This window comes from Clostridium weizhouense (assembly GCF_019431045.1).
GTDB lineage: Bacteria > Bacillota > Clostridia > Clostridiales > Clostridiaceae > Clostridium > Clostridium weizhouense.
This window is the reverse complement of sequence record NZ_JAHXPT010000007.1, coordinates 57,504-172,846: the sequence shown is the minus strand read 5'-3', so window position 1 is coordinate 172,846 and position 115,343 is coordinate 57,504. Positions and strand designations below refer to the sequence as shown.

At 27.1% G+C, this 115,343-nt stretch carries 96 protein-coding genes, 1 riboswitch and 1 other annotated feature (1 of these 98 only partly in view); of the genes, 11 read left to right on the top strand and 85 right to left on the bottom strand.

Annotation, left to right across the window (positions count from 1 at the left end; translation table 11 throughout):
• Positions 1–3 precede the first annotated feature (3 nt).
• From KYD98_RS10375 to KYD98_RS10260, 24 genes are all read right to left on the bottom strand, one after another.
• Positions 4–699: a response regulator transcription factor gene (locus tag KYD98_RS10375; protein WP_219779869.1), complete on the bottom strand. Its 696-nt coding sequence runs from the start codon at positions 697–699 to the stop codon at positions 4–6.
• Positions 700–858: 159 nt separating this feature from the next.
• A complete protein-coding gene (locus KYD98_RS10370) occupies positions 859–2,343 on the bottom strand; it encodes a 4Fe-4S dicluster domain-containing protein (protein WP_219779867.1) in 1,485 nt (494 codons plus the stop codon).
• Positions 2,344–2,582: 239 nt separating this feature from the next.
• The gene (locus tag KYD98_RS10365; RefSeq protein ID WP_219779865.1) at positions 2,583–3,485 is read right to left on the bottom strand and encodes a DNA-3-methyladenine glycosylase family protein; all 903 of its coding nucleotides are present in this window, start codon (positions 3,483–3,485) and stop codon (positions 2,583–2,585) included.
• 1 nt (position 3,486) lies between these two features.
• A complete protein-coding gene (locus KYD98_RS10360) occupies positions 3,487–3,894 on the bottom strand; it encodes a C-GCAxxG-C-C family (seleno)protein (RefSeq protein WP_219779863.1) in 408 nt (135 codons plus the stop codon).
• Between the two features lie 266 nt (positions 3,895–4,160).
• The gene (locus KYD98_RS10355; protein ID WP_219779861.1) at positions 4,161–5,327 is read right to left on the bottom strand and encodes an NADPH-dependent butanol dehydrogenase; all 1,167 of its coding nucleotides are present in this window, start codon (positions 5,325–5,327) and stop codon (positions 4,161–4,163) included.
• Between the two features lie 257 nt (positions 5,328–5,584).
• On the bottom strand, positions 5,585–6,433 hold the full coding sequence (locus KYD98_RS10350) for a 3-hydroxybutyryl-CoA dehydrogenase (RefSeq protein ID WP_219779859.1): 849 nt from the start codon (positions 6,431–6,433) through the stop codon (positions 5,585–5,587).
• 98 nt (positions 6,434–6,531) lie between these two features.
• On the bottom strand, positions 6,532–7,539 hold the full coding sequence (locus KYD98_RS10345; protein ID WP_219779857.1) for an electron transfer flavoprotein subunit alpha/FixB family protein: 1,008 nt from the start codon (positions 7,537–7,539) through the stop codon (positions 6,532–6,534).
• A 22-nt stretch (positions 7,540–7,561) separates the two neighbouring features.
• On the bottom strand, positions 7,562–8,344 hold the full coding sequence (locus tag KYD98_RS10340; protein WP_219779855.1) for an electron transfer flavoprotein subunit beta/FixA family protein: 783 nt from the start codon (positions 8,342–8,344) through the stop codon (positions 7,562–7,564).
• A 14-nt stretch (positions 8,345–8,358) separates the two neighbouring features.
• Positions 8,359–9,498, bottom strand: a complete 1,140-nt coding sequence (locus KYD98_RS10335; RefSeq protein ID WP_219779853.1) for an acyl-CoA dehydrogenase — start codon at positions 9,496–9,498, stop codon at positions 8,359–8,361.
• 81 nt (positions 9,499–9,579) lie between these two features.
• Positions 9,580–10,362 (bottom strand): short-chain-enoyl-CoA hydratase, encoded by a 783-nt coding sequence (locus KYD98_RS10330; protein ID WP_219779852.1) that lies wholly within the window; start codon positions 10,360–10,362, stop codon positions 9,580–9,582.
• A gap of 383 nt (positions 10,363–10,745) precedes the next feature.
• The gene (locus KYD98_RS10325; RefSeq protein WP_219779851.1) at positions 10,746–11,375 is read right to left on the bottom strand and encodes a redox-sensing transcriptional repressor Rex; all 630 of its coding nucleotides are present in this window, start codon (positions 11,373–11,375) and stop codon (positions 10,746–10,748) included.
• Between the two features lie 136 nt (positions 11,376–11,511).
• A complete protein-coding gene (locus tag KYD98_RS10320; protein WP_219779850.1) occupies positions 11,512–12,078 on the bottom strand; it encodes a manganese efflux pump MntP in 567 nt (188 codons plus the stop codon).
• Between the two features lie 206 nt (positions 12,079–12,284).
• Positions 12,285–14,477 carry a heavy metal translocating P-type ATPase gene (locus KYD98_RS10315; RefSeq protein WP_219779849.1) on the bottom strand — a complete coding sequence of 731 codons (2,193 nt, stop codon included), beginning with the start codon at positions 14,475–14,477 and terminating at the stop codon, positions 12,285–12,287.
• Between the two features lie 13 nt (positions 14,478–14,490).
• A complete protein-coding gene (locus tag KYD98_RS10310; protein ID WP_219779848.1) occupies positions 14,491–14,856 on the bottom strand; it encodes an ArsR/SmtB family transcription factor in 366 nt (121 codons plus the stop codon).
• Positions 14,857–15,034: 178 nt separating this feature from the next.
• The gene (locus tag KYD98_RS10305; protein WP_219779946.1) at positions 15,035–15,616 is read right to left on the bottom strand and encodes a zinc dependent phospholipase C family protein; all 582 of its coding nucleotides are present in this window, start codon (positions 15,614–15,616) and stop codon (positions 15,035–15,037) included.
• A 291-nt stretch (positions 15,617–15,907) separates the two neighbouring features.
• A complete protein-coding gene (locus KYD98_RS10300) occupies positions 15,908–16,975 on the bottom strand; it encodes a mannose-1-phosphate guanylyltransferase (protein ID WP_219779847.1) in 1,068 nt (355 codons plus the stop codon).
• Between the two features lie 144 nt (positions 16,976–17,119).
• The gene (locus KYD98_RS10295; protein WP_258049755.1) at positions 17,120–18,316 is read right to left on the bottom strand and encodes an SEC-C metal-binding domain-containing protein; all 1,197 of its coding nucleotides are present in this window, start codon (positions 18,314–18,316) and stop codon (positions 17,120–17,122) included.
• A gap of 183 nt (positions 18,317–18,499) precedes the next feature.
• Entirely contained in the window at positions 18,500–19,339 is an 840-nt protein-coding gene (locus tag KYD98_RS10290) for a patatin-like phospholipase family protein (RefSeq protein WP_219779845.1), read from the bottom strand.
• Between the two features lie 330 nt (positions 19,340–19,669).
• Complete coding sequence (locus tag KYD98_RS10285; protein ID WP_219779843.1) at positions 19,670–21,208, bottom strand: L-lactate permease; 1,539 nt, start codon at positions 21,206–21,208, stop codon at positions 19,670–19,672.
• A gap of 473 nt (positions 21,209–21,681) precedes the next feature.
• The gene (locus KYD98_RS10280) at positions 21,682–23,085 is read right to left on the bottom strand and encodes an FAD-binding oxidoreductase (RefSeq protein ID WP_219779841.1); all 1,404 of its coding nucleotides are present in this window, start codon (positions 23,083–23,085) and stop codon (positions 21,682–21,684) included.
• A 4-nt stretch (positions 23,086–23,089) separates the two neighbouring features.
• Positions 23,090–24,280: an electron transfer flavoprotein subunit alpha gene (locus KYD98_RS10275; RefSeq protein ID WP_219779839.1), complete on the bottom strand. Its 1,191-nt coding sequence runs from the start codon at positions 24,278–24,280 to the stop codon at positions 23,090–23,092.
• Positions 24,281–24,398: 118 nt separating this feature from the next.
• Positions 24,399–25,187 carry an electron transfer flavoprotein subunit beta/FixA family protein gene (locus tag KYD98_RS10270; RefSeq protein ID WP_219779837.1) on the bottom strand — a complete coding sequence of 263 codons (789 nt, stop codon included), beginning with the start codon at positions 25,185–25,187 and terminating at the stop codon, positions 24,399–24,401.
• Between the two features lie 25 nt (positions 25,188–25,212).
• Positions 25,213–26,742, bottom strand: coding sequence for an L-lactate permease (locus KYD98_RS10265; protein WP_219779942.1), 1,530 nt, complete (start codon positions 26,740–26,742; stop codon positions 25,213–25,215).
• Between the two features lie 323 nt (positions 26,743–27,065).
• Positions 27,066–27,758, bottom strand: coding sequence for a FadR/GntR family transcriptional regulator (locus KYD98_RS10260; protein ID WP_219779835.1), 693 nt, complete (start codon positions 27,756–27,758; stop codon positions 27,066–27,068).
• A gap of 588 nt (positions 27,759–28,346) precedes the next feature.
• Between KYD98_RS10260 and KYD98_RS10255 the strand changes: the two genes are divergently transcribed.
• Both KYD98_RS10255 and hydE read left to right on the top strand, forming a co-directional pair.
• Positions 28,347–31,016 (top strand): cation-translocating P-type ATPase, encoded by a 2,670-nt coding sequence (locus KYD98_RS10255; RefSeq protein WP_219779833.1) that lies wholly within the window; start codon positions 28,347–28,349, stop codon positions 31,014–31,016.
• Between the two features lie 374 nt (positions 31,017–31,390).
• Positions 31,391–32,443, top strand: a complete 1,053-nt coding sequence (hydE, locus tag KYD98_RS10250) for a [FeFe] hydrogenase H-cluster radical SAM maturase HydE (protein ID WP_219779831.1) — start codon at positions 31,391–31,393, stop codon at positions 32,441–32,443.
• 50 nt (positions 32,444–32,493) lie between these two features.
• Here hydE and KYD98_RS10245 read toward each other — a convergent pair whose 3' ends face one another.
• Positions 32,494–33,339, bottom strand: coding sequence for a YitT family protein (locus KYD98_RS10245; protein WP_219779829.1), 846 nt, complete (start codon positions 33,337–33,339; stop codon positions 32,494–32,496).
• A gap of 55 nt (positions 33,340–33,394) precedes the next feature.
• Positions 33,395–34,138: a DUF3298 and DUF4163 domain-containing protein gene (locus tag KYD98_RS10240; RefSeq protein WP_219779827.1), complete on the bottom strand. Its 744-nt coding sequence runs from the start codon at positions 34,136–34,138 to the stop codon at positions 33,395–33,397.
• 404 nt (positions 34,139–34,542) lie between these two features.
• Between KYD98_RS10240 and KYD98_RS10235 the strand changes: the two genes are divergently transcribed.
• Positions 34,543–35,472 (top strand): polysaccharide deacetylase family protein, encoded by a 930-nt coding sequence (locus KYD98_RS10235; protein ID WP_219779825.1) that lies wholly within the window; start codon positions 34,543–34,545, stop codon positions 35,470–35,472.
• 116 nt (positions 35,473–35,588) lie between these two features.
• Here KYD98_RS10235 and KYD98_RS10230 read toward each other — a convergent pair whose 3' ends face one another.
• A complete protein-coding gene (locus KYD98_RS10230; RefSeq protein WP_219779823.1) occupies positions 35,589–36,593 on the bottom strand; it encodes an anti-sigma factor domain-containing protein in 1,005 nt (334 codons plus the stop codon).
• A 715-nt stretch (positions 36,594–37,308) separates the two neighbouring features.
• Between KYD98_RS10230 and ispF the strand changes: the two genes are divergently transcribed.
• A complete protein-coding gene (gene ispF / locus KYD98_RS10225; RefSeq protein ID WP_219779820.1) occupies positions 37,309–37,791 on the top strand; it encodes a 2-C-methyl-D-erythritol 2,4-cyclodiphosphate synthase in 483 nt (160 codons plus the stop codon).
• 88 nt (positions 37,792–37,879) lie between these two features.
• On the opposite strand, the gene KYD98_RS10220 is transcribed toward ispF, so the two are convergent.
• The 3 genes from KYD98_RS10220 to KYD98_RS10210 all read right to left on the bottom strand — a co-directional run bounded on the left by KYD98_RS10220 (position 37,880) and on the right by KYD98_RS10210 (position 40,746).
• Complete coding sequence (locus KYD98_RS10220) at positions 37,880–38,476, bottom strand: hypothetical protein (RefSeq protein ID WP_219779940.1); 597 nt, start codon at positions 38,474–38,476, stop codon at positions 37,880–37,882.
• 344 nt (positions 38,477–38,820) lie between these two features.
• Entirely contained in the window at positions 38,821–40,149 is a 1,329-nt protein-coding gene (pgtP, locus tag KYD98_RS10215; protein WP_219779818.1) for a phosphoglycerate transporter protein PgtP, read from the bottom strand.
• A 36-nt stretch (positions 40,150–40,185) separates the two neighbouring features.
• A complete protein-coding gene (locus tag KYD98_RS10210) occupies positions 40,186–40,746 on the bottom strand; it encodes a glycerol-3-phosphate responsive antiterminator (RefSeq protein ID WP_219779816.1) in 561 nt (186 codons plus the stop codon).
• A gap of 325 nt (positions 40,747–41,071) precedes the next feature.
• Between KYD98_RS10210 and KYD98_RS10205 the strand changes: the two genes are divergently transcribed.
• Both KYD98_RS10205 and thrS read left to right on the top strand, forming a co-directional pair.
• Entirely contained in the window at positions 41,072–41,482 is a 411-nt protein-coding gene (locus KYD98_RS10205; protein WP_219779814.1) for an HNH endonuclease signature motif containing protein, read from the top strand.
• A gap of 123 nt (positions 41,483–41,605) precedes the next feature.
• Positions 41,606–41,818, top strand: a binding site (T-box leader).
• A 62-nt stretch (positions 41,819–41,880) separates the two neighbouring features.
• Positions 41,881–43,812, top strand: coding sequence for a threonine--tRNA ligase (gene thrS / locus KYD98_RS10200; protein WP_219779812.1), 1,932 nt, complete (start codon positions 41,881–41,883; stop codon positions 43,810–43,812).
• Positions 43,813–44,133: 321 nt separating this feature from the next.
• Here the strand turns inward: thrS and KYD98_RS10195 are convergent, their stop codons facing one another.
• Together KYD98_RS10195 and KYD98_RS10190 are read right to left on the bottom strand one after the other, a co-directional pair.
• Entirely contained in the window at positions 44,134–45,399 is a 1,266-nt protein-coding gene (locus tag KYD98_RS10195) for an O-acetylhomoserine aminocarboxypropyltransferase/cysteine synthase family protein (protein WP_219779810.1), read from the bottom strand.
• Between the two features lie 96 nt (positions 45,400–45,495).
• Positions 45,496–45,603: riboswitch (SAM riboswitch) on the bottom strand.
• Positions 45,604–45,741: 138 nt separating this feature from the next.
• A complete protein-coding gene (locus KYD98_RS10190; RefSeq protein ID WP_219779808.1) occupies positions 45,742–46,323 on the bottom strand; it encodes a 5-formyltetrahydrofolate cyclo-ligase in 582 nt (193 codons plus the stop codon).
• Between the two features lie 390 nt (positions 46,324–46,713).
• Here KYD98_RS10190 and KYD98_RS10185 point away from each other — a divergent pair, with 390 nt between their 5' ends.
• The gene (locus tag KYD98_RS10185; protein ID WP_219779806.1) at positions 46,714–47,274 is read left to right on the top strand and encodes a beta-class carbonic anhydrase; all 561 of its coding nucleotides are present in this window, start codon (positions 46,714–46,716) and stop codon (positions 47,272–47,274) included.
• Positions 47,275–47,501: 227 nt separating this feature from the next.
• Here KYD98_RS10185 and KYD98_RS10180 read toward each other — a convergent pair whose 3' ends face one another.
• The 9 genes from KYD98_RS10180 to KYD98_RS10140 all read right to left on the bottom strand — a co-directional run bounded on the left by KYD98_RS10180 (position 47,502) and on the right by KYD98_RS10140 (position 62,585).
• On the bottom strand, positions 47,502–47,918 hold the full coding sequence (locus tag KYD98_RS10180; RefSeq protein ID WP_219779804.1) for a hypothetical protein: 417 nt from the start codon (positions 47,916–47,918) through the stop codon (positions 47,502–47,504).
• 115 nt (positions 47,919–48,033) lie between these two features.
• Positions 48,034–48,795, bottom strand: a complete 762-nt coding sequence (locus KYD98_RS10175; protein WP_219779802.1) for a formate/nitrite transporter family protein — start codon at positions 48,793–48,795, stop codon at positions 48,034–48,036.
• 669 nt (positions 48,796–49,464) lie between these two features.
• The gene (locus KYD98_RS10170) at positions 49,465–50,403 is read right to left on the bottom strand and encodes an AEC family transporter (protein ID WP_219779800.1); all 939 of its coding nucleotides are present in this window, start codon (positions 50,401–50,403) and stop codon (positions 49,465–49,467) included.
• 347 nt (positions 50,404–50,750) lie between these two features.
• The gene (locus KYD98_RS10165; protein WP_219779798.1) at positions 50,751–52,274 is read right to left on the bottom strand and encodes a phosphohexomutase domain-containing protein; all 1,524 of its coding nucleotides are present in this window, start codon (positions 52,272–52,274) and stop codon (positions 50,751–50,753) included.
• A 321-nt stretch (positions 52,275–52,595) separates the two neighbouring features.
• The gene (gene glmS / locus KYD98_RS10160; protein ID WP_219779795.1) at positions 52,596–54,422 is read right to left on the bottom strand and encodes a glutamine--fructose-6-phosphate transaminase (isomerizing); all 1,827 of its coding nucleotides are present in this window, start codon (positions 54,420–54,422) and stop codon (positions 52,596–52,598) included.
• Between the two features lie 955 nt (positions 54,423–55,377).
• The gene (locus KYD98_RS10155; protein WP_219779793.1) at positions 55,378–56,613 is read right to left on the bottom strand and encodes a transglutaminase domain-containing protein; all 1,236 of its coding nucleotides are present in this window, start codon (positions 56,611–56,613) and stop codon (positions 55,378–55,380) included.
• Between the two features lie 347 nt (positions 56,614–56,960).
• The gene (locus KYD98_RS10150; protein ID WP_219779791.1) at positions 56,961–58,130 is read right to left on the bottom strand and encodes a multidrug transporter; all 1,170 of its coding nucleotides are present in this window, start codon (positions 58,128–58,130) and stop codon (positions 56,961–56,963) included.
• Between the two features lie 26 nt (positions 58,131–58,156).
• Entirely contained in the window at positions 58,157–61,348 is a 3,192-nt protein-coding gene (locus KYD98_RS10145; protein ID WP_219779789.1) for an efflux RND transporter permease subunit, read from the bottom strand.
• A gap of 4 nt (positions 61,349–61,352) precedes the next feature.
• Positions 61,353–62,585: an efflux RND transporter periplasmic adaptor subunit gene (locus tag KYD98_RS10140; protein WP_219779787.1), complete on the bottom strand. Its 1,233-nt coding sequence runs from the start codon at positions 62,583–62,585 to the stop codon at positions 61,353–61,355.
• A gap of 269 nt (positions 62,586–62,854) precedes the next feature.
• Here KYD98_RS10140 and KYD98_RS10135 point away from each other — a divergent pair, with 269 nt between their 5' ends.
• The gene (locus KYD98_RS10135) at positions 62,855–63,355 is read left to right on the top strand and encodes a MarR family winged helix-turn-helix transcriptional regulator (protein WP_219779785.1); all 501 of its coding nucleotides are present in this window, start codon (positions 62,855–62,857) and stop codon (positions 63,353–63,355) included.
• 28 nt (positions 63,356–63,383) lie between these two features.
• Here KYD98_RS10135 and KYD98_RS10130 read toward each other — a convergent pair whose 3' ends face one another.
• The 20 genes from KYD98_RS10130 to cdaA form a co-directional block, all read right to left on the bottom strand.
• Positions 63,384–64,175: an endonuclease/exonuclease/phosphatase family protein gene (locus tag KYD98_RS10130; protein ID WP_219779783.1), complete on the bottom strand. Its 792-nt coding sequence runs from the start codon at positions 64,173–64,175 to the stop codon at positions 63,384–63,386.
• Positions 64,176–64,179: 4 nt separating this feature from the next.
• On the bottom strand, positions 64,180–65,838 hold the full coding sequence (locus KYD98_RS10125) for a PTS transporter subunit IIBC (protein ID WP_219779781.1): 1,659 nt from the start codon (positions 65,836–65,838) through the stop codon (positions 64,180–64,182).
• Between the two features lie 92 nt (positions 65,839–65,930).
• A complete protein-coding gene (locus KYD98_RS10120) occupies positions 65,931–67,589 on the bottom strand; it encodes an alpha-glucosidase (RefSeq protein WP_219779779.1) in 1,659 nt (552 codons plus the stop codon).
• Positions 67,590–67,903: 314 nt separating this feature from the next.
• Positions 67,904–68,905, bottom strand: a complete 1,002-nt coding sequence (locus tag KYD98_RS10115; RefSeq protein ID WP_219779777.1) for a LacI family DNA-binding transcriptional regulator — start codon at positions 68,903–68,905, stop codon at positions 67,904–67,906.
• A 21-nt stretch (positions 68,906–68,926) separates the two neighbouring features.
• The gene (locus KYD98_RS10110; RefSeq protein ID WP_219779774.1) at positions 68,927–69,175 is read right to left on the bottom strand and encodes a GIY-YIG nuclease family protein; all 249 of its coding nucleotides are present in this window, start codon (positions 69,173–69,175) and stop codon (positions 68,927–68,929) included.
• A gap of 382 nt (positions 69,176–69,557) precedes the next feature.
• Entirely contained in the window at positions 69,558–70,562 is a 1,005-nt protein-coding gene (gene ilvC, locus KYD98_RS10105; RefSeq protein ID WP_219779772.1) for a ketol-acid reductoisomerase, read from the bottom strand.
• A gap of 12 nt (positions 70,563–70,574) precedes the next feature.
• Positions 70,575–72,254 carry a biosynthetic-type acetolactate synthase large subunit gene (gene ilvB, locus KYD98_RS10100; RefSeq protein ID WP_219779770.1) on the bottom strand — a complete coding sequence of 560 codons (1,680 nt, stop codon included), beginning with the start codon at positions 72,252–72,254 and terminating at the stop codon, positions 70,575–70,577.
• Between the two features lie 52 nt (positions 72,255–72,306).
• On the bottom strand, positions 72,307–73,965 hold the full coding sequence (ilvD, locus tag KYD98_RS10095) for a dihydroxy-acid dehydratase (protein WP_219779768.1): 1,659 nt from the start codon (positions 73,963–73,965) through the stop codon (positions 72,307–72,309).
• Between the two features lie 6 nt (positions 73,966–73,971).
• Positions 73,972–75,054: a 3-isopropylmalate dehydrogenase gene (gene leuB / locus KYD98_RS10090; protein ID WP_219779766.1), complete on the bottom strand. Its 1,083-nt coding sequence runs from the start codon at positions 75,052–75,054 to the stop codon at positions 73,972–73,974.
• Between the two features lie 61 nt (positions 75,055–75,115).
• Complete coding sequence (gene leuD, locus KYD98_RS10085) at positions 75,116–75,625, bottom strand: 3-isopropylmalate dehydratase small subunit (protein ID WP_219779764.1); 510 nt, start codon at positions 75,623–75,625, stop codon at positions 75,116–75,118.
• Positions 75,626–75,637: 12 nt separating this feature from the next.
• Positions 75,638–76,897, bottom strand: a complete 1,260-nt coding sequence (gene leuC, locus KYD98_RS10080; RefSeq protein WP_219779762.1) for a 3-isopropylmalate dehydratase large subunit — start codon at positions 76,895–76,897, stop codon at positions 75,638–75,640.
• Positions 76,898–76,943: 46 nt separating this feature from the next.
• The gene (gene ilvN / locus KYD98_RS10075; protein WP_219779760.1) at positions 76,944–77,456 is read right to left on the bottom strand and encodes an acetolactate synthase small subunit; all 513 of its coding nucleotides are present in this window, start codon (positions 77,454–77,456) and stop codon (positions 76,944–76,946) included.
• A gap of 712 nt (positions 77,457–78,168) precedes the next feature.
• Positions 78,169–79,512 carry a phosphoglucosamine mutase gene (glmM, locus tag KYD98_RS10070; protein ID WP_219779758.1) on the bottom strand — a complete coding sequence of 448 codons (1,344 nt, stop codon included), beginning with the start codon at positions 79,510–79,512 and terminating at the stop codon, positions 78,169–78,171.
• Between the two features lie 257 nt (positions 79,513–79,769).
• On the bottom strand, positions 79,770–80,066 hold the full coding sequence (locus KYD98_RS10065; RefSeq protein WP_219779756.1) for a YerC/YecD family TrpR-related protein: 297 nt from the start codon (positions 80,064–80,066) through the stop codon (positions 79,770–79,772).
• A gap of 80 nt (positions 80,067–80,146) precedes the next feature.
• The gene (locus KYD98_RS10060; protein WP_219779754.1) at positions 80,147–80,980 is read right to left on the bottom strand and encodes an AIM24 family protein; all 834 of its coding nucleotides are present in this window, start codon (positions 80,978–80,980) and stop codon (positions 80,147–80,149) included.
• A gap of 645 nt (positions 80,981–81,625) precedes the next feature.
• Complete coding sequence (gene buk / locus KYD98_RS10055; protein WP_219779752.1) at positions 81,626–82,693, bottom strand: butyrate kinase; 1,068 nt, start codon at positions 82,691–82,693, stop codon at positions 81,626–81,628.
• Positions 82,694–82,721: 28 nt separating this feature from the next.
• The gene (gene ptb, locus KYD98_RS10050) at positions 82,722–83,630 is read right to left on the bottom strand and encodes a phosphate butyryltransferase (RefSeq protein WP_219779750.1); all 909 of its coding nucleotides are present in this window, start codon (positions 83,628–83,630) and stop codon (positions 82,722–82,724) included.
• 155 nt (positions 83,631–83,785) lie between these two features.
• Positions 83,786–85,378 carry an NAD(P)/FAD-dependent oxidoreductase gene (locus KYD98_RS10045; protein ID WP_219779748.1) on the bottom strand — a complete coding sequence of 531 codons (1,593 nt, stop codon included), beginning with the start codon at positions 85,376–85,378 and terminating at the stop codon, positions 83,786–83,788.
• 111 nt (positions 85,379–85,489) lie between these two features.
• Positions 85,490–86,725: a CdaR family protein gene (locus KYD98_RS10040; protein ID WP_219779746.1), complete on the bottom strand. Its 1,236-nt coding sequence runs from the start codon at positions 86,723–86,725 to the stop codon at positions 85,490–85,492.
• Complete coding sequence (gene cdaA / locus KYD98_RS10035; protein ID WP_373368732.1) at positions 86,695–87,549, bottom strand: diadenylate cyclase CdaA; 855 nt, start codon at positions 87,547–87,549, stop codon at positions 86,695–86,697. The genes KYD98_RS10040 and cdaA overlap by 31 nt, the downstream gene beginning before the upstream one ends.
• Before the next feature lie 178 nt (positions 87,550–87,727).
• Between cdaA and KYD98_RS10030 the strand changes: the two genes are divergently transcribed.
• Entirely contained in the window at positions 87,728–88,705 is a 978-nt protein-coding gene (locus KYD98_RS10030; protein ID WP_219779742.1) for a hypothetical protein, read from the top strand.
• Between the two features lie 69 nt (positions 88,706–88,774).
• Positions 88,775–89,386, top strand: a complete 612-nt coding sequence (locus tag KYD98_RS10025) for a cell wall hydrolase (RefSeq protein WP_219779740.1) — start codon at positions 88,775–88,777, stop codon at positions 89,384–89,386.
• Positions 89,387–89,525: 139 nt separating this feature from the next.
• Here the strand turns inward: KYD98_RS10025 and iadA are convergent, their stop codons facing one another.
• From iadA to KYD98_RS09975, 10 genes are all read right to left on the bottom strand, one after another.
• On the bottom strand, positions 89,526–90,701 hold the full coding sequence (gene iadA, locus KYD98_RS10020; protein ID WP_219779738.1) for a beta-aspartyl-peptidase: 1,176 nt from the start codon (positions 90,699–90,701) through the stop codon (positions 89,526–89,528).
• Positions 90,702–90,755: 54 nt separating this feature from the next.
• On the bottom strand, positions 90,756–92,015 hold the full coding sequence (locus tag KYD98_RS10015; protein WP_219779736.1) for a tetratricopeptide repeat protein: 1,260 nt from the start codon (positions 92,013–92,015) through the stop codon (positions 90,756–90,758).
• 141 nt (positions 92,016–92,156) lie between these two features.
• A complete protein-coding gene (locus KYD98_RS10010) occupies positions 92,157–92,681 on the bottom strand; it encodes a chromate transporter (protein WP_219779734.1) in 525 nt (174 codons plus the stop codon).
• A gap of 3 nt (positions 92,682–92,684) precedes the next feature.
• Positions 92,685–93,221 carry a chromate transporter gene (locus KYD98_RS10005; protein ID WP_219779732.1) on the bottom strand — a complete coding sequence of 179 codons (537 nt, stop codon included), beginning with the start codon at positions 93,219–93,221 and terminating at the stop codon, positions 92,685–92,687.
• 203 nt (positions 93,222–93,424) lie between these two features.
• Complete coding sequence (gene ptsP / locus KYD98_RS10000; protein ID WP_219779730.1) at positions 93,425–95,044, bottom strand: phosphoenolpyruvate--protein phosphotransferase; 1,620 nt, start codon at positions 95,042–95,044, stop codon at positions 93,425–93,427.
• Between the two features lie 179 nt (positions 95,045–95,223).
• Positions 95,224–96,258: a ribonucleotide-diphosphate reductase subunit beta gene (locus KYD98_RS09995; RefSeq protein WP_219779728.1), complete on the bottom strand. Its 1,035-nt coding sequence runs from the start codon at positions 96,256–96,258 to the stop codon at positions 95,224–95,226.
• A gap of 214 nt (positions 96,259–96,472) precedes the next feature.
• On the bottom strand, positions 96,473–98,704 hold the full coding sequence (locus tag KYD98_RS09990) for a ribonucleoside-diphosphate reductase subunit alpha (protein WP_219779726.1): 2,232 nt from the start codon (positions 98,702–98,704) through the stop codon (positions 96,473–96,475).
• Between the two features lie 210 nt (positions 98,705–98,914).
• A complete protein-coding gene (locus tag KYD98_RS09985) occupies positions 98,915–100,768 on the bottom strand; it encodes a sensor histidine kinase (RefSeq protein WP_258049751.1) in 1,854 nt (617 codons plus the stop codon).
• A gap of 33 nt (positions 100,769–100,801) precedes the next feature.
• Positions 100,802–101,491 (bottom strand): response regulator transcription factor, encoded by a 690-nt coding sequence (locus tag KYD98_RS09980; protein ID WP_219779722.1) that lies wholly within the window; start codon positions 101,489–101,491, stop codon positions 100,802–100,804.
• An 83-nt stretch (positions 101,492–101,574) separates the two neighbouring features.
• Positions 101,575–102,273, bottom strand: a complete 699-nt coding sequence (locus KYD98_RS09975; RefSeq protein ID WP_258049762.1) for a tetratricopeptide repeat protein — start codon at positions 102,271–102,273, stop codon at positions 101,575–101,577.
• Positions 102,274–102,613: 340 nt separating this feature from the next.
• On the opposite strand from KYD98_RS09975, the gene KYD98_RS09970 reads away from it, so the two are divergent.
• The gene (locus KYD98_RS09970; RefSeq protein WP_219779718.1) at positions 102,614–103,471 is read left to right on the top strand and encodes a YitT family protein; all 858 of its coding nucleotides are present in this window, start codon (positions 102,614–102,616) and stop codon (positions 103,469–103,471) included.
• A gap of 250 nt (positions 103,472–103,721) precedes the next feature.
• Here the strand turns inward: KYD98_RS09970 and KYD98_RS09965 are convergent, their stop codons facing one another.
• The 14 genes from KYD98_RS09965 to rpsK all read right to left on the bottom strand — a co-directional run.
• Positions 103,722–104,279: a Fe-S-containing hydro-lyase gene (locus KYD98_RS09965; protein WP_219779715.1), complete on the bottom strand. Its 558-nt coding sequence runs from the start codon at positions 104,277–104,279 to the stop codon at positions 103,722–103,724.
• 14 nt (positions 104,280–104,293) lie between these two features.
• Positions 104,294–105,136, bottom strand: a complete 843-nt coding sequence (locus KYD98_RS09960; protein WP_219779713.1) for a fumarate hydratase — start codon at positions 105,134–105,136, stop codon at positions 104,294–104,296.
• 488 nt (positions 105,137–105,624) lie between these two features.
• The gene (gene cwlD / locus KYD98_RS09955; RefSeq protein WP_219779711.1) at positions 105,625–106,296 is read right to left on the bottom strand and encodes an N-acetylmuramoyl-L-alanine amidase CwlD; all 672 of its coding nucleotides are present in this window, start codon (positions 106,294–106,296) and stop codon (positions 105,625–105,627) included.
• Positions 106,297–106,481: 185 nt separating this feature from the next.
• A complete protein-coding gene (locus KYD98_RS09950) occupies positions 106,482–108,113 on the bottom strand; it encodes a Na/Pi cotransporter family protein (RefSeq protein WP_258049750.1) in 1,632 nt (543 codons plus the stop codon).
• A gap of 265 nt (positions 108,114–108,378) precedes the next feature.
• Complete coding sequence (gene rpsI, locus KYD98_RS09945; protein ID WP_219779709.1) at positions 108,379–108,771, bottom strand: 30S ribosomal protein S9; 393 nt, start codon at positions 108,769–108,771, stop codon at positions 108,379–108,381.
• Between the two features lie 27 nt (positions 108,772–108,798).
• Positions 108,799–109,233 (bottom strand): 50S ribosomal protein L13, encoded by a 435-nt coding sequence (rplM, locus tag KYD98_RS09940; protein ID WP_219779707.1) that lies wholly within the window; start codon positions 109,231–109,233, stop codon positions 108,799–108,801.
• A gap of 158 nt (positions 109,234–109,391) precedes the next feature.
• Positions 109,392–110,126, bottom strand: coding sequence for a tRNA pseudouridine(38-40) synthase TruA (gene truA, locus KYD98_RS09935; RefSeq protein WP_219779705.1), 735 nt, complete (start codon positions 110,124–110,126; stop codon positions 109,392–109,394).
• A gap of 14 nt (positions 110,127–110,140) precedes the next feature.
• Positions 110,141–110,944, bottom strand: coding sequence for an energy-coupling factor transporter transmembrane component T family protein (locus KYD98_RS09930; RefSeq protein WP_219779703.1), 804 nt, complete (start codon positions 110,942–110,944; stop codon positions 110,141–110,143).
• Between the two features lie 415 nt (positions 110,945–111,359).
• A complete protein-coding gene (locus tag KYD98_RS09925; RefSeq protein ID WP_219779700.1) occupies positions 111,360–112,214 on the bottom strand; it encodes an energy-coupling factor transporter ATPase in 855 nt (284 codons plus the stop codon).
• Positions 112,199–113,050 carry an energy-coupling factor transporter ATPase gene (locus KYD98_RS09920; RefSeq protein ID WP_219779698.1) on the bottom strand — a complete coding sequence of 284 codons (852 nt, stop codon included), beginning with the start codon at positions 113,048–113,050 and terminating at the stop codon, positions 112,199–112,201. Before KYD98_RS09920 ends, KYD98_RS09925 begins: the two co-directional genes overlap by 16 nt.
• Before the next feature lie 239 nt (positions 113,051–113,289).
• Positions 113,290–113,631, bottom strand: coding sequence for a 50S ribosomal protein L17 (gene rplQ / locus KYD98_RS09915; protein WP_219779696.1), 342 nt, complete (start codon positions 113,629–113,631; stop codon positions 113,290–113,292).
• Between the two features lie 12 nt (positions 113,632–113,643).
• The gene (locus KYD98_RS09910) at positions 113,644–114,591 is read right to left on the bottom strand and encodes a DNA-directed RNA polymerase subunit alpha (protein ID WP_219779694.1); all 948 of its coding nucleotides are present in this window, start codon (positions 114,589–114,591) and stop codon (positions 113,644–113,646) included.
• Between the two features lie 102 nt (positions 114,592–114,693).
• Positions 114,694–115,314: a 30S ribosomal protein S4 gene (gene rpsD / locus KYD98_RS09905; protein ID WP_219779692.1), complete on the bottom strand. Its 621-nt coding sequence runs from the start codon at positions 115,312–115,314 to the stop codon at positions 114,694–114,696.
• Positions 115,315–115,341: 27 nt separating this feature from the next.
• Positions 115,342–115,343, bottom strand: a 2-nt sliver of a protein-coding gene (rpsK, locus tag KYD98_RS09900) for a 30S ribosomal protein S11 (protein WP_169105922.1). The gene runs 394 nt beyond the window's last position; only 2 of the gene's 396 nt are visible here; its start codon lies off the right edge, out of view; only part of the stop codon is in view: it crosses the right edge, with 2 bases visible at positions 115,342–115,343.

The window sequence follows — 115,343 nt, the reverse complement described above, 5'->3', positions numbered from 1 at the left end:
GTATTACACCTCAAACCTATACCCTACTCCATATATAGTTTTAATTGCATCTTCATGTCCTAATAATTTTTTTCTAATTCTTTTGATATGAATATCCACTGCTCTAGTATTCCCGTTAAAATCATACCCCCATATTTTATCTAACAATTCTTCTCTAGTAAAAACTTTATATGCATTCTGTACCATTAAAAGTATTATTTCAAATTCTATATGGGTAAAAATAATCTCATCTAAATCAATAAAAACTCTTCTTTCAGGTACAATTATCTTTATAAAATCCTTTTCTATAATATCATTTTCTCTGTGTTTACTAGTATCATTTCCTATAAGTTTAGCTTTATTTATTCTTCTTGATATCGCTCTTATTCTTAAAATTAATTCTCTACTATCAAAAGGCTTGGTTATATAATCATCAGCTCCCAATTGAAGTCCTAGTAATTTATTATTCAACTGACTCTTTGCACTAAGAATAATTATTGGAATTTCACTGTTCATATTTTGAATTTCATGTATAATTTCAAATCCATCTTTATCTGGAAGCATTAAATCCAATACTACTAAATCTGGAGATTCACTTTTAAAGAATTTTATAGCATCTATTCCACATTCTGCAGTTACCACTTCATAATTTTCAAAAATCAAATTCATTTTTACTAAATTTAATATAGATTCCTCATCATCTACTAATAAAATTTTCATGTACAATCCCCCTTGTAAATATACACTATATTGTATATAATACACTGTTTTAAGCAATAAATGTACTCCTTTTCACATTTTCATATATTGAATCCCATAAAAATAAAAAGAGTCCTAGGATTTTAGAACTCTTTTTATCTTAAAATTTATATAAAATTATTATCTTTCTAAATTTATATCTTCATATTCCTTTATCTTTTCATTTGATAATACAGTCTTCATTGATGCTTGATGATTAATTTTTGTAAATGTTGCTTTAGCCTTCATTACTGAAACAAACTTACCTGCTCCGTTAATACAACCACCTTCACACATCATTCCTTCTATGAAGTTTCCTTGTAATCTTCCTAGTTTAGCCATAGTCATAGTTTTCTTTATTTCAGCTCCACCAGAAACTTTAACTGGTTTAAAATCTATTTCTATTTGCTTATCTTTAACATAGTTTTCTATAGCGCTAGTTAATCCTCCACTAACCCCAAATCCTCTACCAAATATTGATGCTTCATCAACTAAAATATCATCACAAGTTTCTGGATTTATATCAAATCCATCAAATAAAGCCATTAATTCTTCAAAAGTTAATACATAATCTACTGCATCTTTTATTGAATCTATTAATGCTTCTGTTTTTTTAGCAGTACAAGGTCCTATAAAAATTACTTTTGCATCTTTATCAGTTGCCTTTATATAACGAGCTGTTGCAACCATTGGTGAAACAGTTCCTGATATTCTTTCAACTTGATCTGACATCATTTTTTCAATATAGCTTAAGAAACCTGGACAGCATGAGTTAGTCATATATGCATCCCCATTTTCCATTCTCTCTACAAATTCATTACTTTCATGTACAGTAACAGCATCTGCTCCACAAGCTGCTTCTACCATATCTGTAAATCCTAATGCTTTAATTGCATTTCTAACTTGTCCATAAGTTGTTTTTGGTCCAAATTGCCCTGCTATTGCTGGTGCAACTACTGCATATACTTTTTCTTCATTAGTTAATTGTTTAACAACTCTAACTAATGAACTTTTATCTTCTATAGCTCCGAATGGACATGCTGCCATACAAGCTCCACAATTAACACATTTTTCTTCTTTAATCATTGCTCTTTTATCTGAATTTATATCTAATGCACCTGTTGGGCAAGATTTTTTACATGGTCTCATATCTTCTGCAATTGCGTCATACGGACATGCTTTTTTACACATTCCACATTCCTTACATTTATCTGGATCAATATATGCTCTTCCATCAACATAAGTTATAGCACCAAAATTACAAACACTTTGACATTTATGTGCTATGCAATTTCTACATGCATCTGTTACTTGGAATTTCTTTGTTGGACACATATCACAAGCTTCTTTTATAACATATAATATTTGCTTTTCTTCTTCTACATTAACTAATTCATCTGAGTCTGCTCCATTTGGAAGAAAACCTGCTGCTAATTTAGCTCTATCTAATAATATACTTCTTTCACGTTTTACACTTTCTCTATAAGAAGGTTCTTCGCCTGGAATTATTTGATACGGTATTTTTTCTAATTCTTCCTTTGTTACTTCTTTCTCTTTTGCCACTTTTACAATACTAGTTAATACATCATGTTTTAATTTTACAAGTTGATTTTCAAATTTGAACATCTACACACACTCTCCCACCAAATTTATTACTTTATACTTGTCATGATAAGGCAATTATATCATATTAATAGTACCTCTATACTTATAATCACATTATTCTAATTTTTCTGAATTTGCTATATGTAAATATAATTTAATTAAAATTTTAGTGAAATTTATGTTTATATATGTATTAATTTGATGTATTTATTATAAATTAATAATATTATTGATATTTTTTTAACAACTAAGTAATTATTCTATATTTTTATATTATTTTCTCTTGCATAATAGAATAAGTATTGTTGAGCAAATCCAGATAATGCTCCAAATTTATTTCTTGCAAATATTCTAATTTTATTTAATGACCCTTCTTCTGCGTTATAAAAATGTATCATCGCACGTTTTACCCATACATCTACTGGAAATGCTGATGATTTTCTCATAGAAAATAACATTATACAATCAGCTACTTTAGATCCTACACCTTTAAATTCTTGTAACGCCACATGACATTCATCATCACTTAAAGATTTAATATACTCTAAATCATATTTTTTAAATCCTTCTTCATTTTTTATCCCATTATACACATTACTTATTGTATCTATTATATATTTGCTTCTAAAAGAGGCTCCTGTTTCCTGAATTTCTTCTAAAGTAGCATCTTTAATCTCATGTATTGTTGGAAATGCATAATATTTCTTTTCTTTATAAGTAATTTCCTTTCCCCATTTAGATGCTATTCTATTTACAGTTCTTTTTATAGATGGTATATTATTTCTTGCTGAAATTATAAAACTTATTAACATTTCAAATGGATCTTGATTTAAAACCCTTACTCCATAACCAAATTCAATGCTTTGTCTTAATAAGTTATCTTTTGATAGTTCTGATTTAATGATTGAATAATCTCTTTTTAAATCTAAATAATCTATCCAAATATTATTAAACTCTTCTTCAGTAGTATTATAAACTATTATGTCTTCTCCATCTTCTTTAAATTCTATTACTTTACCAAAAGCAATAACTATAAAATCATTATCTTCAATTTCTTCAAATCTAAAAATTTGACCACATTCAAAGATATGTTTTAATTTAAAGTTTTTAACTTGCTTTATCACCAAATAATCTTGAAAAACTTCGATATTTTTATAATCCATACTAACACCTCATATTTTTAGATATAACATTTTCAAGTACATCTGCGGCAGTTTCTACCATTACAATGCAACCATCATCACTTCTTCTATATTCTTTCCTTAACTCAATACAATTATTACTACCAAGCTTCTCTTTAAATACATTTATAAATTCCCTTGTTAATTCTCTTACAATAGGACTTTTATGTCCACTTATTTCAGTAAACATGATTCCTATTACTGCTATTGATCCAGATATAACACCACATACATCTCCGATTCCCATTCCTCCACCAAAAGCAGACATAGTTTTTAATGTTTCATCTGATAACTTTAAATTATATTCTTCATTTGCTGCATATATTAAGCATTCAGCGCAATTTAAATCATATTTTTCATTCCAATATTTTCTTGCCATTTCTTTTAGCATGTATCTCACCAACCCAATTTTCAATTTAATTTCTTATGTTTTAATATAATACACATTTTCATTTGTATATATCTAAAATATATTATATACCTTTATTTATTCAATATCCAGAACTCATAATATTGTTCTTTCTCTGTATCTCTTGTTAAAAATTTATTTTTTAATTATATGGCTTCTTTAACAAAAAAATTGTCAATGTAGCTGAAAAAATAAAAGGTTCTAGTATCCTAAAATACTAAAACCTTTTATTTAAAATTTACTTTAAATTAGAAATCAACTTTATTTCCATGATAAGCACATTCAAATATTTTTTTCATTTCATCTTTATTTAATTGTCTTGGATTTGATCCAGTACAAGCATCTGCTATAGCTCTTTCAGCAATCAAATCAACTTTTACATTAAATTCTGCTTCATCAATTCCATATTCTTTTAAAGTAGATGGTATTGATAATTTTTCATTGAATTCTTTTATTAAGCTTGTTAATGAATCTACTAATTCATCATCTGTTTCACCTGTTAATCCTATAGATTTAGCTATTTTAGCATATCTATCTAATGCTGACTTTTTATTAAAATCAATTACATAAGGCAAGTAAATAGCATTTGCACATCCATGAGGTATATGGAATACTGCACCTGTTTTATGTGCCATACTATGAGTTATTCCTAATAACGCATTGGAAAATGCCATTCCTGCTAAACATTGAGCATAATGCATTTGTTCTCTTGCATCTTTATCTCCTTCATAAGATTTAATTAAATAATCTTTAACCATTTCAATAGCTTTTAATGCTAATGGATCTGTAAATGGAGAATTTAATGTAGCTACATAAGCTTCAATAGCATGAGTCAATGCATCCATACCTGTATGAGCTGTTAACTTAGGTGGCATTGTTTCAGCTAACTCGGGGTCAACTATAGCAACATCTGGAGTTATATTAAAATCAGCTAAAGGATATTTTATCTCAGTTTTGTAATCTGTAATTACTGAAAATGCTGTTACTTCTGTTGCTGTTCCACTAGTTGAAGGTATTGCTAAGAATTTTGCTTTACTTCTTAATTCCGGTATAGTAAATGGATCCTTTATATCATCAAAAGTTTTTTCTGGATGTTCATAGAATACCCACATTGCTTTTGCAGCATCTATTGGAGATCCTCCCCCCATAGCTATAATCCAATCAGGATTAAAATCTTTCATTAATTCAGCACCTTTAAATACCGTTTCTACTGATGGATCTGGTTCTACACCTTCTATTAATTTTACTTCTATACCTGCTTCTTTTAAATATTCAATGGCTTTGTCAACAAAACCAAATCTCTTCATTGAACCTCCGCCAAGTACCAACACTGCTCTTTCACCTTTAAGAGTCTTTAGTTGTTCCATTGACCCTTTTCCATAATAAATGTCTCTTGGCAATGTAAATCTCATCATAATCTCAATAACCCTCCTAAAAATAAATTTTTAATTATATATATAACTTCTATTAAAATCCTTGAAATCCTTTAAATTTTACCAATTTCATAAAACGTTTTCTTGAATTCTTAATCTATAATAAAAATTACAATTTTTGAATATCATTGCTACTAATTCTTATTCACTATATATCACAAATTATAGATTCTTCTAGATAAAAATAAAAAGTTCCCAGAAAGCAATTTGCTCTGAGAACCTTTTATATCTATATAAGACTATCTTGAATAATCGTAGAATCCTTTTCCAGTCTTTCTACCTAACCAACCAGCTCTTACATATTTTCTTAATAAGCTATGAGCTCTGTATTTAGTATCTCCTGTTTCATTATATAAAACATCCATGATAGCTAGACAAACGTCTAATCCTATAAGATCTCCTAATGCTAAAGGTCCCATTGGGTGATTAGCACCATATTTCATAGCTGTATCTATATCTTCAACTGAAGCTATACCTTCTGCTAATATTCCAATTCCTTCGTTGATCATTGGAATTAATATTCTATTTACAACGAATCCTGGAGCTTCTGCAACTTCTACTGGGTTCTTTTCGATAGCTATTGTTAATTCTTTTATAGCATCAAAAGTTTCTTGTGAAGTAGCCATTCCTCTAATAATTTCAACAAGTTTCATTACAGGAGCTGGGTTAAAGAAATGCATTCCGATAACTTTATCTGCTCTCTTTGTAGCTGAAGCAACTTCAGTTATTGATAATGAAGAAGTGTTAGATGCTAAAATAGTTTCCGGCTTACAGATTCCATCTAATTCGGCAAATATTTCTCTCTTTATTTTCATGTTTTCAACAGCAGCTTCTACTACTAAATCGCAGTCAGCAGCTAATTTCATATCAGTTGTTCCAGAAATTCTTGAAAGTATTTCTTCTTTAACTTCTTCTGTCATTTTGCCTTTAGCAACTTGTTTAGTTAAACCTTTGTTGATTCCTGCTATTCCTCTTTCAACAAATTCATCTTTTATATCTCTTACTATTACTTCATAACCATGTTGTGCGAATGCTTGAACTATTCCAGCACCCATTGTTCCAGCACCAAGTACAAAAACCTTTTTCATTGATAAATCCTCCTCAAAATCTTTATTTATAAGTATCCTTCATTAAAAGATAACTTTTAATGAAGGATTAAAGTCTAAAATAAGTATATTATATTTAATTATTCAGCACTTTTTACAGCTTTAGCTTGAGCTATTAATTCTGGTAAAACCTTAGTAACATCTCCAACTATAGCATAATCTGCAACTTGCATAATTGGTGCAGTTTCATCTTTATTGATAGCTATAATCATATCTGAATCTTGCATACCAGCAACGTGTTGGATAGCTCCTGAAATACCACAAGCTATATAGATTGATGGTCTTACAGTTTTACCAGTTTGACCAACTTGGTAATCTCTTTCTATCCATCCATTATCAATAGCAGCTCTTGATCCAGCTACAGATCCATCTAAAACTTCTGCTAATTCTTGTAATAATGCGAAGTTTTCTTTTGAACCTACTCCTCTACCACCAGCTACAAGTATCTTAGCTTCTGATATATCTACAACATCTTTGTGTGCTTTAATGATTTCTATAACTTTAGTTCTAACATCACTATCAGCAAGTTTAACTTCAACTTTTTCTATTTTACAATTGCTTGCATCAGTGTTGATTTTTCCAAAAACTCCTGGTCTTACTGTAGCCATTTGTGGTCTATGTTCTGGACAAGCAATTGTAGCCATTAAGTTACCACCAAATGCTGGTCTAGTAGCTAATAATCCACCATCTTCTACTTGAACGTCTAATGATGTACAGTCTGCTGTTAATCCAGTTGATAATCTAGCTGCTACTCTTGGACCTAAGTCTCTTCCGATGAAAGTAGCTCCTATAAATAATATCCCTGGTTTTCTTTCATTAGCTAAATCACAAATAACTTTTGTATAAGCATCAGTAGTGTAGTGTTCTAAGTTTTTGTCTTCTGCAACTAAAACTTCATCTGCACCATGTTCTCCTAATGTTTTAGCTAAGTTTTCAATGTTATTACCTAATAATAAAGCTGTTAACTTAACTCCTAATTTATCTGCAATCTTTCTACCTTCACCAAGTAATTCTAAAGATACTTTTTGTAATTCGCCTTCTCTTTGTTCTGCAAAGACCCAAACGCCTTTGTAATCTGCTATATTCATATTAAATTACCCTCCTATTATCTTAGATGTAGTGTTTTTCTTGTAATTTGCCTAATACATAAGTTACTGCTTCTTTAGCTGGTTTGTTTACAACTTCGCCTGCACCCTTAACTTCTTTAGTCATTGACTTCTTAACCTTTGTAGGTGAACCTTTAAGTCCTAATTCAGCCTTATCTACATCTATATCATCTGCACTCATAACTTTAATTTGATCATCAGAAGTAGAGAATATATTTGCAACATGCATGTATCTTGCTTCATTTAATTCTTCTATTGCAGTTAATAGACATGGAGTTTTTATTTCAATTTTTTCAAATCCATCTTCTAATGCTCTGTTTACTAATAATGTTCCTGCTTCCTTAACTTCAACACCTTGAACGTAAGTAACTTGAGGAATATTTAAATGTTCAGCAATTTCTGGTCCAACTTGAGCAGTATCTCCATCAATCGCTTGTCTTCCAGCAAATACTAAATCATAGTCTAATTTAGCTATTACTCCAGCTAATGCTTTTGAAGTAGCTAAAGTATCAGCTCCTCCTAATGCTCTATCTGTTAATAAGATAGCTTCATCAGCACCCATACATAATGCTTCTCTTAATGTAGCCTTAGCCATTGGAAGACCCATGCTTATAACAGTTACCTTTGCACCAACAGTTTCTTTTAATTGTAATGCACCTTCTAAAGCATGTTTATCTTCTGGATTCATAATTGATGGAACTCCATCTCTTATTAATGTACCTGTTTTTGGATCAATCTTTACAGCTGTAGTATCTGGAACTTGTTTTACACAAACTACTATATTCATTATAAAAGTCCTCCCTATCTTAAAATGCTTCCTGCGATAACCATTTTTTGAACTTCTGAAGTTCCTTCATAAATTTCAGTTATCTTAGCATCTCTCATCATTCTTTCTACTGGATAATCTTTAGTGTAACCATATCCACCAAAGATTTGAACTGCTTTAGTTGTAACTTCCATTGCAACTTCTGCAGCAAATAATTTAGCTCTTGCAGCATCTATTGAGTATGGTTCTCCATTTTGTTTCTTGCAAGCAGCTTTATATACTAAATGTCTTGCAGCTTCTATCTTAACATCCATTTCAGCAATGTACCATTGTAAACCTTGTTGAGCTGATAATGGTCTTCTGAATTGTTTTCTTTCTTTCATGTAGTTAACAGCTTCTTCAAAAGCACCTTCTGCAATACCTAATGCTTGAGCAGCTATACCAATTCTTCCACCATCAAGAGTTTTCATTGCTATACCAAATCCTTTACCTTCTTTACCAAGTAGGTTTTCTTTTGGTACTATACAATCTTCCATTACAAGTTCAGTAGTTGAAGATCCTCTTATTCCCATTTTATCTTCTAATTTACCGATTGAGAATCCTGGAAAACTCTTTTCAACGATAAATGCAGAGATTCCTTTAGTTCCTTGGCTCTTATCAGTCATAGCAAATATTATGAAAGTTTCAGCAACTCCACCATTAGTTATGAAGATTTTAGATCCGTTTAATACATAATGATCTCCATCTAATACAGCTGTTGTTTGTTGTCCAGCAGCATCTGTTCCAGCACCTGGTTCAGTTAAACCAAAAGCACCTATTTTCTTACCTTGAGCTAGTTCAGGTAAATATTTTTCTTTTTGAGCTGGAGTACCATGTTCATTAATTACTGATGCACATAATGAAGTATGAGCTGAAACTATAACACCAGTTGTAGCACATACTTTTGATAATTCTTCAACAGTCATTATGTATGAAAGAACATCTCCGCCTGCTCCTCCAACTTCTTTTGAAAATGGAATACCCATTATACCTAACTTAGCCATTTTTTCAACGTTTTCCATTGGGAATCTTTCAGTTTCATCCACTTCAGCAGCAATTGGTTTAACTTCGTTTTGTGCGAATTCTCTAACCATTTGTTGTACTAATTCTTGTTCTCTAGTTAATTGGAAATTCATTAAATTACCCTCCTTATTGATTACACTCTATTGATGATCGATTATATATAAATCTTTAATAGATTTTTAACTTAAATAATATTATTTATTTTGGAAATTCTTTTCTCTTCTTTCTAAGAATGCAGTCATTCCTTCTGTTTGATCTTCAGAAGCGAAACATTTTCCAAAGTCTTCAGCTTCAATTAAAACTGCTTTATCTATAGAAACTTGCATACCTCTGTTAATTGCATCTTTACAAAGCTTAACAGCTATTGGAGCATTTGCTATAATTTTATTTGCCATAGCTTTTGCTTCGTCCATTAAGTTTTCTAATGCAACTACTTTATTAACTAAGCCTATTCTATGAGCTTCATCTGCTTTAATTATATCGCATGTGTAGATCATTTCTTTGGCTTTTCCTAGCCCTACTATTCTAGCTAATCTTTGAGTTCCACCAAATCCTGGAGTTATTCCAAGACCTGCTTCTGGTTGAGCAAATTTTGCTTTTTCTGAAGCTATTCTTATATCACAAGACATAGCTAATTCACATCCACCACCAAGAGCAAATCCTGAGATAGCTGCGATTACTGGCTTGTCTAAATTTTCCAATCTTAAAAATACTCTATTTCCTAATTCACCAAATTCTCTACCTTGGTCTTCATTAAGATCTTTCATTTCTGAAATATCGGCTCCAGCAACAAAAGATTTTTCTCCTGAACCAGTTAATATAACTGCGTATACATTGTTATCTTTTTCTAAATCTTCTAATACAGTATCTAAATCTTTTAATGTTTCTGAATTTAATGCATTTAAAGCTTTTGGTCTATTGATTGTGACAATTGCTAAATGTCCTTCTTTTTCAAGAATCACATTCTTTAATTCCATTGTTATAGTCCTCCTTTAAATTTTAATATTTATATTTATAAATTAATAATTAACAAAAGTTATAATTATTATTTATTATTTATGAAATTTATTTATATATTAATTACATGACATGAATTGGTATTGTTATAATATTAACAAATCTTTTTAAAAATAAAATTTTTGTACATTTATTTTAGTCTGCTAATTATTGTTATAATATTAACAATTCATCACAAAAAAAATAATCAAAATATATCCAACCCAACCTTAATTTAAATTATAATACTTAAATATATTATTTGCAATAAGATATTCTGTTATTAACAGATTTTTTATAATGTTCGCATAATTCATACTAATTTTATTCTAATTATCCTTATTTCACGTAATTATCTAATTAATTATTGTTGATGTAATTGATAAATTAGTGTAGATACACTTTCACTCAAATGAACATTTTCTACTTTAACATCATCAGGCACTTGTAAATCTATTGGTGCAAAATTCCAAATCCCTCTAATTCCACCTCTAACTAATTCATCTGATACTTTTTGAGCACTTTTTTTAGGTACACATATAACCCCAATATCTATAGATTGACAATTTAAAAATTTTCCTAACTCGTCAATATCTCTAATCTCAATATCTCTAATTTTCATTCCTATCAACTTAGGGTTTGCATCAAAAATTGCTGTAATCATAATTCCTAATTTATCGAATCTACTATAATTCGCAATCGCTTGCCCAATATTTCCTGCTCCAATTAATACAGCATTATACTCTTTATCTAATCCTAATATAGAATTTATTTGAGTATACAAATCTCTAACATTATATCCATACCCTTGTTGGCCAAAATCTCCAAAACAATTTAAGTCTTGTCTTATCTGTGATGCTGTAAAACCTATTTTTTGTCCTAGTTCTTTTGAAGAAATTCGATCTACATCATTTTTCATAAGTTCATTGAGATACCTATGATATTTAGGCAATCTCTTAATTACTGCCATAGATATATTCTTATTCTTTTCCATACACTTTCTCCTTATTTAATATTATCTATTTCAATATTATCTATATTTTTAAATATTTAATCTATTTTTTCACAATCTTAATAATTTATTGTATATATTCTTTTTCTTTTTTTCTTTTTTCTTTTTTCAATGATAACTAAAATAATTTTAAATGTTCAGCTAAAATTTGGAATCCTATTAAAATTAAAATTATTCCTCCAACTATTTCTGCCTTATTTCTAAGTAAATTTCCAACTATTTTTCCAACATATACAGCTATTAAACTAATAATAAATGTAATTATACCTATAATAAAGGCAGCTGTTAATATATTGACATTTAAAAAAGCAAAACTTACTCCAACTGCTAAAGCGTCTATACTTGTTGCAATTGCTAATATTAAAAATCGTTTATTAGAATTTATATCAATATTTTCCTCATCTTCATCTCCAAATAACGACTCATAAATCATCTTTCCACCTACAATACTTAACAAAATAAATGCAATCCAATGATCCAATTCTTGTATATATTGATTAAATCCATATCCTAAACTCCACCCAATTAAAGGCATAAGTGCTTGGAAACCACCAAAATATATACCAGCTTTTAATGCAATTTTTTTCTTTTCATTTTCAGAAACTTTAAGACCTGTAGTAAGAGATATAGCAAAAGCATCCATAGCTAAACCTATTGCTATAAATATAATTAATAAAATTGGCATTTACTTTCCTCCATAGTTTATCATAATATAAAAACTTGATTTTTTCTAGTTTTATCTCATGTAATATATATTTTTTTGAAATCTCAGTATACTTTTCTTAATTTTTATTGTCAACTATATAATTTGTTTTTAAATTATTTTTAATTTAATTTTAAAAGGGCAATCTAATATTTTATATTAAATTGCCCTTTTAATAATTAAATTATTTATGCTTTTAATGCTCTCATAGAATTTAATACAGCTATTAATGTAACACCAACATCTGCAAAAACAGCTTCCCACATATTAGCCATACCTAATGCTCCAAGAACTAATACAAAAATTTTAACAAGAAGTGAAAATATTATATTTTGCCATAATATTGAATTGGTTTTTTTTCCTACTTTTATAGCCTGTACTAAAGATAATGGATCATCTTTCATTAAAATAACGTCAGCAGCTTCTATTGCAGCATCAGATCCTATCCCCCCCATTGCTATACCTATATCAGCTCTTGCAAGTACAGGTGCATCATTAATTCCATCTCCTACAAAAATCACTTTACCATTTGATTTCTTATTTGAAATTAATTTTTCTACCTTCAAAACTTTATCTACTGGTAAAAGTTCACTTTCAAATTCATCTATACCTAAATCTTTAGAAACTTTTTCTGCTACCTTTTTATTATCTCCACTTAACATAACTATTTTTCTTATACCTAAGCTTTTTAGTTTTTTAATAGCTTCTTTTGAAGTTTCTTTTATTTGATCTGTAATCAGTAAATTCCCTTTATATTCTCCATCAATTGAAGCATAAATAACTGTTCCTAATTTATTTTCTCTTTCACATTTAATTCCTATATCCTGCATTAACTTAAAGTTTCCAAATACGACTTCTTTCCCTTTAATTATAGCTTTAACGCCATGACCTGATAATTCTTCATAATTATTTACATCATTTTTGTCAAAATTACCATTATACGCTCTAACTATTGATTGTGCTATTGGGTGATTAGAAAAACTTTCTGCTAAAGCTGCAAATTTTAATAATTCTTCCTTATTAATATCTACTGCATTAACTTCAGTAACCTCAAATATTCCCTTAGTTAAAGTTCCTGTTTTATCAAATACAACAGTATCTGTATTTTTTAAAGCTTCAAGATAATTTCCACCCTTAACTAAAATTCCTTTTTTTGATGCTCCACCAATTCCTGCAAATAAACCTAAAGGAACTGATATAACCAATGCACATGGACAAGATATAACTAAAAATATTAATGCTCTATAAAGCCAGTTTGAAAATTCTGCTTCTGAAATTATGATTGGTGGAATTATCGCTACTGATATAGCTAAAAATACAACTATTGGAGTATATTTTTTTGAAAACTTAGTAATAAATTGTTCAGTAGGTGCTTTTTTATTACTTGCATTTTCAACCATGTCCAAAATTTTAGAAATAGTGGATTCTCCAAAGTTTTTTGTAACCTTAATTTTTATCACTGAATTTAAATTAATACTTCCTGATAAAATATCATCATTTTTATAAACTTCCCTAGGAATTGATTCTCCTGTTAATGCTGAAGTATCTATAAGACCTTCTCCCTCTACTATTATCCCATCAAGAGGAATTCTCTCCCCTGGTTTAACTATAATTAAATCTCCCACCTTAACTTGTTTAGGTGATACTGTACGTTCTCCATTTTTAGTTAGAACATTAGCATATTCTGGCCTAATATTCATTAGAGAAGTAATTGATTTTCTAGATTTATTTACAGCATATCCTTGCAGTAACTCTCCTATTTTATAAAATATCATAACTCCAACTGCTTCAGGATATTCACCTATAGCTAATGCTCCTAATGTTGCTATACTCATTAAAAAATTTTCATCAAAGACTTCTCCTCTTAAAATATTTTTAAAAGCAATTTTCAGTACATTTCCTCCTATTAAAACATAACTTAAAATAAACACACTTATATTTAAATAGGTATCTTCTCTAAATATCATTGCTATAATATATAGTATTATTCCTATAATAGACATCATATTTTCTTGATTAAAAAATTTTATAAATTTATTAGTAGCTAATGATTTAGATTTCTTTAAGTTTTTACTACTATCAATTTTATTTAAATGGGTATTATTTTCTTTAAACTTAACATTATATCTCTTTAAATTATTGCCATCTCTCCTATATTTACTAACAATAACACCTGGTTCTAATTCTTTAACTATATTTTTAACTTTATTTATAATTTTTTCTGACTCTGATTCTTTAATTGGTTGTATTGTAATTATTCCAAGTGAAAAATTCATATTAGCTTCACTTACTTCTTCTAAATTATTTATTCTTTTTTCAATTTTAACAGCACAATTAGCACAATTTAAACCTTTTAACAATAATTTAATGTCATTTGCCATTCTCTATCATCTCCTATTCAATAATATGTTTAAATCCTTCATCGAATATGTGTTTTATATGTTCATCATCTAATGAATAGTAAATCACCTTACCATCTCTTCTGAATTTAACTAATCTAGCAGATTTAAGAGTTCTTAATTGATGAGATATTGCTGATTGAGTCATTCCTAAAAGTGCAGCCATATCACAAACGCACATTTCCGATTCAAATAAAGCACATATTATTTTAATTCTTGTAGAATCTCCAAAAACTTTAAATAATTCAGCTAGATCATATAATGTTTCTTCTTTAGGTAATAAATCTTTAACCTTATTTACCGTTTCTTCATGTATAATATTACAATTGCAATTTTCTATTTCAATTTCATTTTTTTTCATAATTACTTCCTCCAAAATATGTTCATATGTTTTATTGTTCATATGTTTAATTATATTATATGTATTTTAGTACACTTTTGCAACTAAAAATAATTTATTTTTTCTTTATTTAGTTAAAACTAAATAGACTATTGCAAACAAATACAATAGTCTATTGTTTATGGCTTTATTAAAAATTCTATACAACTCTTCCTGAAGTACTTTCATTAAAAAGTATATTATTTAAAATCATATTTACTATACTGTCACAAACATAATATGAATAAGTTAAGTCATTTTTATAATCTAAAGATCCTTTATATTGGCTTTGTAAATCTAGAATAAATTGTTTAACATTATCTACATTAACATTTGAAGTTATTATACCAGTCGGTTTAAATTCTTTAGCTATCTTAGCTAAATCTTTTTCATATATCATATGGTTTTTAACTTGAGTAGTATTTTTAAATTCCCATCTATAATAATGAGGAGCACAAAAATAATCACATAAAAAATGACATATTACTCCAAGTTCTTCACTAAACTTTCCAATAGAAATTTTATAATAAATATCCGCTAAAGATAATGACGCTAAGTTTATTATCTTATCAACCATTATATCAATACTTTCATCAAAATAATGTTTCATTAACTTATATTTTGATGCACAATCTGGCTTTATATTCCCCCATATAAACCTATAATCATTAATTAAATAAACACTTTTACTATTGGCATAAGTTAAAATGTTTTGTCCAATGATTTTATGTGTATTAATCATCAACCTAATACCACATCCTCTAAATAAATTTTTTCAATACCCAATAAATTATATTAATAAACAAACCTAAGAATACTATTAATATATTTTTAATTATTCTTATAATAATATTATATTAATATTTTTACAATGGTTTTTTCTATCATTTTCTTCTATATTAATCCAATATATTAATCCAATATATTAATAATAATATATTTTAATTATTGTTTTACAAAATAATTTAGAAATGAACGTAAAAAGTATAAGTTTTAATTTAAAAACTTATACTTTTATAATCATTTTCTGTTTTTACAAAAAATTAATATATTTAACTTCTTTTCCTAATTTATTTAATAAATGTTTTATTTCTTGATCTTTATTTTTATCCATAACTAATATTACATCTCCAGCATCTACTATTACTAAATCTTTGACTCCAAAACCTATTATTAAATTTTTATCTCCAAATATAGAACAATTTTCACAATCTTCTATATAAACATTTTGAGATATACTATTATTTCTATTTTTTCCCAAAAATCTACTTAAAGCATTAAAACTCCCTATATCATCCCAATTAAAATCACATTTTATCACATATGCTTTTCTTGTCCTTTGCATAACTCCAAAATCTATAGAGATTCCATCAATAAGACTATATTCTTGTTTTATTACTACTTCTTCATCATCTTCTCCTACATGTTTATATATTTCCATTAATGATTTATGCATTTTAGGAAGATATTTTTCTATTTCTCTTAGTATTACATCAGCTCTAAAAATAAACATTCCAGAATTCCATAAATAAGTGCCTTTTAATATAAAATCTTTAGCTACTTCTAAATTAGGCTTTTCTGTAAATCTAGCTATTTTATAAGTGGATATATTACCACTAGTCCTATCGCCCATTTCTATATATCCATACCCTGTTTCTGGACGTGTTGGTTCTATGCCTAAAGTTACTATACATCGCCTCTTATTCGCCATATCAACTGCTTGAGATAAAGTATCAATATATTCTTTTTCTCCTTGAATATAATGGTCAGATGGTAAAACTACCATAACTGCATCTGCATCTTGTTTTAATAATTTAACAGCTGAAAGACCTATACATGTAGCAGTTTCTTTATTCTCTGGTTCTATAAAAATATTTTCTTCATTTATTTCCTTAATTTCTTCTTTTATTTTATCTTTATAATCCTTATTAGTTACAACATAAATATTTTCTTTATCTATTAAAGACTTTATTCTATCTACTGTATTTACTAAAAAGCTTTTTTCATTAATAACTTTTAAAAATTGTTTTGGTTGATTGGCTCTTGAGAGAGGATATAATCTACTGCCTTTACCTCCAGCTAAAATCAGCCCGTATATCACGCGTTTTCAACTCCATGTAATGATATTAATTCAATATATGTTTAAATATTAACATTTGTGAAAAAACAACTCTACTAATAAAGCTATATAAAAAATTTTTTTAAAATTTTTTATATAGCTTATATTTCTTATTTATTTAACTTTTTATATTTTTCCACAGCACTTTTTATATTTCTTACCACTGCCACATATACATGGATCATTTCTTCCTACAGTTTTTTCAGATTTTACTGTATTATTTTTACCATTTATCTCATTGATAGTAGCACCTTTATATCTCCATAGTCTAATATTATTAATAAACTTATTAGTTATAACTTCTATATAATTTTTAAGATTATTATTATCTGAATTTATTAAATCTAATAAACCTTTTATAGCTTCATTTGGTTCATTATCTTGAATATCAAATGATAAATCATTCATTATTTGTATTGTCATATCTTTATTAATTTCAAATGTATCTGTAAATTCTTTGAAAAATGTTTTTCCAAACTTAGTTGTATATAACCATTTTTCATCAATACAAGATATTAATTCATCTTTTTTAATTGTAGCATAATCTAAATCATTATTATTTTTCTTTATATCATCAACTAAATCTAACCAATTTTCTATATTATTATTTACAAAAAATGACTTTTCTTCTCTATATTCTTTATAAAAATATTGACCTTCTCTTATTATATTTTCTATTTCAAACCCATCTAAATGCATACAATATTTATTTATTAACTCTTGTATGCATTTAGATTCTATAACACCATATGCTTTATTCATACCTCTATAAAGATTTAATATTTCTCCGTTTAATCTTATTCTATCTTTATATTGTGGAGTATCCATTTGCATTACTAATTTTTGAACTACTTTTGGCATTAAAAATACTGCTTTTTCATCCTTTAACGATGGGAATATTAATCCTTGTTGCATAAAATAAGCAGTTTTACCTAATTCAGATTCATTAATTTGATCAAAAATTTTCATTCCACCATTATTAACATAACTTTTTAAAATCTCATATCTTTCTTCTTCAAAAAAATTAAATTGTCGTTCTATTAATGGCTTATACTCTGTAAGAACTCTTTCAATAAGCTTATCTTTATTCAACGTTGATATCTTACTCATTCCAATATTTCTAGCTACACTATATATTGAATCTTTAGATAAAGAATTTAATTGCTCTTCTATATTAAAAGAATATACGCCTTTAGCAAACATTCTATCCATCTTACTAGCATATTTTTCAAATAAATCTTCAACCATATTTTCATATAAATCTACTGATTCATCTGTTATATTTTCATGTTGTTCTTTATTATCATAATCTTTTTTATTCAAGTAACTATTTCTCCTTTTTTCCTATGTAATTTTATCTACAAATATACATTTTATTATAAAATTTAAAATTTATCTACATAGTTAAATATATAAGTTCCAATAAAATTTGTTGATTAGTATAAATCTTAAAATATTTTATAAATACACTCACTCACTAATATACTTATGAACTTATATAAAATTTTATAGAAAATTAAGTATCTTTTCTTTATTTTTAATTACTTCATTATATCCATTATTATAAATTTCTTTTAACTTAACTTTATTTCTTTCAAAACGCCCTATGTTCATATCAATAGTTGGACGTATTATTACTGCTTTACCATCATTCTCTAATTTTTTACAAGCATCTAATTGATTATTATATTCTATATGCCTATTTTTTAATACGTTTGCTAAGAGCGGATATTTATTTTTATATAATTTATAAGTTAATTTATTAATTTTAGACTCTTTTTTTCTATATCCTTCATTTCTTGTTAGAACTATTATATTCTTATCATTTCCATCACTTAAAGACTTATTTATCGGAATAGCATCTAAAAGTCCACCATCCGCATAATAATTTTTATTTAGTTTTACAAATGGAAATAACAATGGAATTGAACAAGTAGCTCTTAATATTAAATTTTTTTCATCTAAATTTTCTTTATCAAAATATTCAACTTTACCTGTAAAAATATTAAAACTTCCTGCTAATACTTTACCATCAAATTCATTAAATGCTTTGTAATCAAATGGACAATGTTTATTAGGAATTTCATCAAAAACAAAATCCATATCCATTATAGATTTACATTTTAAAATATTTTTATATCCAACATATCTTTGATGATTTATAAATCTCTCCATAACTTCTAAATTTCTTCCTCTTTGTTTTGATGCAAATGAATAACCATTAGTGATTCCTGCTGATACTCCAACTATATATTTTATCTCTAATTTTATATCTATCATCGCATCTAAAGCACCTGCTGTAAAAAGCCCTCTAAAAGCTCCCCCTTCTAATACAAGTCCTGTCATATGTTATATCTCCCTTTAACTTATATGTTATAAAATTTTATTAGTATTTAGTTCATAAAATAATAAATCAAATAAAGGCTCATACTTATTCTATTATTTTTTGAATGCACCTTAATTATATCTTACTCAATTATACGTCAAATTTTATCTTTTTTCTATTTAGGCACATAAAAATAATTAATTAAGAACTACTATAAAATTCTAATATTCAATGACTTATAGATTTATACACAAAAAGATTATCTTAAAATATATAAAATTCTAAGATAATCCCCTATTATTTCAATATTAAGTTTAATATAAATATTAAAACTCATATAATTTAATAATTTATGCAAATATGTATCTTCCTAAAAACACAATTATTCCTCCTACCAAAACATAAATCAAGCATATTTTTACCGTTGAACTAAGGATTTTTCCTTCACTATCAGTTAATCCTGTAGCTGCAGTTGCTACTGCTATACTTTGAGGTGAGATCATCTTCCCACCAGTTGCACCTAATATATTGCTAGCAGCAAGCCAATATGGATTTATTCCTACCGACTTTGCTGCTTCAACTTGAAGTTCTCCAAATAAAATATTAGATGAAGTATCACTCCCTGTTACAAAGGTTCCTAATGCACCTATAATTGGTGATATAAAAGGATAATATGTTCCTGTAGCTAAAACCAATATCTCGGCTATAGATTTAATCATGCCGCTATAACCCATTATTTTAGCTAATGCTATAATAGATATTATAGTAATAGCTGGCTTATACATTTCTTTTATTGTTTCCCAGAAAATTGATGTTATTTTTTTTAAACTGACACCCTGTATAAGACCACTAATATATGATGCTATTATAATTAATGTTCCAGGGTTTATAATCCAATAACAAGTATAAGGCTTTGAATCTATACCTTTATAAATATATATTGAAGTTTTTATATTTGACAAAGGCTTATATATGTGTGGACAAAATGGTGAGAAAATAATTATAAATAAAAATATTAAAATAAATGGACTCCAAGCCAAAATAATTTTCTTAATTGATAACTTTTCATTATTTTGTACAATTTGAATTACATACTTATCATCTTTAGCTTCTTTATAATATTTTTCTGCAATGAATATAGTTAATGCCATTGAAATAGCTCCACCTACAACACCAGGTAACTCCCCTCCAAAATATTTAGCAACTATAATTTGTGGTATAGCAAATCCTAATCCTGATACTAATGTTATTCCAATAACCCCTTTAATAGCTTTTATATTCTTTCCAGTCAACATAATTAAAATAAACGGTATGATAATTATTAATGGTGCTAATTGAATGCTTATAATATAAGATAATTTATGTATATCTAATGATGTTACTTTAGCTAAAGTTGTAACTGGTAAACCTATTGCTCCAAATGCTGTGGAGGTTGTATTAGCTATTAAACAAATAATAGCTGCAAATACTGGTTGAAATCCTAATCCAGCAAGTACGCTTGCTGGTATTGTTACCGCTGTACCCATTCCAGATACAGCTTCAAGAAAACCTCCAAATCCCCAAGCTAATATTAATACCAATATCCTTTTATCATTAGTTACACCTGTCATAATATTCTTTATTGTTTTCATGCTACCTGTATACTCTGATAAATTATATATAAAAACTGCTGCTATAATTATAAGAATTATAGGCCATAATGCTAATGCAAATCCTTCTAACACAGAAGTAATTGCTTCCTTTACATTCATTTTCCAAACAAAAATGGCTAGTAAAAATGTAATTAAAAGTGCTGTGGGACACGCTTTATATCCTGGTATTTTAAATTTTCCTAAAGAAACCATTATCCATAAAATAGGAATGCATGCTATTACAAAATATAAGTACATTAATTACTCCTCCGATTTAATTCCTTAATAACAGTCATTTCTTAAAACTTATTTTTCAAATAAAATCAGTAAATACAATTAAATTTAGTGTACACAAAAAATTTTTTTCTTATACTAAAAAATTACTGTCAATATTTAGATTTTAAAAACATTTTATATTTGTAAAATTCTATAGTTTGTATACAAAACAAAAGTAGCTAAACCACGTTTAAATTGACAGTTGACAATGCACAATTATGGTTGAAAGCCTTTGGCTTTCTTCAAATATATTTTAGAAATATTCTTAAGAAGAGTTCTTCCTTTATTGTCAATTGTCCATCGTCCATTGGCAATTCAAAAACCTCTCCACAAACTTAGATTTTATCAAGGTTTCAAGCTTCTCAAATTCTATACTTTTCTAGACATTAAAAAAAGAGTATCTTAAAATAATTAAAAAAATCATTTTAAGATACTCTTTTATTGTAAATTTAATTTTATTCAAATACTTTTCCAGGGTTTAATAAATTTTTAGGATCAAATGCTAATTTTATTCCCTTCATTACTGAGAATATTTCGCTTGAAAGTGATTGTTCTAAGTATGGCTTTTTAGCAAATCCAATTCCATGTTCTCCAGATACTTGTCCTTTTAATTCTTTTGATCTGTCATACATATCTTTCATAACTAATTCAAGTTTTTCTTTCCATACACTTTCATTTAAATCATCTTTTAAGATATAAATATGCAAGTTTCCGTCTCCAGCATGTCCAAAGCTCTTTATTCTAATATTAAATTTTTTCTCAAGTTCATGAGTAAATTTCACAAATTCACCTATTTTATTTCTAGGTACTACTACATCAACTTCATCCATTTCAGTAGTTAAAGCCTTTATAGCTTCAAGGAAACATCCTCTAGCAGACCATATTGATTCTTGTCTTTCTTCTGTATCAGATATGAATACATCTATAGCACCTGCATCTAAACATATCTTCGCAACATTTTCATAAGCTTTTTCAATCTCTTCTGTAGAGTTTCCATCAAAAGTTAATAATAAATATGCATCTGAAGACTTATCTGGAAAACTTTTACCTAAAAATTCTTCTGCTGCTAATATAGCATCTCTTTGCATAAATTCTATTGCTGTAGGTATTGATTTAGATTTAATTATTTTTGGTACAGTGTCTATAGCATTTTCAAGAGTTGGGAATGGTATAAGTAAACTTAATGCCTTTTTAGGAAGTGGTAATAATCTTAATATAGCTTTTGTTACTATACCTAATGTTCCTTCTGAGCCTACCATTAAATCTTTTAATGAATATCCTGAACTATTCTTAACTACTTTTCCGCCTAATTGTACTACTTCTCCATTTGGAAGTACTACTTCAAGACCTCTAACATAGTCTCTAGTAACACCATACTTAACAGCTCTCATTCCGCCTGCATTAGTACTTATGTTTCCACCTATTGTTGCAGATTTTTCTCCTGGATCTGGTGGGTAAAATAAATCAAATTCTTCAACGTATTTACCTATCTCCATAAGTAATACACCTGGTTCTAATGTAAGAGTAAGATTTTCTTCATCTAACTCTAATATTTTATTCATTCTACAAAGGTCTATAACTATTCCACCTTTAATTGGAACAGCTGCTCCAACAAGTCCTGTACCAGACCCTCTTGGTGTAACTGCTATACTATTTTCATAAGCATATTTCATTACTTTTGAAACTTCTTCTGTACTTATAGGTTGAATTACTATATCAGGCATTTTCTTTATTCCGCCTAATTCATCATGGCTATAATCTTCGTTTATTTCATCCCCAAAGAAAACTCTTTCTTTATCATTTTCTGCAATAGATAATATATATTCATAATCTTTAATTTCAACATCTTTATAAGTCATAGCCTTATGCCTCCTTGCTCATCTTTATTTTTTCTATAATTTGTGGAACTATTTCATAAAGATTTCCTACCACACCGTAATGTGCAACCTTAAATATTGGTGCTTTTTCATCACTATTAATAGCAAAAATATAATCTGAATTATTCATACCTGCTGAAAATTGTACCGCTCCAGAAATTCCGCATGTTATTATTAATCTTGGTCTAACAGTTCTACCACTTAATCCTATTTGTTTTTTAGCATCTACCCAACCTGCTTCAATTAAAGGTCTAGTACATGCAAATTCACCGCCTAACAAATTTGCCAATTCTTTTATCATCTCTAAATCTTTTTCTGATTTAACACCTCTGCCCGCTGCAATAATTATTTCAGCATCACTTATTCCAACTTCTGTATCTTTCGCTTTAACTTCTAATACATTAATGCCAGATTTAAGCTTTTCATCTTTAATATCACATTGAATTATCTCACCACTAATATCATTTGTTCTTTCAGGAGCTGTCATTACTTTATATCTAACAGTTGCAAGTTGTGGTCTAGAATTAGGAGTAACTATTTGAGCCATTATATTTCCACCAAATGCTGGTCTAATTTGTACTAAATCTGTATTTTCTTTTATGTCAAGAATTGTGCAATCTGCTGTAAGACCTGTTCTAAATCTAGCTGCAATTCTAGGCGCAAGTGATCTACCTATAGTTGTTGCTCCAACTAATATTGCTGAAGGTTTTACATTATTAATAAAATCTTCAAATGCCGCAGCATATGGTTCTATTCTAAAGTCTTTTAAGCTTTCTTTATCATATACAAATACTTTATTTACACCATAATGTAATAATTCTTCTGCTTCATCAGTTATTTTATCGCCAATAAATACACAATAAACAGGTTGATTTATTTTTCCTGCTAATTCCCTTGCTTTACCTATCAATTCATAAGTGACTGGATGAATTTTACCATTTACATGATCAACATATACAGCAATTCCCTTCCAAAGACTTTTATCAATTTGTTTAACTTCATCCTCTACATATTCAACTGCACCCTTTGGTCCTTTTTTAACACAAAGTTTGCACATTTTACATGCTCCATTTATTTCAACTTTTCCATTATTTATTTCAAGAGCACCAAATGGGCATATTTTAATTAGCTCTTCTTGATTAGTTATTTTTTCTTGATTTACAACTAACTTTGCCATAACTTCTTCCCCCTTAAAAAAATCCTTTAACCTTTTTAAAATTATTTATACATATCTAAACCAAATATCTATTATCCAAACCTTTTATATTAATAAATTACTCATTTTAAATTAAAACTTATACGAATTTTAATTCTCTTAATTTATTATTTATTTTTTCACTTAACTCATTTGAAGAACCTATCCACATCTCTCTGTCAGTATTAACTTCTGGTGGGAATATCCTTTCAACTTGCGTAGGTGAACCATTTAATCCATATTTCTTTTCGTTTTTATCTTCAAAATTATCTAAATTTATAACTGCAATATCTTTATCCTTTGTTGCAACCTTTTTCTTATAAGATGGTAATCTTGGTTCGAATATTCCTTTATCTACAGTTATTAAGCAAGGATAAGCTATTTCTACAACTTCTAAAGTTTCCGGCATATCCATTTCAACTACAATTGAGTGATCTTTTATTTCTATTATTTTTTCTACATTTGCCACATGAGGAATATTTAAATATTCAGCCATTTCAGGTCCTACTTGAGCAGTATCTCCATCAGTTGTTTGTTTTCCACAAATTATAAGTTCAAAATCTCCCATACTCCTTACACCTTGTGATATTGTATATGAAGTGGCTAAAACATCTGCACCACCAAATCTTCTATCAGATAATAAAGTTCCATCATCTGCTCCCATCATATAAGCTTCTTTAATTACGCTAAGAGCTTGATTAGGTCCCATACTTAATACTTTGACACTTCCACCTTTACTTTCTTTAATTCTAAGTGCTGTTTCAAGTGCATATAAATCATAAGGATTCATTTTTGAATCAATTCCATCTCTTTTTAATACTCCTGTAACTTCATCGACTTCTACTTTAGAAGTTCCTGGTACTTGTTTAATACAAACTAAAATATTCATAAAAATACCTCCTAAAAACTATATTTTAAAATCCAAATATTGGGCCACAGAAAAATACTATTAATCCTGATAACACAATGTAAAATAGACAAACTTTTAAAGTTGAATTTAATATTTTCCCCTCATTTCCAACAAGATTAGTAGCTGCAGTTGCAACTGCTATACTTTGTGGAGAAATCATCTTTCCTGCGGTAGCTCCCATTACATTACCACCTGCAATCCAATATGGATTTGCTCCTATTGCATTTGCAGCTTGTACCTGTAATTCTCCAAATAAAACATTTGCTGACGTATCACTTCCCGTTATAAATGTACCAAGTGCTCCTATTATAGGTGAAATTAGTGGATAAAATCCTCCAGTTACAATAACTAAAACACTCGCTATTGATTTAATCATCCCACTATATCCCATAACTTTTGCTAAAGCTACAATTGAAACTATTGTTATAGCTGATTTAATCATTTGCTTCGTTGTATTTAATAAAATTATTGTAATCTCTTTGAATTTGCACCCTTGTATTAGTCCTCCAATGTAAGTTGCAATTATTATTAATATACCTGGAGTTACAATCCAAGAGAAAATATAAGGCTTTCCTCCTTCTCCACTATAAATTTGCACTAAGGTCTTTATTTGTGATAATGGTTCATATATTCCTTTAAACAAAGGAGAACATATCATTACTAATAAGAATACTAATATAAATGGTAACCAGGCCATAAAGCCTTCTTTAAATGAAACCTTATTTTCTATATTTTCTTCTTGAGTAGGACTATTGTAGAACTTTTTAGCTATAAAAATAGTTACTGCCATTGAAACTACTGAACCTATTACAGCTGGTAATTCGGCTCCTATAAATTTTGCTACAAATACTTGTGGTATTGCAAAAGATAATCCAGAAGCTAATGTAATTCCAAAAACTCCTTTTATAGCTTTTATGCTCCTTCCTGTTAAAGCAACTAATATAAATGGAATAAGTATAATCATTAGTGCCAATTGGATTGTTATTGCATAAGATAATTGATGTATGTCTAATCCTGTTACTTGTGATAAAGTAATTATAGGTAAACCTATAGCTCCAAATGCTGTCGGTGTAGTATTAGCTATTAAACATATGATTGCTGCAAATACTGGTTCAAATCCTAATACTGCTAAAATACTAGCTGGTATTGCAACAGCAGTTCCAAATCCTGCAATTGCTTCTAGAAATCCTCCAAATCCCCATGCTAATATTAAGACCAAAATTCTTTTATCTGTTGTTACCCCTATCATCATCCTTTTTATAATTTCCATACTTCCTGTATGAATTGATAAATTATAAGTAAAAACTGCTGCTATAATTACAAGTATTATTGGCCATATAGCTAGTGCTAAACCTTCTAAACTTGCAGTTAAGGTATCTGTAATATTCATTTTCCAAACGAATATTGCTAGTAATACTGTTATCAAAAAAGCAACCGGGCATGCCTTATGACCTGGTATTTTAAGTTTTCCAAGCGATATCATAAGACAGATAATAGGAATACAAGCTAGAAAAAATAACATGTACACATTTATCCCTCCATTTTGGTAATATATCATACCAATTATAAATTGGTAATACCATTTACAGCTTCATTATAACTCTTAATTTTTACCATGTAAATAATTGTTATTATATTAACAGAAAACATTTACATAATTTTTTATAAATATAATATTACAATATCATACATAATTCTAAGTTTATTCCTATAAATTTCAAACTTAGAATACGTTAAATAATAAAGTTATTTGTATATAAAAATACCTATAAAATTATATTTTTAATTTTATAGGTATACTTTATTGATATTTTATTAACAATATTATATGTCTTCTCCCTTAATTTTTTAATGATTTTAATAGCCATATGCTTTCCATATTAAATCGAAATGTTCATACATAGCTTCAGAAACCTTTTCTTTATCATTAAGTTTTAATGCTTTAACTATATTTTCATGTGTTGACAATAATTTTTCTCTATTCTTTCCTTCATGAAGAATTTGCATTCTTGAGGTTTTTATAAATTCATCCATAAGCTGAGATATCACTTCAAGTATATTAATTAATAAAACATTTCTTGATGCTTTTGCTATTACATAATGAAATTTAATATCTAGTTCAAGACTTTGTTCTTCAGTTAAAGATTCATACATTCTATCTAATATAGCACTTAAATGCTCTATCTCTGCATCTTTTATATTTTCAGCTGCTAATCTTGCACATTCCAATTCTAATGTTTTTCTTAAATCATACATTTCTTCAAGGGAACTTTCTTGAAGCATAAACATAACTGAAAGAGGTTCAAAAAGTGAATTATTAAAATTCGTTCTTATATAATTCCCGGCTCCCTGTCTACTTTCTATAAGTCCTATTACTTCTAATGCCTTTATGGCCTCTCTTACAGATGTACGTGATACTGAAAGTAATTCTGCCATTTCTCTTTCTGATGGAAGTTTATCTCCTTTTTTTATTTCACCACTTTTTATTTTACTTTTTATTTGTTCTATAACCTGATCGTAAACCCTAGGTGTCTTAATTGATGTGAACATAATAATTAATCCCTTCTTTGAAATAATATCTTTAATTACATTATAACTAAAATTTCATATTAATTACTAGTTATTAATATAAATAACTTGTTATTATTAATTTTTACAAGTTCTCTATATTATACATATTTAATATAAATTTAATTGACAAAGTTTTAAATTTAGAATATATTTAATTTAAATAAATTAATATTGAATTAAAAGGGAGTAGTTGAAATATAACATCAACATTCGCGGTTAATATAACCTGGTGTTATAACCTTTTAGGTAACGAGACTTTTAATATAACTTTAAAAAAATTTTTTAAAGTTATATTAAAAGTCTTTTTTGTTGCTTTAGATAACATTTATAAAAAACAAATTTTGTGGACAAATTATATTAAGAATTAATTTAGACATATGTTTTAGAAATTTTCAAATATACTTTTCCAAAAACAATGTATAAAAAAATCTATGACTATAAATTCTGTTTTAATTGTTTTTTATTCTTTAAGCATTTCAAATAAAAAATTGAGCAAAATATAAAATATAATAATATTTATTATATTTTTGGTTAATTGCTAATTAATTTAAAAGGAGATTATATTATATGAAGAAATATTTTTGTAAGAGCTGTGAAGATAGTCTAAAAGATTTTAATGTAACCTTAAATGGACTTACAGATTCTCAAGTCAAAGAGCAATTAAAAAAATACGGTGAAAATATTTTAACTGAAAAAAAGAAAAAAAGTATTTATTCCGTATTTTTAGATCAGTTTAAAGACTTATTAGTAGTTATTTTAATAGCAGCTGCTATTATTTCTATGGCTACTGGAAATATAGAAAGTACCTTAGTAATCTTAGTAGTTATAATTATGAATGCTATTTTAGGTACTGTTCAATATGTAAAAGCTGAACAATCTTTAAATAGCTTAAAAGCACTCTCCTCACCTACAGCTAAAGTAATCAGAAATTCAACTAAAATTGAAGTTCCATCTAAAGATGTAGTTCCTGGAGATATTCTTCTATTAGAAGCCGGTGATCTTATAGTTGCAGATGGTAGAATTTTGGAGAATTTTTCATTAAAAGTTAATGAAAGTTCTCTAACTGGTGAGTCTGAAAGTGTAGATAAACATACTGAAACTATTAATAAAGATGAAGTAGCTTTAGGTGATCAAAAAAATATGGTTTTTTCAAGTTCTTTAGTTACTTATGGTAGAGCTACTATACTTGTAACCAACACAGGAATGAATAGTGAATTAGGTAAAATTGCTACTTTAATGGAAGAAACTCAAGAAAAAAAGACTCCTCTTCAAGTTTCATTAGATGATTTTTCTAAAAAACTGGCTATAGGAGTAATAATAATTTGTGCTGTTGTATTAGGTTTAAATATTTATAGAGGTAATACAATCTTAGATTCTTTAATGTTTGCTGTTGCTCTTGCTGTTGCTGCTATTCCAGAAGCTTTAAGTTCTATTGTAACTATTGTTCTTGCTATAGGAACGCAAAAAATGTCTAAGGAACATGCAATAATAAAAAAACTTAGGGCTGTAGAAGGTCTTGGATGTGTTTCTGTGATTTGTTCTGATAAAACAGGAACTTTAACTCAAAATAAGATGACTGTTAAAAGTATTTTTGTAGATGAAAATTTAATTTTATCTGATAATATTGATTTAACTTCTTCACTAACTAAATTCCTTATAAATAGTTCTGTGTTATGTAATGATTCTACATCTATAGATGGTAATGAATTAGGTGATCCAACTGAAGTTGCTTTAATTAATCTTGCACATAATCATGATATTGATGAAATTTCTTATAGAAATACTTACCCTAGATTAAGTGAAATACCTTTTGACTCAGATAGAAAATTAATGAGTACACTTCATAGCATAGATAATGATTATGTTATGATTACTAAAGGTGCTATCGATGTATTATTAGAAAGAACTTCAAAAATAGAAACTTCTAATGGCATAAGAACATTTACTGATGAAGATAAGAAAAAAATTAATGAAGTAAATCATCAACTTTCTTCTAATGGATTAAGAGTCTTAGCTTTTGGTTATAAAAAATTAAATGCTAAAAAAGATTTATCTTTAGATGACGAAAAAGATTTCACATTTATGGGTTTGATTTCAATGATAGATCCACCTAGAGAAGAATCTAAAGATGCTGTTAGAGATTGTATTAAAGCTTCAATAAAACCTGTAATGATTACAGGTGATCATAAAATTACTGCTTCTGCTATCGCTAAAGAAATAGGTATTTTGAGAGATGGAGATATAGCTGTTGAGGGGCTTGAACTTGATAAAATGTCTGATTCACAATTACTTGAAAAATTAGAAAGTATTTCAGTATACGCTAGAGTATCACCAGAACATAAAATAAGAATAGTCAAAGCATGGCAAAGTAAAAATAAAATTGTTGCTATGACTGGTGATGGTGTAAATGATGCACCTGCATTAAAACAAGCTAATATAGGTATTGCAATGGGTATAACAGGAACTGAAGTTTCAAAAGATGCGGCATCAATGATTTTAACTGATGATAACTTTGCCACAATAGTTAAATCTATAAGTAATGGTAGAAATATTTATTCTAATATTAAAAATTCTATTAGATTTTTACTTTCTGGAAATACTTCAGGAATACTTGCTGTTTTATATTCATCATTAATGGCTTTACCTATACCATTTGCTGCTGTTCATTTATTATTTATAAACTTATTAACAGATAGTTTACCTGCTATTGCTATAGGTATGGAAAAATCGACAAAAGATGTTTTACGTGATAAGCCTAGAGATGTTAATGAATCAATATTAACTAAAAGCTTTATTAAAAGCATATTACTTGAAGGTTTATTAATAGCTATTTTTACTATGGTTTCTTTCCATATTGGGTTATATGATGGTCCCGTTGGAACTGCTAGTACTATGGCCTTTGCTACATTATGCTTGGCAAGATTATTTCATGGATTTAATTGTCGTGGTAAAAAATCTATTTTCTCATTAGGTGTATTTAATAATAAATTTAGTTGGATTGCATTTATAACTGGATTAGTTCTATTAAACGCTGTTTTATTTATTCCAAACTTACAAAATTTATTTGAAGTAACTCCACTTAGTAGCTCAAACGTTATATATATTTATTTATTTGCTTTTGCTCCCACCTTAATAATACAAATATATAAAATTATTAGAGATATAAGCGATAAAAAAAATAATCATAGCTCAACATCTACTGATAGAAATTTAAGTTCAAATAAACATGTTGCTTAATATTAAATAATTATTAAACTAAAACCTTATCTTATAAAAGAAATAGCAAATTACTTTTTATGCACATTCAAAAAATAATAATAAAATATATAAGCATAATAACCTATTATTTTTTAATATTTCTAAAGAGTTAATTAAGAAACTTTTCTTCTTTAACTCTTTTTTTTTATATAGTATACTTAATAAATAATTATTTAAAATTATATGTTTTAAGTAAATAAAAGAAAATAATAACTTAAAATCCTCAACAATACTAACTAAGGCATAACCAAAAAATAACAAGTCCATATGTCTTATTATTTTTAAATATGTCTTAGTTAATTAACATTATTAAATTTATAAATAAATGATTTAACTTTACTAAAGGAGGTTCTATGTATACAATACTTGAAAAAGCTAAACTTACTCATGAATTAGATAAAAAAGAAATATTGGACTTGTTAAAAAATGATGATATAAATGAAGATTTATTCAAAGCGGCTAATGCTGTACGTGAAAAATATTTAGGAAATAATGTGCATTTAAGAGGCTTAATTGAATTTACGAATATTTGTAAAAGAAATTGTATGTATTGTGGGCTAAGAAGAGATAATAAGAATATTAAAAGATATAGATTAACCAAAGAGGAAATATTAGAATTTGCAAAAAAAGCTGTATCTTATGGTTATAAAACTTTAGTCCTTCAAGGTGGCGAAGATGACTTTTTTACTAAAGAACGTATGGTAGAAATAGTTAAAGAAATTAAAGAGTTAGATGTAGCATTAACATTAAGTTTAGGCGAAAAAACTTATGAAGAATATAAAGCTTTTAAGGAAGCTGGAGCTGACAGATATCTTCTACGTATTGAAACTACTGATAAAAAATTATATGAAGATATGGATCCATTGATGAGTCATGAGGAAAGATTAAACTGTCTGAAAAATTTAGGTAACTTGGGATATGAAGTTGGAAGTGGTGTTTTAGTAGGACTTCCTAATCAAACTTTAGAATCTTTAGCTAATGATATATTATTTTTTAAAAAAATAAATGCAGATATGATTGGAATTGGTCCCTTTATACCTAATGATGATACTCCCTTAAAAGATTGTGAAGGTGGACAGTTTACACTTGCACTAAAAGTAATGGCTATAACTAGATTATTGCTTCCTGATATAAATATTCCTGCAACTACAGCTATGGAATCTTTAAACAAAAATGGACGTCTAATTGCACTCCAAAGTGGTGCTAATGTAGTTATGCCAAATGTTACCGAAGGTGAATATAGAAAGCTTTATGCTTTATATCCAGGAAAAATATGTACTGGCGATACTCCTGCTCATTGTAGAGGATGCATTACTGGTAAAATTACATCTATTGGATTAAAAGTTTCAGATGGATATGGTTTTAGAGGAAATTCAAATAATAATTCTCATACTAATTTAATATAAAATTTTTAAAGGATGTCTCAAATTTATGCATTTTTAAGGCATCCTTTTTATTATTCAAGAATATTTTTAAATCCTTTACCCAGTACTTCAGTTGTTTCATTTACTGTTATAAAAGCATTTGGGTCATATATTTTCATAAACTTTTTTAATTTAATAAATTGAGCTCTACTTAATATGGTTAAAATTATACAATGTTGCTTTTGAGTATATCCACCTTTTCCATAAAAAACAGTGCACCCTCTCTTAACATCTTTTGTTATATGATTTACTACAAGCTCTTCTTGTTCTGTAAATATCATAACTTGCTTGCATAAATTAAATCCATCGATAAATTTGTCAACTAAAATTCCAATTAAATATACACTTAATAGTCCAAACAAACCTAGTTCAATACCAAATGTATATATAGCCAATAATATTACTATAGAATCAGATATTAAAAGACCTTTTCCAAAATCTATATGGCAATATTTATTTAATATTTTGGCTGTTATGCTAGTACCTCCTGTAGTTGCATTTTGAGTGAACATAATTGCTGTTCCCATTGCTAAAAGTACACTACCAAATATTGTAGCAAGAACTAAATTATTTGTTATTGCCATAACTTTAATGTTCTTTTCTATTATTGATAATATTATTGATAAACCAAAAGCTGCATACATGCTTTTAATTCCAAAACTACCTCCAATAAAAACAAAAGCTAAAATAAATAAAATTATATTACATATTATCATTATTATTCCTGGTTCAGTCCCTAGTATATTATGTATTATTAAAGCAAGACCTGATACACCACCACAGGCTATATTATTAGGAAAGAAGAAGAATTCAAACCCTAAAATAATAATTATTATTCCTATTGTTATTATGAAATACTCTTTTAATAATTTTTTCATCATTCTTCTCCTTTGATAATTTCTTTATTGTTTCTATAAATATACAAATAAATTTTTAGTCACTAATTTTATCATAATAAATAAAATTCTTATCAAATAAACTTAATGGTACTTTAAATTCTGGTATACCAGCTACATATGGAGCTATATCATATAATTGATAATATATAATTAAATCTTTTCCTTTTATATAAAAATTCTGATTTTCTTCAATTCCTTTAAATTCACTACCAGAATCAAAATATTTATCTGGTTCACTCTTTATTTGTTTTGTTATTTCTTTATTAATTATTTCCTTATAATTATAATTTAAAATAAATATATCTTTTAAATTTAATAAAATCTCTTTATTTTTATCTATAGTATAAGAAGTTCTAGTTGTCATACCATGAGCTCCACCTAAAAATTCATAGTAATCATTATAAAAACTTAATATATTATCATTATTTTTTGTAATAATAGGTTTAGATACAATTTCATACGGGAAAGTTGGCTGAACCCCTTCAATATTTTCAAAATATTCTTTTGAAGTTTTTTCTGCCTCTTGAACTTTAGGAATTATATCATCACTTATCTTTTTATTTATTAAATTTACTTTATTCGAGTCTTTTCCATCCTTAAGTTCTAAAATAGTAATATCTTCTTTTAAGTAACTGAAATTTTTCCCTATAGACTTTTCCACAACTTCCACTATATTTCCCTTATTTAATTCAAAACTTGTCAACATATGTTGTGGATAGATTTCTGATAAAATTAACGGAAGTGATAATGTTATTATAATATTTGAAAATAGAGACATCTGCTTCCTCCTCCTCTTTTATTCAACAATACTATTTTTATCAAATATTCACAAAATACACATGTAACTTTTTGTATATTAGATAACTTTATAACATTTTATCCACAGGCACCTGTGGATAATGTTGATAAGTGAAATTTTTTCCATTTATTTAAATGATATATAAAAATTACTGTCTATCACTCTTTTATATTATAAATATAAATACTACTTACCCATAACAAATAATATTGTTATTAATCTAAATATGTTTCTATGAATAATATTATTATATTTGTTGATAGAAACATATTATGTTAAAATTTTTTTATACTATTTTGTATAATAAATTATTAAATAGATAGTATATACAATATATTAAAGAAAATACTAACTTAAATACATACTTATAGGAGGATACTATATTGAAAATTCCAAATAAACTTTTCACTAAAAATACTATTTTAATATTTATAATTTGTATTTTAATTTTAGTAAGTGGAGGATATTTAACATATAAAAAATTATCTGATTCTAATACTTCAACTATAGAAAATACAACTACTGATAATGATAATAGTAATGATTCTAATACTTCAATAAGTAATGATGATGCTAATAATTCTTTATCTAATAATTCTGAGCAAGAGAAGAAACTACCTGAAAAGAATATTAATTTAGTTAATGAAAATATAGGCGTGCCTGTACTATACTATCACTCAGTTCAACAAACTGAGGATAATGAAGTAACTATTTCTCCACAAAAATTAAGAAATGAACTTAGATATATAAAAGATTCAGGTTATACAACAATAACAATGCGTGAGTTGCAAGATCATTTATTGAATAATTCTCCAATTCCTGAAAAAAGCATAGTTATAACCTTTGATGATGGTTATATGAATAATTACACTAATGCTTTTCCAATATTAAAAGATTTAGGTATGAAGGCTACTATTTTTTGTATTACATTTAAATTAGATGGACAATATTATCTTTCTGAACATGCAATAAAGGAAATGTCTAACTACGGTATAGATATTGAAAGTCATACGGCTGGACATCCTGATCTTACTACAATGACATATGAAGAGCAGTTATCAGAATTTAAAGAATCTAAAGAAACTTTAGAAGCAATAACAGGAAAACCTGTTATAACAGTTGCTTACCCTTATGGTAATTATAATGCTGATAGTATGAAAGCTGCAAAAGATGCTGGCTTCAGTTTGGGATTTACAACCAAATTAGGTCTTGCTGATAGAGATGATAATCCATTTTCACTCGATAGAATTTATATAAATTCTAATTATACTATGGATACATTTAAAAATTTGTTATCAAATACAAAAAAATAAATTTAAATAGTATTATAGTAATCTATTTTACAATACAAGAAGCAGAAAAGTGAGTTATTTTTATAACTCACTTTTAATATCATCTGTGTTTTAAGCAAATGTTGCTATTTTAAACTTTATTCATATAAATTTTTACTTAATTTATGTTGATTTCCACCATTATTTATTAATATTGGAATATTCTTTTCATTAGCAAATTTACTCGTTTCCTTTAATGTTCCATACTCCAATGTCTTGCCACTTATTGTTATCAACATTTTGTCTTTTTGTGGTATCATATCATTTTCTGATGCATCTTCTAAAATTTCTTTTATCGCTATATCAATATTTTTATTTAAGAGATCAGTTTCAACAATAATTTTTTTTCCTTTATCGGTTGGCGAATATGCATAAATTACCTTGTTCAAAAAATTAAGTTCCAGTTTTATTGTTGAAGTTGTATTCAAAATTACTGTAGATTTAACTTTACCATAATAATTATATAGTCCTGCTCCTAAAATTATCAATATAAATGCCATAATAGAAATATGTAATTTATAATGTCTTAAGCCTGCTTTTTCCTGTCCACTAGCTTCTTCTCCAATTCTTATCTCTCTATTAGTTTTTATTTTAATAAATTCCCCTGATGATGTTAGTATACATGAACTTCTTTTAAATGACTGTATTGCAATACCTCTATAAAGATTTGATTTCTTTCTAACATTTATAGACTTAACAGCCTTTTCTGTTTCTTCTATTCTAAAATAATCTTGTATACATTTATACTCAGGATTTAAGAAAATTATATAATACATCAATATATAATCTCTCCACTTTTTTAGAAAGTTATCTTTTATCTTAAGTTGCTTTGAAAATTTACTTATTGGTAAATCTTTTTTTCTTTCTATTATTTCTACCAACTCATTATTTTGAACTATATAATAAGATATATTTAAAATAATATTTTTTTGCTTCTCTGTAGGAGGATAATCTATCAAATCTTTAATTAGTATCTTATATAAAGATATTTCTTTTAAAAATAAATTAATCTGCTTATTTCTGTTTTCTTCTGCTCTATCCCCAATTAAAATCATGCTTGGAATTGATGAAAAAGTATATTTACTGCTATTAAACTTATTCATATTTATATAATTCCTCCAAATTTATTCTTTTTCGTGAAAAATATCTATTTAAACACGTTTTTAAACTTTCTAATATCAAAAATTTAGTTTTTTCATATTATATTATTATATCATAGAAATTTATTCTACTACTAACATTGATTTACTTGATAACATTTTCATATCAAGTTCATTAATCTTGCTACTTAAGAATAAATTTTTAATTCTCTACCTAAAATCAATACTTTTTTCTTAATATCTCCTAATTATATATATATCTTTTTAATCATATATTACTTATAAATCAATATTTGTGGAGATTATTATGCAAAAAAAAATTATATATGTGGATTTTGTAAACAAGAAAAAAATAAGTTTTTTTAATTTTTTATTAAAGCGCATATCGTCTTATATACATCTTAAAATAAAACTAATATCCATTCATAAAAGTTATCATGTTGAAAATAATAAATACAAAAATATTAAATAAGTATATGTAAAATTGATTACTATAATCTAAAATGATAAAATATATATATAAGCTCCAATAAAGTTTATTTATTAATTAACTAATATAACTCGGAACTTATATAGAAAATTTATTGTATATATTATTCTAATTAAATAACATTAATACACATATTTATTTTCTATTAAAGATCAAATGAAAACTTATATAATGTATTAAGTTAATTTAGAAAATATATATTTAAATAACATTGAAAGGATATTGTATATGAGAATTGGACTTGGTTATGATGTGCATAAATTAGTTGAAAATAGAAAATTGATTTTAGGTGGAGTTGAAATTCCATATGAAAAAGGATTATTAGGACATTCTGATGCTGATGTATTATTACATGCTATAATGGATTCTTTATTAGGAGCATGTGCTTTAGGAGATATAGGTAAACATTTCCCAGATACAGATTCAAAATTTAAAGGGGTTTCAAGTATTAAGCTTCTAGAAGAAGTACGTAATTTAATTTCTATAAATGGTTATAATATAAATAATATAGATGCTACAATAATTGCTCAAAAACCTAAAATGAGTCCATATATAGACTCCATGAAAGAAAATATAGCAAATACTTTAAAAATAAATATTGATAATATTAATATTAAAGCAACTACAGAAGAAGGGCTTGGATTTACTGGTGATTGTCTTGGAATTTCTGCTCAAAGCATTTCTTCTGTTATAAAAAAAAAAACTCTTTAAACATACTAAAAATTTAAAACGTATATCTTATTACTCTATATAGGGAATAAGATATACGTTTATATTTTTATTTATAATAAATTTATGTTTAAAATACTTCAGTTAATTTTTTTAACAAAATATTTCTAAATTGTTCTGCTTTAATTTTATCTTTTAATCCATACTTACAAATATTTTCCCATTCTTCTAAAGAAACACCTATTTTATTTTCTATCTCTTCCTTTGTATTAGTAATCAAACCTGATGTTACTACAAACTCACCTAATTCTTCAGGTGTTTTAAATACTTTTAAATACAAAAACCTATTACTGTCTCCACTCCAATTGCTGTTAAATCCTCTAATAAACTTTTTTACTTCTATTCCTATCTTACTTACCGGGACATCCCACATCTTTTTTAATTTTTCATAATCTGATCTCATTTTTAATGCTGTCTCTTTATTAATTTGCTTTAATTTTTCGCCCTCTTTAATAATTGCTTCAACTGTTAAAGAAGGTATATTAGTAACAGACTTTCCATTACCGTTTATCCAATAAAAAAATGCTTCTTGCAAAAATGAATATTGAAAATATCCTAGCAAACTTTTTTCATTCGGTACATATCCCCAAATACTACTTACGCCAGTGGTTTTGTTAAATATAAGTGTATGAAAATAAAAACTTTTTTCTGTCGGTGGCTTTTGCATAAACATATGACCTCTTATTGTTGTGTTCTTACTTATAACATTTTCCCAAAACTTAAAAGAATTATATTTTTCTTGCATTAACATCACCTTCCCCATTATATCCATTATTTTATTTATTAATTATTCATAGTTTTATTATATCTATATTATACAGTATGTTATACCTTATAAACAAATTGTTTATACTATTAAAATCCTCTATTTTTTTACCATTTTTTCCAATATATTTTTTATGAATAACAAAAAATGTACTTAATTAAAAATATTTTAATTAAGTACATTATATATTAATAATTTATATAATATGGGATTGGTCAATTTATATAATATTATTTATACCTTGATTATGATGTTTTTTTGGCTGCTATATTATGAGAATTCCATGTAAATGATAAGAAGAATATTGCTAATACTGATGAAATCATTAATAATATAAATCCTCCATCCCAGCTAAACTTATCTACAACAGCTCCCATAGCTATTTCTGCGGCTACTTGTCCGCCCATATATCCAAATAAACCTGTAAATCCTGCTGCTGTTCCTGCTGCCTTTTTAGGTACAAGATCTAAAGCACTAACTCCTATTAACATAACTGGTCCATATATTAATGCACCAATTGATGCTAAGGCACAATTTATTGCTAATGGACTTGAACTCTTCCAGTAAACAAATGTTGCAATTCCAACACCTATCATACATATAATTCCTATTGGAGCACGTCTTCCATGGAAAATATGGTCACTAATCCAACCAACTATAATAGTTCCAGGGATTGCTGCGTATTCAAATAAAGCAAATGCAATAGATGAATCTTTTGGATTAAAATTTCTGACTTCTTGTAAATATGTTGGAACCCAGTTTATAACTCCATATCTAACTAAATATACAAAAACATTAGCAAGTGCAATACACCATAATAACTTATTATTTAATACATATTTAAATAATATTTCTTTAGCTGAAAGTTCTGCTTCAGCATCCTCAACTTGTTCATTAACTTCTGGATAATCATCCATATATTCTTCGATAGGTGGTAAACCAACTGATTGAGGAGTATCTTTTGCAAATATCATATAAACTATACCACCAACAATTGCGATAATAGCTGGTAAATAGAATGATCCTTTCCAACTTCCAAATATAGATACCCCCATTAATACTACAGTTGCTATGAATCCTCCACCTACATTATGAGCTGTATTCCATATAGACATCTTAACTCCACGTTCACTATCAGAGAACCAGTGAGTCATTATTCTACCACATGGAGGCCATCCCATTCCTTGGAACCAACCATTAAGTAACATTAGTATAAACATAAATCCTATATTAGTTGCATTAGGTAAAAATAAATTAGTAACACCTGATAATATAAGACCTATTGCTAAGAAAAATCTTGGATTGGACCTGTCTGATACATTTCCCATTACAAACTTACTTACTCCATAAGCTAGTCCAAGTGCAGAAGCAACAAAACCAACTTCTGTCTTAGTAAATCCTTGATCAATAAGATATACTTTAGCTAATGAAAAATTGCTTCTTACAAAGTAATAAATAAGATAACCAACATATATACTTATAAAAACTTGTATACGATATCTTTTATAGCTTGAAGATATTTTTTCTTCAGGCATTCTCTCAATATGAGGTGCTGGTTTTAAAAAATTTAACATAAAAATCTCCCCTTTAAAACGTTTACTTTAGGTGCATTATATATCCCAAATTTCTTTTTTGGTTGTAGATATACATGTTGCACCAAATTTTAATGCTGATAAAACTTCTTCTTTATTTTCAATTAAACCACCTGTAATGATTGGTTTTTTAGAATTCTTTGATAAATTATTTATAACTTTAGGTAATAGTCCTGGTAAAATCTCTATTGCATCAACTCCTGATACAAAATGATTTTTAATATTTAATAGTGATAGTGTATCAAATACAAAAAATCTCTGAATAGCTATCAAATCATATGCTTTAGCTGTCTTTAATACATGAGGCTTTGTACTAATAATTCCATTAAATTTAGTCTTTTCTTTTAGATAACTAATTACAATCTCTCTATTTGAAACAAATCCATCGACTAAATCTATGTGGATTATACCCACTTTTCCATGATCATCTATTAAATCACTTATCTTTTTAATGTTCATTATATCTCCAAATAATACAAATATTATTTTTACTGAAGACTTTAAAGCTAAATTCAACTCCTCTTCATTTTTTACTGAAGCTATAATTGGGTTCTCTTCTAATAACTCTACAACACTCATAAGCATACCCCCTGTATAACGTTTACTTTTTAGCTTTAACTAACTTTGTATTATTAACTAAAAAGTATCTCTAACCTTATTTATATAATACCAATGAATTTTTTCAAAAATTAATCTCAATTGTTTCGAAAATGTAACAATTTAATTGTTATAAAATCATACTATATAAATAAAGATGTATTTTTTAATAAAAAATGCTTAAATTAATTAAGAAGCTATAGAATTCATATAATGTAATTCTTAACAGCTGATCATTAATATGTAAATTGATATTTATGTCTATTTATTTTATAATATTAGCATAAGCTTTTAAGGAGGAACGTCTTTGTATTTATGTGAAATATGTAAAAAGAAAGCCGATATACATCATATTGTACACAGAAGTGAGGGTGGCTTTGATATAAAATTAAATTATAAGTATTTATGTGCATATCATCATAGAGGAAAATTAGGACCTCATCATTGTGATGAAACCGATATTAAGTACAAGCTTGAACTTCAAGAAAAGCTGTTCTACCTTCTTCAAAAAGATTATTATAAATTTAAAGATTTAGCAGATATATTAGAAATATCTAATAATCAACTTAAACGAATAGTACGAAACTTAAAATTATATAAAGAAGGCTATAAAAAACTGGATATAATTGTTACAATTATGGGTGGTAAATTATATTCAGAAGAAATGCTTCTAAATTTAAATTTAGATAAATTAATTGATAATATAAATAAAAACTAGAATATTTATGTTATATTCTATAAACCCCACTCTATTCCAAATTTTATAATTTAATCAATAAATATTTTTCTATGATTTTATTGACATAAAAAAATCAAGTGATTATAATAAGAAATAGTATAAATTAACACGTTGATGAGGACAGTAAACTAAAACCTTATTTTCAGAGAGAGAATATATTGCTGGAATTATTCTTAAATAACTTTAGTTGAAAACCACCTCTGAGTGACTTTAATAAAGTCCGTTATTATCACGTTACGATAAATTTAAGTGACCTAAATTTATTTATAGTTTAGGTAATTAGAGTGGAACCACGAATATTACTTCGTCTCTATTTTTAGAGACGGAGTTTTTTTTATAAATTTATAATATTTACATAACTGAAAGGAGTTTTTTCAATGATAAAAGTAACTTTAAAAGATGGTTCAGTTAAAGAATTTGAACCTGGATTATCTATTTATGAGATAGCAAAATCAATTAGTGAAGGATTAGCTAGAAACGCTTGTTGTGGTATAGTTGATGGTACAGTTTGTGATCTTAGAAAAGAAATAAATCAAGATATATCACTAAGTATTTGTACATTTGATTCTCAAGAAGGTAAGGACGCAGTAAGGCATAGTATATCTCATGTTTTAGCTTATGCTGTAAAAAGATTATTTCCTGAAACTAAATTAGCTATAGGACCTTCTATTGCAAATGGCTTCTATTATGATTTTGATAAAGATGTAGCTTTTACTGCTACTGATTTAGAAAAACTTGAAGCTGAAATGCAAAAAATAATTAAGGAAAATCCTTCAATAGAAAAATTTGAACTTCCAAGAAACGAAGCTTTAGAATTAATGAAAGCTGAACCTTATAAAGTAGGATTAATTAATGAACTTCCTGAAGGTGAAGTAATTTCATTCTATAAAATTGGTGAATTCACTGATTTATGTGCTGGTCCTCACATTATGACATTAAAACCAGTTAAAGCAATAAAACTTATTAGAAGTGCTGGTGCTTACTGGAAAGGTAATGAAAAAAATAAAATGCTTAGCAGAATTTATGGTACTGCATTCTTAAAGAAATCAGAACTTGAAGAATTTTTAGAAGCTTTAGAAGAAGCTAAAAAAAGAGATCATAATAAATTAGGAAGAGAGTTAGGTCTATTTACAACTGATGAAAATGTAGGTCAAGGTCTTCCTCTACTAATGCCAAAGGGAGCTAAAATAGTTCAACTTCTTCAAAGATGGGTTGAAGATGAAGAAGAAAAAAGAGGATATGTATTAACTAAAACTCCTTTAATGGCTAAAAGTGATTTATACAAAATTTCTGGCCACTGGGATCACTATAAAGATGGAATGTTTGTATTAGGTGATGAAGATAAGGATGATGAAGTATTTGCTTTAAGACCAATGACTTGTCCATTCCAATACACTATATATAATGCTGAACAACACAGTTATAGAGATCTTCCAATAAGATATGGTGAAACTTCTACTCTATTTAGAAATGAATCTTCAGGAGAAATGCATGGACTTATAAGAGTTAGACAATTTACTCTAGCTGATGGTCATTTAATTGTAACTCCAGAACAATTAGAAGAAGAATTCAAAGGTGTAGTCGAATTAATTCAACATATAATGAAAACATTAGGTATCGATGAAGATATAAGCTATAGATTCTCTAAATGGGATCCAAATAATACTGAAAAGTATATCAATGATCCTGAAGCTTGGAATAAAACTCAAGATACAATGAGAACTATCTTAGATCATTTAAAGATTGATTATGTTGAAGCTGATGATGAAGCTGCATTCTATGGTCCAAAGCTTGATTTACAATTTAGAAATGTTCATGGTAAAGAAGATACATTATTCACAGTTCAAATCGACTTTGCTCTAGCTGAAAGATTTGATATGAGCTATGTAGATAAAAACGGTGAAAAGAAACGTCCATACATCATTCATAGATCATCAATTGGTTGTTATGAAAGAACTTTAGCAATGCTTATAGAAAAATATGCAGGTGCATTCCCTACTTGGCTTTCTCCAGTTCAAGTAAAAGTCTTACCAATATCAGATAAATACAATGATTATGCTGAATCAGTTGTTAAATCATTAAGAAATAAGGGTGTTAGAATTGAAGCTGATTATAGAGCTGAAAAAATCGGTTATAAAATCAGAGAAGCTAGACTTGAAAGAACTCCTTATATCTTAGTTGTTGGAGAAAAAGAAGCTGCTAACAATGAAGTTTCTGTAAGAAGTAGAAAAAATGATGATGAAGGTGCTATCAAATTAGATGCATTTACTGAAAGATTATTATCAGAAATAGCTAACAAAGAAAGATAAAATTTACTATAAATTTAAGTAGTGTATAAGAAAAAACTTATACACTACTTTTTCTATTGTTCATAATATATTTTAAACAGTGTTGATATTCTAGTATAAGGGCGAACTGTCATTGGAATTTGATTTTTAGAACTTTTAAGTGAAAGTCAAAAGTGAGAATTCAAATTTTATATTTGGTTCTTCGAACTTTCACAGAGTGCAATTTTATATTTTGCTACTTGAACTTACCCAGCAAATGTACATGAGTCAGTTTCCTATTTAAGTTCTGTCCATGAGCTTTATACTACAATATCAACATTTACTTAAAAGATAGCGTAAATATTAAATTTTATCTAGTGCTTGTTTAATATCTTCTAGTATGTCATCAATATTTTCTAATCCTACAGACAATCTAATAAGTCCAGGAGTTATTCCCGCTGCTATTAATTGATCATCTGTAAGTTGTCTATGAGTTGAACTTGCAGGATGAAGTACACATGTACGAATGTCCGCAACATGTACTACCTTCGATGCTAATTTTAAATTATCCATAAATCTAATTGCGTTTTCACGATTCCCTTTTATAGAAAATGATATTACTCCACTACATCCCTTTGGTAAATACTTTCTAGCAATATCATTATATTTATTACCTTTAAGTGTTGGATAATTTACAAATTCAATTTGATCACATTTATTTAAAAATTCTGCTACTGATTCTGCATTTCTACAATGTGTTTCCATTCTTATATGAAGAGTTTCTAACCCTAAATTTAAAAGGAAAGCTGAATTAGCTGATGGATAAGCTCCTAAATCCCTCATTAATTGTACTCTTGCCTTTGCAATATATGCAGCTTTTCCAAATTGCTTTGTATATATTACACCATGATAAGAATCATCTGGTTCTGTAAACTCTAAGAATTTATCATTTTTCCAGTCAAAATTTCCACTGTCAATAATTACACCACCAACTTGAAGTGCATGTCCATCCATATACTTAGTAGTAGAATGAATTACTATATCTGCACCAAATTCTATTGGTCTACAAAGAATAGGTGTTGCAAATGTATTATCAATTATCAATGGAACATTATTTTTATGTGCTATCTTAGAAAACTTTTCAATATCAAAAATTGAAATGGCAGGATTTGCAATTGTTTCTCCAAAAACAGCCTTTGTATTTTCTTTAAACTCTTTTTGTATATCTTCTTCACTTGCATCAGGATCAACAAATGTGCACTCTATTCCAAATCTTTTAAGTGTTACTGCAAAAAGATTAATTGTCCCCCCATATATAGTAGATGCACTTATAAAATGATCTCCAGATTTAAGAATATTTAATATACTTATTAATGAAGCTGCCTGTCCTGATGTAGTGCAAAGAGCACCTACACCACCTTCTAATGATGCTATTTTTTCTTCAACAGCCCCAACTGTCGGATTAGAAATACGAGAATACATATGACCATCAGCAGTTAAATCAAATAATTTTCCTATATGTTCTGTCGAATCATATGTATAAGTTGTACTTTGATAAATAGGCAATACTCTTGGCTCTCCATTTTTAGGATAATACCCTTCATGTAAACATTTTGTTTCAATATTCATAATAATAGCCCCCTAAAATTTATAAAATAAAAGCTATTTCTCTTTAAGATAGAGAAATAGCTTATAAAACAATATAACTTTAAAACTATAATGCATCTCTTATCTTTCAGGTAAATACCTGCAGGATTTAGCACAATTCTAACTTATGTAGTTAGCTGTTGCTAGGCTTCATAGGGCCAGTCCCTCCACCATTCTTAATAACAGATTATTTTTAATATACATTAATTATACTCTAAAACTAAATATTTGCAATAAAATTTATTATAATAAAATATAAATATTTTATTTTTTAACTATCCATACCATCCAAACATATTACAGTAATAATAGTGTAGCATATGATTATTTTTTACAATTAATATCTTCTCTTTCAGTTATTATATATTCTATTGGAATATCATGAATATCTGTAGGCACTTTATTTATAACTTGGAAGTTATAAGCTAGAGCGACTTTATTTAATGGCTTTGATATTTTTTCTAAATATCTATCATAATATCCTGCACCATACCCCATTCTTCCTCCATACTTATCAAATGCGACACCTGGCATAATTATTAAATCAAATTTATTAGGATTTTCTGCTGATTCATCTTCTGTCGGTTCTAAAATTCCATATTTATCTTCAATAAGATTTTCTAATGATAATATTTTTACTGCTTCCATTACTTTTGTTTTATAATTCGTTCTAGGTACATAAATATTTTTCTTATCCTCTAAAGCTTTTTTTATAATATTTTTAGTATCAATTTCTGAATTATAAGATACATATATAAAAATATTCTTACTTTGTAAATAGAATTTACTTTGTAAAAATTTATTGTATATTATTTTATCAAATTTTATTTTATTATCTAAACTTATTTTATCTCTAATTTTTAATATTCTTTTTCTTAATTCCCTTTTTTCCTCTATTAAACTCACTATAATATACGCCCCTTAAAAAATAATTCTATTTAAAATATTTAAATATATAACTACTTATATTTTATTATACATAAGTATATCCAAAATTTATTATTTAAACAACTAAAAAATATAATAAATCTTGTATGTTCTTAGAAAAAATCCATATGAATTTTTTAAGTTTATATTTAATAAAAAAAGATTTAATTGTATAATCTATTTAATATATTCTAATTAATCTAATGCACTTATATTTTTTATTTAACTTCTATAAAAAATAAATATCTGCATTAATATTATTTAATTAGAATTATACATAATAAATTTTCTATATAAGTTCTAATTATACTAAATTAGCGAATAATTTTTTATCAGAACTTATATAAATTAAAAAAGGTGGGGCAATAAATGAGTAAATTAGAAGAAATAATCCAATACAACAATCAATTTGTAGATAATAAAAAATATGAAGAGTTTATTACAACTAAAACTCCCAAGAAGAAAATGGTTATATTATCATGCATGGATACTAGATTAACAGAATTATTACCAAAAGCTATGAATATCAAAAATGGAGATGCAAAAATAATAAAAAATGCTGGTGCAACAATAGTACACCCTTTTGGAAGTGTTACAAGAAGTATACTAGTCGCAATATATGAATTTAATGCAGAAGATATTTTCGTTGTAGGCCATCATTGCTGTGGTATGAGCAATTTAGATACAAAAAGTCTTGTAAAAAAAATTATAGATAGAGGCATTCCAGAAGAAACATTATCTATATTAAATAACTCAGGAATAGATGTTGAAAAGTGGCTTCATGGATTTGAATCTGTTGAAGATTCTATAAAAGAAAGTGTAAAAATGATAAAAAATCACCCTCTAGTCCCTAAAGATATAAAAGTACATGGGTTAATTATGAGTCCTGAAACTGGGAAAATTGACATAATTGTAAATGGTGATCTTTAAATTATATTTAATATAACTCTATCTAGATAAAAGTTATTTATAATGAAAATATATTTTAACATAATATTAATACTATAATATAAAATTTATGACTAATAATAGTTCATTTTAAAAATTCTAAAGAAAAAGTTAGAATATCTAAAATAATATGTTTTATTAAGATATTCTAACTTTTATTATTTATGTAACTTCCCATTAAATATATTTTTAATTTTATTTCATATAGTTTAAACTTCATAGTCGTCAAAAGAAATTATTGGTTTTTTAAAAACCACATCTTTTTTTATACTATAATTTTCTTTATCTATAGTAACTCTATAAATATTAGGACAGTCTTCTTCTCTCCACTTTTTCATATAATTTATATTAACTTCTGTCTCATTATAATACTTTTCATCATAAAAATCTGAGAATTCTAAATATGACAATATACTATCTATATCTAAAACTAATTCTTCTTTATTTATATTTCTAAATATTGGAACAAAAAATCTTAATGGTATTTCATAATTATATCTACCTTTAATCTTTTTCCCTTCGATTATAGCCCTTTTAAATAATAAATTATTTTCGTCAATACTTTTAATCTTTAATTTAAAAATTATTTTATTTTGTTTATTTTTTTCTAATTTAACTTTAATCATCTATTCACCAACTATCACAACAATAAAATTCTATAAATATATTTTATCATTCAAAATAGTCTATGTCTAAATTTAGTATTATACATAAATAGACCCCTTAATATTATATAATACTTTATTCTTTTACACTCATAATTTTTAATGGTAATGCTAATAATACAGCTCCTCCTATAATATTTCCAAATGTAACCCAAAATAAATTTTTTGCTATTAAAGTTAATGGTAAACCACCTGATGAAAAATATCCTACTGAAAAAATCCCCATATTAGCTATGCTGTGTTCAAATCCTGCAATAACGAAAGCAAATACACACCAAAACATCATTATAAGTTTTCCACTTTCTGATTTTAGCCTTATTGTTGATAATACACCTAAGCATACTATGAAATTACATAGTATTCCTCTTAAAAACATATCCATTATTGGAAGATGTAATTTTATTTCTACTATATTGGCAACATACTCTTTAATCAAATTCATAGATGCACCACTTTTCACAAAAATAAATGATAAAATTATTGCTCCTATAAAATTTCCTAAATAGCTTAACCCCCAAACTCTTAGAACCATTTTAAAAGTACACTTTTGAGTATAAAAACCCATTCCCATAATTAAATTGTTACCAGTAAAAAGTTCTCCTCCTAAAAATACAATTAATGCTAATGCTATTGAAAATGTAGCTGCAACCATAATTTTTGAAACTTCTGGATGATTATTAATTAATACTGCTCCAGTTGTGTAAGAAAGTATTATTGCTACTACTAAATAAAACCCCGCAACAACTGCTCTAATTAAATATTTAATTGTATTAGCTTTTGATAAATTATATTTGTTTTTTGCTGAATTCGAAATAATATCCATATCACTAGTGTACATACTTTTCTCCTTTACTCATTTAAATATATTTTAAGATATACTAAATTATATATATTATAAAATTGTTATTGTTTGTCCACTTTAAAATTTATATTAATATAATAAATTTTATTGGGAACCTTTTATTATATATAAAATTGTACTCTCTTAAGTTTTTATTAAAAACATGGGTAAAAAGGGCAAATTATATCTCTATTTATAGTAATTAAACTTATTAAATTAATACTCTTTTAACTAGATGATTAAAACTCTATATAATTCTAATTGCATAATATAAATTTTTATTTTTTATAATTAATCAAATAAAAAATTATAATAAGTATATTAACTTAATTAGAATAAATATTTAGAACACTTTAATTAGGAATTATTTCAAACTCTATTCTCTCTATTTATATAATACCTTCTTAAATTCTCAAAATAATATTGTTAACATTTTAACAATATTATTTTAATATAATTTATTAAATTATTCAATCCATTAAATTATTTTTTTGTAATTTAATTATTTTCAAGTATATTTTTTATGTATTTTCTTTTTTAAACATTTATAATAATCTTTTTAATAAAAATATAGTATATTAAATATACTATTAAGTATTTATTTTAATTATTATTGTTAATATATCTACAAATAGACTTTTTAATTAAATATAAATACTCTTCTTGTTAAATATATCCTAATTTCTTTATAAAAAACACCCATAAGAATATACTTATTACTGCAAATGCAGAAGTAAATACAACAAGTTGTCCTGCTAATTCACTATCACCATCCATTTGTTCTGCCATAGTAAATGATGATACTGCTGTTGGTGCTGCAAGCATTATCATTATAGTTGCAAGCTCTATTTTTCTAAATCCTAAAATTATAGCAATAGGTACAAATATACTTGGTATTACTACTAATCTACCTAAAATACCTATTATTAACTGTTTTGTATATCCTTTTATTTTATTAACCTTGAATGATCCTCCTAATACAACAAGTGCTAATGGCGTTGCTACTTTCGAAAGATCACTTATTGTTTTTTCTATTACATTAGGTAACCTTATTCCATTTAACATAAAAACTATACCTAACAATGAAGAAACTATAAGTGGGTTAGTTATTATACCTTTTATAGTTTCTTTTAAATTAATCTTTCCACCCCTAAAAATTTCCAAAACAATTACTGCTAGAAAATTAAACATTGGTACAATTATAGCAATAAGTAATGAAGGAACCCCTGCATTTTCATCTCCAAATAGAGACAATGTAACTGGTAATCCAAAAAGCACAAAATTACTACGAAAAATAGCTTGTACTAATACACCGCGTTTTCTATTTTCTTTTTCTATTATTGGTATAATAAAACACATACTTATGCAACTTACCAATATAATACTTGGTGCAAAAATTACTAATTTAAGATTAAATACCCCTTTTAAATTAGTTTTATATACATTAAAAAATAATAATAAAGGTAAAAATACTTTAAATGTAACTTTATTCATAATCTTCAATGTATGATCATCAAATAAATTTATTTTTCTAATAAAATATCCCAACGTAATAGTAATAAATAATGGTAACACTACATTAAGTGCTAAAATAATATTTTGCATTTCTCTCTCCTAATTAATCTCTAGTATACTCTGGATTTTACAACATTAATTATAACATATCTATAATTAACACTTATTATTATAAGACAATGAAAAACTATTAACTATATTTTGCCCTATATTATATATAAAATAATCACCATATTAAATAAATTTTATTTAATATGGTGATTCGTTGAATATACTATATTTTAAATTAATCTATATTAGGTGCATTCAAAAAAATAATAGACAAGTATGCTAGTCTATTTTGTATGATACTGCGTCAGCAAATTTAGCTAATAGCTCGCTATTAACTAAATTTACTTCCTTGTCTGACGCAAAATGTACAATGCCTCTTTGATCTATTATTTTATTTCATGTGCCTTATATTTACTTAAAGTCTCTTTTATAAAAGATGAAATCTCTTGAATTCCACCATTTTTATTAGATTCTATATTAATAACCATTTTAGGTTCATGTAATGAACATCTTAAAATAAACCATCCATCACCTAAATTTTTGTTACATACTACTCTTATACCTTCTTTATTATTTTTATCTAATTGCATATTTTCATTACTGTCAACTGCATTAGTAACTTCATTTAATATATTATTTGAAATTTCTTTATAATTTTGTTCTGATAGCTTTATTCTTATTTCTTTTTCTTCAACTGGATGTTTTAAGTTTGATATTAAATCTTCTATACTTTTACCCTCTATTTTTAATTTTGCTACTTTTATTAATATTTTAGATATTAAATAAGCTCCATCATCTAAAAAATAATTTTCTTTCATTGCCGCATGTCCAGAGGTTTCAATTGCTATATAGCATTCTTCACCTTCATTATTTAATCTTACTGCCTCATTTATAACATTCTTATACCCTTTTTTAAATCTATGATATTTTCCACCTAAGCTTTTTATAAAATCTCCTAAATGATCTGATGCTACTGAATCTGTTACTATAGTTGTTTTTTCATGCTCCTCTAATATAATAGCTGAAATTACTGCTATAAGAGAATTTCTATTGATAGCATCACCACTTTTATCTACTAAGCCTGCTCTATCAACATCAGTATCAAATATAATACCTAAATCACAATTATTTTTAAGTACAGCATTCTTTATGGACTCCATAGCTTCTTTATTCTCTGGATTTGGAATATGATTTGGGAACATTCCATCTGGATCTATAAATTGACTTCCGTTTGTATCTGCTCCTAATACATCTAAAACTTTTTCTTTAAAGAAACCACCTGCTCCATTTCCTGCATCAACAATAATTTTTAATCCCTTTAATGGTTTATTAAAGTCCTCTTTTGAATTAACGCATTCTCTTATTTTTTGTACTAATATTTTAGAATAATCATCAATTAAAGGTTTTATTGTAGTCATTCTTCTCACTTCAGTATCCCTTATAATAGTATTATCTTCCTTATCTATTTCCTCACATGCTAGGTCTAAAACTTCCTTTATATCACTTTTTTCAAGACCACCTTCTTTAGTAAAAAACTTAATTCCATTATAATAATATGGAAGATGACTTGCTGTAATCATTATAGCTCCATCACATTGATATCCATCCATAACAGTTGTCATAAACATAGCTGGTGTAGTACTAATATTACAATCGTATACACAAACATTATATCCAACTAAAGTTTTTATAATTGAATGTTTAAAACCACTTCCTGTTAATCTAGAATCTATACCTACTGAAATTTTTAAATTGTTTATTTTTTTTCTGTTTAAAAGCCATTTATAAAAACCTTTAGTTATAGCTTTTACTTCTTTATCGGTTAAATTTATTTCTTGAGAATCATTTTTTAATGCAATCCCTCTAATGTCAGTTCCATTTTGTAAGTTATATAAACAGTTATTGTCCATGTCTTCCTCCCCCTATTTATTAACCTTTAATATTATATTAATAGATTATCATATTTTTCTTCAATATTACTATTTAGTAATATTTTACATTTTAAATAGTAATGATATTATACTATAAAATTATTTATTTTTATATCATTAAAATAATATTTTATAAAAATTTTATTCTTTAATATTTTTTTAAAGTACATTCTGATATAGTTTATCCAAAAATTTTAATTTTTATAATTATAAAAAAAGAGCTAGATATTTTAATTAATTAAAATATCTAGCTCTCTAAACTCTCTTAGATATATCTTTTAGATTAATATATATTTTTTGTTATTCTACTGTAACTGATTTAGCTAAATTCCTTGGTTTATCTATATCGCATCCCTTAGCTTTAGCTACATAATATGATAATAATTGAAGGGCAGCAACACTTAATACCGGTGCAAACATATCCATAGTTCTTGGAATATAGATAACTTCATCCAAAACTTCTTCTAATCCCTTAGTCCCTTGATAACATATTCCTATAACTTTTGCTCCTCTTGCTTTAATTTCAACAATATTACTTACCATTTTTTCTTTTAAAGCTTCTTGAGTTAATAAAGCAATTACATTTGTTCCATCTTCAATTAATGCTATAGGACCATGTTTTAACTCTCCACCTGCATATGCTTCAGCATGAATATATGATATTTCTTTAAGTTTAAGTGATCCTTCTAATGCCACTGCATAATCAAGACCTCTACCTAAATAAAATACATCTTTTTCTTCATACATTTTTTCAGCTATTGCTTTTATCTTATCTCTATCTTCTAAAACTAACTCTACCTTTTCTGGTAAATCTAGTAATTCTTCTTTTAATTTTTCTAATCTATCACTCTTTAATCTTCCTAATATTTTAGCAAATGTCATAGCCATCATATACATTCCAATAATTTGAGTTGTATAAGCCTTAGTAGATGCAACTGAAATTTCAGGACCTGCTAATGTATATAATACATGGTCAGCTTCTCTTGATACTGAACTTCCAACTACATTAGTTAATGCTATTATAGTAGCTCCAATATTCTTACAGTTTCTTAAAGCTGCTAATGTATCTGCTGTTTCACCTGATTGGCTTATTACAATAACTAAAGATTTATCTGTAACTAATGGATTTCTATATCTAAATTCAGATGCTATATCCACTTCTACTGGTATTTTTGCAAATGACTCAATTAAATTTTTACCTACAAGACCTGCATGATATGCAGTACCACAAGCTACTATAAATACTCTATCTGTATTTTCTAAATCTTCTTTAGTTATTTTTAAATCATCTAAAAGCATACTCTTTTCCATTGAAATTCTACCAGCCATAGTATCTCTTATAGCTCTTGGTTGTTCATGGATTTCTTTTAGCATGAAGTCTTCAAATCCACCTTTTTCAGCTGCATCTTCACTCCATGTAACATGATAAACATCTTTCTTTATTTCTTTTCCGTCTTCAGAATAAAGTTTAACTCCATCTTTTGAAAGAATAGCTATTTCATGATCTTCTAGAAGATATACATCCCTTGTATAACTTAATACTGCCGGAATGTCTGATGCGATAAATGACTCATCTTTTCCTAAGCCTACAATTAAAGGACATTCTTTTCTTACTGCTATTAATTTATCTGGTTCATCTTTACAAACAACACCTAAAGCATAACTTCCTTCAAGTCTTTTAAGTGTTTTTACAACAGCTTCAAATAAATCCCCTTTATAATAGTAATCAATTAAATTAGGAATTACTTCTGTATCTGTTTCTGATTTAAAAGTATAACCTTCTCCTTTAAGCCATGTTCTTAATGTTAAATAATTCTCAATTATTCCATTTTGAACTACAGCAATTGTTTCCTTACTATTTAAATGTGGATGTGAATTAACATCTGATGGTGCTCCATGAGTTGCCCATCTTGTATGTCCTATTCCCATATTACCTTCAACAGGATTTTCCTTTATATTATCCGCTAAATTAGCTAATCTTCCTTTAAACTTTCTTACTTCTATATCTCCATTATTAACAACAGCAACTCCAGCTGAGTCATAACCTCTATATTCTAATTTTGATAACCCATTAATTAAAAATGAAGTAGCTTTTCCACTTCCTAAATATCCAACTATTCCGCACATATAAAAATCTTCCTTCCTTACTTTTATAATATTTTTTAACTTCTTTTATAATTTTGTCCTAACTTATAATAAATAATAAAAAAGGGCATAATAATCCTAGGACCTAAAAATTTATAAAATTTTGAAGGCTTTAACACCTGACTGAATTTGTACTATGAATCGCTTCATAGTTTTGCCAGTCGTTAACGGTAGTGCAAATACCGCGGGGCATCCGCCGAAGTTTCGATACTCCCCAACCTCGTCAACTTAAGTTATTATCTAAATCTTTTATTTAGCAAGTAAAACTTACCCAGTATACTTAGGTAAATTACACTCTAAATCTATGATTTAATTAATTAGACTTACTCATCAAACTTATATGAGTAAAGTTTTCTTTAAAAAAGATTAAATAGTATATATCACAAATTAATATTAAATCTTTTATATTTTAACACTAACTCATTAATAAATTCATTGCTAATTATATTATCACTTAAGTTCTGGCGCTTCTTATTTATTTTTTGTTATTTTATTTACTATAAAATCACCTCTTTTTCTATTTACTTTATACCCATGATTTATTTTATCATATAATTTAGTTTTGTCTATATTATAATATATATATTTGCGCTAGAAATTCCACATTTTTTTATATTTATATATATGTTCTAATTAAGTTATTGAATTTATAAAATTTTTATGAAAAATTATATTTTTCATTAATAGTACCTAAGTTAGAATCATATATCATAATGTTTCTATATAACTTAATCACTATACTGATAAGTCATCGAATTTATAAATATTCTAAGAGTTATATTAATAAACAAATTTTATTGGAAATTATATATTTACAACTGTTTATTAATATAAATTCTTATATAAAAAACCATGCATAAATAAGAAAACAAATTTCTTTATATGCATGGTTTTTATTCATGAAAAGTTATAAATATACATTTTATAATAGTCTTTTTTAATTTGTCCAAGCTCCATTTGAATTTAATTTATATCCATTAACTACTGTATTATATGCCATTTTACCATCTGACCAACAATAATACCAATTTCCCTGATCATATATCCACCCTATTTTCATGCCTCCATCTTTTCCTAAGTAATACCAATTTCCATTATTATATATCCAACCTGTTTTTAATTCTCCATTTGCCCCTAAACAATACCATTTATTCCCACTATATATCCAACCTGTTTTCATTCTTCCATCTTGTGATAAATAGTACCAATTTCCATAATCATATACCCAACCAAGCTTCATTTTACCGTCTTTACCTAAATAGTACCAATTACTGTCATTATTAAGCCATCCTAAAGCATTTACTCCTGAACCTCTCCAATAATACCAAAAACCATCTTTTTTATACCAATATCCTCCATTATAACTTTGTGATATATCTTTTTCTTTATCATTATTATAATCAACATAACTAGTTGATGATTTATAATAATTATATGGCGATAATGAGTACTCTGAATTATCCCACTCAAATCCACTGTTCTTCAAAAATCCATCACTTACCAAAAGATATTTATCTCTTACTACATTATCATTATTAGTTACATCTAAATGATACCATTGTCCATTAACTTTAACTTGATTCCAAGCATGTCCAATGTTATTCATTGTTCCTATTACTATTCTGGATTCTATTCCTACAAAATTAAACATCTTATATGCTGTCATAGCATATCCCTGACAAATAGTTTTACCTGTTGTTAATGCAGAATATACATTATCTGACTTAAGCTCATCATCATATTTGTATATTTTTACTAAGTAATTATTTATAGCTACTACTTTATCAATATCAGTCATATTCTTATCTATTAAATTATTTGATATTCTTTTTAATTCAGAATTTATATAAGTCTCTTGTTCTTTAGTTGTTCTATATGTTACAGTAACATTCTGTTCTGTTCCTCTAATTAAAATTCTATAATTACTAACAGATCTTTCTAAGTAATCATCCCTTTTGCATGCTTCTTCAAATACATCTTTAATTTTGTTACTATTATCAATGTCATTCCCCTCATAATAAAGTACAAAATCGGTATTCCAATTCTTTAAATTATTATACATGCTATTTTCTAATTCTTGAGCACTATTAACTTTTTCAAATGCAAATACGTTAACACTTATAGAGCTTAATATAATTAATGAAAATATTAAACTTTTAAAAATTTTTTGCATTATCTCTTCCTCCTCAGTAAAATATGTATCATCAATATAATTATTATAACATGTCCTTTTATACAATATTAGATTTATTTTGTATATGTAATAATATACATTGGGAAACAAAAAAATCCATACACTAATTATTTTGATTATAAATATTATTATATAAATTAAAAATATATTTTAAAATACTATTTATATAATTTGAATTGTCTACATATTCTTTAGGTTTTATTTCTCAATCTTTAAGCAAAAATATAATGTAAGTTATCCACTGACTTTAAAAAATATACTTCCCTAAAGAATAAAATAAGCAATTACAAACTACCTTTAAAATAGTTTTGTAATTGCCTGTTTTACTATATCCCTGAAGAAAGTGTCCAAGGTTTATCTATTTTTTCTTTTAAATCATTATAACTATTAATTAAAGATTCATAACTAACTTCTAACTGCTGAGTAGATAACAATTGGTTATAATAATCTTGTTTTGTAATTAATGCAAGATCATATTGTAACTTAGTTATCTTAGTTTTATTATATAATACTTCAAGCTGTGACTTCATTGAAGATATATTACCTTCTAATGTAACAAGTTTTGTATAAGTGGTAAGCAATGTTTGCTTCATAGTCCTCTTAGCATCATTTACTGAATCTAATGCCGTATCCGCATTATATTCATTTTCTATATCTTTTAGAGATGATGATATCCAATTTTGATAATCTACTTTCCATTGTTTTAAATCACCTTCAAAATCATTTTTAAGTTTTCCATTTTCATCTTTTTCATTATACTTCTCATCATTTGCATTTGGCGGAACTGGTTTAGATCCTGATGTATCTGTATAGTTATCTTCAACCCATTTAGCTAATTTTTTATTATATCTAAAATAAGTATCTATTCTATCATCAAGATAAGAATCTAAAGATTCATGTAATTTTAATGGTTTAAATTCTATACTATTTTCTAAAGCATAATCTTCAACATCTATATCTGTTATTATAGAAAAAATTTTTTTAGTATTTTTTATCTCTTCTTCTTTAGATTTTTTATCTGCTTTAAGTTTATCTATTTCCGCTTTAGAATTTTGAATTTCAATAGTACTAATTAATCCCATATTCTTTTTCAGTTCCATAGTTTCATAATCTTTAGTTTTAATTTCTATGCTCATATCTATGTTCTGTAATTCTTTTTCAAGTACTATTATAGAATTATATTTACTGGTTATATCCACAGATATTTGATCTTTTAAAAATTTTCTCTTTTGCTCATTTTGACTAATTTGTATATCATTATATCCATCATCATCCATATCAATATCTTGATAAAAGTCATCTTTATCTTCAAGCATATCCTGTTTTTCCTCATTTAATACTATTTGATAGCTATTATCTATGGCTGAATCTATAGCTTTTTCTAAACTCAATATAGGCTTAGATGCATTAGCACTTACTGGTATTTGAATTAATGATATTGATGTTATTAAACCTGCAATACTCAATGATACTAATCGTTTTAAGCTGTTATTCATTATATTCCTTCCTTTCTAATAACTTATTATTTATCTTTATCGTTATTATTTAATATTTCTTCTGTTTTTCCTTCTATTGGTTTTAGGTCTATTTCATAATTATTAGTATTTATTTTTTCTTTATTTCTAAAAAATAAATTATTTACTTTTTTAGATATTTTCTCTTTAAATTTATTAAATATATTAAAGAATTTATTTTCTACTTTATCAAATATCATATATATAGCTGGAATCAATATAAGAGTTACTAAAGTAGATACTGAAAGTCCTCCTATTATTACTACTGCTAGAGGTTGCATTGTCTCTCCTCCATCACCTAAAGCTAAAGCTGTTGGTATCATTCCTACAACGGTTGTCATTGTTGTCATAAGAACCGGTCTAAGTCTTGTTGCTGATCCAATAGAAACTATATCTATTAAATTATCATTTGGCTTAGCTTTTCTAAGTTGTTCAATATAATCTATTAAAACTATCCCATTATTAACAACTATACCAACAAGTAATATAGAACCTAACATTCCTACAACATTAAGATTAGCTCTTGTTATCACTAATGCAACAACAACTCCAACAAATGCAAATGGAATACAGAACATTATAATGAATGGTTTACTAAATGATTCAAACTGTGCAACCATTACCATATAAACAAGTATTATCGCTATAATCATAGCAAAAATCAATCCACTCATTGATTCATTCATCATTTCTGTTGCTCCACCAAAAGAAATACTGTAATCTCTCGGAATATCTAATTCATTGATAGCATTCATAGCTTGTTTTGATGCTGTGCTTGTATCTAAGTTATCCACTGTAGCTGAAATTGTTATAGTATAATCTCCATCACTTTTAGAAATAGATTTTAAACTATCTTCCATTGTTATTTCTGTAAATGCTACTATTGGAATTTGCTGACCAGTTTGAGATGTTACTTTCATTTGCTTTATATCATCTAAACTATCAATACTAGATTCTTTATATTTCAAATTAACATCAATTTTATAATTATCTATTGTTGCTGTTGTTACAGTATCTCCATTTATTGCTGTACGCAATAAACTTGCTATTCCAGAAGTATTTATGCCATATTGCTGAGCTTTATATTTATCTATCTTAAACTGGGCTTCTTTAGTTGTATTAGAAAGAGATGTATCCACATTTCTAAAACCATTTAAAGAGCTTAATTTTTTCTCTGATTGCTTTGCTATTTCTTCTAATACATCAATATCCGGGCCCTTTAGTTCAAGAGAGACACCATCAGATCCCCCTACCATACTACTACTTGTACTAACTTTTATTTCACAATCAGGAATAGTTTCCATTCTTTTAACAACTTCTTTTTCTATGTCTTTAGTTGATTTTTTTCTTTCACTTTTAGGAATTAACTCTATTACTATATTAGCATTATTACTCCCATTTCTCGCCGATGGAGCTAATGTTGTCATAGTAGTTTTTATTTCTGAAATATCAGAAAGCTTATTTTCTGCCATTGATACATAATAATCATTAGCCTTTAATTCAAGTCCTTCTGGCAACGTTATTGATACAGTTAACTTTCCTTCATCTGTAGATTGCATAAAATCTACCCCTACAAGTGTAGCTCCAAATATAGATGAAACAAATAATAAAATACTTATAAATACAACTAACTTTTTATGTTTTAAAGAAACTTTCAATATCTTTTTATATTTTTCACTAAACCTATTAAAAATAGGTGATGGTTTCTCTACTAATTTTCTAGAATTCTTACCCTTACTTAACTTTGCAAAAATACTAGGAACAAGAGTTACTGCTACTATTAATGATAGTGTTAATGCATATATAAGAGTTTTAGCTAACGCACCAAACATTATTTTTGTAAATCCTTCTGTAAACAATATAGGTAAAAATATAGCTACTGTAGTTAATGTTGATGCCACAATTGCATTTGTTACAGTTTGAGTTCCCTTTATAGAACAATCATCAATATCTAATATAGTATCTTTCTTATATTGAAATATATTTTCTATAATAACTGTTGCATTATCCACAACCATACCTACCGCTATTACAAGCGAACTTAATGTAACCATATTTAAAGTTTCACCAGTAAAATATAACAATGCAATAGCACCAATTATTGATGTAGGTATTGCAATTGCAACAACCAATGATGCTCTAATATTTTTCAAGAAAAGTAATATAACTAAAAATGCTATAACTGCACTTATCCCAAGATTTTGCATTACACTTTTAATTGAATTATTTATATATTCACTAGAATCATTTACTGTTTCTATTTTGTATTCTGGATTATCCGAGTTAAGTTTTTCTACTACTTTATGAACAGCATTCATAACTTGTACAGTATTTGCATCTTGTTGCTTTTGTATGTCTATTACTAAACTGTTTTGACCATTATATCTATATATAGATTTTTTCTCAACAACTCCATACTCAACATCACATATCTTATCTAATCTCACAGTATTCCCATCACTTACTGGTATTTGAATCTGTTTTACATCTTCTAATGAATTTAATTCATCAATACCTCTTAATACAATTTTATCTTCACCTTGAGTTATTGAACCATATGGAAAAGTTTTATTTGCATCAGATAATACACTTTTTATTGTTTGTAAACTCACACCATAATTAGATAAAACAGATGGATCTGCTGTTATATTTACTTGTGACTTATCTCCGCCATTAATTCCTGCTTCTGTAACACCGTCAACCGCTTCAATTTTAGGTTGAATAATATCTTCAGCATACTTCATTAAAGCTTCTGAACTATTTCCACCTGATATAACTAACTGTGATATTGCTTCAGCATTCATATCCATTTTAAGTACAGTTGACTTTGTAACATCGTCAGGTAACATTGCTTGAACAGAATCAACTTTTGATCTTACATCATTTAATATTTCATCTAAGTCTGTTCCATATTCAAATTGTGCTACAACCATTGAAACACTTTCCTGTGACATTGAAACAGTTTTTTTTACATTAGATACAGCTGAAAGTTTTTCTTCAATTTTTTCACTTATGTGTTCATCAATATCTTCCGGTCCTGCTCCTGGCCATTGTGTTGTTACCATTACTACAGGTATTTCTATATCTGGCATTAAGTTTGCTGGCATTTTTAAATAGCCTATATAACCAAACATAACAATAACTAAAAACACCATTATTATTGTAAGAGGACGTTTAACTGAAGTTTTAGTTAAATTCATAACTCTAGTCCTCCTTTTCTACAGGAAATACTTTACTTCCATCATTTATAAGTGTTATTCCTCCAACAACTATTGTATTATCAGAGTTAATTCCAGATATAATTTCAATATCATTCGCTGTTTCTATCCCTGTCTCTACAGAAGTTTTTATGGCTCTCTTTTCATCATTTACTATGTATAAATATTTTTTCCCATCTTCCTCAAATACAGCTTTTTTAGGAACAATTATTGTATTCTCATTTTTTTCTAAACTCAAATTAACTTCTGTAGACATTCCTGCTTTAAAAGTATTTGATGAATTATCTATTAATATTTTTATTTGATATAAAGATGTTTTTGGATCTACTACTAATGGCACATATTGAACTTTTCCATTTACAGTTTGTCCATCTATTACAACTTCCAAATTTTGTCCAGACGAAAACTTATTTATATCAGCTTGTGCTACATTTATATTTACTTCTAAAGTATTTGGAGAAGATATAATAAATACTGGTTGCTGTTGACTTATTGTTTCATTAGAATCAAAATTTTTAGTTGTAATTATTCCATTGACTGGTGATACTAATGTAAGCTTATCCAAATTTTTAGATGCTATTTCATATGATACTTTAGCTTGTTTTAATTGTTTCTCAGCTAATTCTTGCAATTCAGGAATACTCTTTTCTGTTGATGTTGTATATGATTTTTGTGCTATTTCTAACTGTTGTTTTGCTTGATTAAAATTAAGCTCTATTTTTTTATATTGATCTTCACTTATTGCATCTGCTTGATGTAATGTAGTATATATATCATAATTTCTTTTCGCTTCATCATATTGCAATTGAGCAAGTTTTAATGAATTTTCTAATTGATTTTTTTGATTTTCTATACTTCCACTTGTAGTATTATTATAGTTTGCTTGTGCTAAATCTAAAGCTGTTTTTGACTGATTTACACTATTATTAACATCATTACCTTTTAAAGTTAAAAGTACATCTCCTTTTTTAACTTCTTGACCAAGTGATACATATATTTTTTCTACTATACCAGGCATTTCTGCTGTAACAGAAGTCTCTGTTGCTACTTTAGTAGTGCCTGTAAATGTATCCTTGTTTTCTATGCCACTATTTTTAGATTTTTTAACTGATACTGCTATTGACTTTTCTTGTTCTGTTGGTACATCTTTATTTCCACAACTGACTAACCACATTATATTAAATACTAATATTAATAATAATGATAAATATTTTTTCATACTTATTGCCCCCAAACTTTTTAATGTCATTTTAAACCAAAATAAATATTATAAATTTTTCCCTAAGATTCATCTTATTACAATTAAAATAATATTTTTCAAAATGTTTATTACTGTCCAAATTTTATAAACATTAGTATTAATTAATAAAGTATAATTAATTATAAATTTATAATTATTCTAAGTCAATAACCTTTTTGGCTTGTTTTAAAATTATTATTAGTTTATAATTTATGTTGTATTTATTAGCATATTAAGGAGTTGTACTAATGCACAAACAAGATTTAGATAAAATTTCTGATTCTTTATTAACTTTTTTATTCTTAGTTAGAAATAATATTTTTAATACAAATGATCTTATAAAAAATTTTCCTAAACCACCAAAAGAGGTTGAAGATTATATGAATAAATTTCCAATGCCTCCATCTCATACAAAAGTTATTTTATATCTTCATAAATCAAATTCTTGTCCAATATCTCAAATAGCTAATAATCTAGGTATATCTAAATCTAACATGACACCTATAATAGATAAACTTATAGAATATGGATTAGTTAAAAGATATTGTGATAAAAATGATAGAAGAATTCTTAGAGTTGAGCTAACAGAAAAAGCATTGGATATATTTGAGGAGTTTAGAAATGCAGCAAAAACTAAATTAGCAAGTAGAATTGAAGTCTTAAATGATGATGATTTATATACATTAAGCGATTGCATCTCAAAACTATATAATATAATGAAAAAGATAGAAAAAAATAAGACGGATTAAAGTATCCATCTTATTTTTTTCTATCTACTTATATATTCAAATGAACTTCAACTCCGTAATGATCAGATATTACATCTTCGTTTATTCCATTAAATATTACTTTAGAACTTTTAACCTCTATTAACTTATTTGATAAAATTAAATCTAATCTAAGCTTGTCTTTATTCTCATCCCAACCATCAATCTTTCCTTTTACAGTAACACTAGAACTCACCTCTTTAGCTAAATTAAAAGTATCTATTAATCCGCTATTAAGTAAATAATCATATCCTTCACCTTTTACAAAAGCATTATTATTAAAATCTCCCATAAAAAAAGTTAACCTATTATTATCTACAGTTTCTATAAGATTTTTTACTTGGTTTTCAAATGGTTCTTCATCATCATTCCACCAACCCAAATGGCATGAATAAAAATCTACCTCTTTACCATCATAATTAATTGTCATTTTAATAATTTTTCTTGCTTTCCAATATAAGATATCTTTACTTTTTGTAATAAAGAAAGATTCACTATTTAAAATTTTCCTTTTAGTAAATATAGCTATCCCTTCTTCATAAATATCATATCCTATATGAGAGAAATCCCAATAAAAATCATACTTATCTTTACTATAATTATCTAATTCTTGTTTTAATATTACTGCAAAATTATCTTTTTTTAATTTTGAATCTATTTTTTCTTCCTTTAATGATTGACTAACTTCTTGAAGAGCTATTACATCATAATCTTTTTCATTTATTATTTTTGCTAAATATTTTATTTTATCAAATTGATTGTCTTCCTGCCAAGAATGACAATTTAAAGTTAATAACTTCACTCTACTACACTCCTAATATATCTTGAATATTTGACTTTAATACATCTGCTTTAGGACCGTATATTGCTTGTATACCATTATCTTTATGAACTAAACCAAGAGCTCCATTTTTCTTCCATTCTTTTTGATCTGCAACTAACTCTTTATTTTTAACAGTTACTCTTAAACGTGTCATACATGCATCAACATCAACTATGTTTTCTTTCTCTCCTAATAATGAAATAATCTTTACAGCTAGTTGATCTCCTACTGAAATAGACTTATCTGATTTTACTATTTCTTCTTCACCTTCTGATTCTATATAGTTACCTCTACGTCCTGGAGTTGCTATTTTAAATTTCTTTATTAAGAAATTAAATGTAAAGTAATTTAAGAAGAAGAATACTCCTGCACTAATAACAAAATTAACCACATCCATTGTTAGTCCTGCTTTAACAAACATAGGAAGACGAGTTGTAAATTCTACAAATCCAAAAGCTTGTATTCTTAAATTTATTATATCAGCTAATGCAAATCCAATACCTGTTATAACTGCATATACTCCATAAAGTATTGGAGAAACAAACATGAACATAAATTCAATTGGCTCTGTAACTCCTGTTAAAAATACTGCAAGTCCTGCTGATAAAAACATTGATTTATATTTATGCTTCTTATCCTCATCAACATTTCTATACATAGCAAATGCAACACCTATTAAAGATGCACTTGAAAGAATTACTTGTCCACATTTAAATCTTGCTGGAGTAACTGTAGCTAATAAATTATTATATGCACTCATATCTCCAGTATTTTTTAAGTTAATTAAATCAGAAATCCAAGCAAACCATAATGGTTCTTGACCTGCTATTACATGCCCTACATTTGTTCCTGATAATATTGTATATGTTCCACCTAATTCTGTATAATTTACTGGAATAGTAAGCATATGATGTAATCCAAACGGTAATAGTAAACGTTCTAAACATCCATAAATAAAAGGTGATAAAATTGGTGCTGTATCCTTAGATGTTGCAAGCCATATTCCAAAAGAATTCAATCCATATTGTGCAAATGGCCAAAAAATTGAAAGTATTAAAGCTGTAACTACAGATCCTACAATAACTACAAACGGAACAAAACGTTTACCATTAAAGAATGATAATGCATTTGGTAACTTGTTGAAATTGTAATATTTATTATATAATGTAGCTCCTAAGAAACCTGAAATAATTCCAATGAATACTCCCATATTTAATGCTGGTGCACCAAGTATAGATGTAAAGTAATCTCCTACTACTAATTTTTGTCCAAATAATGAAGTAACTGTTGCTGTTTTATCCCCTAGCATTGTTGCACTTACTCCAAAAATTGCACCTGTTACACGATTTGTTAGTATAAATGCAATAAGTGCTGCAAATGCTCCACCAGCACGTTCTTTAGCCCATGAACCTCCAATTGCAACTGCAAATAAAATATGTAAATTACCTATAATTCCCCATCCTAGGTCCTCTACAACTCTTGCAATGGTTTGCATAAGAGACATGTCTCCAAACATCCCAATTAATTTTCCTGTACATATCATTAGTCCTGCCGCTGGCATTACTGCAACAACAACCATAAGTGCTTTCCCAAATTTTTGCCAAAAGTCAAATGAGAAAAGTTTTCCTTTCTTTGCTTCCATTTTTTATTCCTCCTAATTTTATAATTCTTTAATTTTTCTTAGGCATTAAATCATAATTTTTCAATACCCTTTTACCATAACTCAAAATATATTTATATAATTTTATATAATCTTGCTTCCCAAGGCTTTAATAAAATACTACTTGTATCTTCATGTTTGTCTACTTTATAATTAGCTAAAATTAAACCTGAGTAATTCAAAGTTTCTTTAATATATTCAAATTTACTTTGACTGTTTGAAAGATTACATATTATTATGTACTTATGACCATTAAATTCTCTTAAATATGAATAGATATTCTCATCTTCCTCTAAAATAAGTTTGTATTCACCATATATTAAAGTTTCACTATGTTTTTTTGTATCAATTAGTTTTTTATAAAAATTTAATACTGAATTTGGGTCTTTAAGTTCTGTTGATACATTAATTTCTTTATAATCGGGATTTATTCCAATCCAAGGTTTAACTTTAGAAAAACCTGCATTCTCTGTGGCATCCCACTGCATTGGCGTACGTGCATTGTCTCTTGATGTTGACCAAACATGTTTCATTGCCTCTTCTTTAGAATACCCTTTTTGAATATCCTCATTATAAACATTTATACATTTAACATCGTTATACTCAGAAATATCACTGAACTCAACATTTCTCATCCCCAACTCTTGTCCTTGATAAATAAATGGTGTTCCTTGTTGCATGAAGTACATTAAAGCAAAAGCTTTAGCACACTCTATTCTAAATTCTTCATCATTTCCACATGTTGATATAACTCTAGGAATATCATGATTTTCTATAAATAGTGCATTCCAACCTACCCCATTTAAATTATTTTGCCATTTTGTTAATGCCTTTTTTAAAGCTTTAACAGAGAAGTTTGTATCTGATTCCCATAAAGCAAGGTGTTCAAATTGAAATACCATATTAAATTTTCCATCTTGTTCTCCAACCCAAAGTATTGCATCTTCAGAATCAACTCCATTAGCTTCACCCACAGTCATTATGTCATACTTACTAAATGTGTTATTGTACAGTTCCGCTAAAAACATATGGATACCTGGAAAATTCATATGTTTATCAAATGATGAAACATATCTTTCTTTATTAGGATTTGGCATGTCTTTAAAACTTTGATCTTTCTTTATATGACTTATTGCATCAACTCTGAATCCATCAATACCTTTATCTAGCCACCAATTTATCATTTCATAAATTTCTTTTCTTACTTCAGGATTTTCCCAGTTTAAATCAGGTTGTTTTTTGGTAAAGAGATGCAAATAGTATTCTTCTGTATTTTTATCACATTCCCAAGCTGAACCTTTGAATATACTCTCCCAATTGTTAGGCTCTAATCCATTCTTACCTTCTTTCCAAATATACCAATCTCTTTTGGGATTATCTTTAGATGATTTTGATTCAATAAACCATGGATGTTCATCACTAGTATGATTAACAACTAAATCAATAATTAATTTCATATTTCTTTTATGAGTCTCTGATAATAATTCATCAAAATCGTCCATAGTTCCGAACTCTTCCATTACATCTTTATAATCACTTATATCATAACCATTATCATCATTAGGTGATTTATACATTGGGCATATCCAAATTACGTCTATTCCTAAATCTTTTAAATAATCTAATTTAGATATTATCCCTTTAATATCACCAATTCCATCGCCATTAGAATCATTAAAACTTCTTGGATAAATTTGATATCCTATTGCTTCTTTCCACCAAATTTTTTTCATTAAAAATGTTCTCCCTTCGCAATCGATTGCATATATACAGTCGATTTAATGCAACTTTTTCTGTATGTTAATAGTAATCATGTATTATTTTATATAAAATATTATTTTATTGATATTACCATATTTATAGTATCGTTTATATTTTAAATTATATCAATTATAGAAACCTATTACAAAACGTTTAAGGTTAATTTATAATAAAAATTATATATTTTGCTTACGTTTTCATATCATTTTCTCTCGTTTACATATTTTTTCGCAAACGCTTGCATAAAATTATGTATAAATTCTATATTAAAATTTTACTATTAAAATTATTTTAATGAGTCCCTTTTTATTAATTTAGTGTTAACAATATAATGATTTAACCCTGGTTCTTTAGTTTCTAATGAATCTATCAATAACTTACTGGCATAAAACCCCAATTCAGAAGCATTTATATCTACTGATGCTAAAGGAGGATCTTGAAATTCTGCTAAATGGGTATTATTAAATCCTATTACTGATATGTTATTAATATTATTTTCTTTAAGAATTTTTAATACTCCAAAAGCTAAAATATCATCTTCTGCTATTATAGCTGTCGGGGCTTTGCTTTTTAATAACATATATGTCAAATTAGCACCTTCTTGTTCGGTAAATTCTTTACCTATAATTAAATGCTTTTTATTAATTTTAACACCATTAATTTCACATGCTACTTTAAATCCATTTACTCTATCTTTAGTTACATTCCATTCTTCTTTTGCTCCTATAAAAGCTATATCCTTATGGCCTTTTTTAATTAAATCATTTACCAAATCATAAGTAGCTTTAAAATTGTCATTATCTACCCATAATACACCCTCAGACTCTTCTGGTCTTCCAATTATAACAAATGGAAATCCTACTTCTTTTAAATATTTTACATTAATATCATTAATTTTAGATCTTAATAAACAAATTCCATCCACCAAATTACTATTTATAAAATCCTTTACATGCTCTATATCTGTACTATCATCTTTACTAAATGCATATGATATATAATAATTCTTACTTTGAGCATATAGACTCATTCCCCTCATTGCTTGCATAAAGAATGGATTTTTTAATAAATCTTGTGCTTCATTTGGAAGTATTATTCCTAATATTCTTGTTTTATTATTTGCTAAACTTCTAGCTATTGCATTCGGTTTATACTTTAATTTTTTTATAGCTTCTCTAACTTTTTCTTTAGTTTCTTGACTAATTTGTTTGCTATCAGATAGTACTCTAGATACAGTTGATGGCGAAACATTTGCCTCCTTAGCAACTTCTTTTATTGTAACCTTCATATTTCCTCTCCCATAATAAATTTATTCTCTATATTTTTTTATTAAAATTTCTTTTTGCTTCCTATTTAATTTTTTTATTTCACATTCCCTTTTCATAGCATCACTTTTATTATTAAATTTTTCATAATATAAAAGTTTAACTGGACCTCTTCCCCTTGTATATTTAGCTCCTTTACCTGATGAATGAGTTTTAATCCTCTTTTCCAAATCTACTGTCCATCCAGTATAAAATGTTCCATCAGAGCATTCTACAATATAAACATAATTCATAGATATTTCCTTAAAATATATAATTCCCAGCAATTTTTTATAACTAATATAAATCTTATATACATTTATAAATACTATACTTTAAATAATATAATAAAACTATATAAAATTTTTTAATATACTAATCTTAAAAATTATTATACCATAAACTCCAATATTAGATTTATATTTTCGCTTTGAAATAATCAATCTAATAATTATTTTATATAAGTTTAAAAATTCTGTCCTATATTTATAACATTTTATCCACAACTTTATTAATTTTCTAATAACAATTCACAAAAACTGTGTACAAAATTGAGCATAAAAATAGGACTATGTTCTAAAGTAGTATTGATATTATAGTATCAACATTTACTTAAAACATAGTCTAACTAAAAAATTAATCTACTTTTGCTGTATCTATCCAACTCATCATTTCTCTTAATTCTTTACCTACTTTTTCTATTGGATGCTCTGCTTCTGCTCTTCTTCTAGCATTAAAGTAGGGTCTATTAGTTTGATTTTCTAATAGCCAATTCTTCGCAAATGTACCATCTTGAATTTCAGTAAGAACTTTTTTCATCTCTTTTTTAGTGTCATCTGTAATTATTCTCCTACCTACTTGATAATCTCCATATTCAGCAGTATCTGAAATTGAATATCTCATCATGCTTAATCCACCTTGATATAATAAATCAACTATTAATTTCATTTCATGCATACACTCAAAATAAGCATTTTCCGGAGCATATCCTGCTTCTACTAATGTTTCAAACCCTACTTTTATAAGCTCTGAAACTCCTCCACAAAGAACTGCTTGTTCTCCAAAAAGATCTGTCTCTGTTTCATCTTTAAATGTAGTATCTAAAATTCCTGCTCTAGCTCCTCCAATTCCATTAGCATATGCTAATGCATAATCATGTGCTTTTCCAGATGCATCCTGATATACTGCTACTAAGCAAGGTACCCCCGCACCTTCTGTATATGTTCTTCTTACCAAATGTCCAGGACCTTTAGGTGCAACCATGAATACATCAATAAATGATGGTGGAACTATTTGTCCATAATGAATATTAAATCCATGAGCAAAGACTAGTGCATTTCCTTTTTCTAAATTTGGAGCAATTTGCTCATTATATATCTTTGCTTGTTTTTCATCTGGTAATAATATCATTATTATATCTGCATCTTTTGATGCATTTTCAACAGTTGCAACCTTTAGACCTACCGCTTCTGCTTTTTGCCATGATTTACTACCTTCATATAAACCAACAACAATATCAATACCACTTTCATGAAGATTTAATGCATGAGCATGTCCTTGACTACCATATCCTACTACAGCAACCTTCTTTCCTTTTAATAAATTTAAATCTGTGTCTTTTTCATAATACATTTTTGCCATTTGAATAACCCCCTAATTATTGTTTATATCTTCTTCGCTTATTATTTGATTAATTGGTGCACCAGGTGCAACCATAGGAAAAACTTTTTTATCACAATTTATCACATAGTCTATTAAAACAGGTTCTTTAGATGATATAGCTTGATTTAAAACATAATCAAGTTCACTTTTCTCTATTACTCTAAATCCTCTAGCTCCAAACGCCTCAGCCAGCTTTACATAATCTGTTTCTCTATTAAGTGTTGTCTCTGAGTACCTTCCATCATAAAATAACATTTGCCATTGTCTAACCATTCCTAAAGAATTATTATTAAGTATTATTGTTACTATTGGTAACTTATTTTTAACAACTGTAGCTAGTTCATTGCAATTCATCCCAAAACTTCCGTCCCCAGCAATATTAAATACTCGTTTATTTGGACTACCAATTTGTGCCCCAATAGCAGCCCCAAGACCATATCCCATTGTTCCAAGTCCACCTGAACTTAAAAAACTTCTTCTATTTCTACAATTAAAATATTGAGCTGCCCACATTTGATGTTGTCCAACTTCAGTAGTTATTATAAAGTTTCCATCATTCAAATTATTTAATTTATTAAATAAAAGTTCAGGTGTTAATTCATTACAATCATCTTCTTTAAATGTCTTTTTTTCCTTAATAGAGTCAATAAAATCAAGCCATTCTTTATTTTTCTTTTCATCTATAACTGGTATTAATCTATTTAATACATCTTTTAAATCTCCAACTATATAAGAATCAACTTTCACATTTTTATTTATTTCTGCTGGATCTATATCTATATGAATTATCTTAGCATTCTTAATATGATTTTGATTACTAATAACCCTATCGCTAAATCTAGCGCCTAATGTTATCAATAAATCACATTTTGTTGCTGCTACATTTGATGCTTTTGTTCCATGCATACCTATCATGCCTGTATATAGTGAATGATCAAAGGGAAAAGCTGATGTACACATTAATGAAGTTGATACAGGAGCATTTATTTTCTCTGCAAAAGTTATAAGTTCATCAGTTGCTTCTGAAGAAACAATTCCACCACCTGCATATATAAACGGCCTCTTGCTATCATTTATATATTGTATTACTTCAGCTATAGCTTCTTCATTTAATATATTCTTATCTTTACATCTTTCTCTCGTAATTAAACTCTTGTAGACTCCTTTATTTGCAGTTATATCTTTAGGAATATCAATCAGAACTGGTCCTGGTCTTCCTTCCTGTGCTATATAAAAAGCATCTTTAATTATCCTTTGCAAGTCTTCTACATTTTTTACAATATAATTGTGTTTAGTAATAGGCATTGTAATACCTGAAATATCTACTTCTTGAAAACTATCTTTTCCAAGAAGTGACTTAGGTACATTTCCTGTTATTGCAACGATAGGAATTGAATCCATATATGCTGTTGCAATACCAGTTACAAGATTTGTTGCCCCAGGACCTGAAGTCGCTATACAAACCCCAACTTTCCCCGTTGCTCTTGAGTAACCATCTGCTGCATGAGCTGCTGCTTGTTCATGGCAAGTTAAAATATGATTAATCTTATCCTTATATTTATATAATTCATCATATATATTTAAAACAGCACCTCCAGGATACCCAAAGATAGTCTCTACTCCCTCATCAATTAAAGACTTAATTAATATTTCAGCCCCTGTTAATAACATTTATTTCACCCCTTTACTTATAAATATTAAAATTGCTTATTACATTAATTTTTTATTTTAATATAGCTCCTTCACTTGCTGAAGTTACTAACTTAGCATACCTTGCTAAATACCCTTCCTTAACTTTTGGTTCTAAAAGTTTTAAATTGCTTTGTCTTTCTTTCAGAATCTCTTCACTAACATTTAATTCAAGTTTTGCATTGTTTATATCTATCGATATAATATCTCCATCTTCAACTAGTGCAATAACACCACCATTTGCAGCTTCTGGAGATACATGTCCTATTGCAGCCCCTCTTGTTGCACCACTAAACCTTCCATCAGTAATTAATGCAACTGATTTATCTAACCCCATTCCAGCTACTGCTGCTGTTGAAGAAAGCATTTCTCTCATCCCTGGTCCCCCTTTAGGACCCTCATATCTTATTACAATTACATCTCCTGGATTTATTTTGTTATTAAAAATTGATTCTATTGCATCTTCTTCACAGTTAAACACTCTTGCTGGACCTTGATGTTTTAACATTTCAGGAACTACAGCTGATCTTTTCACTACAGCACCATCTTTTGCTAGATTGCCCCTAAGAATTGCAATTCCACCAGTATGACTATATGGAGATTCTATAGATTTAATAACGTCATTATTTTTAGCATGTATTTCTGATATATTAACTTTCTGTGTTTTTCCGGTCACTGTTATACAGTCTAAATTTAAAAGATTCTTCTTTGAAAGTTCAGACATTACAGCTGCAACTCCACCTGCTGCATATAATTCTTCAATAGCAGTATCTGAAGCAGGTGATAACTTACACAAATTAGGTGTTTTTGATGATATCTCGTTTATAATATCTAAGTTCATTTCAACCTTAGCTTCATTAGATATTGCCGTTAAATGAAGTACACTATTTGTAGAACAACCTAATGCCATATCAACAGTTAATGCATTTTTAATACTATTTTCATTAACTATATCTCTCGGTTTAATATCATTCTTCAATAATTCCATAACTTGCATTCCCGCCTTTTTAGCTAGTCTAACCCTTTCAGAAAATACAGCAGGTATTGTTCCATTTCCAGGTAAAGCTATTCCTAATACTTCACATAAACAATTCATAGAATTTGCAGTAAACATTCCTGAACATGATCCGCATGTTGGGCATGCTTTTTCTTCTAATTTCTTTAGATTTTTCTCACTAATTGATCTATTCTCATAAGACCCTACAGCTTCAAACATAGTTGAAAGTGAAATTTGTTTATCATTAAATTTACCTGCAAGCATTGGACCTCCACTTATAACTATAGACGGGATATTTAATCTAAGTGCCGCCATCACCATACCAGGTACAATCTTATCGCAATTAGGTATAAATACTAAGGCGTCAAAAGCATGAGCCTTTACCATACATTCTGTTGAATCTGCTATCAGTTCTCTTGTAACTAAAGAATATTTCATTCCTTCATGTCCCATTGCTATACCATCACAAACCCCTATTGATGGAAACACTAAAGGAGTTCCTCCCGACATTAAAATGCCCCTTTTAACACCTTCAACAATTTTATCTAAATTTATATGACCAGGAATAATATCATTTTGAGAAGTAACTATGCCTATTAAAGGTCTTTCTATTTCTTCATCTGTTAAACCAGTTGCCTTTAATAATGATCTTTGTGGTGCTCTATTTGCCCCTTTTTTTATAACATCACTTTTCATCTAAAGTTACTCCCCCTTTTTTAGTTTTTCACAAATCAAATTCCCTGCTTCAACTGTTCCTATTAATTCTTTACCATCTGTCATTATATCTCCAGTTCTATATCCTTCTTCTAGTATTGAAAAGACAGCATTTTCAATAGCTTTAGCTTCTTTTTCTAAAGAAAAACTATATCTAAGCATCATTGCTGATGAAAGAATCGTTGCTAAAGGATTTGCTATTCTTTTTCCTGCTATATCAGGTGCACTTCCATGTATGGGTTCATACATTCCTAATGTACCTTCTCCTAAAGATGCTGAAGGTAACATTCCAATAGATCCTGTAACCATACTAGCTTCATCAGATAAAATATCTCCAAATATATTAGAAGTAACAATTACATCAAATTGATTTGGATCTTTTACTATTTGCATTGCAGCATTATCTATATAAAGATGATTAACTTCTACTTCTTTATATTCATTAGCCATCTCATTAACAATACTTCTCCAAAGTCTTGAGCTTTCTAATATATTAGCTTTATCAACACTTGTAAGTTTTTTATTTCTTTTCATTGAGGTTTCAAAAGCAATTCTAACAATCCTAGTTATTTCATTTACATTGTATCTTTCTGTATCATACGCACTCTTTACTCCGTCAATGATATCCACTCCTCTATCTCCAAAATAGATTCCGCCTGTTAATTCTCTAACTATGCAAATATCTATTCCATCTTTAACAATTTCATCTTTAAGTGGAGATTCATTTTTTAATGGTTTATATAATACTGCCGGTCTTAAATTACAATATAAATTTAAGGCTCCTCTTAACCCTAACAATGCTTGTTCTGGTCTTATTTTAGCATTAGTATTATCCCATTTAGGTCCTCCAACTGCACCTAACAATACAGCATCACTTTTCTTACATACTTCTAATGTCTTATTAGGCAGAGGCGTACCTTCTTCATCAATTGCACATCCCCCAGCTAATAAATATTCATAATTAAATGTGTGGCCAAATCTCTCAGCTATCACGTTTAGTACTTTTATCGTTTCTGCAATTACTTCTGGTCCAATACCATCTCCTCGTATTACAGCTATATTATATTTCATAGTATTCCCCCTAATTATTTATCAACTTTATCGTATTTAAATAATATCCATATCAAATTATTTATTTCTTATTGCTTATTGTTTTATTTTTATTGCTAATATAACCTATTAAACCATTGTTATTTATAATATTTTGCATAAATTCAGGAAATGGTTCAGCATAATATTCTTTATTTTTAGTTAAGTTTTTAATAACTCCTGTTGAAAAATCAACTTCAAGTACATTTCCCTCTTCTATATTTTTTACAGCTTCATCACATTCTAATATTGGCAGACCTATATTAATTGCATTTCTATAAAATATCCTTGCAAATGTTGATGCTATAACACAACTTACACCTGCTGCTTTAATAGCAATTGGTGCATGCTCTCTAGATGAACCACATCCAAAATTTTTATTAGCAACTATTATATCTCCCTCATTTACCTTATTTATAAAACCCTTATCTATATCTTCCATACAATGTGCTGCAAGCTCTTTATGATCCGATGTATTTAAATATCTTGCTGGTATTATTACATCAGTATCTATATTATCTCCAAACTTAAATACTCTTCCTTTTATGCTCATTTTTAAATCCCCCTAAACTAGTTCTGGATCAGTTATCTTTCCTGTTAATGCAGATGCTGCTGCAACTGCTGGACTTGCAAGATATACTTCCGATTTAACATGTCCCATTCTACCTACAAAGTTTCTATTAGTTGTTGATACTGCCTTTTCCCCTTTTGCTAATATCCCCATATGTCCCCCTAGGCATGGCCCACAAGTTGGAGTTGAAAAAACCGCTCCTGCTTCAACTAAATCTTTAATTATCCCCTCTTCTAATGCTTGTAAATATATTTTTTGAGTTCCTGGAATTACTATGCACCTAATTCCTTTTCTAACCTTTTTCCCTTTTAATATATCCCTAGCAATCCTTAAATCTGATATCCTACCATTTGTGCAAGAACCAATTACAACTTGATCAATATATACATCACCAATATTATCTATTTCTTTTGTATTGTCTGGTGAATGTGGAAATGAAATTGTTGGTCTTAACTTACTTAAGTCAATTTCAAATACCCCATCATATTCAGCATCTTCATCTGCTTCATAACTCTTCCACTTCCTAGTAGTATGCTCTTTTAGATATTCAATAGTTTTCTCATCTACTGGAAAAATCCCATTTTTCCCTCCAGCTTCAATAGCCATATTTGCTATAGTAAATCTATCATCCATAGTAAGATACTTTAAACCATCACCTACAAACTCCATAGATTTATATAAAGCACCATCTACACCAATCATACCTATTATATGTAAGATGATATCTTTACCACTTACCCACTTAGCTGGCTTATTCTTAAGAATAAATTTTAATGCTGATGGAACTTTAAACCATGCTTTTCCTGTTGCCATCCCTGCTGCCATATCAGTTGAACCAATACCAGTAGAAAATGCTCCTAATGCTCCATATGTGCATGTATGAGAATCTGCTCCAATAATAACATCACCTGCAACTGCCAATCCTTTTTCTGGTATTAAACAATGTTCTATTCCCATTTCTCCAACTTCAAAATAATTTTCTATTTCCATCTCTTTAGAAAATTCTCTAATATACTTAACTTGTTCTGCAGTCTTTATATCCTTATTAGGTGTAAAATGATCTGGAACTATTGCTATTTTACTTTTACTGAATACTTTATTTACTCCAAATTTTTCAAATTCATTCAAAGCTACTGGAGTAGTTATATCATTTCCTAATACCAAATCAAGGTTTGCCTCAATTAGTTGTCCAGCTTTTACATTCTCAATCCCTGCATGTACTGCTAATATTTTTTGTGTCATTGTCATCCCCATTATTTAATCAGCCCCCTTATAAATATATTTTTGCTATCTTTTTAAGTTAATCAAAATCTTCTAGTGAATTTCTTATTGTTGAGTCCCCTCTTTGAAGTGCTGTAACCCCAGTTCTTACTATCTCTTCAATACCATACTCTTCCATAAGTTTTATTAGTGCTGATACCTTACTTTCATCACCAGTTAATTCAATAGTTAATGTATCTGTTGATAAATCTATTATTTTACACCTAAAAATCTTAGCTGTTTCATTTATTGCAGCTCTTTTTTCATCATTAGCTTTCACTTTAATAAGTACTAGTTCTCTGTAAACAGAATTATCAGGTATAAGATTTATAACTCTTATAACATCTTCTAACTTATTTAACTGTTTTTTTACTTGTTCTAAAACATCATCATCACCTTTAAGTGTAATTGTCATCCTTGATATAGAAGGATCTTCAGTTCTACCAACTGTTAAACTATCGATATTATAACCCCTTCTTGAAAATAAACCACAAACCCTACTCAATACCCCTGATGAATTTTTAACCAAAACGGATAATACATATTTCCCCATTTAAGCATCCCCCTTAAAATTTGTTAAAAAAAACCACTCTTAATGATATACATCATAAGAAGTGGGGTAAATTTCTGCCTATTAAATATCACTAGGTTCTAACAAACCCTTGCATATAACGGATGCACACCGGAATATCACTTACTCAATAACTATTTGTTATCTTTCTATGATTCTGCTCAGGAGTGATCATTATAAAGCTAAAGTATCGATTTACACCAAACATCGACTCTCTAAAAACTTTATTGCCAAATAAATTTCTCCATCTTAGCATTTATTAATCAAGAACATATTAACTTTTGCTTTTCTAAAGTTTACTCTCATAACATTCCAAAGTCAACAATTAAAGGATATTTTTACAATTATTATATATTATTTAATGTATTTAAGTTTTATTTTGATATTTTATTAAAATAAACTCATTTTTATTATTAATTTTAAAGTTTTATCATTATTATATTATCACGATAATTATTAATCAAGTCTTTTTTTAACATAATATTAAATAATATATTTTATGATTATTATATATACTTAATGTTCGCTAACATATATCATCTCAAAATCTGTTAAAACCACATGTCTTTAACATACTTATCTTTTTAATATAAGCTTATAGATAAATTTTATAATACTATAAAGTTATAAAAAGAAAGCTATAGATTATAAAATCAAATAATTTTATAATCTATAGCTAAAAGTTAAACTCTATTTATATTTTAGATAAAATTAAATTAGCTAAGCTGTGAGCCATTTCATCTATTTCTGCTTGATCTTCACCTTCTAGCATAACTCTTACTAAAGGTTCAGTTCCTGATGGTCTTATTAAAACTCTACCTACACCATCTAATTTATCTTCTATATCATCAATAGCTTTTATTATTTCTTCATCTTCTAAATATATGTTTTTCTTATCATTTGGTACTGTTGCATTTACTAAAACTTGTGGTAATTCTTTCATTACAGAACATAATTCTGATAATTTTTGTCCCTTTTTCTTAACTATTGAAGCTATTTGAAGTGCTGTAACTAATCCATCACCTGTTGTATTATATTCTAAAAATATAACGTGACCAGATTGTTCTCCACCTAGAACATAATTATCTTTAACCATTTCTTCTAGAACATATCTGTCTCCAACTTTAGTTTTTTCAAGATTTATTCCTTGATTTTTACAAGCTATATCTAATCCTAAATTACTCATTACTGTTACAACCAAAGTATCATCTTTTAATTTTCCCATTTCCTTTAGGTAATTTGCACATAACATTAAAATGAAATCACCATTTATCAGTCTACCTTGTTCATCTACTGCTAAACATCTATCTGCATCTCCATCAAAAGCAAATCCTAAATCACATCCTTTTTTAACTACATATTCCATAAGTTCTTCAGGATGTGTAGAACCACAGTTTTGATTTATGTTAGTGCCATCTGGATTATCATTAATTACAAAAACATCTGCACCTAAATCTCTAAATGCCTTCACTGCTGATTTATAAGACGCTCCATTAGCACAATCTAATGCTATTTTTAATCCTTTTAAATTATAAGGAATAGTATTTTTAGTAAACTCTGTATAGTCTTCTAACGCTGCTATTTCTACTGTTTCTTTACCTAAGTTTACTCCTGTTGGACTTGGTACTCCTTCAAAATCACTTTCAATTACCCTTTGAATTTCATCTTCTAATTCATCTGAAAGTTTATATCCTTTATCATTAAAAAATTTAATTCCGTTATATTCTACTGGATTATGAGAAGCTGATATCATTACGCCTGCATCTGCACCGTATTTTCTTGTTAAATACGCAACTGCTGGTGTTGGAACTACACCTAATATTACAGCTTCTGCTCCAACTGATAATATTCCAGCTACTAAAGCTGATTCTAGCATATCTCCTGATATTCTTGTATCTTTAGCTACTAATATTTTAGGTTTATGTGCACCTTCTGTTAATACATATGCTCCTGCTCTTCCAAGGTTATAAGCTATTTGGGCTGTCAATTCCGTATTTGCAATTCCTCTAACCCCATCAGTTCCAAACATTCTATCCATATTTTTACCTCACTTTTTTTATTATTTCATATAAATTTAATTACTATATTATTATGAAATAATAGTAAATTTGCTAAATATTTAGTTATAATGATATTTTTTTATTTTATTTCTTATAATAGTATATTATTTTTTATTCATATTTACAACGTTTTAATACTTTTATAATTATTTCTACATATATATTTAAGAAAGATTAAGTATATAAAAATTCTCATATAATAAAACTTAAAAGTACACTATTTACACTGATCTTCTCATTCTTTTATTTTTTCTAATATCAATTTATACCCATCACTTCCATAGTTCAAACATCTATTGACTCTACTTATAGTTGCTGTACTTGCCCCTGTTTTTTCTGAGATATCTGTATATGTTTTTTTATTTTTAAGAAGCATTGCAACATGAAGTCTTTGTGCTAATGCTTTAATTTCATTTATTGTTGCTACATCTTCAAAAAATTTATAGCATTCTTCTATATTCTCAAGTTGTAAAATCCCTTTAAAAAATAAATCTATTTCTTCACTTTTAATTTTCGAATCAACAGAACTCATATTTTCACCTCATAATTAATTATTATCTTTTATATTATAACTTTACCTATTACTCTTTACAACTTTAACATAAAAAAGTACTACACTTCTGTATTCATTTCTCTACTTGGTTTAGTCATTGAATCAAACCCCTTATTTCTTATATCATCATATATACTTTTAGTTGGTATTAACCAAACTTCTCCTGTTCCTCTATAAACATTAACCAAACCTTCTCCACTTGTTATAGACCCTGTAATAGATTTTGATGACTTTTCTACAGAGAAATCAATATTTCCTGTTCTTAAAATTGCAAAATTCCCATCTACTTTTAAGGTATCATCAATTAATATACATTTAAATATTTCATTTTCTGGAACTGGTATCTCTAATGCTACAATTCCACTACCATATATCTTTGTTTGATATAGTCCCTCATTTCCTAATAAGGCTGATGATATATTTCTCTGACTTTCTATCCCTACCTCTACACCCTCTTCACAAGCACAAAATAATCCATTATCTACTATTATCTCATCATCTTCTAATTCAATTAATGCAAAATGTCCAAATGATGGTTCTAAAAATATCTCTCCTGTACCTGTATAAGTACTCTTAAATGTAGTTTCTCCTGTTAATTTACTGGTAAGTATTTTTTTACCTAATCCTATGACCCCTCCAATTTTGCTTTTTATATCTATATCTCCTTTCATATAACTTAAAGCTCCAGGTTCTAATTTAACCTCACTATTTTCAAGTATTATTCTTATTTGTTTTAATTTTATACCACTTTTATTTATTATATTTAATCCAAATGCGGTTTCAACATCTGTTGCTCCATTTAAAGAACTATATTCTAGTATTTGAAACTTCGAGTCATTTTCCATCTCAGATAGCATACTTAATTTATTAGTAAAATTTAATGAACTTCTCATACTCATACTCCTTACATCTTCAAAATATTTTTATAAGTTAAACTACTTTGTATTATTTTTTAATTAAAATGCCTAAATTCTTAATTTAGAACTGTATTTCTTTAAAATATACATATTTTAAAATATATTATCATGTTCCTTATATTTTAACTAACCCTATTAATAATTAAAATATATAAATTTTAATAAAGCTTGTTCATTAATATAAATCTTAAGAATTTATAAATGAAATCACTCACCCATATGTAGATAAACTTATATAGAAAACTTATATATGCTTCTAACTAAATAATGTTAAGTATAGTTATAATTTTCTATAAAAATCAGATAAAAAATTATAACTATACTAATTTAATTCGAAAGATATATATGAAATTATTTGTATTATAACTCTTATCTTTTATTGTAAAAATTATACATATAATGAATAAAATCCAACATTATTATAAAAAATGTATTTTAGAAATAATACAGTTATTTCATCCTAAAGTGTCAATCGTCCATTGTCCATTTAAAATATCTCATTTATCGTAGATTTTATCACCCTTTAAAGTTTCAAGAATTCTATACTTTTCTAGACATAAAAAAAGATGTCTCAAAATGATTCTATTGAATCACTAAATGAGACATCCTTAACTATCTTTTCTAATATTCTTTAGCTTTTTCTTCTCCACTTAAGACTCTTATAGCCCCTTGTGCTAATGCTAATAACTCATCTTCTCCTGGATAAACAGTAACAGGTGCTATCCATTCAACATTTGATTTTAAATCTGGAACTAATGTTGGTGAATATGCAATTCCGCCAGTAAGTATAATTTGATCTACTTTACCATTTAACGCAGCTGACATTTCTCCAATACATTTTGTTATTTGATAAACAAATGCTTTATAAATCTTTTCACATTCTTTATCTCCAGCTTCCATTTTATCTATAACACCTTTAACATCATTAGTGTTTAAATATCCAACAAATCCACCTTTTCCAACTACTTTAGTATATACTTCTGATTCATTGTATTTTCCGCTGAAGCACATTTTAATTAAATCACCTACTGGAACTGTTCCTGCTCTTTCTGGTGAAAATGGACCATCTCCATCTAATGCATTGTTAACATCTACAACTTTTCCATGTTTGTGGGCTCCAACTGAAACTCCTCCACCCATGTGAACAACTACAAGATTTAAGTTTTCATATCCTTTTCCAGTCTCTTTTCCATATCTCTTAGCAACTGCTTTTTGATTTAATGCATGGAATTTACTCTTCTTTGGAAGTTCAGGAACTCCTGATAATCTAGCTACATCATCTAATTCATCAGTAACAACTGGATCTACTATAAATGATGGTATATTTAATTCGTCTGCTATTGATTTAGATATTATTCCACCAAGATTTGAAGCATGTGGTCCTTGAACTCCAACTTTTAAATCTTCTACCATAGCATCATTAACAGAATAAGTTCCGCCTTCTACTGGTTTAAGCATTCCACCTCTACCAACAACCGCACTTAAAGTTTTTATATCAAAGTTCTTTTCATTAAGCACTTTTAATATTACTTCTTTTCTGAATTCAAATTGACCATATATTGTATCATATCTTTTTATTTCTTCATTTGTATGTCTTAATGTTTCTTCAAATAATTCTTTTTCATCCTCATAAACACCAATCTTTGTTGATGTTGAACCTGGATTAATAATTAATAATTTATATGACATTATACTTTCCCCCAAACGGTATTTATTTCTATTGAGCATTTTCAGCAACTAAAGCTGCTAATGCTATAGAGTGTACTTTTGTTTCAAAACTATCAGCTCTTGATGTTAATATAACTGGTGCTGATGTTCCAACTAGTAAACCACCATTTTTACTCTTAGATGTATAAGTTAAACATTTATACATTACATTACCAGTTTCAATATTAGGTAATAATATAATATCAGCTAATCCTGCTACTGGTCCTGTTATTCCTTTATGATGTGCTGCTTCTAATGATAATGCATTATCTAATGCTAAAGGTCCATCAACAATACATCCTTTTATTTGTCCTCTATTGTTCATTGTTGTAAGTAATGAAGCATCTATTGTTGCTGGCATATCTGGATTAACAACTTCAACCGCACAGACTGGTGCAACTTTTGGGATTTCTATTCCACATGCATGAGCCACTGTTACAGAGTTATTTAATATTTGGATTTTAGCTTTTAAATCCGGATAAGTATTAAATGCTGCATCTGTTAAAAATATTAATCTATCAATTCCTTCAACTTCAAATACTGCTACATGAGACATTACTTTTCCAGTTCTAAGACCTACTTCTTTATTAAGAACACTTCTTAAAAAAGTAGCAGTATCTACTAAACCTTTCATAACCATGTCAGCTCTTCCACTTGATACTAATTGGACTGCAAATAAAGCCGCTTTTTTAGTATCTGGTTCATGAATTATTTCAAATTGTGTTAAATCCATTTTTATTTTTTCTGCTATTGCTCTTATTTTTTCTTGATCACCAACTAAAATTGCATCAGCTATACCTTTTGCTTTAGCCTCCATTACTGCTTCTAATACTGGCTCATCTTGTGCTACTGCAACTGATAACTTTTTCTTCTTTGCTGCTTTTAATTTAGATAATAAATCATCAAAGTTTTTACTCATAGTATATGCACCTCTTTATTCTATAATAAATTCGATATATTTATATTAATTTTAATATTATTAATTTTGTATTAATTAACTTTTTATCCTTATATTTATTGTAACAAAAAAAAATTTAAAATGCTATTTTTTAGAATATTGAGACTATTCAATCATTATCTAAATTCACTTATTATACTTTCTGCAACTTTAATTCCATCAACTGCTGATGATATTATTCCACCAGCAAATCCTGCTCCTTCTCCTGTTGGATAAATACCTGAAACAGTTACACTTTTTAAACTTTTATCTCTATGTATTCTAACTGGGGCTGATGTTCTTGTTTCTATACCTGTTAATACAGCATCTTCTCTTCCATAACCATTTATTTTGTTTGAAAAATCTTTAATTCCTTCTTTTAATCCTTCAACAACATAACTAGGTAAACAATTTTTTAATTCTCTAAATTCATATCCTGGTAAATAACTTGGTTTGACTTCACCTAATCTAGTACTTGGTCTATCATTCATAAAATCACCTAAAAGTTGTATTGGCGCTTTATAATCTCCACCGCCTAAATCAAATGCTAATTTTTCATAATGCCTTTGAAATTCCATTCCTTTTAAAGGTGATTCTCCTTTAAAATCTCCTGGTGAAACTGTTACAACTAATGCTGAATTAGCATTTTCTAAGTCTCTTGCATGATAGCTCATTCCATTAGACACTAATCTTCCCTTTTCAGATGCTGAAGCAACTACTGTTCCTCCTGGACACATACAAAAAGAATATACTCCTCTTTTTAATTTTTCACTTTGATATGTTAATCTGTATTCAGCTGCTTTTAATCTTGGGTGATTATAAAAATTTCCATATTGACTTATATTTATTAGTTCTTGCGGATGTTCTATTCTAACTCCTATTGCAAAAGCTTTAGCTTCCATAGAAATTTCTTTCTTATATAACATTTCATATGTATCTCTAGAACTATGTCCTATAGCTAATATTAATATTTCACATTGTATTTCTTTTCCGTTCACTATTATACTTTTTAATATGTTGTTTTCATATTTTATATCTTCTAATTTGGAATTAAAATGAACCTCCCCTCCAAGTTTTATTATCTCTTCTCTTATATTTTTAACAACATTCTTTAAAATATCAGTTCCAACATGTGGTTTATTTAAATATTTAATTTCTAATGGTGCTCCTGCTTTTATAAATTCATCTAAAATATAACCACATCTATTATCTTTAATTCTTGTTGTTAATTTTCCATCTGAAAATGTTCCTGCTCCACCTTCTCCAAATTGAACATTTGATTCTGTATTTAATTTTCCACTTTTCCAAAATTTATCAACTGTTTTTGATCTATTATCTACATCTTCTCCACGTTCAAACACAATTGGCTTATATCCATTTCTAGCCAATGTTAATGCAGCAAAAATACCTGCAGGACCAAATCCAACAATTACCGGTCTATTATTCAGGCTTTTATTTCCTTTTTTAAGTTCTAATTTAATTGTATCTTTTTGAAATTTTACATCCTTATCTTTTATATTAGAAAGTATTTTTTTTTCATTATTACACTTAATATCTACACAATAATTAAACTTTATATCATTCTTTTTCCTTGCATCTAGACTTTCTTTTATTATGTTAAATTCTTTTATATCTTCTTTAGATACTTTTAATTTTTTACATATTTTATTTTTTAAAATATCTGTGTCATCATCTATATTTAAATTTAAATTATTTATTCTTATACTCATAAAATTATCACCTGTATCCTTTTATCTAATTATTTTAAGTATTTAGTTAATATAATAATAAGTTTAAACGGATTATATCATAAAACAACCACAGTTTAAACTGTGGTTGTTTTATACCTTCTTTTTAATAGATACATTGACCTCATTAACTGATACTATAGAAATATTTGGATTTTCTCCATTTAAAGTAACAGTTGGTGTATATTTTAAAACACCTTCTTGAGATATACTGGATAAATCTACTACTACCTTAATATTATTTGATGAATATTCATCTAAATCAGATTGTGTTCCCGAAATAATTACATTTACATTTTCAGTTTTAGATTCAAGTGTAAATTCTTGTAATAAGTTAATATATTCAACTTTACATGATATTTCTTTTGTTTTAGATACATCTTTATTTTCTTTATTTATTTTAATTTTTACATTTACAGTTTCTTCCTTAGATCTTACTGTTATACCTTCTGGCAAATCAAGTTTTATATTTTCCTCCAAATCTCCAGTAATATTATTTAAATTAATTTCTTCTGTATCAATTGAAGAAATATCTTTTATAACATTATTATCTCCTGTTATATGAACTTCTTTCAAACTTGATTCCATACTAGCTATTGATAATCCACTCCCTAAATTTCCTGTAGTTTTTATATTAATAGGAACTACCTTTTCATTACTAATTTTAATTGATAATTCTGCTTCTGTATAATTTGATGTAATTCCTATAACTTCTTTACCACTATCATCTAGAAATTTTATATTATATCTCTTTTGTACATCTTTATCTATCCCTTTTAACTCTCCTATTAGTACACCTTGACTAACTTTATTAACCGCACTTTCTGGACCAGATATAGTTACTTTTTGAGGAGATATAGTTTGCTCTTTTTTGTATATATTTTCATTAAATGAAAGAGTAACTTTTGACTTTAATGGAACTTCTTTAGATATTAACTCCTCAAGGTTTATTTTAATTCCTAAAAAACCATTATTTTTTATATTAATATTATCTGGATAACTTATAACTTGAATAGGAATTAAATTTTCTCCACTTTTTAGTGCATATGCTCCCATATCCGCTACTAATTTAAAAGATTCTGGATTAACTTTATATAAATCACTTGAAGCACCCTCTAATCTTAAATCTACTGTAAATTTTTGATCTGGTACAATTGCTAAATTAGCATCTGAAATACTACTTTGATTTATTAACTCTACTGGTACCCCCTTTAATTCATATGTTCTTACTGGATTCTCTACATTTGATATATAAAGCCATAAGCCAAAAGATAAACATATGCATAATAACTTAACTACTAGCGTTTGATTTTTATTTCCTTTAGCCATGACTTCACCCTCTCCCCAGCACTTTTAACATTCTTTTTACTCCTATTTTCAATTATACTTAATAATACTTTTCTTAACTTTTCTTTATCATATCCTCTTCTTAATTTACCGTTTATAGCCAAAGATACTACTCCCGTTTCTTCAGATACAATAATTATTAATGAATCCGAAACTTCTGAAAGACCTATTGCGGCCCTATGCCTAGTTCCTAATTTTTTATTAATTGTATTATTACTTGTTAAGGGAAGAACACATCCTGATGCTGCTATTCTACTATTTCTTATTATTGTAGCTCCATCATGTAACGGTGTATTTACTACAAAAATATTTTCTAAAAGATTAGATGTCACATTTGCATCTAAGATTGTTCCTGATGCAATTAAATCTCCAAGTCCTGTTTTTTGCTCTATTACAATTAATGCGCCTGTTTTAGTTTCAGCTAAATTCTCAACTGCATTTACAATTTCATTAATTACAATATCTCTAATCTCTTTATCATCTATATAATGTATATCTTCAAAAGCCGATCTACCAATATGTTCTAATGCTCTTCTTATTTCAGGTTGAAAAATTATAATTACAGATAATACCCCAATTGTTAATGTCTTATTTAAAATAAAATATAACATATCCAATTTCAATAAATAGCTAATAGGAATAAGAACAATAATTAATACAATTCCTTTTAATAATTGTTCAGCTCTTGTTTCTTTTATAAGCATATATCCCTTATAAAATATAAATGATACTACAAGAATATCCAATATTGACCACAAAGACATAGTACTTATATTTTTCATTATTAGTGATATAAATTCTTCCACTGCCATCACCTCGCTTATTTGTCTATATAAAATTATACACTAAACATTAACCTCTTTATATATAAAGAGAATTACTATTTTATTAAAAATTCCTTATTTTTATAATAATTTTTTACTCTACTTAATATAAGTAATATTAAGTAACTAAAATTATTTTATTAAATAATAGGAGGGATTTATGTTTAATATATCTATAAATAAAAAATCATTAAAAATTTTAATTACACTAACTATTTCTATAATGTTTATAATAGTATTATTCACTTTATTTTTAAAAAATAAAGACTTAAATAAACTTAATCAAGCCTCTAAAAATATAGTACATTTAAATTCATCTTTAAAATCTAAAGAAAAAGATGGCACCTTTGATTCTTCATCAGCTTGTAAATTACTAAATAGTAATAAATCTTCATTAGATAAATCTATTGCTAATTTAAATACCTTAAAATTAAATGATAAAAATTTAGAAACTTTGAAAAACCAACTTTATGATTATTCTAAATTAAACTTTAAATTATATAATTCTAGTTTAGCCATTTTAAATAATGAGAATGCTGAAAATTTTGAAAAATTATATGAAGATTTAATAAAAAGCGAAAAAGATGTTCTACTTGCTACAGATAATTTATCAAAAAAAGGCTTAGCTATTTCATTTCCTAAAGAAGCAAATATATTTTTTTCAAATATAAATAGATATGTTAATGGACTTTATAAAAATAATAGAGAAAAAGACATTTATGACGAACAAAAAAGAGATTTTATTTGTACTATGAATGAAATTCTTAATGATTTTACAAGTTTACAAGAAGATTTTAGACCTGCTATATCAAAAATAAGAGAAGATAATAGAGATTTATCTATATTACTTTGTGATATTAATAATAAACGTTCTTCTTTTAATGATATTAAAAATAAATCTTATTCTGTTTCAATACCAGTTGGGACTGATAAATGTTATGAATCATTAGAAGAAATGTTAAATTCATTTGAATCATATATAAATTCATTTGAACGTAATGTAAAAACTGAATTTAATTTATCTTCTAATAAAAAAGACAATATTGAAAGCTTATATGAAGATACATCTAATAAATATTTGGATTTTTTAGAATGTCTTGATACATTTAAAACTTCAATATACTCATATAAAAACTAAATTGTGCATATAAGTATCTTTTTTGGCAATAATACTATTGGATTGAATTATGCCAAAGGAGGATTTTTCATGAAAAAAACATATAGCATTTTTATAATAGTTTTAGTGCTATATCTTTCCGTTATAAATACTACTGCTTATGCACAAGTATTAAGTAAAAATTTTTATAATAATATTCTTGTTAAGAAGGCAATTAATGAAATTTATTTAAATAGTATACAATTCCAAGTACAATTTAATAAAGAAGATCAACGAAATCAAAATGAACCTATTATAGAAGTATTTAATCATAACACTCATAGACTCTATATAACGGAAGATGATATTGAATTGATGGCTAAACTAGTTTGTGCTGAAAGTATTGGCGAACCATATAATGGGAAAATCGCAGTAGCATCAGTTGTTTTAAACCGTGCTATAAACCCAAAATTCCCAAATACAATAAGAGATGTAATTTTACAAAAAAATGCATTTTCTTGTGTTAAAAATGGTAATATACAAGCTACTCCAAATCAATCATGTTATGATGCAGTTTATGATGCCATAAAAGGATCTGATCCTACAAATGAAGCATTATTCTTTTATAATCCAAGTACTGCAACATGCAGCTGGATGCGTCAAACTGAAAAACAAGATATAACTACTATAGGACATCATACATTCTTTAAAATAAAATCTTAATTAACCTTATAAAAGTACCCTCTCAATTTAATATTTTTGAGAGGGTATTTTATTAATCTACTTTATTTTATTATTGTTTAATATCTATATTATTATACAAACATTATGCTAAAATATAATTTATTTTAAATTAGTAATTTTATTCTTCAAAAGTTCCTTTAATTACTATATTTTCATTTTCTATCATTTTATTACCATTAGCAAAAACAGTTTCTATATTTAATGTATTTTCATCTACTATAACTAAATCAGCATCCTTACCTGTCTTTATTCTTCCCTTATTATTTAATTTTAATATATCTGCAACATTTGATGTTATAACCTTTATAGCATCTTCTATAGGAATATTATGTTTTAATATGCTCTCTTTAACTTCTCTATACAAAGACTCTACCGTACAAACTCCAAGTCCTATTAATTCTTTTTCTTTATTGAATTTAGGCATGCTTCCATTCCCATCTGATGTAAATGTTATATTAGATATTGGTAATCCTAAATCTAAAAATTCCTTTAACCCATCTGATGCTCTTAGTTCACCATTTTCCATAAAGTCTAAGTCACAGCTTGTAGTCAAATCAATAACTCCACCTCTTTTAGCATATTCTAAACCTTCTTTAAAAAGCTCTATATTTCTATTTATATGAGTTGGAAATAATTGAGATAATGGTATTTCTGTCATCTCTAATATTCTAAATAAATAATCCAACCTTCTTCTACCATCTCCAATATGTATATTTACCACTCCTGATTTACTTGATAGCATTCCACCAACTCTTGCTTCAGCAACTAATTCAACAAACTTTTCATATGTTGGCTGTGAACTTCTATTATCAGATAATGCTATTTCTCCAACACCTATAATTTCTTGAACTAACATTATATCCTCTTTAATAAATCCTGTTAGTGTTCTAACTGGTACATCATATGATCCTGTATAACAGTAGGCTGACATTCCCTCTTCATTTAAAGCCTTAACCTTAGCTATCAAAGATTTAATATCCCTACAGACTCCGTCTGTTCCTATACATCCAATAACTGTAGTAACTCCATATCTAGTTAATTGTGAAAGTTGAATTTCTGGTGTCCTTGTTTTATATCCACCTTCTCCTCCACCTCCAAGTATGTGAACATGAGAATCAATAAATCCCGGAAAAGCTATTTTTCCAGTTCCGTCAATAATATTTATATCAATAAAATCATTTGGAATATTTAATTTATCATATACACCTTCTATCTTTCCAAAAGCCAATACAATGTCTTTTATTCCAAGATATTCTGGAGAATATACTTTAATATTTTTAATTATTGATATCACATCATCACATCCTAATTTTATTTTTACTATCTTTGTAATTCTTTTTAGTTTTATCTATTTATTTAGGATATTTAAGATATTTTGATTAAAATAAATAGAGTTTGGAAAATTATCTTCTAATTTATTAGCATAATATAAACTCTTATCTTTATTAGTTTCTTTAGTTAACATTGCAGCATTATATAATGCGTTATCAGCATATTCACCCTTAGGATATTTACCATAATATTCATCATAAGTTTTTATTGCATCTTCATTATTTTTAACATTTTCTAATGTAACAGCTTTATAAAATATTATATGTTCTTTTAAATAGCTTCCCTCACAATACTTATATGCTTTTTGAAATTCTATATTTGCATTTTCATAATTTTTTAAATTAAATTCATTCATAGCTTTCTCATAAAATTTCTCTACACCTGTAGTTTTCAATATATCAATTGCATTTCTGTACATTCCTTTATTATTATTATCAATATCATTTTCATTTACATTATCTAATTCTGAATAAATAGTATCTAAATCATTTTTATCTAATGCTTCTTTTAACTTATCAACATTAATAGAATTCTTCTTTGTTACATCACTTATATTTTCTTCTTCAATAACTTCTTTTTCAATAACTTCTTCTTTAGCATTATCTTTTGTATTTTCCAAAGTATTATTCGGTAATGATTCAATTGAATTATTACTACTTTCCTTATTGATGTTTGAACCGTTATAGAAACTATATGTAATTGTAACTATTATTGATAATATAATCATTGATGTTATAGGAATCCATAATTTATGATTTGATCCTTTATAAGCTTTTACTTCTATTAGTTCTTTTTTGATTTGATTGGCTATTTTGGATTTTTTATCTAAACTAAGAACTTTTTCCATATGATTTATACACTTAGTAAAATCACCTTTTTTTTGATAACATAATGCCAATGCTGTATTTACCTTTATAGAATTGAAATCACTTTCTAAACATTGTTTAAATATATTTATTGCATCATCTATATTTAAATCTTTTAACCTCTTTTCTCCTAATAAATATAATTCGCTTCTACGTTTATCTTCCTGTGTATCTTTTAAATAGTTTTTAGCCATACCATCATCATTAAAATCTTTATTTATTTTCCAAACAGTGATTGCTCCATCTAAATTCCCTTTTTGATATAATAAAATACCTTTTAAATTTAATATTGAAGAATTTTTTAAACTATATGCTAAAGCTTCTTCACATATTTCCAATGCTTTATTTATTTCTCCTGTTTGATAATATTTTATAGCTTTATTATAAAGTTTCCTACACTTCTTATCCATTTGGTTAACCCCTTTTTATACTAGTTTTTCTATGTAAAATATATTTAATACAAATTATAATAATACTTCTATAAAAAATGTAATAATACCTTTTTTATATTAACATAACTATCATTATATAAGTACTATAATATATATCGTCTAAAAACTCCAAAAAATAATACCTAATATTCCAGAAAATACTATAGATATTATTGGATGTATTTTCTTTGATAAAAGCATTCCTGATATTATCAGTGTAATAACTACTGATTTTATATCAATATATGCCTCCTTCGCTAGATTAAAGAAAGCTTGAAGTATTAACGCAATAAGTATAGGACGCATTCCAAGTAGTGCAGCTTTTAAAACAGTAGAATCTTTAAATTTATTTAAAGTTCTTGATACTATACTAACTAATACAAAAGATGTGGTCATAACCCCAATAGTTGCAAATAGACTTCCCATTACACCTGCTACTTTAAACCCTACAAATGTCGCTGAATTTATAGCTACTGGGCCTGGAGTCATCTGTGATATTCCTATAATATCCATAAAATTATTTACTGTTAGCCATCCATTGTTATCAATAATTTCCTTTTGAATAAAAGGTATCATTGCATATCCTCCACCAAAACTAAATGTCCCTATTTTTAAAAAAGCTAAAAATAATTTTATTAATATCATTATTTACTGCACCTTCTCTCTTAAAAAAATCATTCCATATATAGCAGAAGCTAAAATAACAATAACAGGATGTATATCAAAGATAATTAAAGCAATAAGACCTAATATAATCATTAATAATGTATTTAAGTTTTTCTTTATTCCTTTTGATAAACTTATAACTCCAAACAATACAAGCATTGGTACTGCTGCATTTATCCCTTTAAATGCTAAATTAACAAAATAATTATCTCTAAACTGAATAAATATTCCTGCAATAATAAGTATTATAAAAAATGAAGGTAACGTAACTGCTAATACGGCAATAATTTGACCTATCATTCCACCGATTTTTTGTCCAATAAAAAGTGAGCAGTTAACAGCTAAGGCACCTGGTAAACTTTGAGATACAACTAAAATATCCATAAATTCATCTTTATCTATCCACTTTTTATTTATTACAACTTCTTGCTCAATCAGCGGAATCATTGCATATCCTCCGCCAAACGTAAAAGCTCCTATTTTAAAAAATGCTATAAACATTTCTAACATTTTTTTCATTTCTTTTCCCCCTTACTTATTGTAAATGTCAATTATATTTAAAATTATTAATACAACTATTTTACCATTAAATAAATCATATTATTAACTTATAAAATCTAAAATAAATTATACTTTTATATAAATTCTCAATAAATTTAAATTCTTTTAACTATTTTAAAGAAAAAAAAGGTGGAGTAAACTCCACCTAAAATTCAATAATATTATTCTTGTTCTAACATAATCTTCTTAGCATTTAAGATTGATGTAGCACTCATTGAAAATTCATCTAATCCATATTCAACTAATGTTGGGATAGCTGCCTCATCTCCAGCCATTTCTCCACACATTCCTACCCATTTTCCATGTTTATGTGCACCATCTATAGTCATCTTTATTAATCTAAGTACTGCTGGATGCATTGGATTATAAAGATATGAAACTTTTTCACTCATTCTATCAGCTGCTAATGTATATTGAATTAAATCATTTGTTCCTATTGAGAAGAAATCAACATGTTTAGCTAATTCATCAGCATAAACTGCTGCTGCTGGAATTTCAACCATGATACCCCATTGAATACTTTCTGAGAAATTTTTTCCTTCAGATTTTAATTCAGCTTTACATTCTTCAACAACTTCTTTAGCTTGTTGGAATTCTTCTAATCCTGAAATCATAGGGAACATTACACAAAGATTTCCGTATACAGAAGCTCTTAATAATGCTCTTAATTGAACTTTAAAGATTTCTTTTCTATCTAAACAAAGTCTTATAGCTCTATATCCTAAGAAAGGATTCATTTCTTCTGGTAATGGTAAGTAAGGAAGTGTTTTATCTCCTCCAATATCAAGAGTTCTTATAACAACTTGTTTTCCTTCCATTTTTTCAAGAACAAATTTATAACTTTCAAATTGTTCTTCTTCTGTTGGAGCACTTTCTCTATCCATGTATAAGAATTCAGTTCTGAATAATCCTACACCATCTCCACCATTTTCTAGAACACCAAGAACATCTTCTGGTTTACCAATGTTTCCACAAACTTCAATTCTTCTACCTGATTTAGTAGTTGTTTTAACATCTATTAATTTCTTTAATTCTTCTTGTTCTTTTTTAAATTTTTCTTGTTTAGCTTTATATTCTGATAAAACATCTTCTGATGGATTTATAATTACATCTCCAGTTAACCCATCAACTATAACCATATCTCCATTTTTAACACTTGTAGTTATATCTCCAAGACCAAGTACTGCTGGGATTTCTAATGTTCTAGCCATTATAGCTGCATGTGATGTTCTTCCACCTATGTTTGTAATAAATCCTACTACTTTACTTCTATCTAATTGAGCTGTATCTGATGGTGTTAAATCATGTGCAACTACTACTGTGTTATTTTCAGTAATAGCAAATGCATCTCCACCTTTACCAGCAAAGTTAGATATTATTCTCTTAGATACGTCTTTAATATCTGCAGCTCTTTCTCTCATATAATCGTTATCCATAGACTCAAATATAGCAACAAAACTATTTGTAACATTCTCTATAGCTTTTAAACCATTAAGACTGTTCATTTCTATTTCACTAAGCATTGCTCCAGTAAATTCTGGGTCATCTAATAATGTAATATGAGCTTCAAAAACTGCTGCTTTTTCTGATCCCATTTCCTTTTCTGCTTTAACTTTAATAACTTCTAATTGTGACTTAGAATCATCTAAAGCCTTTTGTAATTTTTCTTTTTCAAAAGATACATCTGAAATTTTTACATCTGTTATAACTATTTCTTCATTTTCATTTAAAAATACTTTTCCTATTGCATATCCTTTAGAAGCAGCAATACCTTTTTTCATTTTTAAAACTCCTCCTCGAAATTAAAATTCAATCTATTTTTTTGCTAATATTACTAAAATTTAACTTAAATCCTATTTTGATAACCTTTAACTTAAAACCTAACTTCAATTATTATAACATAAGTTTTAAAAATTTTAATATATTTTGTTGAAAAACATTCAAATTTATTTAAATTTGTTTATAAATCATCAATTAAATATGAAGCTTTTGCATAAGCTGTAGATTTTGCTTCAAAAAAATCTGTTTTTACCGAATTAGAATTAGATACTATATCAACCCACTTTGCCGGATTTTCATTATAACCTTCAAATAAAGGTTCTAAATTTATCTCTTTTAATCTTTTATTACCTAAATACCTTATATAATCCTCAATTAGCTTCTTATTTATTCCTTGAATATTATCTCCTATAACATAGTGTCCCCATAAAATTTCATTTTCTACACCTATTTTCATCATCTCTCTTAATTCATTTTTTAATTCTTCTGTGAATAAATCAGGTATTTCAGTTTGTAATTCTTTTATTATATTTCTAAATAGCCAAAGATGGGTATTTTCATCTCTGTTTATATATCTAATTTCTTGAGCGGAACCAGTCATTTTCCCATTTCTTTCCAAGTTATAAAAAAACATAAATCCAGAATAAAAATATATTCCTTCTAGAATATAATTAGCCATTACAGTTTTAATTAAATTATATTCTGTAGGCTTATTTATAAATTCATTATATAAATCTCCTATAAATTTATTTCTATTAAGTAAAATTTCATCATATTTCCATTGATAAAGTATTTCATTTCTTTCTTCTGGAGAACAAATACTATCAAGCATATAACTATAACTTTGAGAATGAACAGCTTCTTGAAAACTTTGAATTGTTAAACATAAATTTATTTCGCTAGCTGTAATATAATTATTTATATTACCCAAATTTGCTGTTTGTATTGAATCTAAAAATATTAAAAAAGATAGTATTTTATTATATGCAGTTCTTTCTTCTTTTAATAGATTTTTATAATCTTTTAAATCCTGTGCAAGATTAATTTCTTCTGGTATCCAAAAATTATTCATACTTTGTCTATACCAGTCTGATGCCCATGTGTATTTCATATTATTAAAATCATTTAAATTGGTTGTATTTCCATTAATTATTTTTTTTAATCTTGGTTCTTGATCACCAAATTCATTAAAGAGTGGTTTTTTATTTACTTTCATATATTATCTCTCCCATTTCTTTCACCTATAAAAATATTATGAAACTCAACTCACTTTATTTTCTGAATAAGTTTGAGTTACCAAATATAAAATTTACTAACTTTTAGATTGAATAATTTCACTTTTTATTTATCCAAAACTCGAACTCACTCTGCTCACCAAGTAAGTTCGAGTAATCAAATATAAATTCAATTACTCACTTTTTGACTCTAACTTATCCTGAGCAGCTTTCGCATTCTGTTACTTCTAATGATTTTGATCTAACATAATAAATTGATTTAACACCACACTTACAAGCTGCAATATATAAATTCATTATTTGTCTCATTGTATAATCAGTTGTTATATATAAATTAAAAGATTGACCTTGATCAATATGCCTTTGACGTATTCCATTTAACTCAACACACCATTTTTGATCTAAATTATAAGCAGAATTATAATACCAATAATTATCTGCTGAAAGATTTGGAGCTGTTTTAGGAATTATGCTTCCTTTCTTTTCTTCTAAATAGAATCTTGCCATAATAGGATCAATTCCTTCTGAAGTACCTGCGATTGTGGCAGTTGATCCATTTGGAGCTACTGCTAATAAATATCCATTTCTCATTCCAAACTTTTTAACATCTTCTTTTAAATTATTCCATTTTTTATTTGAGTATCCCCTTAATTGAAAGTATGATCCATTCTCCCAATCTGATCCTTCAAAAAATTTATATGATCCTTTTTCTTTTGAAATTTCCATGCTCGCCTTTATTGAATAATAATTAATTTTTTCATAAATTTTATCTGCAAAATTCTTATGATTTTCATGTAACCACTGAACTTTATTATTTGCCAGCATATGGTGGTATCCACTAGTTCCAAGACCTACACCTCTATATTTTTTATTTGTGATTTCAGCAAATGGTACTGAATAATAATTTAAATCTATTACATTATCCATTGCTCTAATTTGAGTTTCTATCACATATTCCATCTCTTTATCGTCAAGTACATTAATATTTCCAAGTACAAGTGAAGATAAATTACAAACAACAAAATCTCCACTCTCTATTTTTTGTACTACACTATAACTATCATCTTCTTTTATTATTTGATCTTCTTTCATTTTCATAGGACTCATATTTTGCATTATTTCTGTACATAAATTTGATGAATATATAATTCCATTGTGTTTATTAGGATTCATTTTATTAGCTATATCTCTATAAAATGCAAATGGTGCTCCTGTCTCTACCGCACTTTTAATTATTAATCTAACTATATCCTTTATTTTAATAATTCTTTTCTCTATTCTTTCATCATTAACGCACTCAAAATATTTGCGTTCCCATTCTTCTCCATAAAAATCTTCTAAACAATAACCTTTTACATTTTTAATATTATGAGGACACATCATATACCAATCAGCATCTATATTTTCTTCAGCAAGTTTCCAAAATAAATCTGGATAACAAATACCAGGAAATACATCATGAGCTTTTTTTCTATCATCTCCATTATTAGTTCTTATTTGAAGAAATTCAGGTATATCTTTGTGCCATATATCTAACCATATTGCTACAGATCCATTTCTAACGCCTAATTGATCTACTGCAATAGCTGTATCATTAAATAATTTAACCCATGGTATAATCCCACCAGATGCCCCTTTAAATCCTCTTATAGGTGCACCTAATGCTCTAATTTTTCCCATATAAATTCCCATTCCGCCACCAAACTTAGATACTTCAGCAAAATTATCTAATGATTTATAAATTCCTTTTAAACTATCATCAACAGTATCAATAAAACAAGAACTTAATTGATAAAATGGTTTTCTTGCATTTGACATAGTAGGTGTTGCCATAGTTGCTTTAAGCTGACTTAAGACATTATAAAATCTCTTTGCCCAATATACTCTATTACTTTGTTTCTCTGGAATTGCAAGATGCATAGCAATTCCCATGAACATTTGTTGAGGAAGCTCTAAGATTTCCCTATTATAATCTTGGACTAAATATCTTTTAGCTAAAAGATCAATTCCACTATAATTAAATATAAAATCTCGTTCAATCTTTATTTCATTTTCTAACTCTAATATCTCTTCTCTTGAATAGTTTTCTAATATATATTTCCCATAAAGATTCTTATTAGTAAGATCCTTGATAAACTCATAATAATTACTATATAAATTTCTATTTTTATCTATTCCTCTATTTTTTCTGACTTCATCATAAAGTTGATATATATATACTGTAGATGCTACATATTGCCAATTAGGTTCAGTACTTGTTGTCAAATCTAGAGAAACTTGAATCAAAGATTTCCTTACATCATTTATATCCATTCCATCTATTATTGTATATTCTAAAGCATTTAATAACTTTTCTTCAGTGTATGTTCCATCATTATCCTTAATACCCTTTATTGCTTTTCTGCATAATTCTTTCAAATCTAACATATGGCCTCTCTCCTACTATATATTGTGTTTATAAAATATTTTTTTACATTTTCATACTATATATTGATTTCAGTAATTTATAGTATAATTGTAATTTCCTTAATTGTAAAACTTGAAAAATCCCTATTAATATGCAAAAAAAGTGGTTAATCTCTAATTTTCTATAAATCAACCACTTAATCAATAATTTTTATTTAATAATATTTTTTATCACTTCAGAGGTAATATAATATATATTTTAAACATATCCCCCTCTGTTTCTATTTTTATTTCGCCACCATGAAGTTCTACAATACTTTTAGTTATTGCAAGTCCTAATCCTGACCCTTCTATACTTGAATTTCTAGATTTATCAGCTCTTACAAATCTCTCAAATATCTCTTCTTCATCAAAATCCATTTCATAATTAGAAACATTTTTCACAGTAATTTCTGCATATTCGTTTTTTAACTCTACTTCTATATACACTCTAGTATTTTCTAAAGAATATTTTAATGCATTAATTATTATATTTTCTAAAGCTCTTGATATCATTTTTCCATCAAGTTCCATAAAAATTTCTTCTTCTTTAGTTATAACTTTAAATGATATATTCTTATGTTCATATAAAAAACTATATTCTCCTATTCCTTGATGTATTAATGAAAGAATATCTATTTTTTCTTTACTTAATGTAATTTTTCCACTATTAATTTTAGACATTTCAAATAAATCTTCAATTAACGCCTTTAATTTTAATGATTTTTTATCTAATATTAATAAATAATCTTTTCTTTCCTCTTCTGTTATATTACTATTTTTTAATATATCTACATAGTTTATTATAGATGTTAATGGAGTCTTTAAATCATGTGAAACATTTGAAATTAGCTCTGTTTTTAACCTCTCATCTTTTACTCTTTCATCTAAAGCACTTTTATATGCATCTTTTATTAAATTGATATTACAAATCAACTCTTTTACTATAGGTGATCCTTTTACAGTAAGCGGTTCATCTAAATTTCCTTCATTTAATTTTTTTACACATTCATTTACCATAACAATATCTAAAGTTTTCTTCAATCCAAATATAACTGTTAATAGTATTCCTACAATCATTAAAAACGTGCCTTTAAAAGGATATGTCTGAAAAAATCTTACAAACATATTATTTTCATCTCCACCAGTTGCAAGAAAATATAAATAAGTAATCAATGATGCTAGTGAAACTCCTATAGCTAATACTAATGTTTTCCTAGTTTCTTTATATTTGAATCCATTTCTAAGTACAAATATAATATTATTAATAAGACGAGATTTAATTTTTGCTTCTCCAAAATCAAATCTTAATATAGCAAATATTTTTAAAACTAATGCTATATAAATAAAAAATAGTACAATAAAACTAATAAACTTTTTTCTTATTTGAATGATTTCATCCTTATAAGTATCTTTAGATGTGTAATATACTTCTTCGAAATTTTTTATGGTTTCATCCAAATAATTTACACTACCACGACTTACTAAAGGATTATAATTATCTATATTATTAAATTTTATACTTACTATTCCCTGTTCTTTAAACCTATTGCTTAATAAACCATCAATTTCATTTTCTTTAATATACTTAATTGAAGAATCTAAAAAAGGATCATTAGTAAAAAGTTCTTTTGTTTGCTTGTTCCTAATTATAAAATATATATCTTTTTTTAAATTAAATTCTTTTCTATATTTTTCTGTTTCACTATTAAAGAATTTCATCAATTCACTTAGTCTTTCTATATTCTCATTATTTGATGTTAATAGATCATATAAACCATCTGTTTTACTATAAATTATTGAAGCAAACCCTTTACTATCGTCATAAAGTTTATTTACTTCATATTCACTTTTATTAAAAACGGCATTAGTTAAAGTTCCACTTTTCCCATTTTTAATAAAATGTTTATAATCACCTACTAATGAAAATAATATACCTGTTATCAATGCCAATAATATTATGTCAATTAAATATATACTCTTAAAATATTGTTTAACTTTTCTTTTTAAGATTCTATATAAACTACTTGTATTGTTTGTATCCAAATACTTCAACTCTTCTCTATACATTTTCTATTTTTATTCTTTTTCAATCTTATATCCAATCCCCCATACAACTTTAATATATTCAGGTTCTTTTGTATTTAATTCTATTTTTTCCCTTATTCTCCTTATATGGACAGTTACCGTATTTTCACTCTTATAAAATGGTTCTTCCCATACTTTTTCATATATTTCTTTTATTGAAAATACTTTTCCTAAATTAGAAGCTAATAAATGCAGTATTTTATATTCCGTTGCTGTAACTTTTATTTCTTCATCTCTTAATGTAATATTTTTTGCTACAGTATCAATTATTAAGTCTTTAACTTTTATAATTTCTTCTCCATCTTCAATATTTAAAGGTTTATCATATCTTCTTAATTGTGATTTTACTCTAGCAACTAATTCTAAATGATTAAATGGTTTTGTTATGTAATCATCAGCTCCTACATTAAGCCCTAAAATTTTGTCTGAATCTTCCCCTTTAGCCGATAACATGATTATAGGTAAATTTTCAGTTTCTCTAATTTTTAAACAAGTTCTTATTCCATCTAATTTAGGCATCATTATATCTAAAACAATTAAATGGATCTTTTCAGTTTTAAGGATCTCTAAGGCTTCTAATCCATCAACTGCTTTAAATACTTTTAAATTTTCCCCTCTTAAATAAATTTCTATAGCATCTCTTATTTCCTTCTCATCATCAACAACTAACACATTAAACATAATCTATCACTCCTAATATTTTTAAAACTATTATTAAAGTACTCTCTACTTAGTATATTCTCTATAGTTAAATTCATATTAAATTACATAATTAATTTTTGGAACTCTTCATAATCTCTAACAGGATTAAAATCTGCTTCATCCCTTGCTTCTTTTTTTACTGATTCATCAATATCTATAGCTTTTTTTAAATAAGTAACCGTATTTTGAATATCACCTCTTCTTCCATAAATAGATGCTATCCCATAATAAGTCCATACATATTTTTCTACCTCTAAATTCTTATTATACCATACTAACGCATCATCTAATTTACCATATAATTCATAAGTTAATGCTTTGTTAAACATTGCATAACCATACTGCGGATCTAATTCTAACGCTTTATCTATATCTTTCATTCCCTCTTCAAAATCTCCATTATAAGATTTTGCAATCCCTCTTATATTATATCCTTTTGCATTACTTGGAAAAACTTCTATAAGTTCATTTGCTTTACTTATAGCTTTTTCATATTCATTAGAAAAAAATAATGTATATGATTCATTATATAAAATTTTTTCTTGTTCCTCTTTTTTTAATAAATCCTCATTATTTTTTAAATTTATATCAATCTCTTTAGACTCTTCTTTAAATTGCGTTTCTTGATCTTGAGTTTCTTTATTTAAATTAATTTTTTCTTTATTGTTTTTAACACCCTCATAAATTAATACTAAAATAGCTACAATTACTAATACTAACAATATTGTTTTCTTTACTTTCATTTTTCCTGGTAGTTTCATCTTATTCACCTCTACCCTCCTTCTTAATTATACTTAATACAAATATTATCTAACATAATATTTCTTTTTTCAATTATAACTAAAAATCCCTTAACAATTCTTAAGTAAATTCAAAAAATATTAAATTTATTATAAGATTATATTTTATTTAAAAATATTATTAAGTATCTACTGTTAACTAATCATATCCTTATTTAAAAGATAATATATATATAAACTTTAAAGTATTATTTTCCATTATATTTAGTTAATATAATATAAATCCTCTTGATTTTTAAGCTATAAAGTGCATTAATATTATATGATATGTAATTATATATTTTAAAGGAGTAAACTATCAATGAATAAAATTCTCAAATATAAAATGACTATAATTGATACTTTAGTTATTTTTTTAGGCTGTTTTATTGCTTCCTTAGGAGTAAATCTATTTTTATCACATGCTAAACTTTTAAGTGGAGGGGCTACAGGTATTGCTCTTATTTTACAATATACTATAGGATTACCTGCTGGTATTGTAGTATTTATAATTAACATTCCACTATTATTATTAAGTTATAAAAAACTTAATCGTGAATTTACTCTCTTAACTGCTATAGGAATGTTATCCTTATCCTTATCACTAATGTTAACAAAACCATTAACAAATATTATATATGTAAATGATATTCTACTTTACTGTATTTATGGTGGTGTTTTATCTGGTATTGGTTATGGTTTAGTTTTCTTAAGAAATGGTTCTACTGGTGGTACTGATGTTATTACTATGCTTATAAGAAAAAAATATTCAAATTTTAATATAGGGAGTTTAGGATTCTTACTTAACTGTTTAATTATTATAGCTGGTGCAATAATTTTTGGACTTCCCCAAGCATTATATACTCTTATCTCTTTATTTACTCAAGGTATTGTTTTAGATAAAGTACTAAAAGGGTTTAGTAGTAAAAAACTGTTACTTATATTAACAAAAAAAGAACAGGAAATAATAAATTATGTAATAAAAGATTTACACAGAGGAGTAACATCTTTAGTTGCTGAAGGAGAATATACTCATGATAGAAAAAAGATGCTCTATTGTATAGTTACCTCAAGACAAATGGTTGAGTTAAAAAATTGTGTTTATAGTATAGATCCCACTGCGTTCATAACAATTGTAGATATATCTGAAGTTAAAGGAAAGGGATTTAAAAATATATAGTAGAAATTTTTCATTATATATTTTGATTAAGTTAATATACTTAAATTTAATATTAATAATAAATAGAGACTTCTTAATAGTATTATTTAATTAAAAATATACATATAAAAAATTTATATAAGCTTTTTAGTTTATAATATAAATTTTACATATAAAAAAACTATTTCATATCTTCTATTGAAATAGTTTTTTGTATTATTTAATTTTATTAAAAAGTATTTAAATTATAGTTTATATATTTTCTTTCATATTACTTAATTGATTCTAAATAATTCAACTTACCTATATTATAAAGATTATTTCCATTAGAGTCTATTATAACAACTAAAGGCATCTCTTTAATTTCCATTCTTCTTATGGCCTCCGTTCCTAAATCTTCATATGCAATTATATCTGATTTTACTATACTCTTAGCAATTAATGCTGCTGCACCCCCAATAGCACCAAAATATATAGCTCCATTTTTCTTAATAGATTCTATAACACTATTATTCCTTGCTCCTTTTCCTATCATCCCTTTTAAACCTAAATCTAATAATACTGGTGTATATGAATCCATTCTATAACTAGTTGTTGGACCCGCCGAACCTATAACATATCCTGGCTTAGCTGGTGAAGGACCAACGTAATATATAATTTCATCCTTTATATTAAAAGGTAATTCCTTGTCCTGATTAATCAATTCAATTAATCTCTTATGTGCTGCATCTCTTGCTGAATAAATTATCCCACTTAATAAAATGCTGTCTCCTGCTTTTAATTTAGATATTTTATCCTGTGTAAGCGGTGTATGTAATTTAATTTCCATATTATTTTCTCCCCCTATAGTACAATTTGCTTATGGCGTGTTGCATGACAATTTATATTTACCGCTACTGGAAGACCAGCAATATGGGTTGGATATACTTCTATATTTATTCCTAAGGCTGTAGTTCTTCCTCCAAAACCTTGAGGACCTATTCCTAATTGATTAATTTTTTCTAATAATTCAATTTCTAAATCTTTATAATACTCATCATTGTTTCTTATATTAATAGGTCTTAGTAATGCTTTTTTTGCTAAATATGCTGCCTTATCAAAAGTTCCACCAATCCCAACACCTATTACCATTGGAGGACATGGATTTGGTCCTGCTTCTTTAACCACATTTAATATAAAATCTTTAACACCTTCAACACCATCAGAAGGTTTCAACATCCCTATCTTACTCATATTTTCAGATCCAAATCCCTTTGGTGCAAGTGTAATTTTCACTTTATCTCCACTAACTATTTCATAATATATTACTGCTGGGGTATTATCATTTGTATTTATTCTATTTAGCGGATCTTTAACTACAGATTTTCTTAAAAACCCATCCTTATATCCTCTTCTTATTCCCTCATTAACAGCTTTTTCTAAACTACCTCCAATTAAATGTACATCTTGACCTATCTCTATAAATACACATGCCATTCCAGTATCTTGACACATTGGCATTTTCTCATTCTCTGCAATTTTAGCATTAATTATTATTTTATCTAAAATATCATTTGCTAAATTCCAAGGTTCATTCTTTTTACAAATTTCTAATGCATCTTTAATATCATTTCCCAAAAAATAATTTGCCTTTATAGCTAAGTCTTTAACAGCGTCTGTAATCAATTGAACATTTACTTCTCTCACCTCAACAACTCCTTAACCCTTTTACTATAAGTTTAATATATTTTTTAGTATTTACAATAATAAAAATTTCATATTTATTTAATTTTTTTACTATATATTAAACATACAAATTTTAAAATTTATAAGGAGTCTAATATATGAGATTTATAATTTATGATAAATTTATTAAAACTATAATATATATTCTAACCATATTCTTAATCGTTCTTATACTTTATAATATATTTCTACTATTAAATAAAAATTTACTAGGTAAGACTCCATCAAAAAATAGTATTAAAGTTAGTCCAATTTCTAGAGAAAACATATATAATTTATCTAATATTAACTAAATTTATTAGACAAAGATTAACTAATCTTAATTCTATAGTTTAAACTATTTTGATATAGTAGTATAAAACCCCCTTACAAGAAGAATTTGTTTTTATACTACTATATCAATATTCAGTTACAACATAGCTAAATATTAAAATTCCTATTTATGTATATTAATTAGTTTTTAAAGTTTCAATATATGCATTTACTCCACTTAAAATACCTTTTACAATCTTATCTTGATGTTCATCACTTTTTAATCTTTGTTCCTCTTCATAATTAGATAAAAAACCACATTCAATTAATACACAAGCTCCATCATATCCATCTCTTAATATTCTATATTGATCTTTTGCAGGTTTTGAAATTCTTTTATTATTATCATGTAAATTTTGTTTTAACATATCCTGTATATTTTCTGCTAAAATCCTACTTTTATCATTGTTTGAATACCATACTTGGGCACCAAAACATTTTGAGTTAGGAAACATATTTTGATGAATTGATATAAAAATGTCACAATTTTTATCTTTTTTCATTTTACATCTTTCATTTAAATCAGCAACTTTTTTAGCTGATAATTCATTATCATCTTCTCTAGTTAAATATACAATATATCCTTGTTCTTCTAAAACCTTTTTCAATTTTAAACTTATTGATAAATTTATATCTTTTTCTATGGTTCCATTCTTAGATTTTGCTCCTCCATCTATTCCCCCATGTCCAGGATCTATTAAAATAACATGCTGTACTTTACCTTCTTCTATCTTTGCTTTTACTTTTATTGGAGTTGAAAATATTAAAAGCAAAATACAAAATATTACTACAGCTCTTTTAAATCTCATTAAATATACCTCCTTATTTGTCTAAATTTTTATAATTTATTATTTGCTATATCCTTTCTATTTATTCAAATAAGTAAACAGGCTATTTTATTTATATAAATTTAATTATGTGATTCATATAATTAATAATGAAATAAAAAAACAAGCAATTATAATTCAAATTATTAATTGCTTGTTTTCCTAATTTATTTAAAAGTTTCAATTACATTTTCAGAAATATTTGTTGAATGATCACCTATACGTTCAAAATTATTAACTAAATCTAAAAATATTGTACCTGCGTAAGCATTACATTTTCCTTCATAAAGCCTTTTTATATGCTTATCTCTATATGTTTTTTGATACGAATCTATTTTTCTTTCTACTTCTTCTATAGTTTTAGCTTTTGAAGCATCTCTTGTTGCATATGCATTAATAGCTATTTCTAATGCTTCCATTGTAGTATTATATATATCATATAATTCTCTTATTGCATCTTCACTATACTTAAGATTCTTATTTATTTTCTGATTTGCTAATTCTGCAATATTCTTTGCATGATCTCCAACTCTTTCAATATCTATAATTACATGAAGTGTTGAAGCAACAATTCCTTGTTCCTTATCAGATAAAACACACTTAGAAAGTTTTACTAAATAAGTTGTTATACATTCTTCTAATATATTGATTATTTGTTCATTTTCGTATACTTTCTTAACTAATGTATCATCATTATCTATAAATGCTTTCATAGATAATTCTAAATTCTTTTTAGCCTTATTAGCCATTCTTATAGTCTCTTTTAAAACTTGTCCTGCTGCAATTACAGGTGTTTCTAAAAGTCTATTATCTATATATTTAGGTCCAGCTTTTTCTATTTCATCTTCACCTGGTATTAATCTATTAATTAAAATTATTATATATTTGCTTAATGGTAATAATATTGCAGTATTAGCTAAATTAAATACAGTATGAGCATTAGCAATTTGTCTACTTACATCTGTACTAGTTGTTTGTACAAATGAACCTAAAATACCTAAAAACGGTAAAAATATTACAGTTCCTGTAATATTAAATATTAAATGAAGCATTGCTGCTTTATGTGCTGTTTTATTAGTCCCAATACTCGCAATTATTGCAGTTATACATGTACCTATATTACATCCAAAAATTATAGGTAATGCAATATTAATATCAATTGCACCGGCTGTAGCTAATGCTACTAAGATACCTGTGGTAGCAGATGAACTTTGTAGTATAGCTGTAATTGATGCTCCAGCCACAACTCCTATAAACCAATTATCACCTATAGAAGCTATAAATTCTGAAAATATAGGAGCATTAGTTAATGGCTTCATAGCCTCACTCATTATACCCATTCCTGTAAACAATATACCAAACCCTAATATTATGTTTCCAATATCTTTTCTCTTTTTACCTCTTGCAAACATAGCCATTATTGTGCCAACAAACACAAAAACAGGTGCAATCTCATCTAATTTAAATGATACAAGTTGAGCTGTTATTGTCGTTCCAATATTAGCTCCCATAATAATTCCTGCGGCTTGCACTAAGTTCATAAGACCTGCATTAACAAATCCTACTACCATTACTGTAGTAGCACTACTGCTTTGAATAACAGCAGTTACAATGGCCCCTATCATAACTGCTGTTATTGGGTTACTAGTTACTTTTTCAAGGATACTTTTAAGTCCATCACCTGCAGCATTTTCTAAACCATCCCCCATTAGTTTCATACCATAAATAAATAAACCTAATCCACCCATTAATTTAATGATAACCATGATTGTAGATTCCAAACCTTTTATCTCCTTCATTTGTTTTATTTATTTTAATTTTATAAAGCTCTTCAAATAATCTATTAATATTCTTTTAGAATTTTAAACTTAATAAATGCATATATAATTTATATACTATAATTTTATTTTAATATATATTCTAATTAAGTTATTACATTAATAAATATTCTAACAATATATATTAATGAACAAACTTTATTGAAACTTATATACTATTAATTATATATTTATATGTAAAAAAATAGGAGAGAAATAAATCTCTCCCCTGTAAGTAAGATGCATCCTATCTCTTTGAGAATTGTGGAGCTCTTCTTGCTTTTTTAAGACCGTATTTCTTTCTTTCCTTCATTCTTGGATCTCTTGTTAAGAATCCAGCCTTCTTTAATTCTGGCTTTAAAGCTTCATCAGCTTTAACTAAAGCTCTAGTTATACCATGTCTTATAGCTCCTGCTTGACCTGTAAATCCACCACCGTGAACATTTACTAAAACGTCAAACTTATCCTTAGTTCCAGTTAAAACTAATGGTTGGTTAACTATAACTCTTAAAGTTTCTAAACCAAAATATGTTTCACTATCTCTTTTATTTATAACTACTTTACCGCTTCCTGGTACAAGTCTAACTCTTGCAACTGATTTTTTTCTTCTTCCAGTACCCATGTATTGAACTTTTGCCATTTTCTATTTCCTCCTCCCGAGATTATATTAGTACTTTAATTCTAGTACTTCTGGTTGTTGAGCTGCATGATTATGCTCAGCACCTCTGTATACTTTTAATTTCTTTAGCATTTGTCTTCCTAATACTCCTTTTGGAAGCATTCTTCTTACTGCTTCTTCAAAAGCGAATTCAGGTTTCTTAGCTAATACTTCTCTATAAGGAGTTTCCTTTAATCCACCTGGATAAAGACTATGCTTTCTTAACATTTTTTGATCTAACTTTTTACCAGTTAAAACAACCTTTTCTGCGTTAATTATTACAACAAAATCTCCACAGTCAACATTTGGTGTAAATGTTGGTTTATTTTTACCTCTTAAGATTGAAGCAACTTGACTAGCAACTCTTCCTAGTGGCTTATCAGCAGCGTCAACTACATACCATTTTCTTTGAACTTCTTGCGCTTTTGCAATGTATGATTTCATCTCTTTCCCTCCCTGAACTTACATTATGCTATACTTTAATTTTAGTATGCAATTTTATGTCAAGACCCGGGGCTAGTGGATCTTATATACATAAATATTCTAACAAACAAACTAATTATAATACACGCTCACGGGCGTGTCAACAAATTTTACGATATTTAATAAAAAACTTTTTCTAATACTAAACCGTTAGGTGGTACACACATTCCTGATCTTTTTCTATTTCCTTCTTTAATTATATCTTCAATGTCTTCTACGTTTATTTTTCCATTTCCAACTTTAATTAAAGTTCCAACTATTATTCTTACCATATTATATAAAAATCCATCTGCACTAACAAAAATTTTTATAATATTTTCATTTTGCTCTATGTGTATATCTGTAATAGTTCTTACTGTAGTTTTAACAGAACTTCCAGGAGACATAAAAGCTCTAAAATCATGTTTTCCTAAAAAATATTCACATGCATTTATCATATTATTAACATTTAACTTTTCTCTTACATGATGTAAATATTGTTTTCCAAATGATAATTTTTCATATCTATTTACAATTGTATATGAATACATTTTCCCTTTTGAAGAATACCTAGCATGGAAATCTGAATTAACTTCTTCTGATTTTATTATTGCAACATCCTCTGGTAATTTAGTATTTAGTGCCTCTCTAAATTTCTCTCCTGGTATTTTACTATTTGTAAAAAAATTTGCTACCATAGCTTTAGCATGCACACCCGCATCTGTTCTAGAACTACCATTTGTTAGACTCTTTTCTCCAGTGACTTTTAATATAGCATTTTCTATACATCCCTGTACAGTTCTGTCTTGTTTCTGCCTTTGCCATCCACAAAAATTTGTTCCATCAAATTCAATTACCAACTTTATATTTCTCATATACTTCCTCTTATTTAAAAAATAAATCTAACTATAATGCTCCATAATACAAGTACTAAAAATACACCAAAAGCTATTGTATCTTTATATGTAAATCTTAATACTTTCATTCTAGTTCTACCTGATCCACCTCTATATCCTCTTGCTTCCATTGCCATTGCTAGTTCATCAGCTCTTCTAAATGAACTTATAAACAAAGGTACTAATAAAGGAATTAAACTTTTTGCTTTTTTAATTATATTTCCTGATTCAAAATCTGCCCCTCGTGCTTTTTGTGCTTTCATTATTTTATCAGTTTCATCCATTAATGTAGGTATAAATCTTAAAGCTATTGTCATCATCATAGCAAGTTCATGTGCCATTTCTTTACCAATAGGTCTTATTAATTTTTCTATACCATCAGTTAATTCTATTGGTGATGTTGTTAATGTTAGTAATGATGTCCCAATTATTAAAAATATTAATCTTAATGCCATAAATCCTGCTAGTTTTAGACCTTCTTCATATATTGATAAAAAGCCTATTTTTAGTACTAATGTATCAGCAGTCCCTCTAATCATAAATATATTCAATACTGCAGTTAATGCAATTAATAAAAATACTGGTTTTAAGCCATTAAATATAAATCTAGGTGGTATCTTAGCTACTAATATTATTCCAACTAAGAAAGCCACAACAAAAGTATATCCTATAAACTTGTTTATTATAAATAAACATATAATAAACAATATTGATATTATTATCTTAGTTCTAGGATCTAATTTATGAATAAATGAGTCTCCAGGTATATATTGTCCTATAGTAATATCTTTTAACATACTTGTTATATTGCCAAAATCATATAAAAATTTTTTACTTAATAATTCTGTTATCTATAAGTTCCAGTAAAGTTTGTTCATTAATATAAATCTTAAAATAATTATAAATGCTATGATTTACTAGTATAGTGCGAAACTTATATAGAAAATTTATCATATATATGCTTCTAATTAGATACTATTAATTCAAGACATAATTTTCTATAAGAATTTTATAAAATATTATAAATTTAATAATTTAATTAGAACATATATTAATTTTTATACTTTATATTTTTGACAAATTTCCTCCCCTCTTACTTAAAAGTAATAATTAACCGATATATTTAAAAAATTTAAATCTTCAACAAAAAAGTATAAAGTTATCTAATTTATTGAATAATTATTATTGAAATATATATATCAAAATAACTTATTAGTTATCTTTTAATATTTTCCTAAGTTCTTTTTTTGCTTCTTCTATCGTAAATACATTGTCAGAAATCGGTAAACCTTTTTTTCTAAGCTCTCTTATTAAATAAGTCACTTGTGGTACTCCTAATCCTATCCTTTCTAATGTATCTACTTCTTTAAATACTTCAGCTGGTGCCCCTTGTAAAGCTACTTTTCCATGATTCATAACAACTATTCTTTCGGCTATTTTAGCTACATCTTCCATACTATGACTAACCAATATAATTGTCATATTATACTCTTTATGTAATTTACTTATTTGATCTAATATATCATCTCTTCCCTTAGGATCTAATCCTGCAGTAGGTTCATCCAAAATTAAAGTAGTTGGTTTCATTGCTATAACCCCAGCTATTGCTACTCGTCTTTTTTGGCCTCCACTTAAATCAAATGGTGATTTATCTTTATATGTTTCATAATCAAGACCCACCATCTCCATAGATCTAATAACCCTCTTTTTTATTTCCTCTGTATCTAGCCCTAAATTTTTAGGTCCAAAAGCTATATCTTCTGCTATTGTTTCCTCAAAAAGCTGATATTCAGGATATTGAAACACAAGTCCAACTTTCTTTCTAACATCTGTTAAATTTACCTTTTTATCCGTTATTTCTGTACCATCAACTATTATTTTTCCACTTGTAGCTTCTAATAATCCATTAAAATGTTGAATTAATGTTGACTTTCCTGATCCTGTATGCCCAATTAAAGCTACAAATTCTCCATCCTGTATTTCCATATTTACATTATCTAAAGCTATCTTTTCAAATGGCGTTTTAGGCATATATACATGTTTTAAATTTTCTACTTTAATTGACATATCGCATTCACCATCTCATCTACATTTAATATTTCCTTAGGAATATTTATCCCCTCTTTTATTAACTCATATGCTAATTCAGTAACTTGTGGAACATCTAAACCTATTTGTTTCATCATTTCAACTTGTGGAAAAATTTCTTTAGGTGTTCCTTCCATTTTAACTTCTCCACCATCCATAACTATAATTCTGTCAGCTTGAGCAGCTTCATCCATATAATGGGTTATTAACACTATAGTAATACCATAATTTTTATTTATATCCTTCATGGTTCTTAAAACATCTTTTCTACCTGATGGATCAAGCATAGCTGTTGGTTCATCAAAGATTATACACTCTGGTTGAATTGCTAATATTCCTGCAATAGCAATTCTTTGCTTTTGACCACCTGATAAAAGATGTGGAGCATGTCTTTTATACTCACTCATACCAACCCTATTTAAACTTTCATCAACTCTATGTCTTATTTCAGATGACTCAACGCCTAAATTTTCTGGTCCAAACGCTACATCTTCCTCTACTATAGTTGCTACTAACTGGTTATCGGGATTTTGAAATACCATTCCAGCTTTTGATCTAATTTCCCATAAATTTTCTCCATTACTTGTATCTAATCCATCTACTATAACGGTTCCACTACTTGGTGTAAGTAATGCATTCATATGTTTTGCTATTGTAGATTTTCCTGATCCATTATGACCTAAAATTACTAGAAATTCACCTTTATTAACTTTAAAATTAACATTCTTAACAGCATACTTTTCTTCTGTGTTTCCTTCTTCATTTTTAATATATTTGAAAGATACATCAGTACACTTTATCATTTCCTGATTCATTTTTAACCTCCATAAATCTATAAGTGCTAATACATTATACAAAAGTCTCTAATCTCTATTTAAATTTAAAATATATATACATGGCTTAACTAAATTAATTATATACTAAAATACTATAACTTCAAGAAAAAGTAATAGATATCTCACCTTATTTTTAAAAAACGCTTCTATAATATATTAGTTTTTTATTTTTATATGTTAAAATGGGGACTAAGTATAAACTTAATCCCCTTTATAAATTATACTAACTCAAGTATTACTACTTCTGCTCCGTCTCCTCTTCTAGGACCTTTTTTATACATTCTTGTATATCCGCCGTTTCTTTCAGCGTATTTTGGAGCTACGTTATCAAATAAATTTTTAACAACTAATTCTTCTTGTACAAAAGCTAACGCCTGTCTTCTAGCGTGAAGATCTCCTCTCTTAGCAAGAGTAATCATCTTTTCTGCAAGAGATCTAGTTTCTTTAGCTCTTGTTACAGTTGTTTCAATCTTACCGTGTTTTAATAAACTTGTAACAAGATTTCTTAGCATAGCTTTTCTTTGGTCTGTAGGAAGACCTAGCTTACGATAACCTGCCATGGATTTACCTCCTTACTCATCGTTTAGTTTTAAGCATAAACCTAACTCTTTAAGTTTTCTCTCAACTTCTTCTAAAGATTTCTTTCCTAGATTTCTAACTTTCATCATATCATCCATTGATTTGGTAGCAAGTTCTTGAACTGTATTAATTCCAGCTCTCTTTAAACAGTTATATGATCTAACTGATAAATCAAGTTCTTCTACAGTCATTTCTAGGACTTTTTCTTTTTTATCTTCTTCTTTTTCTATCATTATTTCAACATCGTTAGTGTTATCTGTTAACGACATAAATAATTTAAAATGTTCTATTAGAATTTTTGCTGATAAACTTATAGCTTCATCAATTCTTATAGTTCCATTAGTCCAAATTTCTAAAGTTAATTTATCATAATCAGTAATTTGACCAACTCTAGTGTTGTCAACAGTAAAATTAACTCTTTTTACTGGTGTGTAGATAGAATCAACTGCAATTGATGAAATAGGTAATTCTTCACTCTTATTTTTATTTTGAGTAACATATCCTCTTCCTTTATTAACAGTTAACTCCATATAAAGTCTTCCATCATTATCTAAAGTTGCAATATGTAAATCCTTATTAACAACTTCAACATCTCCATCAGTCTTTATATCTGCTCCAGTAACCTTACCTGGTCCTTTAGCATCAATATAAATAACTTTAGGACCTTCACCATTCATTCTTAGAGCTAATGATTTAATATTAAGAATTAATTCTGTAACATCTTCTTTAACTCCTTGAACAGTAGAAAACTCATGAAGAACTCCATCAATCTTAACAGAAGTAGTTGCTACACCTGGAAGAGATGATAACAATATTCTTCTTAAGGCATTACCTAAAGTAATTGCATATCCTCTTTCAAGTGGTTCAACAACATATTTTCCATAAGTACCGTCTTCATTGGATTCTATACATTCTATTATTGGCTTTTCGATTTCTAACATCCACAAACCCTCCTTATATTATAAATGGCAACCTTATTCTGAGGGCAACTGATTCTATATTTGCATATAATGTGATAAATTTGCCTAACAAATATAAATATATTATTTACTGTATAACTCAACAATAAGTGTTTCGTTAACAGGCACATCTATATCTTCTCTTGATGGCACTGCAACTACTTTTCCTTCATAGTTATCAACATTAGCTTCTAACCATTTTGGTAAAGTCTTAGGATTTTCTACAAAAGTCTTAAACTTTTCACTTGATCTGCTTTTTTCGCATACAGTAATTACATCATTAACTGAAACACTATATGAACAAATGTCAACCTTCTTACCATTTACTAAGAAATGTCCATGAGTAACTAATTGTCTAGCTTCATTTCTTGATGATCCGTAACCTAATCTATAAACTACATTATCAAGTCTCATTTCTAGTAATCTAAGTAAGTTTTCACCTGTTATACCTTTCATGTGTTCAGCTTTTTCATAATATGTTCTGAATTGGCCTTCTAATACGCCATAAATTCTTCTAGCTTTTTGTTTTTCTCTTAATTGAACTCCATAGTTTGACATCTTTTTCTTATTCGCGCCATGTTGTCCTGGTGCGTAGCTTCTTCTAACGAAAGCACATTTATCTGTGAAACATCTATCCCCTTTAAGGAATAATTTCATACCTTCTCTTCTACATAATCTGCATGTAGCTCCAGTATATCTTGCCATTAAATTACACCTCCTATTACGGTTATATT

Bases quoted from the DNA above. Each gene is read 5' to 3' on its own strand.
- KYD98_RS10330 (WP_219779852.1), bottom strand. From the start codon at position 10,362: ATGGAATTAAAGAATGTGATTCTTGAAAAAGAAGGACATTTAGCAATT.
- KYD98_RS10255 (WP_219779833.1), top strand. From the start codon at position 28,347: ATGAAGAAATATTTTTGTAAGAGCTGTGAAGATAGTCTAAAAGATTTT.
- rplQ (WP_219779696.1), bottom strand. From the start codon at position 113,631: ATGGCAGGTTATCGTAAGCTAGGTCTTCCTACAGACCAAAGAAAAGCT.
- KYD98_RS10015 (WP_219779736.1), bottom strand. From the start codon at position 92,015: ATGGATAAGAAGTGTAGGAAACTTTATAATAAAGCTATAAAATATTAT.
- KYD98_RS10345 (WP_219779857.1), bottom strand. From the start codon at position 7,539: ATGAATATAGCAGATTACAAAGGCGTTTGGGTCTTTGCAGAACAAAGA.
- KYD98_RS10245 (WP_219779829.1), bottom strand. From the start codon at position 33,339: ATGAAAAAATTATTAAAAGAGTATTTCATAATAACAATAGGAATAATA.
- ilvB (WP_219779770.1), bottom strand. From the start codon at position 72,254: ATGTTATTAACAGGGGCTGAAATATTAATTAAGTCTTTAATTGATGAG.
- pgtP (WP_219779818.1), bottom strand. From the start codon at position 40,149: ATGTTAAATTTTTTAAAACCAGCACCTCATATTGAGAGAATGCCTGAA.
- KYD98_RS10270 (WP_219779837.1), bottom strand. From the start codon at position 25,187: ATGAATATTTTAGTTTGTATTAAACAAGTACCAGGAACTTCTAAAGTA.
- KYD98_RS10150 (WP_219779791.1), bottom strand. From the start codon at position 58,130: ATGAATAACAGCTTAAAACGATTAGTATCATTGAGTATTGCAGGTTTA.
- ptsP (WP_219779730.1), bottom strand. From the start codon at position 95,044: ATGAAAAAAGGTATTGCTGCTTCTAAAGGATATGCAATAGGAAAAGTA.
- rplM (WP_219779707.1), bottom strand. From the start codon at position 109,233: ATGAAATCATACATTGCAAAAGCGCAAGAAGTTCAAAGAAAATGGTAT.
- KYD98_RS10170 (WP_219779800.1), bottom strand. From the start codon at position 50,403: ATGCAAAATATTATTTTAGCACTTAATGTAGTGTTACCATTATTTATT.
- KYD98_RS10285 (WP_219779843.1), bottom strand. From the start codon at position 21,208: ATGTACTTATATTTTGTAATAGCATGCATTCCTATTTTATGGATAATG.
- KYD98_RS10320 (WP_219779850.1), bottom strand. From the start codon at position 12,078: ATGCCAATTTTATTAATTATATTTATAGCAATAGGTTTAGCTATGGAT.
- truA (WP_219779705.1), bottom strand. From the start codon at position 110,126: ATGAGAAATATAAAGTTGGTAATTGAATTTGATGGAACAAATTTTTGT.
- KYD98_RS09910 (WP_219779694.1), bottom strand. From the start codon at position 114,591: ATGTTAGAAATCGAAAAGCCAATAATAGAATGTATAGAATCCAATGAA.
- KYD98_RS09975 (WP_258049762.1), bottom strand. From the start codon at position 102,273: ATGAAACTACCAGGAAAAATGAAAGTAAAGAAAACAATATTGTTAGTA.
- KYD98_RS10220 (WP_219779940.1), bottom strand. From the start codon at position 38,476: ATGCAAAAGCCACCGACAGAAAAAAGTTTTTATTTTCATACACTTATA.
- KYD98_RS10025 (WP_219779740.1), top strand. From the start codon at position 88,775: ATGAAAAAAACATATAGCATTTTTATAATAGTTTTAGTGCTATATCTT.
- KYD98_RS10005 (WP_219779732.1), bottom strand. From the start codon at position 93,221: ATGAAAAAAATGTTAGAAATGTTTATAGCATTTTTTAAAATAGGAGCT.
- KYD98_RS10375 (WP_219779869.1), bottom strand. From the start codon at position 699: ATGAAAATTTTATTAGTAGATGATGAGGAATCTATATTAAATTTAGTA.
- KYD98_RS10060 (WP_219779754.1), bottom strand. From the start codon at position 80,980: ATGAGAAGTTCATTAAATTTTACTAATAAATTAAGTATGCTATCTGAG.
- KYD98_RS10210 (WP_219779816.1), bottom strand. From the start codon at position 40,746: ATGAGTGTTGTAGAGTTATTAGAAGAGAACCCAATTATAGCTTCAGTA.
- glmS (WP_219779795.1), bottom strand. From the start codon at position 54,422: ATGTGCGGAATAGTTGGATATTTAGGAAGTGGAAAAGCTACTTCATTT.
- KYD98_RS10315 (WP_219779849.1), bottom strand. From the start codon at position 14,477: ATGGCAAATGACATTAAATTATTGTTAAAAGGTTTAAATTGTGCTAAT.
- KYD98_RS10135 (WP_219779785.1), top strand. From the start codon at position 62,855: ATGCACAAACAAGATTTAGATAAAATTTCTGATTCTTTATTAACTTTT.
- KYD98_RS10185 (WP_219779806.1), top strand. From the start codon at position 46,714: ATGAGTAAATTAGAAGAAATAATCCAATACAACAATCAATTTGTAGAT.
- KYD98_RS10290 (WP_219779845.1), bottom strand. From the start codon at position 19,339: ATGACAGGACTTGTATTAGAAGGGGGAGCTTTTAGAGGGCTTTTTACA.
- KYD98_RS10365 (WP_219779865.1), bottom strand. From the start codon at position 3,485: ATGGATTATAAAAATATCGAAGTTTTTCAAGATTATTTGGTGATAAAG.
- KYD98_RS09995 (WP_219779728.1), bottom strand. From the start codon at position 96,258: ATGAAAGTAAATAAAAAACCACTCTTTAATGAATTTGGTGATCAAGAA.
- KYD98_RS10040 (WP_219779746.1), bottom strand. From the start codon at position 86,725: ATGGCTAAAGGAAATAAAAATCAAACGCTAGTAGTTAAGTTATTATGC.
- KYD98_RS10045 (WP_219779748.1), bottom strand. From the start codon at position 85,378: ATGAGTATAAGAATAAATAATTTAAATTTAAATATAGATGATGACACA.
- glmM (WP_219779758.1), bottom strand. From the start codon at position 79,512: ATGGATAGAATGTTTGGAACTGATGGGGTTAGAGGAATTGCAAATACG.
- KYD98_RS10340 (WP_219779855.1), bottom strand. From the start codon at position 8,344: ATGAATATAGTAGTTTGTGTAAAACAAGTTCCAGATACTACAGCTGTA.
- KYD98_RS10140 (WP_219779787.1), bottom strand. From the start codon at position 62,585: ATGAAAAAATATTTATCATTATTATTAATATTAGTATTTAATATAATG.
- leuB (WP_219779766.1), bottom strand. From the start codon at position 75,054: ATGAAATATAATATAGCTGTAATACGAGGAGATGGTATTGGACCAGAA.
- leuD (WP_219779764.1), bottom strand. From the start codon at position 75,625: ATGAGCATAAAAGGAAGAGTATTTAAGTTTGGAGATAATATAGATACT.
- KYD98_RS10305 (WP_219779946.1), bottom strand. From the start codon at position 15,616: ATGATTAATACACATAAAATCATTGGACAAAACATTTTAACTTATGCC.
- KYD98_RS09980 (WP_219779722.1), bottom strand. From the start codon at position 101,491: ATGTTTAATGTGTTAGTTGTTGATGATGAGAAGGAAATAAGAGATGCT.
- KYD98_RS10175 (WP_219779802.1), bottom strand. From the start codon at position 48,795: ATGTACACTAGTGATATGGATATTATTTCGAATTCAGCAAAAAACAAA.
- KYD98_RS10115 (WP_219779777.1), bottom strand. From the start codon at position 68,905: ATGAAGGTTACAATAAAAGAAGTTGCTAAGGAGGCAAATGTTTCGCCA.
- rpsI (WP_219779709.1), bottom strand. From the start codon at position 108,771: ATGGCAAAAGTTCAATACATGGGTACTGGAAGAAGAAAAAAATCAGTT.
- buk (WP_219779752.1), bottom strand. From the start codon at position 82,693: ATGTCATATAAATTATTAATTATTAATCCAGGTTCAACATCAACAAAG.
- KYD98_RS10110 (WP_219779774.1), bottom strand. From the start codon at position 69,175: ATGAATTATGTTTATATTGTAGAATGCTCTGATGGAACATTTTATACT.
- KYD98_RS10360 (WP_219779863.1), bottom strand. From the start codon at position 3,894: ATGCTAAAAGAAATGGCAAGAAAATATTGGAATGAAAAATATGATTTA.
- KYD98_RS10350 (WP_219779859.1), bottom strand. From the start codon at position 6,433: ATGAAAAAGGTTTTTGTACTTGGTGCTGGAACAATGGGTGCTGGAATA.
- KYD98_RS10165 (WP_219779798.1), bottom strand. From the start codon at position 52,274: ATGGACAATAACTGTTTATATAACTTACAAAATGGAACTGACATTAGA.
- KYD98_RS10335 (WP_219779853.1), bottom strand. From the start codon at position 9,498: ATGAATTTCCAATTAACTAGAGAACAAGAATTAGTACAACAAATGGTT.
- KYD98_RS09925 (WP_219779700.1), bottom strand. From the start codon at position 112,214: ATGTCAATTAAAGTAGAAAATTTAAAACATGTATATATGCCTAAAACG.
- KYD98_RS10370 (WP_219779867.1), bottom strand. From the start codon at position 2,343: ATGTTCAAATTTGAAAATCAACTTGTAAAATTAAAACATGATGTATTA.
- KYD98_RS09950 (WP_258049750.1), bottom strand. From the start codon at position 108,113: ATGAAGGAGATAAAAGGTTTGGAATCTACAATCATGGTTATCATTAAA.
- KYD98_RS10145 (WP_219779789.1), bottom strand. From the start codon at position 61,348: ATGAATTTAACTAAAACTTCAGTTAAACGTCCTCTTACAATAATAATG.
- KYD98_RS10230 (WP_219779823.1), bottom strand. From the start codon at position 36,593: ATGAATAAGTTTAATAGCAGTAAATATACTTTTTCATCAATTCCAAGC.
- hydE (WP_219779831.1), top strand. From the start codon at position 31,391: ATGTATACAATACTTGAAAAAGCTAAACTTACTCATGAATTAGATAAA.
- KYD98_RS10180 (WP_219779804.1), bottom strand. From the start codon at position 47,918: ATGATTAAAGTTAAATTAGAAAAAAATAAACAAAATAAAATAATTTTT.
- KYD98_RS09920 (WP_219779698.1), bottom strand. From the start codon at position 113,050: ATGAATCAGGAAATGATAAAGTGTACTGATGTATCTTTCAAATATATT.
- KYD98_RS09965 (WP_219779715.1), bottom strand. From the start codon at position 104,279: ATGGAAATTAAATTACATACACCGCTTACACAGGATAAAATATCTAAA.
- KYD98_RS10010 (WP_219779734.1), bottom strand. From the start codon at position 92,681: ATGATATTAATAAAATTATTTTTAGCTTTTTTAAAAATAGGGACATTT.
- KYD98_RS10275 (WP_219779839.1), bottom strand. From the start codon at position 24,280: ATGGCAAAGTTAGTTGTAAATCAAGAAAAAATAACTAATCAAGAAGAG.
- KYD98_RS10325 (WP_219779851.1), bottom strand. From the start codon at position 11,375: ATGGAAAAGAATAAGAATATATCTATGGCAGTAATTAAGAGATTGCCT.
- ilvD (WP_219779768.1), bottom strand. From the start codon at position 73,965: ATGAAAAGTGATGTTATAAAAAAAGGGGCAAATAGAGCACCACAAAGA.
- KYD98_RS10240 (WP_219779827.1), bottom strand. From the start codon at position 34,138: ATGTCTCTATTTTCAAATATTATAATAACATTATCACTTCCGTTAATT.
- rpsD (WP_219779692.1), bottom strand. From the start codon at position 115,314: ATGGCAAGATATACTGGAGCTACATGCAGATTATGTAGAAGAGAAGGT.
- cwlD (WP_219779711.1), bottom strand. From the start codon at position 106,296: ATGAGATTTAAAAGAGCTGTAGTAATATTTTGTATTTTGCTTTTAATA.
- KYD98_RS09930 (WP_219779703.1), bottom strand. From the start codon at position 110,944: ATGTTAAAAGATATTACTATAGGACAATATATACCTGGAGACTCATTT.
- KYD98_RS09970 (WP_219779718.1), top strand. From the start codon at position 102,614: ATGAATAAAATTCTCAAATATAAAATGACTATAATTGATACTTTAGTT.
- KYD98_RS10030 (WP_219779742.1), top strand. From the start codon at position 87,728: ATGTTTAATATATCTATAAATAAAAAATCATTAAAAATTTTAATTACA.
- ilvC (WP_219779772.1), bottom strand. From the start codon at position 70,562: ATGGCAAAAATGTATTATGAAAAAGACACAGATTTAAATTTATTAAAA.
- thrS (WP_219779812.1), top strand. From the start codon at position 41,881: ATGATAAAAGTAACTTTAAAAGATGGTTCAGTTAAAGAATTTGAACCT.
- leuC (WP_219779762.1), bottom strand. From the start codon at position 76,897: ATGGGGATGACAATGACACAAAAAATATTAGCAGTACATGCAGGGATT.
- KYD98_RS10310 (WP_219779848.1), bottom strand. From the start codon at position 14,856: ATGAAAAAAAATGAAATTGAAATAGAAAATTGCAATTGTAATATTATA.
- ispF (WP_219779820.1), top strand. From the start codon at position 37,309: ATGAGAATTGGACTTGGTTATGATGTGCATAAATTAGTTGAAAATAGA.
- KYD98_RS10155 (WP_219779793.1), bottom strand. From the start codon at position 56,613: ATGCAAAAAATTTTTAAAAGTTTAATATTTTCATTAATTATATTAAGC.
- KYD98_RS10120 (WP_219779779.1), bottom strand. From the start codon at position 67,589: ATGAAAAAAATTTGGTGGAAAGAAGCAATAGGATATCAAATTTATCCA.
- ptb (WP_219779750.1), bottom strand. From the start codon at position 83,630: ATGAGTAAAAACTTTGATGATTTATTATCTAAATTAAAAGCAGCAAAG.
- KYD98_RS10280 (WP_219779841.1), bottom strand. From the start codon at position 23,085: ATGACTTATAAAGATGTTGAAATTAAAGATTATGAATATATATTATCT.
- KYD98_RS10195 (WP_219779810.1), bottom strand. From the start codon at position 45,399: ATGAATATTGAAACAAAATGTTTACATGAAGGGTATTATCCTAAAAAT.
- KYD98_RS10260 (WP_219779835.1), bottom strand. From the start codon at position 27,758: ATGTTCACATCAATTAAGACACCTAGGGTTTACGATCAGGTTATAGAA.
- KYD98_RS10065 (WP_219779756.1), bottom strand. From the start codon at position 80,066: ATGAGTTCTGTTGATTCGAAAATTAAAAGTGAAGAAATAGATTTATTT.
- ilvN (WP_219779760.1), bottom strand. From the start codon at position 77,456: ATGGGGAAATATGTATTATCCGTTTTGGTTAAAAATTCATCAGGGGTA.
- KYD98_RS10125 (WP_219779781.1), bottom strand. From the start codon at position 65,838: ATGGAAGCAAAGAAAGGAAAACTTTTCTCATTTGACTTTTGGCAAAAA.
- KYD98_RS09990 (WP_219779726.1), bottom strand. From the start codon at position 98,704: ATGTTAGATTTGAAAGAATTATGCAGAAAAGCAATAAAGGGTATTAAG.
- KYD98_RS10355 (WP_219779861.1), bottom strand. From the start codon at position 5,327: ATGATGAGATTTACATTGCCAAGAGACATTTATTATGGAAAAGGGTCA.